Annotated in this window: 96 protein-coding genes, 2 rRNA genes, 1 pseudogene and 2 other annotated features; of the genes and pseudogenes, 90 read left to right on the top strand and 9 right to left on the bottom strand. The window is 38.5% G+C overall.

Annotated features, from left to right (window positions below):
* The 32 genes from BLR62_RS10980 to tuf form a co-directional block, all read left to right on the top strand.
* Positions 1-94, top strand: a 23S ribosomal RNA gene (locus tag BLR62_RS10980); the annotation flags it as partial.
* Between the two features lie 107 nt (positions 95-201).
* A 5S ribosomal RNA gene (rrf, locus tag BLR62_RS10975) occupies positions 202-315 on the top strand.
* Positions 316-503: 188 nt separating this feature from the next.
* Complete coding sequence (locus BLR62_RS10970) at positions 504-1,346, top strand: DegV family protein (RefSeq protein ID WP_090796882.1); 843 nt, start codon at positions 504-506, stop codon at positions 1,344-1,346.
* Between the two features lie 92 nt (positions 1,347-1,438).
* Positions 1,439-2,125, top strand: coding sequence for an MgtC/SapB family protein (locus BLR62_RS10965; RefSeq protein WP_090796880.1), 687 nt, complete (start codon positions 1,439-1,441; stop codon positions 2,123-2,125).
* An 84-nt stretch (positions 2,126-2,209) separates the two neighbouring features.
* Entirely contained in the window at positions 2,210-2,674 is a 465-nt protein-coding gene (locus BLR62_RS10960) for a CtsR family transcriptional regulator (protein WP_090796878.1), read from the top strand.
* Between the two features lie 21 nt (positions 2,675-2,695).
* Complete coding sequence (mcsA, locus tag BLR62_RS10955) at positions 2,696-3,247, top strand: protein-arginine kinase activator protein McsA (RefSeq protein ID WP_090796875.1); 552 nt, start codon at positions 2,696-2,698, stop codon at positions 3,245-3,247.
* A complete protein-coding gene (gene mcsB, locus BLR62_RS10950; protein WP_090796873.1) occupies positions 3,244-4,311 on the top strand; it encodes a protein-arginine kinase McsB in 1,068 nt (355 codons plus the stop codon). The genes mcsA and mcsB overlap by 4 nt, the downstream gene beginning before the upstream one ends.
* Positions 4,312-4,325: 14 nt before the next feature.
* A complete protein-coding gene (gene clpC, locus BLR62_RS10945; RefSeq protein ID WP_090796871.1) occupies positions 4,326-6,755 on the top strand; it encodes an ATP-dependent protease ATP-binding subunit ClpC in 2,430 nt (809 codons plus the stop codon).
* A 177-nt stretch (positions 6,756-6,932) separates the two neighbouring features.
* Entirely contained in the window at positions 6,933-8,303 is a 1,371-nt protein-coding gene (radA, locus tag BLR62_RS10940; RefSeq protein ID WP_090796869.1) for a DNA repair protein RadA, read from the top strand.
* 61 nt (positions 8,304-8,364) lie between these two features.
* Positions 8,365-9,471 carry a PIN/TRAM domain-containing protein gene (locus BLR62_RS10935; protein ID WP_090796867.1) on the top strand — a complete coding sequence of 369 codons (1,107 nt, stop codon included), beginning with the start codon at positions 8,365-8,367 and terminating at the stop codon, positions 9,469-9,471.
* Positions 9,472-9,631: 160 nt separating this feature from the next.
* The gene (gene gltX / locus BLR62_RS10930; protein ID WP_090796865.1) at positions 9,632-11,095 is read left to right on the top strand and encodes a glutamate--tRNA ligase; all 1,464 of its coding nucleotides are present in this window, start codon (positions 9,632-9,634) and stop codon (positions 11,093-11,095) included.
* Between the two features lie 31 nt (positions 11,096-11,126).
* Positions 11,127-11,341, top strand: a binding site (T-box leader).
* An 82-nt stretch (positions 11,342-11,423) separates the two neighbouring features.
* Positions 11,424-12,074: a serine O-acetyltransferase gene (gene cysE / locus BLR62_RS10925; RefSeq protein WP_090796894.1), complete on the top strand. Its 651-nt coding sequence runs from the start codon at positions 11,424-11,426 to the stop codon at positions 12,072-12,074.
* A complete protein-coding gene (cysS, locus tag BLR62_RS10920; protein ID WP_090796862.1) occupies positions 12,055-13,455 on the top strand; it encodes a cysteine--tRNA ligase in 1,401 nt (466 codons plus the stop codon). Before cysE ends, cysS begins: the two co-directional genes overlap by 20 nt.
* Before the next feature lie 3 nt (positions 13,456-13,458).
* Positions 13,459-13,869, top strand: coding sequence for a Mini-ribonuclease 3 (locus BLR62_RS10915; protein ID WP_090796859.1), 411 nt, complete (start codon positions 13,459-13,461; stop codon positions 13,867-13,869).
* On the top strand, positions 13,862-14,608 hold the full coding sequence (rlmB, locus tag BLR62_RS10910) for a 23S rRNA (guanosine(2251)-2'-O)-methyltransferase RlmB (protein ID WP_090796857.1): 747 nt from the start codon (positions 13,862-13,864) through the stop codon (positions 14,606-14,608). The genes BLR62_RS10915 and rlmB overlap by 8 nt, the downstream gene beginning before the upstream one ends.
* Positions 14,608-15,114, top strand: a complete 507-nt coding sequence (locus BLR62_RS10905) for an NYN domain-containing protein (RefSeq protein ID WP_090796855.1) — start codon at positions 14,608-14,610, stop codon at positions 15,112-15,114. Before rlmB ends, BLR62_RS10905 begins: the two co-directional genes overlap by 1 nt.
* 74 nt (positions 15,115-15,188) lie before the next feature.
* Positions 15,189-15,848 (top strand): RNA polymerase sporulation sigma factor SigH, encoded by a 660-nt coding sequence (sigH, locus tag BLR62_RS10900; RefSeq protein ID WP_090796853.1) that lies wholly within the window; start codon positions 15,189-15,191, stop codon positions 15,846-15,848.
* An 81-nt stretch (positions 15,849-15,929) separates the two neighbouring features.
* On the top strand, positions 15,930-16,076 hold the full coding sequence (gene rpmG, locus BLR62_RS10895) for a 50S ribosomal protein L33 (RefSeq protein WP_090796892.1): 147 nt from the start codon (positions 15,930-15,932) through the stop codon (positions 16,074-16,076).
* Positions 16,077-16,125: 49 nt separating this feature from the next.
* Positions 16,126-16,305 (top strand): preprotein translocase subunit SecE, encoded by a 180-nt coding sequence (secE, locus tag BLR62_RS10890; RefSeq protein ID WP_176759283.1) that lies wholly within the window; start codon positions 16,126-16,128, stop codon positions 16,303-16,305.
* A 108-nt stretch (positions 16,306-16,413) separates the two neighbouring features.
* Positions 16,414-16,950 (top strand): transcription termination/antitermination protein NusG, encoded by a 537-nt coding sequence (gene nusG / locus BLR62_RS10885; RefSeq protein WP_090796850.1) that lies wholly within the window; start codon positions 16,414-16,416, stop codon positions 16,948-16,950.
* Between the two features lie 162 nt (positions 16,951-17,112).
* Positions 17,113-17,538, top strand: coding sequence for a 50S ribosomal protein L11 (gene rplK, locus BLR62_RS10880; RefSeq protein WP_143008374.1), 426 nt, complete (start codon positions 17,113-17,115; stop codon positions 17,536-17,538).
* A gap of 184 nt (positions 17,539-17,722) precedes the next feature.
* Positions 17,723-18,418 carry a 50S ribosomal protein L1 gene (gene rplA, locus BLR62_RS10875; RefSeq protein WP_143008373.1) on the top strand — a complete coding sequence of 232 codons (696 nt, stop codon included), beginning with the start codon at positions 17,723-17,725 and terminating at the stop codon, positions 18,416-18,418.
* A 41-nt stretch (positions 18,419-18,459) separates the two neighbouring features.
* Positions 18,460-18,608 (top strand) — a sequence feature (ribosomal protein L10 leader region).
* A 56-nt stretch (positions 18,609-18,664) separates the two neighbouring features.
* On the top strand, positions 18,665-19,165 hold the full coding sequence (gene rplJ, locus BLR62_RS10870; RefSeq protein ID WP_090796844.1) for a 50S ribosomal protein L10: 501 nt from the start codon (positions 18,665-18,667) through the stop codon (positions 19,163-19,165).
* Positions 19,166-19,228: 63 nt separating this feature from the next.
* Positions 19,229-19,591 (top strand): 50S ribosomal protein L7/L12, encoded by a 363-nt coding sequence (gene rplL, locus BLR62_RS10865; protein ID WP_090796842.1) that lies wholly within the window; start codon positions 19,229-19,231, stop codon positions 19,589-19,591.
* 88 nt (positions 19,592-19,679) lie between these two features.
* Positions 19,680-20,285 carry a class I SAM-dependent methyltransferase gene (locus BLR62_RS10860; protein ID WP_090796839.1) on the top strand — a complete coding sequence of 202 codons (606 nt, stop codon included), beginning with the start codon at positions 19,680-19,682 and terminating at the stop codon, positions 20,283-20,285.
* Between the two features lie 500 nt (positions 20,286-20,785).
* Positions 20,786-24,322 (top strand): DNA-directed RNA polymerase subunit beta, encoded by a 3,537-nt coding sequence (rpoB, locus tag BLR62_RS10855; RefSeq protein ID WP_090796837.1) that lies wholly within the window; start codon positions 20,786-20,788, stop codon positions 24,320-24,322.
* A 106-nt stretch (positions 24,323-24,428) separates the two neighbouring features.
* The gene (gene rpoC / locus BLR62_RS10850; RefSeq protein ID WP_090796835.1) at positions 24,429-28,046 is read left to right on the top strand and encodes a DNA-directed RNA polymerase subunit beta'; all 3,618 of its coding nucleotides are present in this window, start codon (positions 24,429-24,431) and stop codon (positions 28,044-28,046) included.
* A gap of 140 nt (positions 28,047-28,186) precedes the next feature.
* Positions 28,187-28,438, top strand: coding sequence for a ribosomal L7Ae/L30e/S12e/Gadd45 family protein (locus BLR62_RS10845; RefSeq protein WP_090796833.1), 252 nt, complete (start codon positions 28,187-28,189; stop codon positions 28,436-28,438).
* Between the two features lie 99 nt (positions 28,439-28,537).
* Positions 28,538-28,954 carry a 30S ribosomal protein S12 gene (gene rpsL / locus BLR62_RS10840; RefSeq protein ID WP_090796831.1) on the top strand — a complete coding sequence of 139 codons (417 nt, stop codon included), beginning with the start codon at positions 28,538-28,540 and terminating at the stop codon, positions 28,952-28,954.
* Between the two features lie 35 nt (positions 28,955-28,989).
* The gene (rpsG, locus tag BLR62_RS10835) at positions 28,990-29,460 is read left to right on the top strand and encodes a 30S ribosomal protein S7 (RefSeq protein WP_090796829.1); all 471 of its coding nucleotides are present in this window, start codon (positions 28,990-28,992) and stop codon (positions 29,458-29,460) included.
* A 177-nt stretch (positions 29,461-29,637) separates the two neighbouring features.
* Positions 29,638-31,716, top strand: a complete 2,079-nt coding sequence (gene fusA / locus BLR62_RS10830) for an elongation factor G (protein WP_090796826.1) — start codon at positions 29,638-29,640, stop codon at positions 31,714-31,716.
* Between the two features lie 117 nt (positions 31,717-31,833).
* The gene (tuf, locus tag BLR62_RS10825) at positions 31,834-33,024 is read left to right on the top strand and encodes an elongation factor Tu (protein ID WP_090796825.1); all 1,191 of its coding nucleotides are present in this window, start codon (positions 31,834-31,836) and stop codon (positions 33,022-33,024) included.
* 67 nt (positions 33,025-33,091) lie between these two features.
* Here tuf and BLR62_RS10820 read toward each other — a convergent pair whose 3' ends face one another.
* Positions 33,092-34,123 carry a sugar ABC transporter substrate-binding protein gene (locus tag BLR62_RS10820; RefSeq protein WP_245719457.1) on the bottom strand — a complete coding sequence of 344 codons (1,032 nt, stop codon included), beginning with the start codon at positions 34,121-34,123 and terminating at the stop codon, positions 33,092-33,094.
* 12 nt (positions 34,124-34,135) lie between these two features.
* Positions 34,136-35,845 carry a methyl-accepting chemotaxis protein gene (locus BLR62_RS10815; protein ID WP_090796822.1) on the bottom strand — a complete coding sequence of 570 codons (1,710 nt, stop codon included), beginning with the start codon at positions 35,843-35,845 and terminating at the stop codon, positions 34,136-34,138.
* A 284-nt stretch (positions 35,846-36,129) separates the two neighbouring features.
* Here BLR62_RS10815 and rpsJ point away from each other — a divergent pair, with 284 nt between their 5' ends.
* The 37 genes and pseudogenes from rpsJ to BLR62_RS10630 all read left to right on the top strand — a co-directional run.
* Positions 36,130-36,438: a 30S ribosomal protein S10 gene (rpsJ, locus tag BLR62_RS10810; RefSeq protein WP_090796820.1), complete on the top strand. Its 309-nt coding sequence runs from the start codon at positions 36,130-36,132 to the stop codon at positions 36,436-36,438.
* A gap of 28 nt (positions 36,439-36,466) precedes the next feature.
* On the top strand, positions 36,467-37,096 hold the full coding sequence (rplC, locus tag BLR62_RS10805) for a 50S ribosomal protein L3 (protein ID WP_090796818.1): 630 nt from the start codon (positions 36,467-36,469) through the stop codon (positions 37,094-37,096).
* A gap of 26 nt (positions 37,097-37,122) precedes the next feature.
* The gene (gene rplD / locus BLR62_RS10800; RefSeq protein ID WP_090796815.1) at positions 37,123-37,746 is read left to right on the top strand and encodes a 50S ribosomal protein L4; all 624 of its coding nucleotides are present in this window, start codon (positions 37,123-37,125) and stop codon (positions 37,744-37,746) included.
* Complete coding sequence (gene rplW / locus BLR62_RS10795; protein ID WP_090796812.1) at positions 37,746-38,039, top strand: 50S ribosomal protein L23; 294 nt, start codon at positions 37,746-37,748, stop codon at positions 38,037-38,039. The genes rplD and rplW overlap by 1 nt, the downstream gene beginning before the upstream one ends.
* A 26-nt stretch (positions 38,040-38,065) precedes the next feature.
* Positions 38,066-38,896 (top strand): 50S ribosomal protein L2, encoded by an 831-nt coding sequence (gene rplB / locus BLR62_RS10790; protein WP_090796811.1) that lies wholly within the window; start codon positions 38,066-38,068, stop codon positions 38,894-38,896.
* A 60-nt stretch (positions 38,897-38,956) separates the two neighbouring features.
* On the top strand, positions 38,957-39,235 hold the full coding sequence (rpsS, locus tag BLR62_RS10785; protein ID WP_090796808.1) for a 30S ribosomal protein S19: 279 nt from the start codon (positions 38,957-38,959) through the stop codon (positions 39,233-39,235).
* A gap of 20 nt (positions 39,236-39,255) precedes the next feature.
* On the top strand, positions 39,256-39,597 hold the full coding sequence (gene rplV / locus BLR62_RS10780; RefSeq protein ID WP_090796807.1) for a 50S ribosomal protein L22: 342 nt from the start codon (positions 39,256-39,258) through the stop codon (positions 39,595-39,597).
* Between the two features lie 3 nt (positions 39,598-39,600).
* A complete protein-coding gene (gene rpsC, locus BLR62_RS10775) occupies positions 39,601-40,245 on the top strand; it encodes a 30S ribosomal protein S3 (RefSeq protein WP_090796803.1) in 645 nt (214 codons plus the stop codon).
* A gap of 18 nt (positions 40,246-40,263) precedes the next feature.
* Positions 40,264-40,698 (top strand): 50S ribosomal protein L16, encoded by a 435-nt coding sequence (gene rplP, locus BLR62_RS10770; protein ID WP_090796801.1) that lies wholly within the window; start codon positions 40,264-40,266, stop codon positions 40,696-40,698.
* Positions 40,688-40,888 carry a 50S ribosomal protein L29 gene (gene rpmC / locus BLR62_RS10765; protein ID WP_018934219.1) on the top strand — a complete coding sequence of 67 codons (201 nt, stop codon included), beginning with the start codon at positions 40,688-40,690 and terminating at the stop codon, positions 40,886-40,888. Before rplP ends, rpmC begins: the two co-directional genes overlap by 11 nt.
* Positions 40,889-40,914: 26 nt before the next feature.
* Complete coding sequence (gene rpsQ / locus BLR62_RS10760; protein ID WP_090796799.1) at positions 40,915-41,178, top strand: 30S ribosomal protein S17; 264 nt, start codon at positions 40,915-40,917, stop codon at positions 41,176-41,178.
* A 55-nt stretch (positions 41,179-41,233) separates the two neighbouring features.
* The gene (gene rplN, locus BLR62_RS10755) at positions 41,234-41,602 is read left to right on the top strand and encodes a 50S ribosomal protein L14 (RefSeq protein ID WP_090796796.1); all 369 of its coding nucleotides are present in this window, start codon (positions 41,234-41,236) and stop codon (positions 41,600-41,602) included.
* Positions 41,603-41,672: 70 nt separating this feature from the next.
* Positions 41,673-41,984: a 50S ribosomal protein L24 gene (gene rplX / locus BLR62_RS10750; RefSeq protein ID WP_090796794.1), complete on the top strand. Its 312-nt coding sequence runs from the start codon at positions 41,673-41,675 to the stop codon at positions 41,982-41,984.
* 26 nt (positions 41,985-42,010) lie between these two features.
* Positions 42,011-42,550, top strand: coding sequence for a 50S ribosomal protein L5 (gene rplE / locus BLR62_RS10745; RefSeq protein ID WP_090796792.1), 540 nt, complete (start codon positions 42,011-42,013; stop codon positions 42,548-42,550).
* 30 nt (positions 42,551-42,580) lie between these two features.
* Positions 42,581-42,766: a 30S ribosomal protein S14 gene (gene rpsN, locus BLR62_RS10740; protein ID WP_090796789.1), complete on the top strand. Its 186-nt coding sequence runs from the start codon at positions 42,581-42,583 to the stop codon at positions 42,764-42,766.
* Between the two features lie 31 nt (positions 42,767-42,797).
* Entirely contained in the window at positions 42,798-43,196 is a 399-nt protein-coding gene (rpsH, locus tag BLR62_RS10735) for a 30S ribosomal protein S8 (protein ID WP_090796787.1), read from the top strand.
* Positions 43,197-43,229: 33 nt separating this feature from the next.
* Positions 43,230-43,766 carry a 50S ribosomal protein L6 gene (gene rplF / locus BLR62_RS10730; RefSeq protein WP_090796785.1) on the top strand — a complete coding sequence of 179 codons (537 nt, stop codon included), beginning with the start codon at positions 43,230-43,232 and terminating at the stop codon, positions 43,764-43,766.
* Positions 43,767-43,826: 60 nt separating this feature from the next.
* On the top strand, positions 43,827-44,189 hold the full coding sequence (gene rplR, locus BLR62_RS10725; protein ID WP_090796782.1) for a 50S ribosomal protein L18: 363 nt from the start codon (positions 43,827-43,829) through the stop codon (positions 44,187-44,189).
* Positions 44,190-44,210: 21 nt separating this feature from the next.
* The gene (gene rpsE / locus BLR62_RS10720; RefSeq protein WP_090796780.1) at positions 44,211-44,714 is read left to right on the top strand and encodes a 30S ribosomal protein S5; all 504 of its coding nucleotides are present in this window, start codon (positions 44,211-44,213) and stop codon (positions 44,712-44,714) included.
* Between the two features lie 13 nt (positions 44,715-44,727).
* On the top strand, positions 44,728-44,910 hold the full coding sequence (gene rpmD, locus BLR62_RS10715; RefSeq protein ID WP_090796778.1) for a 50S ribosomal protein L30: 183 nt from the start codon (positions 44,728-44,730) through the stop codon (positions 44,908-44,910).
* Positions 44,911-44,939: 29 nt separating this feature from the next.
* Complete coding sequence (gene rplO / locus BLR62_RS10710; RefSeq protein ID WP_090796776.1) at positions 44,940-45,377, top strand: 50S ribosomal protein L15; 438 nt, start codon at positions 44,940-44,942, stop codon at positions 45,375-45,377.
* On the top strand, positions 45,377-46,672 hold the full coding sequence (gene secY, locus BLR62_RS10705) for a preprotein translocase subunit SecY (RefSeq protein WP_090796773.1): 1,296 nt from the start codon (positions 45,377-45,379) through the stop codon (positions 46,670-46,672). Before rplO ends, secY begins: the two co-directional genes overlap by 1 nt.
* Before the next feature lie 50 nt (positions 46,673-46,722).
* A complete protein-coding gene (locus BLR62_RS10700) occupies positions 46,723-47,370 on the top strand; it encodes an adenylate kinase (protein WP_090796772.1) in 648 nt (215 codons plus the stop codon).
* A gap of 286 nt (positions 47,371-47,656) precedes the next feature.
* Entirely contained in the window at positions 47,657-47,992 is a 336-nt protein-coding gene (locus BLR62_RS10695; protein ID WP_090796770.1) for a KOW domain-containing RNA-binding protein, read from the top strand.
* Positions 47,970-48,188, top strand: a complete 219-nt coding sequence (gene infA, locus BLR62_RS10690; RefSeq protein ID WP_090796769.1) for a translation initiation factor IF-1 — start codon at positions 47,970-47,972, stop codon at positions 48,186-48,188. The genes BLR62_RS10695 and infA overlap by 23 nt, the downstream gene beginning before the upstream one ends.
* A 34-nt stretch (positions 48,189-48,222) precedes the next feature.
* Complete coding sequence (gene rpmJ, locus BLR62_RS10685; RefSeq protein ID WP_090796767.1) at positions 48,223-48,336, top strand: 50S ribosomal protein L36; 114 nt, start codon at positions 48,223-48,225, stop codon at positions 48,334-48,336.
* Positions 48,337-48,360: 24 nt separating this feature from the next.
* A complete protein-coding gene (gene rpsM / locus BLR62_RS10680; RefSeq protein ID WP_090796764.1) occupies positions 48,361-48,726 on the top strand; it encodes a 30S ribosomal protein S13 in 366 nt (121 codons plus the stop codon).
* Between the two features lie 25 nt (positions 48,727-48,751).
* Positions 48,752-49,141, top strand: coding sequence for a 30S ribosomal protein S11 (gene rpsK, locus BLR62_RS10675; protein ID WP_090796761.1), 390 nt, complete (start codon positions 48,752-48,754; stop codon positions 49,139-49,141).
* Positions 49,142-49,366: 225 nt separating this feature from the next.
* Positions 49,367-50,311 (top strand): DNA-directed RNA polymerase subunit alpha, encoded by a 945-nt coding sequence (locus BLR62_RS10670; RefSeq protein ID WP_090796760.1) that lies wholly within the window; start codon positions 49,367-49,369, stop codon positions 50,309-50,311.
* 42 nt (positions 50,312-50,353) lie between these two features.
* Complete coding sequence (gene rplQ / locus BLR62_RS10665) at positions 50,354-50,707, top strand: 50S ribosomal protein L17 (protein WP_090796757.1); 354 nt, start codon at positions 50,354-50,356, stop codon at positions 50,705-50,707.
* A gap of 262 nt (positions 50,708-50,969) precedes the next feature.
* Positions 50,970-51,809 (top strand): energy-coupling factor ABC transporter ATP-binding protein, encoded by an 840-nt coding sequence (locus tag BLR62_RS10660; protein ID WP_090796754.1) that lies wholly within the window; start codon positions 50,970-50,972, stop codon positions 51,807-51,809.
* Positions 51,785-52,657 (top strand): energy-coupling factor ABC transporter ATP-binding protein, encoded by an 873-nt coding sequence (locus BLR62_RS10655; protein WP_090796752.1) that lies wholly within the window; start codon positions 51,785-51,787, stop codon positions 52,655-52,657. The genes BLR62_RS10660 and BLR62_RS10655 overlap by 25 nt, the downstream gene beginning before the upstream one ends.
* Positions 52,650-53,447, top strand: a complete 798-nt coding sequence (locus BLR62_RS10650; RefSeq protein WP_090796750.1) for an energy-coupling factor transporter transmembrane component T family protein — start codon at positions 52,650-52,652, stop codon at positions 53,445-53,447. The genes BLR62_RS10655 and BLR62_RS10650 overlap by 8 nt, the downstream gene beginning before the upstream one ends.
* A gap of 12 nt (positions 53,448-53,459) precedes the next feature.
* Positions 53,460-54,209, top strand: coding sequence for a tRNA pseudouridine(38-40) synthase TruA (gene truA, locus BLR62_RS10645; protein ID WP_090796747.1), 750 nt, complete (start codon positions 53,460-53,462; stop codon positions 54,207-54,209).
* Positions 54,210-54,405: 196 nt separating this feature from the next.
* Positions 54,406-54,843, top strand: a complete 438-nt coding sequence (rplM, locus tag BLR62_RS10640; protein ID WP_090796745.1) for a 50S ribosomal protein L13 — start codon at positions 54,406-54,408, stop codon at positions 54,841-54,843.
* A 20-nt stretch (positions 54,844-54,863) separates the two neighbouring features.
* Entirely contained in the window at positions 54,864-55,256 is a 393-nt protein-coding gene (gene rpsI, locus BLR62_RS10635; protein WP_090796742.1) for a 30S ribosomal protein S9, read from the top strand.
* 171 nt (positions 55,257-55,427) lie between these two features.
* Positions 55,428-56,267 (top strand): annotated as a pseudogene (locus BLR62_RS10630) (group II intron maturase-specific domain-containing protein); the annotation flags it as partial.
* A 266-nt stretch (positions 56,268-56,533) separates the two neighbouring features.
* Here the strand turns inward: BLR62_RS10630 and BLR62_RS10625 are convergent.
* Positions 56,534-57,400, bottom strand: a complete 867-nt coding sequence (locus BLR62_RS10625; protein ID WP_090796739.1) for a helix-turn-helix domain-containing protein — start codon at positions 57,398-57,400, stop codon at positions 56,534-56,536.
* 275 nt (positions 57,401-57,675) lie between these two features.
* On the opposite strand from BLR62_RS10625, the gene BLR62_RS10620 reads away from it, so the two are divergent.
* From BLR62_RS10620 to BLR62_RS10585, 8 genes are all read left to right on the top strand, one after another.
* Positions 57,676-57,954: a hypothetical protein gene (locus tag BLR62_RS10620; RefSeq protein ID WP_090796738.1), complete on the top strand. Its 279-nt coding sequence runs from the start codon at positions 57,676-57,678 to the stop codon at positions 57,952-57,954.
* Positions 57,955-57,995: 41 nt separating this feature from the next.
* The gene (locus BLR62_RS10615) at positions 57,996-58,268 is read left to right on the top strand and encodes a hypothetical protein (RefSeq protein WP_090796737.1); all 273 of its coding nucleotides are present in this window, start codon (positions 57,996-57,998) and stop codon (positions 58,266-58,268) included.
* 64 nt (positions 58,269-58,332) lie between these two features.
* A complete protein-coding gene (locus tag BLR62_RS10610) occupies positions 58,333-59,685 on the top strand; it encodes a hypothetical protein (RefSeq protein ID WP_090796734.1) in 1,353 nt (450 codons plus the stop codon).
* 12 nt (positions 59,686-59,697) lie between these two features.
* Positions 59,698-60,369 carry an ATP-binding cassette domain-containing protein gene (locus BLR62_RS10605; RefSeq protein ID WP_090796733.1) on the top strand — a complete coding sequence of 224 codons (672 nt, stop codon included), beginning with the start codon at positions 59,698-59,700 and terminating at the stop codon, positions 60,367-60,369.
* Entirely contained in the window at positions 60,329-60,838 is a 510-nt protein-coding gene (locus BLR62_RS10600) for a stage II sporulation protein M (protein WP_176759282.1), read from the top strand. Before BLR62_RS10605 ends, BLR62_RS10600 begins: the two co-directional genes overlap by 41 nt.
* A 14-nt stretch (positions 60,839-60,852) precedes the next feature.
* A complete protein-coding gene (locus BLR62_RS10595; protein WP_090796728.1) occupies positions 60,853-61,374 on the top strand; it encodes a hypothetical protein in 522 nt (173 codons plus the stop codon).
* Between the two features lie 16 nt (positions 61,375-61,390).
* A complete protein-coding gene (locus tag BLR62_RS10590; RefSeq protein WP_090796726.1) occupies positions 61,391-62,146 on the top strand; it encodes an ABC transporter permease subunit in 756 nt (251 codons plus the stop codon).
* Positions 62,147-62,169: 23 nt separating this feature from the next.
* Complete coding sequence (locus tag BLR62_RS10585; RefSeq protein ID WP_090796724.1) at positions 62,170-62,814, top strand: ABC transporter ATP-binding protein; 645 nt, start codon at positions 62,170-62,172, stop codon at positions 62,812-62,814.
* A gap of 103 nt (positions 62,815-62,917) precedes the next feature.
* Here the strand turns inward: BLR62_RS10585 and BLR62_RS10580 are convergent, their stop codons facing one another.
* Entirely contained in the window at positions 62,918-63,379 is a 462-nt protein-coding gene (locus BLR62_RS10580; protein WP_245719456.1) for an IS66 family transposase, read from the bottom strand.
* Between the two features lie 191 nt (positions 63,380-63,570).
* Entirely contained in the window at positions 63,571-64,290 is a 720-nt protein-coding gene (locus tag BLR62_RS10575; protein ID WP_090796721.1) for a hypothetical protein, read from the bottom strand.
* Between the two features lie 395 nt (positions 64,291-64,685).
* Here BLR62_RS10575 and BLR62_RS10570 point away from each other — a divergent pair, with 395 nt between their 5' ends.
* From BLR62_RS10570 to BLR62_RS10560, 3 genes are all read left to right on the top strand, one after another.
* On the top strand, positions 64,686-65,564 hold the full coding sequence (locus BLR62_RS10570; RefSeq protein WP_090796720.1) for a DUF1295 domain-containing protein: 879 nt from the start codon (positions 64,686-64,688) through the stop codon (positions 65,562-65,564).
* Positions 65,565-65,669: 105 nt separating this feature from the next.
* Positions 65,670-67,439 carry a DegV family protein gene (locus BLR62_RS10565; protein WP_176759281.1) on the top strand — a complete coding sequence of 590 codons (1,770 nt, stop codon included), beginning with the start codon at positions 65,670-65,672 and terminating at the stop codon, positions 67,437-67,439.
* A gap of 13 nt (positions 67,440-67,452) precedes the next feature.
* Positions 67,453-67,848: a DUF2177 family protein gene (locus tag BLR62_RS10560; protein WP_090796715.1), complete on the top strand. Its 396-nt coding sequence runs from the start codon at positions 67,453-67,455 to the stop codon at positions 67,846-67,848.
* A gap of 48 nt (positions 67,849-67,896) precedes the next feature.
* Here the strand turns inward: BLR62_RS10560 and BLR62_RS10555 are convergent, their stop codons facing one another.
* Both BLR62_RS10555 and BLR62_RS10550 read right to left on the bottom strand, forming a co-directional pair.
* Positions 67,897-68,565 (bottom strand): DUF3159 domain-containing protein, encoded by a 669-nt coding sequence (locus BLR62_RS10555; RefSeq protein WP_090796713.1) that lies wholly within the window; start codon positions 68,563-68,565, stop codon positions 67,897-67,899.
* Positions 68,552-68,899 (bottom strand): DUF1475 family protein, encoded by a 348-nt coding sequence (locus BLR62_RS10550; protein WP_090796712.1) that lies wholly within the window; start codon positions 68,897-68,899, stop codon positions 68,552-68,554. The genes BLR62_RS10555 and BLR62_RS10550 overlap by 14 nt, the downstream gene beginning before the upstream one ends.
* 247 nt (positions 68,900-69,146) lie before the next feature.
* On the opposite strand from BLR62_RS10550, the gene BLR62_RS10545 reads away from it, so the two are divergent.
* The 8 genes from BLR62_RS10545 (at position 69,147) to BLR62_RS10510 (ending at position 77,744) form a co-directional block, all read left to right on the top strand.
* Positions 69,147-69,848: a ferredoxin reductase domain-containing protein gene (locus BLR62_RS10545; protein WP_090796709.1), complete on the top strand. Its 702-nt coding sequence runs from the start codon at positions 69,147-69,149 to the stop codon at positions 69,846-69,848.
* A gap of 657 nt (positions 69,849-70,505) precedes the next feature.
* A complete protein-coding gene (locus tag BLR62_RS10540; protein WP_090796706.1) occupies positions 70,506-71,468 on the top strand; it encodes a glutathione S-transferase family protein in 963 nt (320 codons plus the stop codon).
* A 149-nt stretch (positions 71,469-71,617) separates the two neighbouring features.
* Entirely contained in the window at positions 71,618-72,868 is a 1,251-nt protein-coding gene (locus tag BLR62_RS10535) for an EAL and HDOD domain-containing protein (protein ID WP_090796704.1), read from the top strand.
* A gap of 200 nt (positions 72,869-73,068) precedes the next feature.
* Positions 73,069-74,247: an acetyl-CoA C-acetyltransferase gene (locus BLR62_RS10530; RefSeq protein WP_090796702.1), complete on the top strand. Its 1,179-nt coding sequence runs from the start codon at positions 73,069-73,071 to the stop codon at positions 74,245-74,247.
* 11 nt (positions 74,248-74,258) lie between these two features.
* Positions 74,259-74,921, top strand: a complete 663-nt coding sequence (locus BLR62_RS10525) for a CoA transferase subunit A (RefSeq protein WP_090796700.1) — start codon at positions 74,259-74,261, stop codon at positions 74,919-74,921.
* Positions 74,914-75,579, top strand: coding sequence for a 3-oxoacid CoA-transferase subunit B (locus BLR62_RS10520; RefSeq protein WP_090796698.1), 666 nt, complete (start codon positions 74,914-74,916; stop codon positions 75,577-75,579). The genes BLR62_RS10525 and BLR62_RS10520 overlap by 8 nt, the downstream gene beginning before the upstream one ends.
* A gap of 12 nt (positions 75,580-75,591) precedes the next feature.
* On the top strand, positions 75,592-76,368 hold the full coding sequence (locus tag BLR62_RS10515) for a 3-hydroxybutyrate dehydrogenase (protein ID WP_090796696.1): 777 nt from the start codon (positions 75,592-75,594) through the stop codon (positions 76,366-76,368).
* Positions 76,369-76,454: 86 nt separating this feature from the next.
* Positions 76,455-77,744 carry a GntP family permease gene (locus tag BLR62_RS10510; protein ID WP_090796884.1) on the top strand — a complete coding sequence of 430 codons (1,290 nt, stop codon included), beginning with the start codon at positions 76,455-76,457 and terminating at the stop codon, positions 77,742-77,744.
* 65 nt (positions 77,745-77,809) lie between these two features.
* Here the strand turns inward: BLR62_RS10510 and BLR62_RS10505 are convergent, their stop codons facing one another.
* Complete coding sequence (locus BLR62_RS10505) at positions 77,810-78,715, bottom strand: LysR family transcriptional regulator (protein WP_176759280.1); 906 nt, start codon at positions 78,713-78,715, stop codon at positions 77,810-77,812.
* A 185-nt stretch (positions 78,716-78,900) separates the two neighbouring features.
* Between BLR62_RS10505 and cwlD the strand changes: the two genes are divergently transcribed.
* Positions 78,901-79,611 carry an N-acetylmuramoyl-L-alanine amidase CwlD gene (gene cwlD, locus BLR62_RS10500; RefSeq protein WP_342706549.1) on the top strand — a complete coding sequence of 237 codons (711 nt, stop codon included), beginning with the start codon at positions 78,901-78,903 and terminating at the stop codon, positions 79,609-79,611.
* A gap of 61 nt (positions 79,612-79,672) precedes the next feature.
* Positions 79,673-80,716, top strand: a complete 1,044-nt coding sequence (locus BLR62_RS10495) for an Mrp/NBP35 family ATP-binding protein (RefSeq protein ID WP_090796689.1) — start codon at positions 79,673-79,675, stop codon at positions 80,714-80,716.
* 320 nt (positions 80,717-81,036) lie between these two features.
* On the opposite strand, the gene BLR62_RS10490 is transcribed toward BLR62_RS10495, so the two are convergent.
* Positions 81,037-81,801 carry a polysaccharide deacetylase family protein gene (locus tag BLR62_RS10490; protein WP_090796686.1) on the bottom strand — a complete coding sequence of 255 codons (765 nt, stop codon included), beginning with the start codon at positions 81,799-81,801 and terminating at the stop codon, positions 81,037-81,039.
* Positions 81,802-82,156 lie beyond the last annotated feature (355 nt).

Below are 82,156 nucleotides of genomic sequence, written 5' to 3'. Positions count from 1 at the left end.
AGATCCCTCAGAGACGATGAGGTAGATAGGTTCGAGGTATAAGCATGGTGACATGTGCAGCTGACGAATACTAATCGATCGAGGACTTAACTAAATTAAAAAGCTTGAGTGACCGTTAGGGAACGAAAGCTAGATTGACCCGATATGATCTTGTCTATGTTCTTATCTAGTTTTGAAGGTACAACCCTTCATATGACTTTGTTTAGTGACAATCGCGAAGAGGTCACACCTGTTCCCATGCCGAACACAGCAGTTAAGCTCTTCAGCGCCGATGGTAGTTGGGTTTACCCCTGCAAGAGTAGGACGTCGCTAAGCAAAAAGTGAACCACTCATTCATTAGAATGAGTGGTTTTTTCGTAATGTACATATTGTATAAACGTTTCAAATAGAGAGGATGGGGTATGTTAATTAAGTGGGATTAACATATACGATTCAACAAAAGTATGCTATAGTTTATAATTAAGACCAAGTAATAATTAGACAGAAATAAAAGGAGAATTTAAATGAAGAAAATTGCCTGGATTACAGATAGTACATGTGGTTTATCACAAGAATTTATCGACGAGCATAACATACATGTTTTACCAATGATTGTAAATATAAATAATATATCTTATCGAGAGGATATCGATATTTCAAAAGCAGAGGTATATGAGTTATTAAAATCTTATGGTGAGGGTGCCAAAACTAGTCAACCTCCTTATGGGGAGTTTGTTCAGTTATATGAAAAGCTAAAAGAAGAATATGATGTAGGAATTGCTTTGCATGCTTCAAGTGCATTAACAGGAACATATCAAAGTTCAATTAGCGCATCAGAAATGCATGAATTCCCTGTAGAAGTAATTGATTCTAAGATTGGTTCATATGCTTTAGGGAAAATGATTAAAAATGGGATTGAATTAGAAAAGCAAGGTAAAAGTTATGAAGAGATTGTCTCAACATTAAAAACGTATCCCGATCAAACAGAAATGTTTTTACTTCCTCAAAGTTTAGAACAATTAAAGAGAAGTGGTCGTGTTAGCACAACACAAACTGTTTTTGCTAATTTGTTAAATATCAACCTTGTTTTGAAATTTGAAGATGGAAAAGTTGTTGTTGATGAAAAAATTAGAAGTAAAAAGAAAGCTGTTCGTCATCTGTTTCAAAAGATTGAGGATGCCTATAAAAAAGGTGAGATAAAAGAATTAGGTATCATGCACGCCGGAGCAATAGAGCAAGCACATAAATGGAAAGAAGAACTAAGTCAAGCCTATGATAATCTTAAAGTTATTGTTGAACCACTTGTACCGGTTGCTGGAGTTCACACTGGTTATGGTACATTGTCAGTGTCATGGATAAAAGAATAGCGAAGCCAAATAAATAGATCTCCTACTAGGTGATCTATTTATTTAATTGCAGTTTCATGTTGTAACGTAAGGTCGTTAGAGGAGGGAATCATATGAATGCGATTTTTGATGCTGATTTTTTTATTATAAGTACCAGGTTGATACTCACTCTTATTTTGTCTGGTGCCATAGGTTATGAACGCGAAGTGAATAAGCATGCGGCGGGCTTTAGGACGCATATATTAGTTGGTGTAGGTGCTTGTTTAATGATGGTTATGTCATTGTATGGCTTTAATGATTATGTGGAGGCCAATTCAGAATTTATTCGTTTTGATGTTGCACGTATACCGTCGTATGTGATTAGTGGCATTGGTTTTTTAGGGGCAGGTACTATTATTGTAAATGGTATGACAGTAAGAGGTTTAACGACAGCAGCTTCAATTTGGACAGTAGCCGGTTTGGGATTGGTCATTGGAATCGGTATGTATAGCATCGCTATCTTAACAACTTTTATTATATTATTGAGTCTTGTTTTTCTTAACAACTTTGAAAAGGTCATTGCCAAAAAACATCATCGTGTACAGTTAGAGATCGTGATGAATGACTTAACAGAAATCGATGAAATTTTTGAAAAGTACAATGATTATAATCTCGTCGTTAAAAATATAAATATACAAAATGAACATGGTGAAAATGCTGTTGTAACGACAGACTTAGAAATTGGTAAAAATACAAGCACAAATAAAGTCTACTACGCTTTATTGCAAATTGATCACGTTAAGCAAGTTAAGGAATTATGAAATGTTATTAGTTGCATCTATCCTCTTCAAAGTATAAAATAAATTTAAAGTCAAATATAGTCAAAGTCAATGAGGAGGAGGGCTATGCGTCATAACATCTCAGATGTCATTGAAGCGCATTTAAAACAAATTATTGAACAGAACAATCGAAATATAATTGAAATTAAACGCAGTGAATTAGCTGCACGATTTAGCTGTGTCCCGTCTCAGATTAACTATGTGATCAATACACGCTTTACTGAGGAGAGAGGCTACCTTGTAGAAAGTAAACGAGGTGGTGGGGGTTACATTCGTATTCAGCGACTTGTACATTCTGATAAGACGGATTTATTAACTGAGTTAATAGAAGCTATTGGGCGAGAGGTATCCCAGCAGGTGGCAACTGCTATCATTGAACGCTTAGTTGAGGATCGTTTTTTAACGGTTCGTGAGGCGAAATTAATGATAAGTGTGCTTGATCGAGAAGTATTGGCTTTTCAGTTACCAACTCGAGATGAATTAAGAGCGAGATTGCTGAAATCTATGCTGGTTACTCTGAAATACCACTAATGAGTAAATGGAGGGATCGATTTGGAGTGTTCAATCTGCAATATGCGTCCAGCAACCTTACATTTGACGAATTATTTGAATGGTCATAAATCAGAGGTTCATGTATGTCATGAGTGCGCATTGGAACATGGTTATATAGAAAAGCATGATGAGCCTTATACGATTCATGATTTATTGAGCGGTTTATTTCACCATGAATATGGTGCACATAGCCAACCGACACAACCCTCACACACACCTCATGCCGAGTCATGCCCAAACTGCCAGATGACTTATCAACAGTTTGTAAATACGGGTAAATTTGGCTGTGCTTACTGTTATGACACTTTTAGTCAACATTTGAATCCGATTTTGAGACGGGTACATAGTGGAAATGTTGAACATGTCGGTAAAGTACCAGAAAGACAACATGTTCACCTGCAGAAAAAGCGAGTGATTCAATCGTATCGGGAGCAACTCAATCAGTTAATTCAAGATGAAGAATTTGAAGAAGCTGCTCGTGTTCGTGATAAGATTAAAGCACTTGAAAATGGGGAAGACCATAGAGAGGATGAAAGGGGCGCTGATGAATGAGTTTACAATCTTTCATTAACCGAGCGATTAGTCCATGGATGCAAGAAGAAGGCCCTGAGCATGATATTGTCTTAAGTACACGCATTCGTCTTGCCAGAAACTTTGCAGATGTCCCATTTCCTCTTATGGCAAGAGAAGATCAACTTGAACACGTTCGTGATCGATTAAAGCATGAATTTGAAGGGAAAACTTTTCTAGATAATGAGTCACTCGAATATTTTAATATGCGTGATTTATCGTCTAATGAAAGTCAAGTACTGACAGAAAAGCATTTAATTAGTCCGTTTTTAGTTGAACGGTCAAAAGAAAGTGCTGTACTTTTATCTCAAAATGAGCGTGTATCACTCATGATCAATGAAGAGGATCATATTCGAATGCAATTGTATTTTCCAGGTTTACAACTTGAATCAGGCTTGGAAAAGGCATTTAAATTTGATGACTGGCTAGAAGAAACAATTGATTTTGCTTTTGATGAACATAGAGGGTACTTGACCAGTTGTCCAACTAATGTCGGTACGGGCCTGAGAGCATCTGTTATGTTACATTTACCTGCGCTAACTCTGACACAAAAGATAGGCAAAATGATGCCAGCCATTAATCAGTTAGGCTTTGTCGTGAGAGGGACTTATGGTGAAGGAACAGAGGCATTAGGTAATATTTATCAATTGTCAAACCAAGTAACATTAGGAAGGTCAGAAGAGGATATTATTCAAGATCTAAATAGTGTTGTAACAAAATTAATTGAACGGGAACGTTATGCACGAAATCTACTCGTTGAACAATCAGAGTATCGTTTAGAAGATCGTATTTTCCGTTCATACGGTATTTTAAAACATAGCCGAATTATGGAGTCAAAAGAAGCAGCAAAATGCTTATCTGATTTGCGTTTAGGAATTGATGTTGGGTTTATTAACCATTTATCAACATCTATATTAAATGAATTAATGGTGTTAACACAGCCTGCTTTTCTGCAACAATACGCAAAGCAACCATTAAGTGCAGAAAAGCGTGATGTAAAGCGCGCCTCGATTATTCGTGAGCGTTTAAATTTAGAAGAGGCGTAAAGGAGGACATAACGATGATGTTTGGTAGATTTACAGAAAGAGCCCAAAAAGTACTCGCACTCTCGCAAGAGGAAGCGGTCAGGTTGGGACATCACAATATTGGAACAGAGCACATATTGTTAGGTTTAATCAGTGAAGGAGAAGGCATTGCGGCCAAAGCATTGCATGCCTTAGGTCTAGAATCCGATCATATCCAAGAAGAAGTTGAAGCGTTAATCGGTGTTGGAAAAGAAAAACAACAACAAATTCACTATACCCCGCGTGCGAAGAAAGTAATTGAGTTGTCGATGGATGAAGCACGTAAATTAGGCCACACATACGTGGGAACAGAGCATATTTTGCTCGGTTTAATTCGTGAAGGAGAAGGCGTAGCAGCACGTGTATTATCTAATTTAGAAGTCAGCTTAAATCGTGCAAGACAACAAGTTCTTCAGTTATTAGGCTCGAGTGAGTCAACACGTAAAGGTCAAAATCGTCAAAATCAAACAGATCCAGCTACGACGCCGACATTAGATTCGTTAGCGCGTGATTTAACCGTTATAGCAAAAGAAGGTAATATCGACCCTGTAATCGGTCGAAGTGAAGAAATTGCACGTGTGATTCAAGTGTTAAGTAGACGTACGAAAAACAACCCTGTTTTAATTGGTGAACCAGGTGTTGGTAAAACAGCTGTTGCTGAAGGGTTAGCTCAACAAATCGTCAATAATGAAGTGCCAGAAACACTACGTGATAAACGAGTCATGACGCTTGATATGGGAACGGTTGTTGCTGGAACGAAATACCGTGGTGAATTTGAAGATCGTTTAAAGAAAGTGATGGAAGAAATCAGGCAAGCAGGCAATGTGATTTTATTTATTGATGAATTGCACACCTTAATTGGTGCCGGTGGAGCTGAGGGCGCGATTGATGCATCGAATATATTGAAACCATCATTAGCTAGAGGTGAGCTCCAATGTATTGGTGCGACGACGATGGATGAATATCGTAAATACATTGAAAAAGATGCTGCTCTTGAGCGTCGTTTCCAGCCCATTCAAGTTGATGAACCGACTATTGAAGAATCGATTCAAATCTTAAAAGGCTTGCGTGATCGATATGAAGCGCATCACCGTGTGACGATCACAGATGAAGCGATTGAAGCAGCTGTTCAATTTTCAAATCGTTATATTACAGATCGTTTCTTACCGGATAAAGCGATTGATTTAATTGATGAAGCAGGATCTAAAGTCCGTTTAAGATCATACACAGCACCACCAAACTTAAAAGAGCTTGAACAAGATTTAGAAGAGGTCCGAAAAGAAAAAGATGCAGCTGTTCAATCACAAGAATTTGAAACAGCAGCATCCTTAAGAGATAAAGAACAGAAGCTAAGAAAACAATTAGAAAAAACAAAAGAACAATGGAAAGAAAAACAAGGTCAAGAAGATTCTGAAGTTGTGATTGATGATATTGCATCTGTCGTATCCATTTGGACGGGTGTTCCCGTTGCGTCATTAACGAAGGATGAAACGACAAGGTTATTAGATCTAGAAAAGACATTGCATAATCGCGTGATCGGACAAGAGGAAGCGGTCGATTCTGTATCGAAAGCCATTCGTCGAGCTAGAGCCGGACTTAAAGATCCGAAACGCCCAATTGGTTCATTTATTTTCCTTGGACCTACAGGTGTTGGTAAAACAGAACTTGCTAGAGCATTAGCTGAGTCTATGTTTGGTGATGAAGAGGCTATGATTCGTGTTGATATGTCTGAGTATATGGAAAAACATACAACCTCTCGATTGGTTGGTTCACCTCCAGGTTACGTTGGACACGAAGAGGGTGGCCAGCTAACAGAAAAAGTGCGTCGTAAGCCGTACTCTGTTGTGTTGCTTGATGAGATTGAAAAAGCACACCCTGAAGTCTTCAATATCTTGTTACAAGTATTAGAAGATGGTCGCCTAACCGACTCTAAAGGCCGTCTCGTTGATTTTCGTAACACGGTCTTAATTATGACATCAAATGTCGGTGCAACTGAACTGAAGCAAAATAAATACGTTGGGTTTTCTTTAGAAGATGAACAAGCGGATTATAAGAATATGAAATCTAAAGTAACTGAAGAATTAAAGCGTGCATTTAGACCGGAATTTCTAAACCGTATCGATGAGACGATTGTGTTCCACTCACTTGAGAAAAAACATATGAAAGATATCGTTAAACTCATGCTAGATCAGTTACAAAAACGCCTTAATGATCAAGGTTTAGATTTCACCTTATCCGATAAAGCAGTCGAAAAAATTGCAGATGAAGGCTTTGACCCTGAATATGGTGCAAGACCTCTTCGTCGCTCGATCCAAAAAAATATTGAAGATTTACTCTCAGAAGCATTGCTTAGAGAAGATATCAATAAAGGTGATAAAGTACGAATTGGCTTAAATAGTAAAGGGAAGTTCATCATTTTGGACTAATCTGATAAAATAAGGAAGCAGGAGCAGTCATTCTTCTGCTTTCTTTTTTTTATTAATAAAACACATGTGTGTTCATTCCTGTTAGAATAAGATTACATCATTTTTACATAAACAATTAATCGATATGTAACCTAATCACTTAATGGATAAGGTATAATGAAAGTGAGGTATATACATTTGGCCAAGTCAAAAACACAATTTGTATGTCAAGAGTGTGGGTATGAAACCCCCAAATGGATGGGAAAGTGTCCAAGCTGTCATCAGTGGAATACATTAGTTGAAGAAGCGGTTGTTAAGTCAAATACAAAACATACAGGGATCGGACAAGGCGTTAAACAATCACCTGAGAAGATTACGGCAATTGAAACAAAAGAAGAACCACGTATGAAGACTGATATGCCTGAATTTAATCGTGTATTGGGCGGTGGGATTGTACCAGGTTCGCTTGTATTAATCGGTGGAGATCCAGGGATTGGAAAATCGACCTTGCTTTTGCAAATTTCAAATCAATTAGCAAATAAGCATGCAAATGTCCTTTATATTTCTGGGGAAGAATCAACCCGTCAAACAAAATTAAGAGCCGATCGTTTAGGCGTGACATCAAATCAGCTCTATGTTCTGTCTGAAACCAATTTACAGTTGATTTCATCACAAATTGATCAACTAAAGCCTGAATTTATCGTGATTGACTCGATTCAAACGATTTATAAAGATGAAGTCACAAGTGCACCAGGCAGTGTATCTCAAGTTAGAGAATGTACGAGTGCCTTGATGAACATTGCTAAAATGAAACATATTCCGATTTTTATCGTGGGTCATGTTACAAAAGAAGGTGCGATTGCTGGACCTAGAATGTTAGAACATATGGTAGATGCGGTTCTTTATTTTGAAGGGGAAAGGCATCACTCGTTTCGTATATTAAGAGGCGTGAAAAACCGTTTTGGAAGTACAAATGAGATGGGTATTTTTGAAATGAAAGAAGAAGGGTTAAAAGAAGTAATGAATCCTTCAGAGATCTTTTTAGAGGAACGATCTCAAGGTGTAGCGGGTTCAACAGTGGTTGCCTCCATGGAAGGAACACGCCCTGTTCTTGTTGAGATTCAATCATTAATTTCACCAACGAGCTTTAACCAAGCACGGCGAATGGCAACCGGGATCGATCATAATCGCGTGCCACTTCTTATGGCCGTTCTAGAAAAAAGAGTCGGCCTTATGATGCAAAATCAAGATGCCTATGTTAAAGTAGCGGGTGGTGTAAAGCTGGATGAACCCGCGATTGATTTAGCCGTTAGTATTAGTATTGCTTCGAGCTTTAAGGACAAAGCTTGTAGACCTAATGATGTGTTAATTGGAGAAGTTGGCTTAACTGGTGAAATTAGACGTGTATCTCGAATTGAACAACGCGTTCAAGAAGCGGCTAAGTTAGGTTTTAAGCGAGCGATTATTCCGGCACGAAACACGGATGATATTAGTGATTCAATTGACATTAAAGTGATCGGCGTTCAGTCGATTCAAGAGGCATTAAATGTGACATTTAAAGATGAATAACAGACCGTTACGGTTAAGGATAAGTGATTTAGGTAAGACTAAGTGTTAGGAGGTGAACGTGGTGCTAAAAAGAATAGTGCAATTATTTATCATTATTGCTGGAGGTACTACAGGTTTTTTATATTTTCCGTCGTTAGTAAGGGTGTTAGGTTTTACAAGACATACATGGCTGGATAATCCATATATTGCCCCGTATGTTGGGTTGTTTTTAGGTGCTATTATTTTATATCTATTATCTTTCTGGTTAGTTGATTACATTGTTCAGTTTATTCAGTTTTTTGAGAATCTGTTATTAGGAGCTCCACTTGCGGATCTGTTCTTTGGAAGTGTTGGGTTAATTTTAGGACTTGTGATTGCTTATATCATTAACCAACCGATACAGGATATTCAAATTATTATTGTCTCGCAAATCATTCCCTTATTCACAATGGGCTTATTAGGTTATTTAGGTTTCCAAGTGGGCTTTAAACGCCGTGATGAATTTGCGAATATTTTAACACTTGCGAGAAAAGATAAAGAACAATCAGAAGCTAGTGAGGAAGAAGCATCTAAAGTAGCACCGAAAGCGAAGCTATTAGATACAAGTGTCATTATTGACGGTCGGATTGCTGATATTTGTCAGACGCATTTCTTAGAAGGTACGATTATCATTCCACACTTTGTACTAGAGGAATTGCAACATATCGCAGATTCATCAGATGCATTAAAACGAAACCGTGGGCGTCGAGGGTTAGATGTGTTAAATCGACTGCAAAAAGAGATTCCGGTTGATGTCGAAATGTATGATGGTGATTTTGAAGACATTCAAGAAGTCGATAGTAAGTTAGTGAAACTAGCGAAAGTATCAGATGGTATTGTGGTGACGAATGACTTTAATTTAAATAAAGTGTGCGAATTCCAAAATGTCCCAGTCCTCAACATTAATGATTTGGCTAATGCTGTTAAGCCGGTTGTTTTACCAGGTGAACAGTTAGTTGTTCAAGTGATTAAAGATGGGAAAGAGCAAAATCAAGGTGTCGCTTATTTAGATGATGGAACGATGATCGTTGTTGAAGAAGGACGTCATCATATTGGTGAATCGATTGAAGTGATCATTACGAGTGTCTTACAAACTTCTGCAGGACGAATGATCTTCGCAAAACCAAAAGCACTTGAAAAAGCTCAATAAAAAGGGTATAACTAGAAGGGTGCATAAAAAAGTGATGACTTATCGTTATCACTTTTTTACACGTTTTTTAGTGAATCATAAAAACGAAAGCAATTCATTCAAAATAATGATAAAATGAGAAGTAGAATAAAGAGGGACGATTGAAAGGGGAAGACAAACAATGACAGAAAAAGTACGTGTGCGTTACGCACCAAGTCCAACAGGCCACTTGCATATTGGAAATGCAAGAACGGCATTATTTAATTATTTATATGCTAGACATTTAAATGGTCAATTTATTATTCGTACGGAAGATACTGACCAAAAGCGAAATGTTGAAGGTGGCGAAGAAAGCCAACTAAACTATTTAAAGTGGTTAGGACTTGAGTGGGATGAAGGTGCTGATATTGGCGGGGAGTACGGACCGTATCGCCAAATGGAACGCCTTGATATTTATCAAAAATATGTGAACGAATTATTAGAACGTGGTCTTGCTTATAAATGTTACATGACAGAAGAAGAACTTGAACAAGAGCGCGAACAGCAGCGTGCAAATCACCAAGTACCTAAGTACTCAGGTGCTCACCGAAACCTAACAGATGAACAGATCGCTCAGTTTGAGTCAGAAGGCCGCGAAGCAAGTATTAGATTCCGCGTGCCGGACAATACAACGTATACATTTAATGATATTGTTCGTGGTGATATTACATTTGAATCAAGTGATTTTGGTGATTGGGTTATCGTGAAGAAGAACGGTATTCCAACGTATAATTTCGCCGTTGTCATTGATGATTATTTAATGGCGATCTCACACGTCCTACGTGGTGAAGAGCATATATCCAATACGCCAAAACAAATGATGGTTTATGACGCATTTGGTTGGACAGCGCCTAAGTATGGTCATATGACACTTATTTTAAATGAAGAACGAAAGAAATTAAGTAAACGTGATCAACATATCTTACAATTTATCGAACAGTACAAAAACTTAGGTTATCTACCTGAAGCATTGTTTAATTTTATTACGTTGCTCGGTTGGTCACCTGTTGGTGAAGAAGAGATCTTCACACAAGAAAAGTTGATTGAGATCTTTGATCCATCTCGTTTATCAACGTCAGCTGCTGTGTTTGACCCGCAGAAATTAAAATGGATGAACAACCAATATATTAAAGCTCTTTCAGAAGAAGAGGTTGTGGAGTTGGCATTACCTCATTTAGTTGAGGTAGGCAAATTGCCATCTGATATGAAAGAAGAAACAAGAGAATGGGCAACAAAGCTCATTTTACTTTACAAAGATCAGTTAAGTTATGGTGCAGAAATTGTTGAATTAACAGAACTGTTTTTCCAAACAGAGATTACTTACAGCGACGATGCTAAAGATGTCCTTGCTGGTGAACAAGTACCGGAAGTCATTGAGAACTTCAAAAAACAATTAGAAGCACTCGATACCTTTGAGCCAGCGGAAATTAAAGCGGCGATCAAAGCTGTTCAAAAAGAAACAAAGCATAAAGGTAAACAATTGTTCATGCCTATTCGTGTTGCAACAACGGCTCAAACACATGGTCCGGAATTACCGAATGCGATTCATATTTTAGGTAAATCGGTTGTTATTTCGCGTTTAGATGCTTTATTAGCGTCATTCTAATCACTTAAATTAAACACGATGCATAAAGATATTGAAAACGATGAAAAGGAAAGAGATGAAGTTCATCTTACACAGAGAGAATCACCATTGGCTGCGAGTGATTTTAAGTGACTTCATCTTATGCCCCTTTGAGTCTTTTGCGGAATTAATAGTATGCAAAAGCGGTCACTCCCGTTATCGAGTGTTAAAGTCGAGATCACAGTCGTGATCTAAACAGGGTGGGACCGCGCAAGGAGCGTCTCTGTGTTCATACACAGGGGCGCTTTTTTTAAGGTATTATTTTTTTAGAAATGAGTGGAGGTGGATAAGAGTGTCATGGTTTAAAACAATGAAGGCAGATGTTGAGGTCATTTTTGATCAAGACCCTGCTGCACGTTCTTATATAGAAGTTATTTTGACATATTCAGGATTGCATGCTGTCTGGGCACACCGGATTGCTCATCTATTTTATCGTAAGAAATTCTTCTTTATTGCTCGAGTCATTTCACAATTGAGTCGGTTTTTCACAGGGATTGAAATACACCCGGGTGCTCAAATCGGTCATCGGTTCTTTATTGATCATGGAATGGGTGTCGTGATTGGTGAAACATGTGAGATTGGGGATAATGTGACGATCTTTCAAGGTGTGACGTTGGGTGGAACGGGTAAAGAAAAAGGAAAACGTCATCCCACCATTAAGGATTACGCTTTAGTTGCAACAGGTGCTAAAGTGTTGGGCTCGATAACGGTTGGCGAAGCTTCCAAAGTAGGTGCAGGTTCTGTTGTGTTAGAAGATGTGCCCGATTATTCAACAGTTGTCGGTATTCCAGGTCATATTGTGATTCAAAATGGTAAAAAGGTTAAAAAAGATTTTGATCATAATCAACTCCCTGACCCTGTCGATGACGCCATTGAGCAGTTACAGTCTGAAATTAGAGAGTTAAAAGAAGAGTTAGATAAGGTGAAAGGAGAAAGAAAAGATGACCATAAAACTTTATAATACATTAACGCGTCAAAAAGAAACGTTTCAACCTATTGACCGTCATCATGTGAAAATGTATGTCTGCGGACCAACTGTTTATAATTATATTCATATAGGTAATGCCAGACCTGCCATTGTTTTTGACACCGTTCGTCGCTATTTAGAGTATCGCGGTTATACAGTAACGTATTTACTGAATTTCACAGATGTTGATGATAAATTAATTAATGCATCGAAAGATCAAGGCGAAGATGTGCTGGACTTAGCGGATCGGTTTATTGAAGCGTATAAACAAGATGTAAAAAAACTTGGTGTTAAAGAAGCGACCCTGCACCCGCGTGTTAGTGAGTCGATGCCAGATATAATTAAATTCATAGAAGGACTAATAGATAAAGGCTTTGCTTATGAGTCAAGTGGTGATGTTTATTTTAGAACCCGTCGTTTTGAAAACTACGGACAATTATCACACCAATCGATTGATGATTTAAAATCGGGTGCTAGAATTGAAGTAGGTGAACGCAAAGAAGACCCGCTTGATTTTGCATTATGGAAAGAAGCGAAAGAGGATGAGATTGCTTGGGATTCACCGTGGGGTAAGGGAAGACCAGGATGGCATATTGAGTGCTCAGCTATGGTTAAAAAACATTTAGGTGAAACGATTGATATTCATGCTGGCGGACAGGATTTAGCATTTCCGCACCATGAGAATGAGATCGCACAAAGTGAAGCATGCACGAGTCAAACCTTTGCAAATTATTGGATGCACAACGGCTATATCACCGTTAATGATGAAAAAATGTCCAAATCAACTGGGAACTTTATATTAGCTAATGAGTTGTTAGAGGCGTATTCACCAGCCCTAATCCGTTTTTATATGTTATCAGTCCATTATAGAAGCCCGATTAATTTTAGTGAAGAATTATTAGCCCAAGCTCAAAACGGCCTTGACCGTATTCAAAATGCTTATTTAAATTTGAAGCATAGAAAAAATCAGACTGAGAATAGCGATTCACCGGATGACTGGACTGAGCAAGTTGCCCGCTATAAACAATCACTAATCGAAGCAATGGACGATGATTTCAACACGGCAAATGCGATCAGTGTTTTATTTGATTTATCAAAAGAAGTCAATGTTTATTTAGATCGCCAAGAGGTGAGTCAGGAGAGCTTAGATAAATTCATCCAGTTATTTGATGAAGCGTTCTCTATTTTAGGCATTGAGTTAGATGAAAAAGATGAGCCTCTTCTTGATGTTGATGTTGAGCAACTGATTCATGATCGTAATGCAGCAAGAAAAAATAAAGACTTCAATCGCGCAGATGAGATCCGTGATGAGTTGAAGGCGCAAGGTATTATTTTAGAAGACACCGCACAAGGCACGCGTTGGAAAAGAGGGTAGCGAATGAATACAAATCAAGTTAAACAGATGAAAGCACTGGCATTAGCTTATATGGGCGATGCTGTTTATGAAGTGTACGTTCGAGATCATTTGATTCGTTCAGGTAAAGCGAAAGTCAATGCTTTGCATCAAGCTGCCATTCGCTACGTTTCAGCTAAAGGTCAAGCTTTTGTTTTAAGAGAGTGGTTAGACGAAGAGGCTTTAACAGAAGAAGAACAAGCTGTGATGCGTCGTGGGCGCAATGCTAAATCGGCGACAGTACCTAAAAATACAGATGTGATGACCTATCGCTATAGTACAGCATTTGAAGCGGTTTTAGGGTTCTTATACTTTACGAATGAAACAGAACGATTGAATGAATTAATGGAAGAGGCGGTTAAGATCATTGAGAAAGGGGAGCGTGACAATGAGTGATGAGTGGATTATTGGCAAGAACCCTGTTTTAGAAGCATTAAAATCAGGTCGAACGATTAATAAATTGTTTTTAGCGGATCATTTAAATCAAAATGCAACACAACAAATTTATAAATTGGCAAAAGAGCAGAAAATCGTGATCAAGCAAGTTCCAAAAAAGAAGTTGGATCAAATGGTTGATGGTCAGCATCAAGGGATTGTGGCAGCTGTTGCAGCATATGACTATGCAACGCTTGATGAACTGTTCGAACGGGCAGCGTCAAAAGGTGAAGAGCCATTTTTTGTCCTGCTTGATGAAATAGAAGACCCTCATAATTTAGGCTCGATTTTACGTACAGCTGATGCCGTTGGGGTGCATGGTGTCATCATACCGAGGCGACGTGCAGTAGGCCTAACAAGTACGGTTGCCAAAACATCAGCAGGCGCAATTGAATACGTGCCGGTTGCACGTGTGACCAATATGGCTCAAACAATTGATGAACTAAAAGCTAAAAATGTGTGGGTGGTCGGTACTGAAATGGATGCATCAGAAGACTATCGCCAATTACCAAATGATTTACCGATTGCGCTTGTGATTGGAAATGAAGGAAAGGGAATCAGTCGATTAGTTAAAGAAAAATGTGATTGGACGATTCAACTACCTATGCAAGGGACAGTATCGTCTTTAAATGCATCCGTAGCCGGTAGCTTGTTGATGTATGAAATCTATCGAAAACGTCATCCTCTAGGTGAATCATAATGGATGTACTACTTGTCGATGGCTATAATATCATTGGTGATTGGGATGAGCTGAAGCGACTAAAAGATGTTGACTTAGACCAAGCGAGGCTTCTATTGATTGAGAAAATGGCTGAATATCGAGCCTATAGAGGTTGCCGGGTCATGGTTGTTTTTGATGCGTATGAAGTGAAAGGATTAGAATCAAAAGCAAACCGTTTTAATGTTGAGATTATATTTACAAAAGAGAAAGAGACAGCGGATGAGAAAATTGAGCGTCTCGTTAAAGAGCTGAAAAATGTGAAAACAAAAGTCTATGTTGCTACATCTGACTACACAGAACAGCGTACTATTTTTCAACAAGGTGCATACAGAAAATCGGCTCGTGAGCTTGAGCTTGAATTAAGTTACATTCAAAAAGAAATTAGTGAAGATCTCAAAAGCTTTGAAACACAAAAAAACGACCGAGTGATCCCAATTGAATCCGATGTTTTGCAAAAGTTGGATGAAATGAGGCGAAAAAGATAATAAAAGCGACTATTGACGACTGTAAAGCGCTTACTGTATAATATTTCTATTATGTGATTCAGGAGGCGTTGGTCTTGCTTAAGCAACAACACGCAACAGAACAGAACACGATCGCGTTTGATAAACTAGATGACAGGGATTTGATTTCGTATGTCCAAGAAGGAAACAGCCAGGCACTAGATTTTTTAATTCGGAAATATCGTGGTTTTGTGCGCGCGAAAGCAAGTACGTATTTCCTGATTGGAGCAGATCATGAAGATATTGTTCAAGAAGGAATGATTGGACTATATAAAGCCATACGTGATTATCGAAATGATCGTCGTTCATCATTTCGTGCTTTTGCTGAGTTATGTGTGACAAGACAGATCATTACAGCGATAAAAACAGCGACAAGGCAAAAACATATTCCGCTCAATTCCTATGTTTCACTTGATAAACCCATATTTGATGAAGATTCAGAACGGACATTATTAGATGTGCTGGCGAATGTCGAAGTCGAAGAAGATCCTGAATCATTAGTGATTAACCAAGAGAGTTATGGACAAGTTGAAGGGGAACTTTTTGAACTTTTAAGCCCGCTTGAGAAAAATGTTCTACTTCAGTATTTAGATGGTCGCACTTATCAAGAGATGTCAGCTGAGTTAAATCGGCATGTTAAATCTATTGATAATGCCTTGCAACGTGTGAAGCGAAAGCTAGAACGATTTATGCACGTTTCAGAAATTCAATTGTGATAATTGTAATAGGTGCGTTGACACATAAGGCTAAGCGTGCTACTTTATAAAGGATGGACAGCTCTTTTAGAGGATGATAATATGAAGAAGAAAGTAACATTAGCGTGTACAGAATGTTTGAGTCGAAACTATCAAACGGATAAACAATCGTCTCAAACAGATCGAATGGAACTCAAGAAGTTTTGTAAAAGATGTAATGCGCACACCGTTCATCGTGAAACGAAGTAAGCGCCATAATAGATTAATAAATTTTTTCTTAGGTTTGGAGGAACTACTTGTGAAAGTTGTTACGTTTTTAAAAAATGTCTCTCGTGAAATGAATAAAGTATCTTGGCCAAGAAAACATGAACTTTTTCGTTATACGGTAACGGTTGTTGCAACAGTAGCGTTTATCGCTGTATTCTTTACACTCGTTGACTTAGGGATTACACAAATTCTTAATCTTTTATTTGAATAGATTCGAGTATTTTATGATATAATAATAGTGACGATATAAATTTCAGACAAAACCCGTTTATTGCGGGTTTTTTAAATTGGAAAAAAACCTTTCATAGGAGGCATTATAATGGAAAAACAATGGTATGTTGTTCATACGTATTCTGGTTATGAAAATAAAGTGAAAACGAACCTTGAAAAGCGATTGGCATCAATGGGGATGGAGGACAAGATTTTTCGTATTCTCGTCCCTGAAGATGAAGAAACAGAAATGAAAAATGGCAAGAAGAAAACATCAATGAAAAAGGTGTTTCCTGGTTATGTATTAGCCGAGATGATTATGACGGATGACTCTTGGTATGTAGTTCGAAATACACCGGGGGTTACAGGTTTTGTTGGCTCAACAGGAGCAGGTTCAAAACCTATTCCACTTTTACCGGAAGAAGCGGAAACGGTATTGAAGCGTATGGGTATGAAAGAAACAGTTGTAGATATTGACTTTGAACAAGGTGAAACAGTCACAGTGAAAGAAGGGCCATTCACTGACTTCACAGGAACGATCGAGCACATTGATCTAGATCGTCAGAAAGTGAAAGTTCATGTCAATATGTTTGGTCGTGAAACGCCGGTCGAACTTGATTTTGCTCAAGTGGATAAGTTATCGTAACCCTAGATTGAAATATTCTGATTCATCCCTTGCAATTTAGTATTAAACATGCTAGAATTTTTATGTTCTTTATGCCTCGAGTGTAAGGTAATAGCAGAGAATTGAGTGGGAGGGCAAATAGCTGCCCTATGACCACATCACGGACTTAAGGAGGTGTGTCTCGTGGCTAAAAAAGTAATTAAGGTAGTTAAACTTCAAATCCCGGCAGGGAAAGCAAATCCAGCACCACCAGTTGGACCGGCATTAGGTCAAGCAGGTGTTAATATCATGGGTTTCTGTAAAGAATTCAACGCCCGTACGCAAGAGCAAGCTGGTTTGATTATTCCAGTAGAAATTACGGTTTTTGAGGACCGTTCATTTACATTTATTACGAAAACTCCGCCGGCTGCTGTATTGCTTAAAAAAGCAGCGGGTATCGATACGGCATCAGGTGAACCAAACCGCAACAAAGTTGCAACGTTGAAGCGTGATCAAGTTAAAGAAATCGCAGAAACTAAAATGCCTGACTTAAACGCTGCTGATATCGAAGCGGCTATGCGTATGGTAGAAGGTACTGCACGTAGCATGGGAATTGTTGTCGAAGACTAATTTCTCAATGCAACAAGGAGTAAAAGGTTGCGGTGATGGCGTTTTAATCCATTTCGCAACCTTTTTGTAGGCAGATGAACTAACGCTTAGGTTAGTTGCCCACTTTGACGCGTTGTCTTAGTGGGGTCCGCTTTTTTAAGTGGGAGGTATAACCGTTAAAACCACATTCAAGGAGGAAATAATAATGGCTAAGAAAACGAAAAAACAACAAGAAGCGTTAAAGCACGTTGACCGCTCAAAAGCTTACGACGTAGAAGAAGCGCTTAACTTAGTAAAAGAAAACGCAACAGCAAAATTTGATGAAACAGTTGAAGCGGCATTCCGTTTAGGTGTGGATCCGAAGAAAGCTGACCAACAAATTCGCGGGGCAATGGTATTGCCACACGGTACAGGTAAATCTCAAACTGTTTTAGTGTTTGCGAAAGGTGAAAAAGCGAAAGAAGCTGAAGAAGCTGGAGCAGATTACGTAGGTGAAGCAGACTTAATCAGCAAAATCAACCAAGGTTGGTTTGAGTTCGACGTGATCGTCGCAACGCCTGATATGATGGCTGAAGTTGGTAAGTTAGGCCGTGTCTTAGGACCCAAAGGCTTAATGCCGAACCCTAAAACAGGCACTGTAACATTTGACGTTGCCAATGCTGTTAAAGAAATTAAAGCAGGTAAAGTTGAATACCGTGTTGATCGTCAATCAAATGTACACGTGCCAATTGGTAAAGCGTCATTTGAACTGGATCAGTTAAAAGATAACTTTAATGCAATTGCGGATACATTAGTGAAAGCTAAACCACAATCATCTAAAGGTATTTATATGCGTAATGCATCGGTAACATCAACGATGGGGCCTGGTGTTAAAGTTGACCCATCAAATTTCACTAAATAAAGCTTGACTTTGTTATAGCGGTTCGCTATAATGAACAAGGTTAATTATTATACGTTGTACCGTAGACAGCAGGAGCCTACTTAAGGCTTAATAGCCTGCCGAGGTGTTGGATAAATTAAAGGAAGTATGCCTTTCTTTAGATGAAGTCTTCCTCACGTCTACGCAGGCGTGGGGTTTTTTATTGGACTAAATCCAATGAAAAATGATTCGTCCGGTATGATGAAAAGTCTGTTAGGAGGTGGAACGATGTCAACAATTATTGAGCAGAAAAAACAAGTCGTATCTGAAATTGCAACGAAACTTCGTGAAAGTGAATCAACTGTACTCGTTGATTACCGTGGTCTTGATGTTGCCGAGGTAACAGAACTACGTAAGCAACTTCGTGAAGCGGGTGTTGAATTCAAAGTATACAAAAATACGATGAGCCGTCGTGCGGCAGAGGAAGCTGAACTTTCTGAGCTGAACGAAGCGTTAGTAGGACCGACTGCGATCGCATTCAGTAATGATGATGTAATTGCTCCGGCAAAGATTTTAAACAACTTTGCAAAAGAGCATGAAGCATTAGAAATTAAAGCGGGTGTTATCCAGGGAAGTATTGCAACTCTTGATCAAATCAAAGAACTTGCAGAACTACCAAACTACGAAGGTCTATTATCAATGCTACTCAGCGTTCTTCAAGCGCCAATGCGCGACTTTGCATACGCAACAAAAGCTGTTGCCGAGCAAAAAGAAGAACAAGGCGCTTAGTCTGTTAGCTAGTTAAAAATGAACGAATCGAAAATAAATATCAACTATTAGGAGGAAATTAAAATGTCTAAAGAGCAAATTATTGAAGCAATCAAAGAAATGTCTGTTCTTGAATTAAACGATTTAGTAAAAGCAATTGAAGAAGAATTCGGTGTAACTGCAGCAGCTCCAGTAGCAGCAGCAGGTGCAGCAGGTGCAGAAGCAGCTGAAGAGCAAACTGAATTTGACGTTATTTTAGAAGACGCTGGTGCTTCTAAGATCAAGGTCGTTAAAGCAACTCGTGAAATCACTGGTCTTGGTCTTAAAGACGCAAAAGATCTTGTAGATAACGCACCGGGTGCAATTAAAGAAGGCGTTGAAAAAGAAGAAGCTGAAGAAATGAAAGCTAAACTTGAAGAAGCTGGCGCTAAAATCGAATTAAAATAAGCTTTGTAGCTTGATAATGAAAAAGAAAGCTCGTCTAGTCTATAGGCGAGCTTTTCTAATGAATCCAATATAAGTGAGGAGTCATTTCATGTCTGAACAGTATTTCACAGGAAAACCTCAAATTGAAAGTCATCCGGAAACTTGGTCTTATGCCTTGCGTGGTGTAAACATGACATTTACAAGTGACCGAGGTGTTTTTTCAAAAGGTGGGGTCGATTTCGGTTCAAGATTATTAATTGAAACATTCTCAGCCCCTGATCTAGAAGGAGCATTCGTTGATTTAGGTTGTGGATATGGGCCGATCGGTTTAGCTCTTGCTAAAGTCTATCCGAATCGTCAAGTCGTCATGGCTGATGTTAATCATCGAGCGATTGATTTAGCGATAAAGAATAAAGAAGCGAACCGAATTGAAAATGTAGAAATTTGTGTAAGTGATGGTTTCTCAAATATAACAACAAACGCTATTTCGGCGGTACTCACGAATCCTCCGATTCGAGCTGGTAAACAAGTTGTACATCAATTGTTAGAAGAGAGTTATGAAAAGTTGTTGCCAGAAGGTGAGCTTTGGGTTGTGATCCAGAAGAAGCAAGGTGCTTCGTCTGCAGTTAAAAAGTTAGAAACTCTATTTTCCGAGGTATCAGTCGTTAAAAAAGATAAAGGCTATCACATTATTCGAGCTGTTAAAACATCATAATTATGATTGACTCGAGTTTATCGTTGTGGTAGTATAGAAAAATGCCAATAGATCGTTTTAATGTCAAGTACTTTTTTTAAAAAATGACTAAATGTATAGTTTATTGGTTTTTGGACAGGATGGTTAGGTAGTTTTAAGAGGATAAGGGTGCGTTTCTTAAAGTAATCAAGAGGTGATCCTTTGTTTTATTATGCGCTTTAATCATCACTTCGATATGGGGCTTTTGATGTAAGCGAAGCCTTCATAGACGTTCGCACAAATCTTACATTTAACTGTTCGATTAGGGGCGAACATTTTATTCTGATTAAATTATACCTTTTCCATTTTATAAGTCAATAGTGAATACAGAATCACAAATGGTGAAGGTATTTAGGCTGAACATTTATATGTTCATGCTATATATAAGGTTTGCACGCCAATTGGTGTGTGCCTTTAAAAAAGATTAGTCGCTATGATTAATCATTTTTCGTTTTTTATTCTTGATTTGAGGGGTGAAGCAGTTGACAGGTCAACTAGTTCAGTATGGACGACACCGCCAGCGAAGAAGCTATGCACGTATTAGTGAGGTACTTGAATTACCAAACCTAATTGAGATACAGACAGCTTCTTATGATTGGTTCCTAGAAGAAGGTTTAAGAGAAATGTTCAAGGATATTTCTCCAATTGAAGATTTCCAAGGGAATTTATCACTTGAGTTTGTGGATTACAGCTTAGGTGAGTCGAAGTATTCTGTCGATGAATCAAAAGAGAGAGATGTGACGTATAATGCGCCACTTCGTGTAAAGGTTCGCTTATTAAATAATGAAACTGGTGAAGTAAAAGAGCAAGAAGTATTTATGGGAGATTTCCCACTAATGACAGATACGGGAACATTTATTATCAACGGTGCAGAACGTGTTATCGTTTCGCAGTTGGTGCGTTCTCCAAGTGTGTACTTTAGTGACAAGATTGATAAAAACGGTAAGCGTGGATATAACGCGACTGTTATTCCTAACCGTGGAGCATGGTTAGAGTTTGAAACAGACGCTAAAGATGTTGCACACGTTCGAATTGACCGTACACGAAAACTGCCAATCACTGTTCTGCTTCGAGCGTTAGGGTTCGGGACAGATCAAGAAATCATTGATTTGATTGGTGATAATGAGTATTTAAGAAATACATTAGAAAAAGACAACACAGAAACAAGCGAAAAAGCCTTACTAGAAATTTACGAACGACTACGTCCGGGTGAGCCGCCAACTCTTGAGAGTGCGAAAAGCTTGATGATTTCACGCTTTTTCGATCCGAAGCGTTATGACTTAGCTCATGTAGGTCGTTATAAGATGAACAAAAAGCTCCATATTAAACATCGTTTGTTCAATCAAACGTTAGCTGAAACACTGGCAGATCCTGAAACAGGTGAAGTGATAGCGGAAAAAGGAGCTAAATTAGATCGTCGCTTATTGGATAAAGTACTTCCGTTCTTAGAGCGTGAGGAAAATCGTTTAGGTGAAGCGTATCTTGAGCCAAGTGAAGGTGTGCTAGATGGAGAGATTCGCGCACAAGCTGTTAAGATTGTTGATCCAACTGATCCAAGTGGCGAACGCGAATTAACTGTTATCGGCAATGGTTTAGTTGATGAAGCAATAAAAAATATTGACCCAGCAGATATTATTGCATCCGTTAGTTATTTCTTTAATATCTTACACCAAGTAGGCGATACAGACGATATTGACCACTTAGGTAACCGTCGTCTCCGTTCAGTCGGTGAATTATTACAAAATCAATTCCGTATCGGTTTATCACGTATGGAACGCGTGGTTCGTGAGCGTATGTCTATTCAAGACACTTCAGCCATTACACCACAACAACTGATTAATATACGTCCGGTGATTGCTTCTATTAAAGAGTTCTTCGGTAGCTCGCAATTATCACAGTTTATGGATCAAACGAATCCACTAGCAGAATTAACGCACAAGCGTCGTCTGTCAGCCCTAGGGCCTGGTGGTCTAACACGTGAACGTGCAGGTTATGAAGTTCGTGACGTTCACTATTCTCACTACGGAAGAATGTGCCCGATTGAAACGCCAGAGGGTCCAAATATCGGTTTGATTAACTCACTTTCTTCTTATGCAAAAGTGAATAAATTCGGCTTTATCGAAACGCCGTATCGCCGTGTAGACCCAGAAACAGGTAAGGTAACGGATCAATATGATTATTTAACAGCGGATGAAGAAGATCATTACGTTGTTGCCCAAGCAAACGCTCGTCTAGGAGAAGATGGTTCATTCTTAGATGAAGAAGTTATCGCACGTTTCCGCGGGGAAAACAAGAGTGTGACACGTGACAGATTAGATTATATGGATGTTTCGCCTAAGCAAGTTGTATCTGCGGCGACTGCATGTATTCCGTTCTTGGAAAACGATGACTCTAACCGTGCGTTAATGGGTGCCAACATGCAACGTCAAGCTGTTCCATTATTAAAACCTCGTTCACCAATTGTCGGTACGGGTATGGAATATGTGTCTGGTAAAGATTCAGGTGCAGCAGTTATCTGTCAGCATCCTGGTCGCGTTGAACGTGTTGAAGCAAAAGAAGTTCATGTTCGTCGTATTGAAGAAATCGACGGTAAACAAGTCGAAGGCGATGTTGATCGCTATAAATTCCAAAAATTCATTCGTTCAAACCAAGGTACTTGTTACAATCAACGCCCAATCGTAAGCGTTGGTGATCAGGTAACGAAGGGTGAGATTTTAGCGGATGGTCCATCGATGGAAGATGGCGAACTTGCTCTAGGACAAAACGTCCTTGCTGCCTTTATGACTTGGGACGGTTATAACTATGAAGATGCGATCATCATGAGTGAACGACTTGTGAAGGATGATGTGTATACATCAATCCATATCGAGGAATACGAATCAGAAGCCCGCGACACGAAGTTAGGGCCTGAAGAAATTACACGTGATATCCCGAACGTAGGGGAAGACGCATTAAGAGATTTAGATGAACGAGGTATTATCCGTGTCGGTGCAGAAGTAGGCGATGGTGATTTACTTGTTGGTAAAGTAACGCCTAAAGGTGTAACAGAGCTTTCATCTGAAGAAAGATTACTACATGCGATCTTCGGTGAGAAAGCACGTGAAGTGCGTGATACATCCTTGCGTGTTCCGCACGGTGCAGGCGGTATTGTCTTAGACGTTAAAATCTTCAATCGTGAAGACGGTGACGAGTTACCACCAGGTGTTAATCAACTCGTTCGTGTTTACATCGTACAAAAACGTAAGATTCACGAAGGCGATAAGATGGCTGGTCGTCACGGTAACAAAGGTGTTATTTCTAAGATTTTACCTGAAGAAGATATGCCGTTCTTACCAGATGGGACGCCAGTTGATATTATGCTTAACCCATTAGGTGTACCGTCTCGTATGAATATCGGACAAGTACTTGAGCTTCATTTAGGTATGGCTGCACGTGAGTTAGGTATTCATGTGGCAACACCAGTATTTGATGGGGCTAATGAAGAAGATGTTTGGGAAACAATTGAAGAAGCAGGTATGGCAAGAGATGCCAAAACAATCCTTTATGATGGACGTTCAGGTGAACCATTTGATAACCGTGTATCTGTGGGTGTCATGTATATGATTAAACTTGCACACATGGTTGATGATAAGCTTCACGCACGTTCGACTGGACCATATTCACTTGTAACGCAACAACCACTGGGTGGTAAAGCACAATTCGGTGGACAGCGTTTTGGTGAGATGGAGGTTTGGGCACTTGAAGCATACGGTGCTGCTTATACACTGCAAGAGATCTTAACGGTTAAATCCGATGACGTTGTGGGTCGTGTGAAGACATATGAAGCAATCGTCAAAGGTGATAACGTACCTGAACCTGGTATTCCAGAATCATTTAAAGTATTGATTAAAGAACTTCAAAGTTTAGGTATGGACGTGAAGATGTTATCAGCAGATGAAGAAGAAATTGAACTTCGTGATATTGAGGAAGAAGAACAATCATCTACGGATCAATTTAATTTAGAGCTAGAAGGTAAGTAATAACCAGTCAATGGTGTTTAATAGAACATTAGGTAACTGTAGTTAAGGTGAGTCTTAGTACTCATCTTGCTGCGGTCTAACACATACTAAAAGGGAGGTAGACCCCTTGCTAGATGTAAATAATTTCGAATTTATGAAAATCGGCTTGGCATCACCAGACAAAATTCGGTCATGGTCATATGGGGAAGTAAAAAAACCAGAAACGATTAACTATCGTACGTTAAAACCAGAAAAAGACGGCTTATTCTGTGAGCGTATTTTTGGTCCGCAAAAAGATTGGGAATGTCACTGTGGAAAGTATAAGCGTGTCCGCTATAAAGGTGTCGTTTGTGATCGCTGTGGTGTTGAAGTAACAAAATCAAAAGTTCGCCGTGAACGTATGGGTCACATTGAACTTGCAGCACCTGTTTCTCACATTTGGTACTTTAAAGGCATTCCAAGTCGTATGGGGCTTATGCTTGATATGTCACCACGAGCACTTGAAGAAGTGATTTATTTCGCTGCTTATATCGTGACAGACCCAGGCGAGACAGCTCTTGAGAAAAAACAGTTATTATCTGAAAAAGAATACCGTGCTTATCGTGATAAATACGGTCAAAGCTTCCAAGCGGCGATGGGTGCTGAAGCAATTAAAAAAATTCTACACGATATCGACCTTGAAAGCGAAGTGGAAATGCTACGCGAAGAGTTGAAATCTGCACAAGGTCAAAGACGTACACGTGCGATTAAACGATTAGAAGTTATTGAAGCTTTCAGACATTCTGGTAATAACCCAGCATGGATGATTCTTGATGTACTTCCAATTATTCCGCCGGAAATTCGTCCGATGGTTCAATTAGATGGTGGACGCTTTGCTACATCTGATTTGAACGATTTGTATCGCCGTGTTATCAACCGTAACAATCGTCTGAAGCGCTTATTAGACTTAGGAGCACCGACTATTATCGTTCAAAACGAAAAGCGCATGCTACAAGAAGCAGTCGATGCGCTGATTGATAATGGACGCCGTGGTCGTCCGGTTACAGGACCAGGTAACCGCCCACTTAAATCATTGTCACATATGCTAAAAGGTAAGCAAGGACGTTTCCGTCAAAACTTACTAGGTAAGCGTGTTGACTACTCTGGACGTTCGGTAATTGTTGTAGGACCGAGTCTTAAAATGTATCAATGTGGTCTTCCTAAAGAAATGGCCGTTGAATTATTTAAACCATTTATTATGAAAGAGCTTGTTGAAAGAGGACTGGCTCATAATATTAAATCCGCTAAACGTAAGATTGAACGTCTGCAAATGGAAGTTTGGGAAGTGCTAGAGGATGTCATTAAAGAGCATCCAGTCCTTCTTAACCGTGCACCAACCTTGCACCGTCTCGGTATTCAAGCATTTGAGCCGACATTAGTAGAAGGTCGTGCAATTCGCTTGCACCCATTAGTATGTACAGCATACAACGCCGACTTTGATGGTGACCAAATGGCTGTTCACGTTCCACTATCAGCAGAAGCGCAAGCAGAAGCACGTGTACTTATGTTGGCAGCGCAAAACATCTTGAATCCAAAAGATGGTAAGCCAGTTGTAACCCCTTCTCAGGATATGGTGTTAGGTAACTATTACTTAACAATTGAACGTGAAGGTGCTATTGGTGAAGGTATGGTCTTTAAAGGTATTAATGAAGCATTAATGGCTTATCAAAATGGCTATGTACACCTCCACACAAGAGTGGGTGTTCAAGCGTCTGGTTTAGGCAAAGACAACCTTAAAGAGGAACAAAATCATCAAATTTTATTAACGACAGTTGGTAAGTTAATCTTTAACGAAATCTTACCAAAATCATTCCCTTATATGAATGAACCAACGCAAAGTAACTTAGAAATCGAAACACCTGATGCTTACTTTGTACCAAAAGGCACAGATGTTAAAGAAGAACTGAAAAAACGCGAAGCGATCTTACCATTTAAAAAAGGTATTCTTGGTGACATCATTGCCGAAGTCTTCAAGAAGTTCAAGATTAGCGAAACGTCTAAAATGCTTGATAAGATGAAAGATTTAGGGTTCAAATATTCTACTACAGCAGGAATCACAGTTGGTGTATCTGACATTGTTGTATTAGCTGAAAAAGAAGAAATATTAGAAGAAGCACAAGAAAAAGTCGATAAAGTTATGAAGCAATTCCGTCGTGGTTTAATCACAGAAGATGAGCGTTATGAACGTGTTATATCGATTTGGTCAAAAGCAAAAGATGTCATTCAAGAGAAACTAATGAAATCACTTGACCAACGAAATCCAATCTTCATGATGAGTGATTCGGGTGCACGTGGTAATGCCTCAAACTTTACGCAATTAGCAGGTATGCGTGGTTTGATGGCTAACCCGGCTGGACAAATTATCGAACTTCCAATCAAGTCAAGTTTCCGTGAAGGTTTAACTGTTTTAGAATACTTTATTTCGACACACGGTGCTCGTAAAGGTCTTGCTGATACGGCACTTAAGACAGCCGATTCTGGTTACCTGACAAGACGTCTAGTGGATGTAGCGCAAGATGTCATCATTCGTGAAGATGACTGTCAAACAGATAAAGGGCTAACGGTTAAAGCTATTACTGAAGGTACAGAAATCATTGAGCCATTAATTGATCGTTTAATTGGCCGTACATCATTCCAAACTGTACGTCACCCTGAAACGAAAGAGATTATTATAGGTAAAGATGAATTTATTAATGAAGATATTGCTAAAACAATCGTAGAAGCTGGTATTGAAGAAGTAACCATTCGATCTGTCTTCACATGTAACACAAAACACGGTGCATGTAAGAAATGTTACGGCCGTAACTTAGCAACTGGACAAGAAGTTGAGGTCGGTGAAGCTGTCGGTATTATCGCTGCCCAATCGATTGGTGAGCCGGGTACTCAGTTAACGATGCGTACATTCCACACTGGTGGTGTTGCGGGTAGTGATATCACGCAAGGTTTACCGCGTATCCAAGAGATCTTTGAAGCGCGAAATCCTAAAGGTCAAGCCGTGATCAGTGAACTTGATGGTACGGTTCAGGATATTGATGAAGTGAAAGAAAAACAAGAGATTGTTGTACAAGGTGCAATTGAAACACGCACATACACGGTTCCTTACGGCGCTCGTGTAAAAGTAGCAATTGGCGATACAGTCGTAAGCGGTGAGCCATTAACTGAAGGGTCAATCGATCCAAAAGAATTGCTAAAATTCCAAGGTGTTGACGGTGTTCAAACCTACCTTCTAAAAGAAGTGCAAAAAGTTTACCGTATGCAAGGTGTTGAAATCGGTGATAAACACGTTGAAGTTATGGTTCGTCAAATGCTTAGAAAAGTTCGTATTGCAGATGCTGGTGAAACCGAAGTGCTACCAGGTTCACTACTTGAAATACACCAATTTAAAGATGTGAACAAAAAAGCTCTATCAAATGCAAGTGAGCCAGCAGTCGGACGTCCAGTATTACTGGGTATTACGAAAGCTTCACTTGAAACAGACTCATTCCTATCTGCTGCATCATTCCAAGAAACGACTCGTGTCTTAACAGATGCTGCAATCAAAGGTAAGCGTGATGAGTTGTTAGGACTTAAAGAAAATGTCATCATTGGTAAGCTTGTCCCAGCAGGTACAGGTATGCAACGTTATCGCAAGATCCAAGCGCAAACCGACATGCCAGTTGAAAATGTTGTGGCAGAGCAAACGGAAGATGAGACGTCAGTAGAGTAGCATTATTATAGAGAAACTTGAATCTATGCCACTCAAGTAAAAATTGTTGGAACTTGTTGATTTTACATTGACAACCCAACGCTTGAGTGGTACTATATTCAAGGTGCTTCTGTTACCAGACGACTTTGGAGGATATGAAAATGTCTTATGAAAAAGTAACGCAATACAAAGATCATTTGATCATTGGTACAAAGCAAACGGTTAAAGCCATGAAGCATGGTGAAGTAAAAGAAATTATGATTGCTGAGGACATCCATCCTGAGATTATGAATGAACTTTTACAACTGGCAGAATCTTTATCGATACCACATACCATCGTTGATTCTAAGGATCAACTTGGAAAAGCGAGTGGGATTGATGTTGGAACTGCAACCGTCGCTATAAAGCAATAGAGTTTTGATGGGCTACCCATGAAGACTTTGTTTTTTGCTTATAAATGAACCACCTGGATGTGTGGGATTACAAAAAGTGATGAAGGGAGGAAAAAAGTTATGCCAACTATTAATCAACTAGTTCGTAAAGGCCGTGTGAGCAAGACTTCAAAATCTGACTCACCAGCATTAAATAAAGGTTATAACAGCTATAAGAAAAAAATGACTGACGAAAACTCTCCACAAAAACGTGGTGTATGTACACGTGTTGGGACATTAACGCCAAAGAAACCGAACTCGGCTCTTCGTAAGTATGCTCGTGTTCGTTTAACAAATGGTATCGAAGTATCTGCTTATATCCCTGGAATTGGTCACAACTTACAAGAGCACAGTGTTGTATTAGTTCGTGGTGGTCGTGTTAAAGACTTACCAGGTGTGCGCTACCATGTTGTTCGTGGAGCGTTAGATACAGCAGGGGTAGAAGGCCGTATGCAAGGCCGTTCAAAATACGGAACAAAACGTCCTAAGAAAAAATAATTGAAATGATTGAATTAAAGAAAGGAGGTTAGACTATGCCACGTAAAGGTCCAGTAACAAAACGTGATGTCTTACCAGATCCGTTATATAACTCTAAGTTAGTAACTCGTTTAATCAACCAAATCATGGTTGATGGTAAAAGAGGTAAAGCACAAAAAATTCTTTATGCAGCATTTGAACTTGTACAAGAACGCAGTGGTCAACCGGCTGCTGATGTATTCGAACAAGCAATGAAAAACGTTATGCCAGTACTTGAGGTACGCGCGCGTCGTGTAGGTGGTTCAAACTACCAAGTACCTGTTGAGGTGCGCCCAGAGCGTCGTCAGGCATTAGGACTTCGTTATATCGTGAACTACTCTCGCTCACGTGGAGAGAAAACGATGGAAGAACGTCTTGCAAATGAAATTTTAGATGCGTCAAACAACACAGGTGCATCTGTGAAGAAACGTGAAGAATTGCATAAAATGGCAGAAGCAAATAAAGCATTTGCTCACTACCGTTGGTAATATAGGAAGTACCATTGTCCAAAGATTCGTAAAAATTATGCTTTTTTTAAAGTGTTTATTTTCTCGCTCATTGGGCAATGAAGCTTATCTATTGCCACAATGATTATCTTTTAGTTGAGATAGTCAAACTAAAACTAACAATACTCAAGTTTAAGATAAGAGGAAGGAGAAAGACATATGCCTAGAGAGTTCTCCTTGGAGAAAACACGTAATATCGGTATCATGGCACACATTGATGCTGGTAAAACGACGGCTACTGAACGTATCCTTTTCTATACAGGTCGTATCCACAAATTAGGTGAGACGCACGAAGGTGCATCACAAATGGACTGGATGGATCAGGAGCAAGAGCGTGGTATTACCATCACGTCTGCTGCGACAACGGCTGAATGGAAAGGTCATCGTATTAACATTATCGATACACCCGGACACGTAGACTTCACAGTTGAAGTTGAACGTTCGTTACGTGTATTAGATGGCGCGGTTACTGTATTAGATGCACAATCTGGTGTAGAACCACAAACAGAAACTGTATGGCGTCAAGCTACAACATACGGTGTACCACGTATTGTCTTCGTTAACAAAATGGATAAAGTGGGTGCAGACTTCATGTACTCAGTCGGCACGTTGACTGATCGTCTTGGAGCGAATGCTCACCCAGTTCAATACCCAATTGGTGCTGAAGATGATTTTGAAGGTATTATTGACTTGCTTGAAATGAAAGCTTACTTCTATGAGGATGACCTTGGTACTCGTGCCAACGCAACAGAGATTCCTGATGAGTATAAAGACAAAGCTGATGAATTACGCGCTGGTCTTGTAGAGTCAGTAGCAGAATTAGACGAAGATCTAATGATGCGCTACTTAGAAGGTGAAGAGATTTCAAATGAAGAATTACGTACTGCGGTTCGTACTGCTACACTAAGTGTAGAATTTTACCCAGTATTCTGTGGTTCAGCATTTAAAAACAAAGGTGTTCAGTTACTAATCGACGGTGTCGTTGATTACTTACCTTCACCAATTGATATCCCTCCAATCGAGGGTCACGTTCCACAAACAGAAGAAGAAGTTGTACGTAAAGCTGATGATAATGAGCCATTCTCTGCATTAGCCTTTAAAGTTGCAACTGACCCATTCGTTGGGAAACTTACTTTCTTCCGAGTTTACTCTGGTACGTTGAAATCAGGTTCATACGTCAAAAACTCAACGAAAGATAAGCGTGAACGTGTAGGACGTATCCTCAAGATGCACGCGAACTCTCGTGAAGAAGTTTCTGAAGTATTCGCAGGTGATATTGCTGGTGGTGTTGGTCTTAAAGACACAGGTACTGGTGATACATTATGTGATGAGAAGAGCCTTGTTATCTTAGAATCAATGGAATTCCCAGAGCCCGTTATTTCGGTAGCGATTGAACCTAAGTCAAAAGCTGACCAAGATAAAATGTCAGTTGCTTTAGGTAAACTAGCTGAGGAAGATCCAACATTCAAGACTGAAACAAACGTTGAAACAGGTCAAACAATTATCTCTGGTATGGGTGAACTTCACCTTGATATCATTGTTGACCGTCTAAGACGTGAATTTAAAGTTGATGCTAACGTAGGTGCTCCACAAGTATCTTACCGTGAAACATTCCGCGGGTCTGCTGAAGTTGAAGGTAAATTCGTTCGACAATCAGGTGGACGCGGACAGTACGGTCATGTTTGGGTTAAATTTGAGCCAAACGAAGAAGGTGCTGGCTTTGAATTCGTTAATAAAATTGTCGGTGGTGTTGTTCCACGTGAATACATCCCTTCAGTTGAACAAGGTATTAAAGAATCGATGCAAAACGGTGTCGTTGCAGGTTACCCATTAATCGATGTTAAAGCAACACTTTATGATGGTAGCTACCACGATGTTGACTCGAATGAGACAGCATTTAAGGTTGCAGCGTCAATGGCACTTAAAAATGCAAAGAACAAATGTAGCCCAGTTCTACTTGAACCAATGATGAAAGTAGAAATTGTCATCCCAGAAGAATATATGGGTGATATCATGGGTGATGTTACATCACGTCGTGGTCGTGTAGAAGGTATGGAAGCACGTGGACCAGCTCAGGTTGTTAATGCGTTCGTTCCACTTTCTGAAATGTTCGGTTATGCAACAGCATTGCGTTCAAATACGCAAGGTCGTGGTGCATACACAATGACATTTGACCACTATGAAGAAGTACCTAAGAGTATTTCTGAAGAAATTGTTAAGAAAAATGTCGGTGAATAATTGATTTTTTTCTAAAATTAAAGTATAACTTGTATTGTAAGCTTGGTTAGGCCACTAACTAAGCGGGCAATGCTTGTCATAAAATAACTTTCATATATCTAAAGGAGGAAATATAGAATGTCAAAAGAAAAATTCGACCGCTCAAAAGACCATGTTAACATTGGTACAATTGGACACGTTGACCATGGTAAAACTACTTTAACTGCTGCAATCACTACTGTACTTCACAACGCTGATGGAAGTGGTACTGCAATGGCTTACGATCAAATCGATGGTGCGCCAGAAGAACGTGAACGTGGTATCACAATCTCAACTGCACACGTTGAGTATGAAACTGCAAACCGTCACTATGCACACGTTGACTGCCCAGGACACGCTGACTATGTTAAAAACATGATTACAGGTGCTGCGCAAATGGATGGTGCGATCTTAGTTGTATCTGCAGCTGATGGTCCAATGCCACAAACTCGTGAGCACATCCTACTTTCACGCCAAGTTGGTGTACCAGCAATTGTTGTATTCCTAAACAAATGTGACATGGTAGACGACGAAGAGCTTCTTGAATTAGTAGAGATGGAAGTACGTGACCTACTATCTGAGTACGACTTCCCAGGTGATGACGTACCAGTAATCAAAGGTTCTGCACTTAAAGCTCTTGAAGGTGACGAGACTTATGTAAATGCTATTCTTGAATTAATGGAAGCAACTGATGAGTATATCCCTCGTCCAGACCGTGATACTGAAAAACCATTCATGATGCCAGTTGAGGACGTATTCTCAATCACTGGTCGTGGTACTGTAGCAACAGGACGTGTTGAGCGTGGTGTTGTTAAAGTTGGGGATGAAGTTGATATCATCGGTCTTGCTGAAGAACCAAGCAAAACAACTGTAACAGGTGTTGAAATGTTCCGTAAGCTTCTTGATTATGCAGAAGCTGGTGACAACATTGGTGCACTTTTACGTGGTGTATCTCGTGAAGACATCAACCGTGGTCAAGTACTTGCTAAGCCGGGTACAATCACGCCACATACGAACTTCCAAGCAGAAGTTTATGTACTATCTAAAGATGAAGGTGGCCGTCACACGCCATTCTTCGATAACTACCGTCCTCAGTTCTACTTCCGTACAACTGACGTAACTGGTGTTATCAGACTTCCAGAAGGCGTAGAAATGGTTATGCCTGGAGATAACGTTGAAATGACTGTTGAATTAATTTCACCAATCGCGATTGAAGAAGGTACTAAATTCTCAATCCGTGAAGGTGGACGTACTGTAGGTGCAGGCGTCGTAGCAACTATTGAAAAATAATTGCGATATAAAAAAGCTTCTGAGGATCCTAATGATCCTCAGAAGCTTTTTCTTTATATCGATTCATTTACAAATCGGATTCATCAATATGTCCTTCTTCAATAACAGTATCTTCATAATTACTGCTATCTACTGGTATTGGTTCAAGCAAAATAGCCGGAACATCAATTGCTTCGTTATTAACACTTGTATCTGTTTCTACCGTTTCATTATTCGCCAGTTGCATAGCAACATGAGCAGAACGCTCTGCGATAGCTTCTAAAGATTTATAAACGGTCATTGTTTGAGTGCCTTCTATAATTCGTCTGATCGCCTCTAATTCAGCATCTTGTCCACTAACTGGCACGTCAAAAGCTTGATCACCTAGTGCATTTATTGCACCACCAGCAGTACCATCGTTGGCTGCAACCACTGCATCTAAATCCGTTTCTTCTAAAAGTGCTTCGATATTCTCTTGGGCTGCGTCGGGTGACCAATCTTCTGTAAATTCATCATAGACTAATTCTATATCCCCATCATCAATATAAGGTTGTAAAATATTCATTGCTCCTTCTCTTAATAAATGTGAATTATTATCTTGTTCAGCACCACCGACATAAGCGAATTGTCCTTCATTAACAATATCTAGGATAGCTTCAGCCTTTAACTCTCCCACACGCACATTATCAAAGGATACATAATAATCCACTTCCGCATGCATCACAAGTTGATCATAACTAATCACCGGTACATCTTCGGCATGTGCCATTTCCACAACATCACTTGCTTCTTCTGAGTTAGCTGGAATTAAAACTAAAACGTCGATGCCTTCTTCAAGTAATAATCTGACTTGTTCGTTTTGAACCTCTTGGCTACCATTTGCGGCAAGTGTTTTGACATTACCACCCTGTTCTAAAATTTCTGTTTCAAAGTTTTCCTTATCACGGTACCACCGTTCATCTTGCAAGGTATCCATAGCAAAACCAACATACGGTTGTTCTTGGTTTGCTTGCAGCTTATCTAAGTTATCCTCATTTGAGGTTTCTTCAGTATCTTGGCAACCGATTAGAATGATTATAGATATAACGGTTAAGGCCGTCAGTTTAATTAATCGTCTCAATGTGATCCTCCTCTATAATGAAAATCGCTTCATTAATCCTTCAATTTTTTCGATTGATGTTTGTAATTCATGAGCTCCAGATGATACTTTACCGATCGTTTCTTTTTGCTCAATTGCCGATGCGGAGATTTCTTCTGCCCCTGCAGCGGATTCTTCTGAAATGGCAGCGATATTTTCTACAGATTGATTAATATCAGCGCTCGCTTTCTCAAAGTGATCAATCACACTTGAGATACTATCAATTTTTTCTGACATTGAATGGATGTTTTGACGAATGGTATCGAATTGTTGACTTGACGCGTCCATTTGATCACGTCCTTTATTCACTTCTTCAAAACTAATTTCTAGGTCTTTAACCATTGTGTTTGTATTCGATTGAATTTGTTGAACAATCGATGTAATAGAATCAGACGCTTGATGTACTTCTTCTGCAAGCTTCCTTACTTCTTCAGCAACAACGGCGAATCCTTTTCCAGATTCTCCAGCTCTAGCAGCTTCAATTGAAGCATTTAGGGCAAGTAAGTTTGTTTGCTCTGCAATACCAGTGATGATTTCAACAAACTTGCCAATCTCTTGTGTGTCTTTTTCTAGACGTGAAATATTTTCAACAGATTCCTCCACTGTCTTAGTGATGGTGTTCATTTGTTGTAATGAGTGATTCATCTTTTCATAACCGTCATCAGACGTTTGAAGTACACTCTCTGATGTATGAACGAGTTCATTACTGTTTGCTTGTGCTGATTGAATTCTTTCATTAAAGTCTTTTGTTTTTTCAGATATAGCACTTGCTTCATCTGCTTGGCTTGTTGCACCATTTGCTAATTCTTCTATAGTAGAAGCAACTTGTTCGCTTCCAGATGCAACATCATTTGAAATCGTCACAAATGTTTGTCCTTGATTTGAAACGGTGTCTGCTACATGGCTTACTTCCCCAAGTATGTCTTTCAAATTCGTTTTCATTCGATTGATCGAATTCGATAAAGAGTAAATTTCTAAACTCGCATCTGATGATAAATCGTCTGTATCTAATTGCCCGTTTGCAATGTGGTCTGAAGTTGCCACCACTTCACCCAGTTGTAGCCGAATGCGGCGACTAATCCAAAAGACTAGAAGAATGGATAGAATAAGCGAGATCACAATTGAACCGATCAACGTCCCAACAGTTGTATTAATAAATTGTTGTGCGCCTTCAATAGAACGTCGGTTTGTTGTTGTTGCACCATTGATGAGAATATCTCCCTGGTTCAATGTTTCATCTCTAAGTTCACTTACATCTTGTTGTAGAGATGTGAAAATGTCAGTATTGATTTGCTGAACGTTTGGCACAACATCACTAAAATAATATTCATCTAAGCGATGATTGTTATCAATAATGTGATGGACGGTATCGATGTGATCATCCACAGTGAGTAATTCCCGAACACGTTTTGCTTGTTCAGTGAATTCTGAGCTCAATGCTAAATAATCCAATAACCTTCCTTCATCTTCATCGATAATGTATTCAGGAATAAAAGCATATTTTTCCTGATAAATACTCATTAACTGATTCACTTCAACAACAATGTCGTTGGTGCTCTCAGTTTCTGCTACTGCATCGCTCGTTTGATCTAATAGAAAATAAGTTGCGATGACAGACGAAATAAAAAATAACATGACGATCGAAAAGACAACCCCGTATTGCTTACCAATCGATTGTCTTCTCAAAAAATTAAAAGACGTCATATATGTCCCCCCCTAAAATGTACTTACCAAGGGTTTATCGGTACAAAAACTCATAACTTAAAAAATGTAAGCGCCACACCAAAAATCTCTAAAAAATTTTTATGTTTTTGTTGATATGCCTTGCATTCTAGCGTTCATTTATATATAATATGAAATGTTGGTCATTTAAGGCGATGATGCGGAAGGTTGTTGGCACACCCGGCGCCTTTGCCATGGGCGAGGTGGCTAAAGAAATTTCCGCGGAGAATGTCTATTATAAAAATGGGCGAGAAGGAGGGAAAACAATGGCAAAAGAAAAAATCAGAATTCGTTTGAAGGCGTATGATCACCGTATTTTAGATCAATCAGCTGAAAAAATCGTAAGTACTGCAAAACGTTCAGGAGCAGGTGTATCGGGTCCAATCCCATTACCGACTGAAAGATCAGTTTATACAGTATTGCGTGCGGTACACAAATATAAAGATGCACGTGAGCAGTTTGAAATGCGTACACATAAGCGTCTTATTGATATCGTAAGTCCTACACCACAAACAGTTGATGCGCTAATGCGTCTTGATTTACCATCAGGTGTAGATATTGAAATTAAACTATAATTTTTGAAATTACTAGGAGGTGTAACGGATGACGAAAGGAATCTTAGGTCGTAAAGTCGGCATGACACAGATTTTTACAGAATCAGGCGAATTAATCCCTGTAACAGTTGTTCAAGCTGAACCAAACGTGGTTCTACAAAAAAGAACATTAGAAAACGACGGCTATGAAGCTATTCAAGTTGGGTTTGCAGATCAAAAAGCAAACAACGCAAACAAACCAGCGAAAGGGCATGCTGCAAAAGCGAGCACTAACCCTAAGCGCTACATTCGTGAATTCCGTAACGTTAACCTTGACGATTATGAAGTAGGTCAAGAGTTAAGTGTGGAGGTATTCCAAGCTGGAGACGTAATTGATGTAACTGGTACATCAAAAGGTAAAGGGTTCCAAGGTTCAATTAAGCGACATAATCAATCTCGCGGACCAATGAGCCACGGTTCACATTACCACAGAGGTTCAGGCTCAATGGGGCCAATGGAACCAATGCGCGTTATGAAAGGCAAAAAGTTACCAGGTCAAATGGGTAGCGAAACGAAAACTATTCAGAACTTAGAAGTCGTTAAAGTTGATGCAGAGCGCAACTTGCTTTTAATCAAAGGTAACGTTCCGGGTTCTAAGAAATCATATGTTAAAGTCACAGGTGCCATCAAGGCTAACTAAATTTTAACTCGAAGGGAGGATATGTCATGCCTAAAGTAGCACTATTTAACCAAAGTGGATCTCAAGTAGGAGATTTAGAATTAAACGATGTCGTGTTTGGTATCGAGCCAAACGAACACGTGTTACATGACGCAGTAGTTATGCAACAAGCATCACGCCGTCAAGGTACACACGCTGTTAAAAACCGTTCAGAAGTACGTGGCGGAGGTCGTAAACCATGGCGCCAAAAAGGTACTGGTCGTGCCCGTCAAGGTTCAACTCGTTCACCACAATGGGTAGGCGGTGGCGTTGTATTCGGTCCAACACCGCGTAGCTACAGCTATAAATTACCGAAAAAGGTTCGTCGTTTAGCACTTCAATCAGCGCTTTCTTCTAAAGTAAAAGAAGATCAGTTAGTTGTATTAGAAGGTTTAGCTATTGACCAACCTAAAACAAAAGAGGTTATCAATGTACTTGATGCTTTAAACGTTAATGAAAAAGCATTAATCGTTACAGCTGAAAAAGATGAAGTGATTGCTAAAAGTGCAAATAACTTAGAAAACACGAAAGTATTACCAGTAAGCCAAATCAACGTACTTGATTTACTTACTCATGACAAGCTCATCATTACTAAAGATGCAGCTGAAAAAGCAGGGGAGGTGCTTGCATAATGAAAGATCCACGTGATATTATTAAGCGCCCGATTATTACGGAACACTCTGCCGACCAAATGGTTGACAAAAAGTATACGTTTGAAGTATCAAAAGATGCGAACAAAACTGAAATTAAAAATGCAGTTCAAACGATCTTTGATGTAAAAGTTGTTAATGTTAACACTTCAACTGTAAAAGGTAAACTCAAGCGTATGGGTCGTCATAGCGGTTACCGTCCAGATCGTAAAAAAGCTATCGTTCAATTATCAGAAGACAGTAAAGAACTAGACTTCTTTGAGAGTGTAGAATAAAAGAATTTTAAAAAGGAGGGAAAAAGATGGCGATTAAAAAGTATAAAGCAACCACGAATGGTAGACGTCATATGTCAGGTTCTGACTTTAGTGAAATCACAACGCAGACACCTGAGAGATCACTTCTACAACCATTATCAAAACGTGGCGGTCGTAATAACCAAGGTAAATTAACAGTTCGTCATCATGGCGGTGGACATAAGCGCCATTACCGTGTCATCGATTTCAGACGTGACAAAGATGGAATACCAGGTCGCGTTGCTACAATCGAGTATGATCCAAACCGTACTGCTAACATTGCTCTTATTCACTATGCAGATGGTGAAAAGCGTTATATTCTAGCGCCTAAAGGCATTAAAGTAGGACAGGAAATTGTTTCTGGAAAAGAAGCAGATATTAAATTAGGAAATGCATTAGAACTTGGTGATATCCCAGTCGGTACAATCATTCATAACATTGAATTGAAACCAGGCCGCGGTGGACAGTTAGCTCGTTCAGCAGGTTCTCAAGCACAAATCTTAGGTCGTGAAGGCAAGTATTCACTTGTTCGATTGGCTTCAGGCGAAGTGCGTTTAGTGTTAAGTACTTGCCGTGCTACTGTAGGTCAAGTAGGTAACTTAGAAAATGAATTAATTCGTGTCGGTAAAGCAGGTCGTTCACGTTGGAAAGGCATTCGCCCAACTGTACGTGGTTCTGTTATGAACCCTAACGATCACCCACACGGTGGTGGTGAAGGACGCGCACCAATCGGTCGTAAATCACCAATGTCACCATGGGGCAAACCAACACTTGGTAAAATTACGCGTAAGCGTAACAAACCATCAGATAAATATATCGTACGTAAGCGTAAAAAATAACAACGGGGTTGAACGACGGGCATCATAACCCGTCTGACAATCACGAAGGGAGGTTTATGTATGGGTCGTAGTTTAAAAAAGGGACCTTTCGTAGATGACCATTTAATGAAAAAGGTTGAAGAATTAAATGGGACAGACAAAAAGCAAGTTATTAAATCTTGGTCACGTCGTTCTACTATTTTCCCTAACTTTGTAGGGCATACAATCGCAGTTTATGATGGACGTAAACATGTTCCGGTTTATGTAACAGAGGACATGGTTGGACACAAACTAGGTGAATTCGCACCGACGCGCACTTTCAAAGGGCACTCGGGCGACGACAAGAAAACAAATCGTTAATAGGAGAGGAGGCACTCTTGATGCAAGCTAAATCTGTTGCAAAAACTGTTAGAATTGCTCCTCGTAAAGTTCGTTTAGTCGTTGATTTAATTCGAGGCAAAAATGTTGGAGAAGCAATTGCAATTTTAAAACACACACAACGTGGTGCAAGCCCAGTAGTAGAAAAAGTATTAAATTCTGCTATTGCAAATGCAGAACACAATTATGATATGGATGTAGACAACCTTTACGTATCTGAAGCATACGTAGACGAAGGCGTAACACTTAAACGTTTCCGCCCTCGTGCACAAGGTAGTGCTAGTGCAATTAATAAAAGAACAAGTCACATTACGGTGGCTGTATCAGAAAAGAAGGAGGGATAATCTGTGGGTCAAAAAGTTAATCCAATAGGCTTTCGTGTTGGCGTTATCCGCGACTGGGAATCAAAGTGGTACGCTGGCAAAGATTATGCAGACTTATTACATGAAGATATCAAAGTTCGTGAATATATTGAAGATCGTCTAAAAGATGCATCTGTGTCAAAAGTAGAAATCGAACGTGCTGCGAACCGCATCAACATCTCAATTTCAACTGCTAAGCCAGGTATGGTTATCGGTAAAGGCGGTTCTGAGGTTGAAGCGTTACGTAAATCTTTAAATAAATTAACAGGCAAGAAAGTACACATTAACATTGTGGAAATCAAAAAAGCAGACCTTGATGCAACATTAGTTGCTGACAATATCGCACGTCAATTAGAAGGACGTATTTCATTCCGTCGTGCGCAAAAACAAGTTATTCAACGTGCTATGCGTGCAGGTGCTAAAGGTATCCGTACACAAGTTTCAGGTCGTCTAGGTGGCGCTGACATGGCTCGTGCAGAAAGTTATAGTGAAGGAACTGTACCACTACACACTCTACGTGCTGATATCGACTTCGGTACTGCTGAAGCAGATACAACTTACGGTAAACTAGGTGTAAAAGTGTGGATCTATCGTGGAGAAGTCCTTCCAACAAAAAACGATAATAATTAAGGAAGGGGGCACACATTAATGTTAATGCCTAAACGTGTTAAACATCGTAAGCAACATCGTGCAAATCTAAAAGGTAAAGCAAAAGGTGGAACGGAAGTTTCATTCGGTGAATACGGTCTACAAGCTGTTGAACCAGCATGGATCACTAGCCGTCAAATCGAGTCTTCTCGTATCGCAATGACGCGTTACATGAAACGTGGAGGAAAAGTTTGGATTAAAATCTTCCCAGACAAACCTTATACTAAAAAACCTCTAGAAGTTCGTATGGGTTCTGGTAAAGGTGCTCCTGAAGGCTGGGTCGCGGTTGTCAAACCAGGAAAAATTCTATTTGAAGTTGCAGGTGTAGAAGAAGAGGTAGCTCGTGAAGCACTTCGTCTTGCTGCCCACAAACTTCCAATCAAAACTAAATTCGTAAAACGTGAAGAAATTGGTGGTGAAATCAATGAAGGCTAATGAAATCAGAGAACTAACCACTGCCGAAATTGAACAAAAAATCAAATCGTTAAAAGAAGAGCTTTTCAACTTGCGTTTTCAGTTAGCTACTGGTCAATTGGAAAACACTGCACGTCTTCGTGAAGTTCGTAAATCAATTGCTCGTATGAAAACTGTTGTCCGTGAAAGAGAGCTTAGCGTAAATAACTAGTAAACCTGAGAGGAGGTTAGCCTCAAATGACTGAGCGTAATAATCGTAAAGTTTACACAGGTCGTGTTGTATCTGACAAAATGGACAAAACGATCACAGTATTAGTAGAAACTTATAAATTCCACTCATTATATGGCAAGCGTGTTAAATATTCTAAGAAATTTAAAGCGCATGATGAAAACAACCAAGCTAAAATGGGTGACGTTGTATCAATTATGGAAACTCGTCCACTATCATCAACAAAACGTTTCCGTCTTGTTGAAGTCGTGGAAGAAGCAGTTATTATCTAAACAATCAATAGTATAAAGTTCGCTCGGATTGATTCCGAAGGGAGGTAACAACAGTATGATTCAGCAAGAGAGTCGTTTGAAAGTTGCAGATAACTCAGGCGCGCGTGAAGTCCAAACGATCAAAGTTTTAGGTGGAAGCGGGCGTAAAACTGCGAACATCGGTGATGTTATCGTATGTTCAGTGAAAGAAGCAACACCTGGTGGCGTTGTCAAAAAAGGTGAAGTTGTGAAAGCTGTTATCGTACGTACAAAATCTGGTGCTCGTCGTAAAGATGGTTCTTATATTCGTTTCGATGAAAATGCAGCAGTTATTATTCGTGACGATAAAAGCCCAAGAGGTACACGTATCTTTGGCCCTGTAGCACGTGAATTACGTGATGCGAAATATATGAAGATCGTTTCATTAGCTCCAGAGGTACTATAAGTTTTAAACCCGGTTGTTTAAAACCAAAAATTCGTTTCAATGAAAAGCCTTGTAAGGAGGTGCGTCAAGCATGCATGTAAAAAAAGGTGACAAAGTCAAAATTTTATCTGGTAAAGATAAAGGGAAAGAAGGAGTAATCCTCCAAGCATTCCCAAAGAAAGATCGTATCCTTGTTGAAGGTGTAAACATCGTTAAAAAACACCAAAAACCTTCACAAGATAATCCACAAGGCGGAATTCTTGAACAAGAAGCGCCAATCCATGTTTCTAATGTATTACCGATTGATCCGAAATCAAACGAGCCAACTCGTGTGGGATATGAAGTACGTGATGGAAAGAAAGTTCGTATCGCTAAAAAATCCGGTGAAGCGTTAGATAAATAATTAGCGGCGAAAGGAGGGCTACTCAGATGAACGAACTAAAGAATAAATACCAAAATGACATCGTGTCATCATTAGTAGAAAAATTTAATTATGATTCAGTAATGCAAGTACCAAAAATCGAAAAGATCGTGGTTAACATGGGTGTTGGTGATGCTGTACAAAACACTAAATCACTTGATAATGCAGTTGAAGAACTCGCATTAATCACAGGTCAACAACCTCTTGTTACGAAAGCGAAAAAATCAATTGCAGGCTTCCGTTTACGTGAAGGTATGCCAATCGGTGCAAAAGTAACACTCCGAGGCGAGCGTATGTATGAATTCTTGCAAAAGCTTGTTGATGTATCACTTCCACGTGTACGTGACTTCCGTGGTATTTCAAAGAAAGCATTTGACGGACGTGGGAATTATACTTTAGGTGTGAAAGAACAATTGATTTTCCCAGAAATTAATTATGACAAAGTGAGTAAAATTCGTGGGTTGGACATCGTAATTGTTACAACAGCTAACAGTGACGAAGAAGCGCGTGAATTGTTAACTCAACTTGGCATGCCTTTCCAAAAATAAGCGAGACTGCTAATACAAGGAGGGAATATAGTGGCTAAAAAATCAATGGTTGCAAAGCAACAACGTACACCTAAACACAAGGTACAAGAGTATACTCGTTGTGAACGTTGTGGTCGTCCGCATTCAGTAATGCGTAAATTCAAACTTTGCCGTATTTGTTTCCGTGAACTTGCCTACAAAGGTCAAATTCCTGGTGTCAAAAAAGCAAGCTGGTAAACCCCTAATTAAGGGAAGGAGGTAATATTTAATGGTTATGTCAGATCCAATTGCAGATATGTTAACGCGTATTCGTAACGCAAACTCAGTTCGTCATGAGAAGCTTGAGCTTCCTGCGTCAACAGTTAAAAAAGAGATTGCAGACATTCTAAAACGTGAGGGCTTTGTACGTGATTACGAATTCGTTAAAGATAATAAACAAGGTGTACTACGTATTTTCTTAAAATATGGTACAGACAACGAGCGTGTCATTACAGGATTGAAGCGTATCAGTAAACCTGGACTTCGTGTTTATGCTAAAGCAGACGAGATTCCTCGTGTACTTAATGGCTTAGGTATTGCAGTCGTTTCAACTTCTAAAGGAATTCTATCGGATAAAGAAGCTCGCGAACAAAAAATTGGTGGCGAGATTCTAGCATACGTTTGGTAATTAATTTTAACTAAGATAGGAGGTGCCATACAGATGTCTCGTATAGGTCTTAAAGTTATCGAAATCCCTGAAGGTGTCGAGATCAAGAACGAAAACAATTTTGTGACGGTTAAAGGTCCAAAAGGTGAACTTGCTCGTCAACTTCATGAAGATATGACAATCAACATCGATGGTAATGAATTAACGGTTGTAAGACCGTCAGAAAGCAAATTACACAAATCATTACATGGTACAACACGTAGCTTAATTGCAAACATGGTTGAAGGTGTCCATAAAGGATTCGAGAAATCACTTGAAATCCAAGGTGTTGGTTACCGTGCCCAAAAACAAGGAACTAAACTTGTTGTAAACGCAGGTTATTCACACCCAGTTGAAATGGAACAACCAGAAGGTATTGAGTTTGAAGTACCATCAAACACAAAAATTGTTGTTAAAGGTATTGATAAAGAATTAGTTGGCGCGTTAGCAGCTAACATTCGATCAATCCGTACACCTGAACCTTATAAAGGAAAAGGTATTCGTTTTGAAGGTGAATATGTTCGCCAAAAAGAAGGAAAAACAGCTAAATAAAGCATGTTAACCTTTTATGCCAAAGTTAGGTTAGTTACCGAGCAGAAAGGAGTGACCTAGATGATCACAAAAGCAGACAAAAACGTGGTACGTAAGAAACGACATATGCGTGTACGTAAGAACCTTTTCGGAACTGAAGAGCGCCCACGTCTAAACGTATTCCGTTCAAATAAACACATTTACGCACAATTAATTGATGATGTAAATGGTGTAACGCTTGCTAGTGCATCAACAGTTGACAATGACTTCAAGGGTGAAGCGACTGGAAACGTTGAAGCAAGCAAAAGCGTTGGAGAATTAATCGCAAAACGTGCTTTAGATAAAGGCCACAAAAACGTTGTATTTGATCGTGGAGGCTATTTATACCACGGACGTGTTCAAGCACTAGCAGACGCTGCCCGCGAGGCAGGCCTAGAATTTTAATCGAAAAAGGAGGGACATATATTGCGTACTCAAATCGATGCGAATCAATTAGACTTAGAAGAACGAGTTGTAACAATTAATCGTGTAGCTAAAGTAGTAAAAGGTGGACGTAGTTTCCGTTTTGCTGCATTAGTCGTGGTAGGAGATAAAAATGGCCATGTTGGTTTCGGTACTGGTAAAGCACAAGAGGTACCAGAAGCGATCAAGAAGGCTATTGATGACGCTAAGAAGAATTTAATCGAAGTACCAATGGTCGGAACAACAGTTCCACACGAAGTCATTGGACGCTTTGGAGCAGGTAACATCTTGATTAAACCAGCCGTAGAAGGTACTGGAGTTATCGCTGGTGGACCTGTTCGTGCCGTACTTGAATTAGCAGGTATTGGTGACATTAACTCTAAATCATTAGGATCAAACACACCAATCAACATGGTACGTGCAACAATTAACGGACTTTCAGAATTGAAAACTGCTGAACAAATTGCTAAATTACGCGGTAAATCAGTAGAAGAACTGTTAGGATAAGGAGGGAAATCAAATGGCTAATCAGTTAGAAATTACCCTCACGCGCAGTGTTATTGGTAGAACCCAAACGCAAAAAGAAACCGTTAAAGCTTTAGGCTTAAACAAACTAAATCAATCCGTTGTATTTGATGATACACCTGCGGTAAGAGGTATTGTAAACAAGGTGTCTCACTTAGTATCGGTTAAAGAATTATAATTACATTAGCGCAAAGAGGAGGTGCTCGCATGAAACTTCATGAATTGAAGCCATCACAAACTCGTAAAGAACGTAACCGTGTCGGTCGAGGAATGTCTTCTGGTAACGGTAAAACATCTGGTCGTGGTCACAAAGGTCAAAAGGCTCGTTCAGGTGGCGGTACTCGTCTAGGATTCGAAGGTGGTCAAATGCCACTATTCCAACGTTTACCGAAACGTGGATTTACAAACATCAACCGTAAAGAATATACTGTTGTTAATTTATCAACACTAAATAAATTTGAAGAAGGTACAGAAGTAACACCTGAGCTTTTACTAGAAACAGGCGTCATCAGTAAAGTAAAAGCCGGCATTAAAGTTCTTGGAAATGGTTCAATTGAAAAGAAACTTACTGTAAAAGCTCACAAGTTCTCTGCTTCGGCTAAAGAAGCTATTGAGACAGCGGGCGGTCAAACTGAGGTGATCTAATGTTCCAAACAATCTCCAATTTTTTTCGTGTAAAAGATATCCGAAACAAAATTGTGTTCACATTACTCATGCTAGTTGTCTTCCGGATCGGAACATTTATTCCAGTTCCGTTTACGGACCAAGAAGCAATTGGCTTTATGAATGATCAACAAAATGTGTTTGGATTTCTAAACACATTTGGAGGCGGGGCATTACAAAACTTCTCCATTCTAGCAATGGGGATCATGCCCTATATTACAGCCTCAATCATCATGCAGTTATTACAAATGGATGTCGTCCCTAAATTCGCCGAGTGGAAAAAGCAAGGTGAAATGGGTCGACGGAAATTAGCTCAAGTCACACGTTATGCAACAATTGCCCTTGCCTTCATTCAAGCTATTGCGATGTCAATTGGCTTTAATGCGATGGCAGGCGGTGGATTAATCGCTGATCCAACTATTTACAAGTTCATTGTGATTGCTGTTGTATTAACAGCTGGAACAGCATTTTTAATGTGGTTAGGCGAGCAAATAACTGAATTTGGTGTAGGGAACGGCATTTCAATTATTATCTTTGCAGGTATTGTTGCTGCTATTCCAAATACAATCAACCAAGTGTATGAGCAGTATTTTGGTGGTAACGTAGGGGATGAGCTATTCATTAACATCGTTATTGTCTCTCTAATTGCTTTAGTTGTATTAGGTGTTACAGTTGGTGTTATCTTCATCCAACAAGCAACACGGAAAATTCCCATTCAATATGCTAAGCGCTTAGTGAATCGTTCATCAGTAGGTGGTCAGTCAACACACTTACCACTTAAGGTGAATACAGCTGGAGTAATCCCTGTTATTTTCTCTGTGTCATTTATTATGGCGCCCCGAACGGTTGCAAGCTTCTTCGATGGTAACGTTGCGAATACAATTGAGATGATCTTTGATTATACTCAACCTATTGGTATGGTTATCTATGTTGCACTCATTATTGCTTTTAGTTATTTCTATACGTTTGTTCAGTCAAACCCTGAGCAAATGGCTGAAAACTTGAAAAAGCAAGGTGGTTACATCCCAGGGATAAGACCTGGCAAGAAGACTGAAACGTATTTAACACGCGTTTTATATCGTTTAACATTTGTCGGCTCTATTTTCTTAGCAGCAGTAGCTGTTTTACCGATCGCTTTAGGTGGTATTGCAAACTTGCCGCAATCCGTACAAATTGGCGGTACTAGCATCTTAATTGTTGTTGGTGTAGCCTTACAAACGATGAAGCAACTCGAAAGTCAGCTCGTCAAACGTCACTATAAAGGCTTTATTAAATAAGTCGTTTTGAATACGAAACTAGTTAATAATTGAGAGCGAGGGGAAATGCAGTGAATTTAATCTTAATGGGTCTTCCCGGAGCAGGGAAGGGAACTCAAGCTGAAAAGATAGTAGAAAAATATCAGATCCCTCATATATCGACTGGTGATATGTTCCGCTCAGCCATCAAAGAAGAGACTGAACTTGGACAAAAAGCTAAGTCATATATGGACCAAGGTGAACTTGTTCCTGATGAAGTTACGATTGGAATTGTGAGAGAAAGATTGAGCAAACCAGATTGTCAAAAAGGCTTCTTGCTCGATGGATTCCCGCGTACGATCGCACAAGCAGAAGCGCTTGAATCATTACTTGATGAATTAGAATCACCACTTGATTACGTATTACATGTCGATGTGCCACAGGATAAGTTAGTCGATCGTTTAACAGGTCGTCGTATTTGCCCAGAATGTGGAGCAACTTACCATGTGATGTATAATCCACCTAAAGTAGATGGAAAATGTGATCATGACGGTGCCGAATTGATTCAAAGAGATGATGATCGTGCTGAAACAGTTTCAAAACGTTTAGAAGTAAACGTTGAGCAAGCTCAGCCATTACTTGACTTCTATCAAGACAAAGGCTACCTTCAAGCAGTAGACGGTGATCAAGACATTGATCAAGTATTTGAAGTAATTGATGAAAAGCTTCAAGCATTATAAAATTATGAATAGACCTGTTTAAGACAGATCTAACATTAAGATATAGTCATCATGTGAATGATGGTAACGGGGCTAGACTAAAAACAGATTAAGATCTGAGCTTAATCAATGAACAGTTAGCTTTGATTTGAGTCATAGGACGCTTACCTAGTGACGGCGTGTCGAGTGGTCAATTGGACGATTGAAGCTCGGCGTGTTATAATATAGGCTTGTACAAAGCGTGTTTTCAAAGTTGTTTTTCAACGAACGTTTTGACTTACGATAATTTAATTGAAGGTGATCATGTTTGGATGATACACAACCGGGTCCCGAGCTAGGTCAAGTTGTTCAAATCCTGCAGGGACGAGAAGCAGGCCAATATGCCATTGTCATAGAAATGATCGATGATCGTTTTGTTCTGCTCGCAGACGGAGAAAAGCGGAAGTTTGATCGACCTAAGCGTAAAAACTTAGGGCACCTATTGCAAACGACTTATATTTCTCCAGAGGTTCAAAATAGCCTTCTAGAAACTGGTCGCGTTACAAATGGTAAGCTACGGTTTGCTATATCAAAATTTGTCAATGAAGTAGTGACTGATTTGAAGAAGGGAGATCAACTCGATGGCGAAAGACGATGCAATTGAAGTAGAAGGTAAAGTGATCGACACATTACCAAATGCTATGTTTAAAGTTGAATTAGAGAATGGACATACCGTTTTAGCACATGTTTCCGGGAAAATTCGTATGCACTTTATTCGAATCCTACCAGGAGATAAAGTAACGGTTGAACTTTCTCCATATGATTTAACAAAAGGACGGATTACGTACCGTTATAAATAATGATAAGCTCCGATAATAAGAGGAGGTATGGATGATGAAGGTAAGACCATCTGTAAAACCAATATGCGAAAAATGTAAGGTTATTCGTCGTAACGGTAAAGTTATGGTAATTTGCGATAACCCTAAGCATAAACAAAAACAAGGCTAATCAATAAGGAGGTGCAAGACGAGTATGGCACGTATTGCAGGTATTGATATTCCACGTGAAAAACGTGTACAAATTTCATTAACTTACATCTTTGGTGTAGGTAAATCAAAAGCTAAAGCAATTGTCGAAGAAGCTGGCGTTGATGGAAACACACGCGTTCGTGACTTAACAGAAGATGAATTAGGTCGCATTCGTAACGTTATTAACCAAGAAACAACAGAAGGTGATCTTCGTCGTGAAGTATCACTTAACATCAAACGTTTAATTGAAATCGGCTCTTACAGAGGACTTCGTCACCGTCGTAGTCTACCACTACGCGGACAAAAGACTAAGAACAACGCTCGCACACGTAAAGGCCCAAGTAAAACAATTGCGAACAAACGAAAATAAGCATTAAAGGAGGTTTATCAATCTAATGGCTCGTAAAACCAATACACGTAAAAAACGCGTGAAAAAGAATATTGACACGGGTGTGGCTCACATTCGTTCAACATTTAATAACACAATTGTTACGATTACGGACGTACAAGGTAACGCAGTTAGCTGGAGCAGTGCTGGTGCGTTAGGCTTTAGAGGTTCACGTAAATCAACACCATTTGCAGCACAAATGGCAGCAGAAGCTGCAGGTAAAGCTGCGCAAGAACATGGTTTAAAAACATTAGAAGTAACTGTAAAAGGTCCTGGTGCAGGTCGTGAAGCGGCAATCCGTGCTCTTCAAGCTACTGGCTTAGAAGTAACAGCGATTGTTGATGTTACACCAGTTCCTCACAATGGCTGTCGCCCACCAAAACGTCGCCGTGTATAATTTTATCCGTATAGAATTTGTCACCATGTCTATAATGGATGATAATCGCTTAAAGTAGAACGTTTGAAGGTATTAAGCTTTGACCATTCTCGGATTTAGCATCTTTAGTGGATAGACAACATATACGAATAGAAGATAGTGCAGAAACGGGAACTGCCTACCTGAGGAATTTCGGTTAGACAGATGTCTAACCGGGGTTTCGACGTTCAAAGGAGGGTTTTATAAATGATCGAAATAGAAAAGCCAAAGATAGAAGCTGTAGAAATCAGTGATGATGCTACATTTGGAAAGTTTGTCGTAGAACCACTAGAACGTGGATATGGGACTACACTAGGAAACTCCTTGCGTCGTATTCTATTATCCTCACTTCCTGGTGCTGCAGTAACATCTGTACAAATTGATGGCGTGCTTCACGAGTACTCTACGATCGAAGGCGTTGTAGAAGACGTTACGACGGTTGTTCTTAATCTCAAGCAGTTAGCCCTTAAAGTTTACTCTGAAGAGGAAAAAACACTAGAGATTGATGTGCAAGGTGAAGGTGTCGTTACAGCTGCAGATATTACTTATGATAGTGATGTGGAAATCCTTAATCCGGATCTTCATATCGCCACATTAGGAAGCAACGCTAATTTACGCATGAAGATTACTGCTGAACGTGGCCGTGGCTACCGTCCAGCGGATGTTAATAATCATGACGAGCGACCAATTGGTGTTATTCCAGTTGACTCAATTTTCACACCTGTATCACGTGCAACTTTCCAAGTGGAAAACACACGTGTTGGTCAAATTACGAATTTCGATAAGTTAACACTTGATGTTTGGACAGACGGAAGCATTCGCCCAGAAGAAGCTGTTTCTTTAGGTGCGAAAATTTTCACTGAACACTTAGATATCTTTGTTGGCTTAACTGATGAGGCTAAAAGTGCTGAAATCATGATCGAAAAAGAAGAAGACCAAAAAGAAAAAGTGCTCGAGATGACAATTGAAGAACTCGATTTATCGGTTCGTTCTTACAACTGTTTAAAACGTGCGGGTATCAATACCGTACAAGAGCTCGCTAATAAATCAGAAGATGATATGATGAAGGTTCGTAACTTAGGACGTAAATCACTTGAAGAAGTGAAGCATAAGTTAGATGACTTGGGCTTAGGCCTTCGTAAAGAAGAATAGTCATACAACCTTTAGAGAATTCGAGAAAAGGAGGGTATCAAGATGGCTAGAAAACTAGGTAGAACAACAGATGCGCGAATGGCAATGTTAAGAAACCTTGCAACTGACTTGATTATTAATGAGCGTTTAGAAACGACTGAAGCGAAAGCAAAAGAGTTGCGTTCAGTTGTTGAGAAGATGATCACTTTAGGTAAGCGCGGTGATCTACACGCTCGTCGTCAAGCATCATCTTTCCTATATAAGAAAGATGCTAGCGAAACTGAAGATGCAGTTCAAAAACTTTTCAATGATATCGCAACACGTTATGAGGACCGCCAAGGTGGTTACACACGTGTACTAAAGCTAGGACCTCGTCGTGGTGATGGTGCAGAAATGGCGATTATTGAGTTAGTTTAATATAAACCATACAAGATGAAGGGCAGGATCAAGTCTCTAACGAGAGGTGAATCCAAGCCCTTTTTTTGTGTTTGAAATCATTTATCAAAACTAATTTTCTTGTGATTAGATCAAACGTTTAAAATGTTGTCAAAATAAGATGTGAACACTGTGTGAATGTGATAAAATATGAAGTTAAGTACGAAGAGACGGATCTTCAGACATCTTTTCTTCGGAAAATCATTTCCAGGGAAATAATTTGTCGGGAGTTGGGGGAATTAAGATGAATCAAACACAGATAGAGTTTCGAAATGTGTCATTTCGTTATGCTGATGATCAACCATGGGTGCTAAAGGATGTTAGTTTCACCATTCGCTCAGACCAATCGGTGGCGATTATTGGTCATAATGGTTCAGGGAAATCGACGATCGCCAAATTAATTAATGGTTTATTATTTCCTGACGAAGGTGAAATAATTGTACACGGGACAAGCGTGAACGAAAATACGATATGGGATGTAAGAAAAAAAGTCGGTATGGTTTTTCAAAATCCAGATAATCAGTTTGTCGGTACAACGGTACGAGATGATGTTGCATTTGGACTTGAAAATAGGGGTATTGAAAGAATCGACATGATTCAACGCATTGATTCAAGTTTAGCTGCGGTTCGTATGAAAGATTATCTTTTACATGAACCACATCGCTTATCTGGAGGTCAAAAGCAGCGTGTTGCCATTGCGGGTGTGTTAGCCATTAGACCCGATGTCATTATATTAGACGAAGCAACCGCCATGCTTGATCCTAAAGGTCGGCAAGAGATTTTAACAACAGTGAATGAAGTCAAACAAAATCATCCACTAAATTTAATTACGATTACACATGATTTAAATGAAATCATTTCAGCTGATAGAGTGATTGTTATGAATGATGGTGAGGTCTGGTTAGAAACGAAACCGAGGGATCTTTTCACTAAAGAAGAAGCACTACAATCAATCGGTCTAGATGTACCGTTTAGCGCGAAATTAGCGAATGAATTAAAACGACTCAACATTGAGTTAGAAAGAACACCACTTGATCAAAAGGAGTTACTGGATGCTTTATGGACATATCATTTAAAAACGTAAGTCATACTTACCAACCGAATAGCCCATTTGAATACACTGCACTGAACGATTTGTCCTTTTCCATTGATCGTGGTTCTTATGTTGCAATTGTCGGACACACTGGCTCAGGCAAGTCGACACTGATTCAGCATTTAAACGGTTTACTTAAGCCCACATCGGGTCAAGTTAAGATGGGGGACTTCACCTTAGCACCTGATGAAAAAACGTCTAATATTAAAATGTTACGTAAACAAGTGGGGATTGTCTTTCAATATCCAGAGCATCAGCTATTTGAAGAGACGATTGAAAAAGACATAGCTTTTGGTCCGAAAAATTTTGGGGCTACTGATGACGAAATACAAGAGCGTATTCCAAAAGTTATGCAGGCTGTTCAGTTATCAGAAGATTTGTTAGATCGCTCGCCGTTTGATTTAAGCGGTGGCCAAATGAGACGAGTTGCGATTGCTGGTGTGCTTGCGATGAACCCACGCGTGCTCGTTCTAGATGAACCGACCGCAGGGTTAGATCCTAAAGGTCAAAAAGAAATGATGGACATGTTTTATTCGTTACATGAATCAGAAGATTTAACGACAATTCTCGTGACACATAGTATGGAGGATGCCCTCGAATATGCGGATCATGTCATCATTTTAGAAAATGGTAAAAAGTTTATGGAAGGCAATCCAGAAGATATTTTTGTTCAAAAAGAGAAATTGCAGCAGGTGCAACTCGATATTCCAGAAAAAATTGCCTTTCTTAAAGCGTTTGAAGAACGTTTCAGCCGCGATATGCCTTATGTGCACTCAGACATGAAACAACTAGCAAAAACGATTCAGAGCGTCGTGAAAGGGGATGAGATAGATGGCTAGTTCTTTAATTATTGGTCAATACGTCCCCAGCCAGTCGATGATTCATAGACTCGATCCTCGTACGAAAATGATTATTATCTTCTTGTTTGTCGTCTTTGTTTTTTTTGCTAATAACTTTATGAGTTATGGTTGGTTGACTTTGTTTGCAGCTTTTACTGCACTAAGTACAAAGATCAGACTCCGGTATATTGCTAAAGGACTAACACCTGTGTGGTTTTTAATCGTGTTTACCTTTTTCTTACACTTGTTTGTCACACATGAAGGCGACATTCTCTTCCGAATTATAGGGTTTCCTATTTATTCAGGTGCAATCGCCCAAGGCATTCAAATTTCAATAAGGTTCTTTTTATTAATCTTGTTTACATCGATGTTAACGTTAACGACAACGCCAATTGAAATTACAGACGCCATTGAAACGCTCTTAAATCCATTGAAACGATTTAGGTTTCCGGTGCATGAATTGGCACTCATGATGTCTATTTCATTGCGCTTTATTCCTACATTAATGCAAGAGGCTGAAAAGATTTCAAAAGCGCAAGCCTCAAGAGGTGTAGATTTTAAAACAGGCCCTATTAAAGACCGGATCCAAGCAGTCGTTCCATTGCTTGTGCCATTGTTTGTCAGTGCGTTTAAACGTGCAGAAGAGTTAGCTATGGCGATGGAAGCAAGAGGTTATCAAGGTGGAGAAGGCCGGACTAAACTGAGAGCGCTAGCGATTGAGCGGATCGATTGGTATGCCTTTATCATATTTACTTTCGTATTAACCGGTTTATTTATATTAAGACAGTAAGGAGATACATGTATGCGTCTATTAGCAACGGTCACTTATGACGGGACTTATTACGCAGGTTATCAAATCCAACCGAATCAAACGACCATTCAATCGACAATTGAAAAGGCACTGATGAAGTTGCATAAAGGGGAAACGATTAGAATCTACGCATCTGGTCGGACTGATGCAGGTGTTCATGCATTGGGACAAACCTTTCATTTTGATTCATCTTTATCCATTCCACTCGAAAATTGGACTCGAGCTTTAAATTCACTGCTACCAGCAGATATCGTCGTGACAAATGTGAGAGAAGTTGGCGATCATTTTCACGCACGTTATAACGTTAAACAAAAGACGTATCAATATATGATCGATAATGCACCGATTCCTGATCCATTTCAGCGTCACTATATGCATCATGTTAAACATGAACTTGATCTAAATGCTATGAAAGAAGCATGCTCATATTTAGAAGGTGAGCATGATTTCTCAGCGTTTTGTGCAGCCAACCATACGGTTAAAGGAAGTAAAGTACGAGAGATTTACCTGGCACACATAGAAAAAGAAGGTCACACGATACGTTTCACTGTCTCGGGAAGTGGTTTTTTATACAATATGGTGCGGATTATTGTTGGTACGTTAATGGCAATTGGAGAAGGGAAAATGCCTCCGGAAACCATGCAAAAAATAATCGCATCCAAAGACCGATCGAATGCCGGGAAAACAGCCGCACCTCAAGGGTTATATTTAAAAGAGGTGGAGTATCATACATTCGATTAAAAAAAGCAACGTTTCCGGGTGAACAGCTATTGACATTTCAACGTATTTATTATAAGATGATCTATGGCATTTTATTTCTATACCACGATTGGCCCCGGAAAGTTAATTGTGTAGAATATAAGATCAAATCAACCAAAACTCAAAAATTTTGGACCGAACAAAATTAAAATGGATCGATATACAGGAGGTAATCAACATGCGTACAACTTTCATGGCAAATGAAGCTAACATTGAACGTAAATGGTTAGTTGTTGATGCTGAAGGTCAAACACTTGGTCGTCTTGCAAGTGAAGTGGCAACACTTTTACGCGGTAAGCACAAACCAACGTATACACCACATGTGGATACAGGTGATAACGTGATCATCATCAACGCTGAAAAAATTGAATTAACAGGTAACAAACTGAACGATAAAATGTATTATCGTCACTCAAATCACCCAGGTGGACTTAAGTCTACATCAGCTGGTGTGATGAGAGAGAAGAAACCTGAAAGAATGTTAGAGCTAACCGTTAAAGGTATGCTTCCAAAAGGCAGCCTTGGTCGTAAAATGGCTAAAAAACTACACGTATACCGTGGAGCAGAGCATAAGCATCAAGCACAAAAACCAGAAGCATACGAACTTCGTGGATAATTAAAAGGAGGTAATTAATAGTGGCACAAGTACAATACTACGGAACCGGACGCCGTAAAAAATCAACAGCTCGTGTACGTTTAGTACCAGGAACTGGACGTATGACTGTAAACGACCGTGATGCGGAAGATTTCTTCCCATATGAAACACTACGTACAATCGCTAAACAACCTTTAGCTTTAACAGAAACTGAAGGCAGCTACGATGTATTGGTAAATGTACATGGTGGTGGATTCACTGGACAAGCAGGTGCAATTCGTCATGGTGTAGCACGCGCCCTACTAGAAGCTGACCCAGAATACCGTGGATCACTTAAACGCGCAGGATTCTTAACTCGTGATGCTCGTATGAAAGAGCGTAAGAAATACGGTCTTAAGAAAGCACGTCGTGCACCACAGTTCTCAAAACGTTAATATGTTTTTTACAAAGACTCTTCTCACATTTGTGGGAAGGGTCTTTTTTGTGGTTCTTTGTCAAATGAAGTTGGTGAAGAATAAAAGTCGATTTATTTGATAATAATCCAAACACGTTTTGTAGGAGCGCTCAGCTGCTATGAAACGTGTTTTCTTTGGTGTCGAGATTTTTTCGTTGATACAGTGAACCATGATAAACTCATGGGGATTTTAGCGAATAAAATCGAAGATAAGACAGTATTGAAACTCATCTACAAATACCTTAAAGCAGGTGTGATGGTCAATGGCGTGGCGACTAGAAGTAAAATTGCAACGCCACAAGGCGGTCCGCTTAGCCCGATCCTAGCTAACATCCTTTTAAATGAATTGGATAAGGAACTGGAATTCAGAGGGCACAAGTTCGTCCGTTATGCGGACGACTTTCAAATTTACGTGAAGTCTCGCAAGGCTGGCCAAAGAGTTATGACGAGTGTGACCTCTTTCCTTGAAAAGACGCTGAAGCTAAAAGTGAATAAAGAGAAATCAGCGGTTGATAGACCGTGGAAACGAAAGTTTCTGGGGTTCAGCTTTACAATTGAAAAGCAAACCCGCACTCGCATTCATAAGGAAAGTATCAAACGTCTCAAGGCAAAAGTGAGGAAGCTAACATCACGAAAATCGCCAATTCCAATGGAATTGAGAATCGAACGGCTGAATAAATACCTCAATGGTTGGCTTGGCTATTACGCTCTTGCCGACACAAAGAGTGTCTTTAAAGATCTCGACAAATGGATAAGAAGAAGGCTCCGAATGTGTAAATGGAAAGAATGGATGGTTCCTAAGTCAAGAGTAAGGAATCTTAAAGCACTAGGTGTTCATCCTTCAAAAGCCTATGAATGGGGTAATAGTCGAAAGGGATATTGGCGAGTAGCTCATAGCCCAGTCCCACACAAAAGCCTAGGAAACTCCTATTGGAGAGCCCTAGGCTTAACAAGCTTGTATGGTAGATATCAAATCATACGTCAATCTTAAAGAAACCGCCGTGTACGGAACCGTACGCACGGTGGTGTGAGAGGTCGGGGGTTAGTCACCCCCTCCTACTCGATTGCTTTATTTTATCTTCTGACTATATTTTGACTATATTTATTCTGACTTTAATTATTTTAAGAAGATGTCCGCTGTTTGTTGAATTGACAAAAACAAGTTATGAATGATTTCGCTTTTAAGCCGCATAAAATGGTGAGTGAGGGTTAGCTAAACCTAATATTTAACTTAGAAATAAAAAGGAATGAGGCACTTTAGGATTTTTGGCAGGAATATAATTTCATTTCTTCACGAACTGAATTTGCTAATTCATCTAATTCTAAAACATCTAGGATATTTAACCCTTTTTCTATTAGTGCATTATTATCTTGAATTAGTCCTTTACGAATTAATAGAACAGCTTTCATGTCATAATATCTTAGATTATGGCTCTCCTCAATTAAAATTTCTATTAATGTATGATGCTCTTCTTTTATATTCCCATAAAACATATCATATGACAATTTGTTAAACTTTAATGAGAACTGTATATTATTATTTAAGTTATTTTGGAATTCATTGTATTTATTTGAATTCAGTAATGCTCGGTTATACATATTTTCTATTACTTCCTCTTCGAATAAGAAGAGAATATTGTTAATTAATAAAATATCATCGTAGTACCATGTATCTCTTTTACTGAGATCGTTCCACACAGCTTTTGCTATTTTTTGGGCGGAATACAAATTATTATTGTGTATTTCTAAAAGGGCATTACATACATTCCTTATATTATTTATATGATTATCCTGTTGCTGTATTAAAAAATCATTACACATATTTTTGATGATTTTTAATTCATCTACCTCAAAATTAGCCCTAGTATTTCTAAATGCATTATTGATTCTCCAACGATCATCAAAATCATTATTACTGTACAAGTAGAAGAATTCATCAAATCCTACATTAAGTTTGGATAAAATATTATAAAAATTAAAAATACCTGGAGTTATTAAACCTCTTTCGATTTTACTGTAAGTTGTTCTAGACATTACATTTTCAGTAATTTCCTTTTGCTTTAATCCCTTACCTTGTCTAACCTCCTTAATTATTTTCGAAAAGATCTCCATATCTAAATTCAATTGTTAACCCCCCCCAAAAAATGTGATTATTGTATTCATTTTAATAGTATCATATTTTACGTGTTACTATCTATGTATATTTTATTAATACAATATATGGGAGGGGGCGAATAAAATGTTAAAGTTGTTGATTATCTGGATGACTGGTTGATAAGAGTAATATTCATTCGAATATTCAATTAAGATTCTTCATCTTTAGTGTTTATATTTGCTTCTAATTTTATCTAGGCGTTTATCAAAGTGAAGGAGTTAAAAATGAGAGGAGGTGATCTCATATGAATAGTAGTGTTTTAAAAAGGGAGATAAAGATATTAGTATTCTTCTCCGTAGCAATGCTCGTATTTCTATTGGTATTTAACACAAAGTATTTTGCGGCGGTAAACCTTGGAATATCTTCAGGTACTGCTACAGCAGTTTATCATTCGCTGAAATGGATTGGTTGGGGCGCAACAGCAGCGGCTATAATTTCATCATTTGGTCTTGGGGCATTAGGGGCTCAAGCTATCTGGGCGGCTGTAAAGAAATGGTCGCTTAATAAATTTATAACATGGTAGTACTTATCCGGATAATAGTATTATAAAGGAGGTAATAATTTATGTCGCATGAATTAAAAAAAGAAGCAGTATTACTTTTTTCATTTACTTTGATTCTTAGTGCAACAATACCTGCACTTCCTACTTTTTTTGCAGCAGTAAACTTGGGGATAAGTCAAGGTTTAGCAACTAACGTGTATTATGCACTGCAATGGGTCAGCTGGGGCGCAACAGCAGCGGCTATAATTTCATCATTTGGTCTTGGGGCATTAGGGGCTCAAGCTATCTGGGCGGCTGTAAAGAAATGGTCGCTTAATAAATTTGTTACTTGGTAATGACAAAGAGACCTTTGGTGCGTTCGTAATACACCAAAGGTCTTAAGATGAGTGAGGGTGTGTGATGAGAGGATATTCAGGATTGCTTCGAAATTTTTACAGAGAAAAAATGGTATTAATAGAGGATAAAACAGCAAGTGTATTACCTGAATTAAAAGGGTTAGTTCAATTTATTTTACCTTTCTATTTTCTTTTACAAATACCTGGTTTTTTCATCCCTTTAATAATTGATTTATCACGAATCACCTATATACAGTATGTATTAGGTCACTATCTGGTTGAGAGTTTATTGTTGTGTTTAGCTATACATTTGTTCATTAGTTTACAAATACTTAACTTTCGTTATGAAAATAAATGTACAAGCTTTTTTGGTAGAAAATTAATGATTCCTTATATACTGCTAAGAAATTATAATACATCTGTTTCTTGGGTTTATGCACAAGCATTATCGTTCTCAATTTTTCATGTCTTATATTTTTTTATTATATTACCTTTTAGCATTATGTCTATGTTCGTCAGTGTACATCATGTGGTAATCAATGACTTACAAAAAAAGAAAATGATAAAAAAAATCTATTCTTTTTTGTTAATTGGAATAATTATGATTGTAGGTACAATTATTTTATATAAAGAACAAGCAGTATTTGATCATGTTATTGGCTCATTGGGTGATTCGAGGGGTTCCGCGCTAAGTATGACGTTTTTATTTTTTATTTGGAATTATTTCGTTTCAAAGCAGAATATGGTAAATGTGCTAATTTATAACCCATTCACAACCCAAACAAACAGTCGATTATTTAATATCCCTTGGATTCAATATGGTTTTAATATTTCTGTACTATTTTTCACCAATATGTTTGAGAAATTAAATGATATACAGGGGCCATTGTTTATTCTTAGCTTTCTGGTCGTATGTTTGCTTCAAAAAAGGAAACATATTCAATTATTAACAATTGAGTCGTTTGGTAATTTTCTTTTTTACCTTAAGCAGATACGCCCAGAAAAAGGAGTAACTCTTCTAAAGAAAGTAGAAAAAAACAATTACATGTTGTTACTCCCAATATTTTTATATACTAATATATGGTTTATCATTAATCAAGAATTTACATTTATTTTATTAACAGGTATTCTCTTTGTGTTGGATGTAGAACTTGATAATTTTCTCATTCTTGTTTTTCGAAAAGTCCTTGATACGAATGAGCTTAAAAATCTTTTTTTAGTGACCATTAAAGGTCTTTCTACGGTTATTTTGATTGCTTTTATACCGATTAATTTGGTTCTCTTTTATATTAATGAAATATCTCCAAGAAACATTGTAGGAGGCATGCTTATCCCTCTAAGCACACTATTGATTTGTACGTGGATGATAAAACATTACTGGTCTCAAGGTTTTTTTAATGACTTGTATAAGACGTAAGGAGATAAGACGATGATTAAGGTGAATGATTTAAATTATAGTATTGGTGGAAGTCCTATTTTAAAAGACTTGACTTTTCATGTGCCGAAAAAGGCTCTTACGGTTTTAATTGGTCCAAATGGTGTTGGTAAGACAACTACACTAGAATTACTTTCAGGTGTTAGGAAAATTAATAATGACAGTGTTGAATCAATTATTAAAAAGCACAGGATTTTATATTTAGATATGGAATTATTGATCTTTGAGGAGTTAACAACTAAAGAGTATGTTGATTTAATTGCTGACATAAATAATTTAAATACTCAAGACATAAAAGTAACGTTAAGAGATTTTGAGCCAATGAATTTAGAAGATTTTTATCATGTTAGAATAGGAGGATTATCTCTAGGTCAAAAACAAAAACTTACTTTATTCACAGGTTTTTTAACAAAACCAGATGTTTTACTATTTGATGAACCATTTAATGCACTTGATTATAAATCTCAAAATCATCTGAAAAATCTATTTAATGAATACAAGAAAGATATAACCTTTTTAATAACAACACATAGTTTAGACAATCTAGAAGAATATGTGGATTCTTGTATTTTATTATTCGAAGGGCGAATAGAAAAACAAACTTATAATAATGGTGGAGTTTCCTATGGAATCAATTATGTTATCGAAAAGTACAAACAAACATAGAGTCTTATTCATAACTTTGGTAGATATTTCATTAATTATAACTACAATTATACTTGGATATTTGTTTGGTGGTTTGTTAGATTTAGATAATCTAGCACCTCATCAATCAGATATATCTGGCTCAACTATTTTCTTTCATAATTTAACAGTATCCATAGCTATTATCATCTTTACAAGTATTATAGCTTATCCTGTAATTATAGTTAACAGTTTCTTTTTAGGGCTTAGTTTGAATATTGGAATTGATATTTTTGGATTTTTATATGTATTAAATATAATGGCATATCATGTTCCAATCGAGATCCTCGGTTGGTTATTAAGTCTGAATATTGCGCGAAAAGTATTAGATTTATATAAAAGACGAAAAAAAATACAGCTAAAGCAAGTTTTAAAACAAACTCTTTACTTGGCAGGAGTTTATTTAATCGCCGCGTATATTGAGAGAATTACATTTATACTATTTGGATAATGGAGGGAACTTGGGTGATAAAACTTTCAAAAGGTCAAAAATGGCTTCTGCTGTTACTTGTTATTTACTATATATTATCTATTCAATTAATTGCTCAGTCTCTTGTTATTAATGAAATTGATGATCTTGATTTTACTAATGTTTTTAGGGATGAAAATACACTGATTCTTTTCGTTAATACAACTATTGTTATATTTTCGATCATTTTACTACTATTTCAATCTTTTATTTATCGTTTGCTCATCTTACTATTTAAAGTAGAACGATTTCCTTCATTAATGAAAAGTGCATTTTATTTATTTGTTGGATACGTTCCCTTTATAGCGCTTACAATATTAATTTATTTTCTAATGGGTGGAGATTATCTTGTTGACATAGTACAAACACCTTTTTTTCGCGTTGGCAATATATTTATAGTCAACCTTATATATGTTCTTTTAGTTTTAAAAGGTAATTTTCTAGAGCTAAGGAAAACTATCGTTTTTGGAGTTATGCTTATAAGCATAAATTCATTATTACTACTATTTAACTTTTAGATAAGGGAGATTCAAAATGTTTATTGATTTTAAGAAACATGTGGTGAGACATCATCCACTTATAGTTATTGGATCCATTACTATACTATGTGCTTCAATACAATATTTAATTTTATCTGATTTAGAAATAAATCAGATACACAGTATTTATGGAGATTTTAATCAAAGTGCTATTTTTCAAAAGTTAACCATGGATCTGTGCTCCGTTTTTTTGATTATATATTATGTCTTCACATCAGCTTCATCAATTATTTCAGATTACAAATATGGAGTTTTTATTTATGATTTAGCGCGGGGAGTATCCTCTCTCGAAATTATTATAACAAGATATCTAAGCTTATTATTATATGTATTATTATCTAATTTTATTGCGATATTTATAACAACTATTATTAGTATCTTTTATGGTGGTATGGAGATCGATTTACTGAAAAACGGTTCGATTTTATTATTCTCACTCAGCTATAAATCGGCTTTTTACATTGCGCTAGCGATCTTCATAGCATTACTCTTTAAAAACTATGTTCTTTCTTTGTCTATATTCTTTATAGCAGAAGTCATTCAACTAATCTTCTACAGGCAGATTTCGGAACATACATTTAGATCAGTGATTATCTTTAATCATTTAGATGTAAAACATTATTTTAATTTACCTGCTGAAATATCTCGATACCAAGATTCATTTTTTACAACTATTTTAGTTTTTTTAACATATACAGTTGTATTGCTCTTTGTATCTGCGTATATCTTTAAACATAAAAGAATCACATAAATCACTGAATAGGAGGATTATTAATGGGTATTGAGTGTGTAGGTGTTTCAAAGTCAATCAAAAAACACTCAATTATTTCAGATGTGTCTTTCAAATTTCACAATGGAATAATATACGGGTTATCAGGAGAGAATGCGTCAGGAAAAACAACTATTATGAGGTTATTGTCAGGTATCGACTCTCCAAGCCAGGGACAGATATTGATTAATGAATTTAATATTTTTATGAATAAAAAAGACGCTTTAAAGCACGTAGGCGTTCATATAGAGTACGCTCGGTTATATCCATTTATGACAGGGAGACAAAATTTAGATTGTTTTCTAAATAAAAAAGAGAAAGATAATCCAGACTTTGAGCTGTTAATTAAAGATTTTGGACTCACTGAATCTATAAATAAGAAAGTCAGCTCCTATTCACTTGGTATGAAACAAAAGTTATCTTTAATTATTGCTCTTATGAGAGGGACAAATTGTCTTTTATTAGATGAACCTACTAATGGACTTGATGATAAAAGTATTTCTGTATTTAAAAAGGTGATTTGCAAATACGCAAAACATTACAAGACAACTATTTTAATTGCAACTCATGAAATACAAGATCTCCAAGACATTTTTGATTACATATTCAAAATTGAAGATGGGGTATTAAATTCAAGTTCTAAAAAATAAAATTTCAAATAAACACGCTGTTTTATTTGAAATTGACGTTTTAAAAGTAAGCATCAAATAGCCCACACCCATTATTCAGGTCTGGGCTTGTGCTATTATTAAGTTACTTCTTACTTGGTGTGCGACAACCTTCTGGTATATCGCCTGACCAAGGTATATAATTTTGGATTTCATTAGGAACTGTCACATCTATGTTCGAAAGTTCTTCAATTAAATAGTTTAAGTATGCATAGGGATTAAGCTTATTGGCCTTAGCTGTTTCAACGACACTATAAATAAGAGCGCTACTTTTGGTCTCCTTCGCCGTGTTGCTGAAAAGCCGATTTTTTCTTACTATGACAAAGGGCTTAATGGCTCTCTCCGCACGATTATTATTCAACTCCAATCGCCCATCGAAAAGAAATGCTCCGAATTTAAGCCACTGTGACTTGCAGTATTTGATGGCTTTACCCAATGCACTTTTTGGTAACACTTTCGGCGCCTGTACGTTTAGCCATTTGGAAAATGCATCTAAGATGGGAAGGCTTAATTTCCCCCTTTTTTGATAACGCTCAACGGCATCCAAGTCTCTAATGATTAGTTCAATGATTTTACCTTCTGAAACCGCAAAAAATTCTGGTTTTCCGCCTGTTTGTTCAATTTCATAGTCATCACTTGATTGTTCTTTTAGGTCAGATCCGGTTAACTTATCCTCGTTCTCTTGATCTTCTTTTTTGTCTTCTTTTTCGCTATCGTTACTCTTACCTTCGTTTTCATCTACGTCAGCATTTTCTTCTTTATTATGACTTGATGATTCGGAAGGTGGTTCTGATGTTTCAGTATCATTTGTGGTAGACTCATGCGATGTTGTATTCGTACTATCTGATTTTCTGTTGAACTTGATGACTGCTCGGCAGACGTATTATCTGATGTGTCTGTTTGACTGTCCGATGTACTTTCCTCGTTTGATGAATCAGTATCATCACTTGAATCTTCATCTATCGGCTGTTCAGATTTCGTGTTATCAATCTCTAAATGAACTGCAATGTCTTTATTACGTGTGTGTGAGTAATAAACATAAACATCACCATTTTGAGCGCCTGCTGCACTCACATGACCTCTTATATTATAAATATAGTTATCTGAATCCCCTTCAAAATAACCTCTAATGTCATCTTCTGACGCAACACCATCAGGGGTTGCTGCATTTTCATAACCTCGATGATCTTGTCGGCTAATAAATAAGTTAGCATACCCTTCTACGACATGTTCATAGCCCCAACTATCGGTAATTCTATCCTTATTTGCCTCTTTTTCCGCAATATAATCTTCTTTAGCTTCAACCATTTCTTCTGTTAGTTCATCATCTTGCAGTGAACCATCTTCCAGCGCTTTGTAAATAGCTTCACCATCTGTTAAATCTTCATCGGCACTCACCGTTACCGTAACAACCGTACTTAGTAATAAGATAAAAACAATCATTAATGTTTTATTCATAAGTAACCTCTCCCTACTATCTTTATTGAACGATCAACGTTTTACTATGTAAAAATCACAAGTTATATTATAACTGAAAATTAGAACTGGTTAAATAAGCTTATGTATTTGATAAGTAGTTTTTCTTAGTGTTAACGTTAGTGGTCTATAACGCTCCCTCTAAGCTACTGCTTTAATAAGAGAATCAAAGAAACTTGAGGATTAAATCTAATCTTCTAGTTCGATCGTTTTAAACAATCTATCTAATATGAGTTTTAAAGTCTCTTAATTCGGGGATTCATTAAGGACGGGGAAACCGCTCGAAAATAGTCATATTTTGGATCGTGATCCTTTTTGACCAACTCGTTAAAGGTTTCTTCACATGGTTTGGTTTTATAAATAGAAAGGGGTGCGTTATGGATAAAAAAAGGTTGATTATTTACCCGATATTATTTTTAATAACACTACTTATAGCAACACAAGGGTTTACGAATGTAGGATTTGATGGGTTGTTAATTCCACTTATCTTTACCTTTATTTACTTTACGATCATATTCCTGATTGCAACGGCGATCAAGAATAATTCGATTGTTGATATAGGTTGGGGTATGGGATTTGTGATTGGAAGTTGGTTGACGTTATTTGTGACAGATGAGCCAACTATTGTATCGTATATCGTCGTTGGTTTTATTACCGTGTGGGGTGTCAGGTTATCGGCTAGATTGTTAAAACGAAATTATGGTAAACCAGAGGACTTTAGATACGCACAGTGGCGAAAAGAATGGGGCGATAAGGTCGTTCTTATTGCGTTCTTTCGTGTGTTCATGGTGCAAGGTATTATTAATTTTATTGTCGGATCAGCAAGTTATTCGATCATTCGATTTAATGACTTTAGTTTAGATGATGCGAGTCAGTTTGTCGTTTATATTGGACTGTTAATTGCGCTTACAGGGCTTTTATTTGAAGTGATTGGTGATGAACAGCTGAGACAGCACATCAATCAAAAATCAGGTAAGTTACTTCAGACGGGGTTATGGTCAGTGACGCGACATCCGAACTACTTTGGTGAAATCTTAATTTGGGTTGGCTTGTACATTACCGGTATTCCGATGATGTTTACAGGTGATGTGAATATTGTTTATTATGCTATCCTGATAATTTCACCGCTCATTATGAGTTTAGTATTAATTAAGATTTCAACTCCTCTCCTTGAGAAAAATATGGAGAAGTATGCAGAATGGGAAGAATATAAGAAGCGGGTGCCGATGATTTTCCCTTGGGGTAAGAAGGGATAAGATAAACTAATCATCCTAGCAAAATAATAAACGTGTATACAAGTTGCCTAGGTTCATAGGGCGACTTGTATACTATAAAAACACCATAGAAAGATGGAGATGAGCATGGAGACAATCACATATGACGAGTTATATAACGGCTTAATTAACGGTGCTAAAGAAGTGATGAATAATCGCTTGTTTTTAAATAACATTAACGTGTTTCCTGTCGCTGATGGGGATACAGGAAGCAATCTTTTCTCAATGATGCATAGCATTGTTCATCATTCAGAACTTAAAGACAATACGAAAACGACTGTGGATACGATTGCTGATTCTGCCATTATTGGCGCAAGAGGTAATTCAGGTTTAATTTTTGCCCAGTATTTTCAAGGATTTAGTGAAGGGATTACAGAAGAGACGGTCATTACAAAAGAGAGTTTCGCTACAGCGATTAAAGAAGGAATGGAGTATGCTTATCGTGCCGTAGAAAAACCTGTAGAAGGAACCATTTTGACAACGATGAGTGTGTTCCATGATGCATTAAGTAAAGAGCTAGAGAGTCATGATGCTTTTGATCAGCTTTTAGAAACAGCATTTGAAAAGGTCGAAAGTGCAGTGGGGAATACGACGGAACAATTAAAGGTTTTGAAAAAATCGTCTGTTGTGGACTCAGGTGCTAAGGGGTTTGCTTACTTTGTTAAAGGTTTTTTAGATGGCGTAAGAGGCCACGCCATTTCAACTGATCAATTAGAGACAGAAGAAACCATCCCTGCTATTCATGAAGATGATCATGATATCGGTGACTATCGTTACTGTACCGAAGCATTAATTGAACACGACTCAAGTGTTGAAGATTTGAAGAGCTTGTTGACAGATTTGGGTGATTCAATCGTTCAAGTGAAAGGGAAAACGAAGACAAGACTGCATATTCATACGAATGAACCGGCAGAAATGTTCGATCGTTTGTCTGATCATGGTCATATTATCGAACAAAAAGTCGATGACATGATGATGCAGTATGAAAGAATTTATAATCAAAAATACAAGACAGTAATTGTGACAGATTCGATCGCTGATTTACCGAAAGAGATCCTGGATGACGCGCAAGTCCATGTCGTTCATATATCACTTCTGGTCGGTGAAACATCTTTTGTGGATAAACTAACGATTACGAATGAAAAGCTATTTGAATTGGCGAAAAATAAAAATAGTCATCCGACCTCTTCTCAACCGACGGCAAAGACAGTTGAAGAGGCATATCGTTATTTACTCACCTATTATGATGAAGTGGTTGTTTTTTCAGTCGCTAAAGCATTAAGCGGGACGTATAATGTTTTCACAAAAGCGGCTGAAGTATTTAATCAAGATGAACAATTGATTCATGTGATCGATACGAAGCAAAACTCGGTAGCAGAAGGGTTAATCGTGTGGCAAGCGATTCAGAACTTGAAGGCCAATAAATCAGTTGATGAGATCATTCGTGAGGCGAATCGTTCGATCGATCAATCAAAAATTCTCGTCAAAATTAATACGTTAGATAATATGATTGCCTCAGGACGTCTTAGCGTTCGAGCTGGCGGGATTGCTAAAAAGGTTGGTTTAAAACCGATCGTATCGCTCGATGAGAATGGTGAAGGTGAAGTGTTTAAAATTGCTTTTAATCCAGAAAAAGCACAGAAGAAAATTATTAAGCATTTAAAAAACATAAAAGATACAAAAGGGATCAAGCATTTCGCCGTGACGTATGTCAATGATGCTAAGCTTGGTCAGGCGTTTGCTGAAGAATTAAAAACGGCATTAAATCAGGAACCGGAATATATCACGGAAAGTTCAGGTGTGATTGCTGTTGGAGCCGGTGCAGGTGCTGTCGCAGTTGCGTATATAACCGAATAGGAGGAAAAAGCTTATGGATTTTTTGATCGCTTATCTCGTGACGTTTGTTGTCTTTTTTGTGATTGATATTATTTGGCTAGGCCTTGTCGCTAGAACGTTTTATAAAGAACAAATTGGATTTTTAATGAAAGCAAAAACCAATTGGACAGCTGCTGTAATCTTTTATTTCATCTTCATTTTCGGACTCGTCTATTTCGTCATTGATCCAGCGCTACAAATGGAGAGTATGAGTGACGCACTCATAAGAGGCTTAATCTTTGGTTTGATTGCTTATTCAACGTATGATTTAACGAATTTAGCAACCCTTGATAAATGGCCGCTTAAGGTGACCATTGTTGATTTAATTTGGGGAACGACTTTAGGTGGTTTAGTATCGGTTGTTAGTTATTACATTACTGCGCTGATTTAAAAGAATCGAAAAAGGACGTGCTATAAAAGCACGTCCTTTTTATGCAAATTAAAAGCCTTTCTGCTGCCCTTCAAAAGGTGGTTGTTCATTGTTTATAAATTCCTCAACGCTCGGACCTTTTCGTTTTCTTAACTGCTGAATACCGATAACATATGTGATAATGAGTATTGTGATGTTAAGAGGCCAGCCAAGTATATTGTTCACGAAAAAGTAAGCAGAGAATGCTTCCATTAAGAATAGAGGTGTTTGAACCGCTAATCGAATGAAAAAGTACACGGCCCATAGTAATGTTACGATCTCGTACGCTGGGCGAATATCATCTCGGAAATACCATTCAATTGGCCACCCTCTCGTAATGTGACTGAGTAAAGCAGCGAGCGGTTTTTTCATGAGCAATGAGGCAACACATGCGATCACAATCATACCTGTTGAGATAAGACCAGGCAGGTAGTAATTGATTGCTTCGCCAGACCAAAAGCTAAAGCCGATTGAAACTAAACTCCCGCCTACCCCAACTAATACATACTTTTTCGTATGCTTTTTGAAGACTCGATAAATAATGAGTGCAACCAAATAGATCAGTGTGAGGCCTGCCGACATTTCTAAAGAAAAAAATTGATTCGCTAGAAAGAAGATCAGTGGTGGGAAGATGGCATCAATGGTTTTGTTCTGAAAGACGAGCAAGAGTTGTTCTTTCCACTCTTTAAGTTTTTCCATTATTAGCACCTCGATTCAAACCGTGAAGTGCGACCTGCCAATCCCCTTTAGATTCATAGAGTGCTTTTAATACATAAATACTTCCTGTTAAGAACCCAAAAATCATCATCGTTACAACCCAAATGATCATTTTCCATCGAGTTTTCTCACGATAGACGATCCATATAGAAAATAAAGCAAAGCCGACGTATAGATCAATGATCGACATGACACCCCAAGGGTTTTCAAATAAGGCGCCTCCATCTATGAAAAAATCACCATTAACAAATGCATTAATTAAACCAGCCGTCATCGCAATCAAACAAATCCATGCGACCATTTTTGCAGCTTTCATATTATGCCCCCCCCTAAAATCATACTTCTTTATGACGTTGATATAGCCTTTTATCGATCCTTTTAAACTTAATTCACTTGATCTAATGAATAACTAGTGGATGCAGCTGATATTTACTTTATCGTTATTCTATTTGATGCGTCATTTTAATCAAAAATTAATTGAACGTGCATGTAACCTAATTGAAAATGATTATCAATTAGGTTATAGTAAGTTATATTAGTTAATGTACAAAGGAGAATGATGAATGCAAATATATTGGACTAAAATTAATAAAGTTATTGAAGAATCTAGTGAGGTAAGAACATATCTTCTTGAATGCCCAGAAGGTTTTACTTGGGAAGAGGGCGCTCACACTCACTTTGCTATGAAAGGTTTTAATGCTAGTGATAAACCCAATCGTAGTCTTGTTCGGCATATGTCAATATCGACTTTACCAGATGAAGGTTTAATAGGTATTACAACTCGTATAAAAGAACACTGTTCCGAGTTTAAGTCGATTGTAAAAAACCTTGATATTGGTGATGAGGTAGCATTATTCAAGACACAATCGAACGTCCCAATAAAAAATGAAGGAAAATCTATTTACCTTTTATCATCAGGTGTCGCTTTAGCAACTTTTAGACCGCTTGTTATGAAATACTTTGAAGATTCATCTAATATTAATGAAGTTTATTCTTTGAATATTGAGTCATCAAGACAATTTTTGTTTACTGATCTATTTACAACGGCTGTCGATAAGAGCTTCACATCAAAATTTGTAGATAATCGATTTGATTATTATGAAGAGGTGAAACGTTTAGCTTCAGATCAGGAGGGCTTTTTCTATATTGTTGGCAGTGATGAGTTTCTTAGAGAAAATATTAAGTTGCTTAAGGAGTTTGGTATCAAATACGAAAATATTATATTAGACAAACATGAGCAAGCGAAACGCGAATTCTTATTATAAAATAATACCCAGTAAGAATAACCTTAGAGTTATCTGTATTACTGTTAATCGATCTATGATTTTTTTAATGTAATTTGCTTAATGTTTAGTTGTGGTGGTTATGTATGGCACAAAACGATCTATCGAAAAGTATTTAATGGTCTAAATGAACAGATCAATGATGAGTACATCACCGAAAATGATACTTTAATGATGTCCCCCCACTCCTTGCTTACGAAATTGTAAATTCTATCTAGAACTTTTGATTATGTAAGTCTCTTGATGGTTAGCTAGATATATAGATACCTATAGCAACAAGTATTATCACGATCGATTGGTGTATTATAGCAATGTTAGCAGTTTTATCCATCCATTTCGGATAATCATTTTTAGCAACTACTCGTTTATTATACATGGCTAAGAAAATACCTAAGACCGGGACTAAAAAAGCAATCCAAAAGTTGATCAGTGTCGTGTAAACCTTATAGTTTTCAAGATCTTGTTTGGACTTATATCTTTTTAGAAAAATAGTGCATCTCTCCTTTTTTAATTAGGGATTATATGTAAATTTTAACGCAATGTGCTTCAGGTTGCGATAGCGGTTTATGTTTTAGGAGGCATCAAAACGTGTATAGGTAAACTAGGATAAATTTGTCATAAAAAAAGAGGAGTGACTGTATGGGGTTATTAGTTGATGGTAAATGGCATGACGATGCAGAGGATATTAAAAGCGATGCTGAAGGTCGGTTTATTCGTAAAGAATCACAATTTCGTCGTTGGGTGACGTCTGATGGAAGTGCTGGTCCTACAGGAGATCGCGGGTTTAAAGCTGAACCGAATCGGTATCACTTGTATGTGTCTTATGCGTGTCCGTGGGCAAATCGTGCGCTTATTATGAGAAAAATTAAAGGGCTGGAAGATATGATCTCAGTCTCTGTTGTGAATCCATATCGTGAGAATAAAGGTTGGACGTTTGAACCTGAAGATGGTGTCGTTCCCGATCCAGTCATGGATGCAACGTATCTTTATCAAATTTATCAAAAAGCAGATCCAAGCTATAGTGGCCGTGTATCCGTACCCGTATTGTTTGACTTAAAGGAAGAAACAATCGTCAATAATGAATCGGCTGATATTATTCGAATATTTAATACCGCGTTTAATCATTTAGGTGCGGATGATTATGATTATAGACCTGACCATTTAGTAGGTGAGATCGATGCGATTAACGAAAAGGTGTACCATGAAGTGAATAACGGCGTTTACAAAGCAGGTTTTGCCACAAAACAAGACGTATACGAAGAAGAAGTGACGAAGTTGTTTGAATCTCTAGATATGTTAGAAAAAAGACTAGCATCACAAAAGTATTTAGTGGGTGATGTGCTGACAGAAGCCGATTGGCGATTATTCACAACGCTCATTCGGTTCGACTCTGTGTATCATGGTCATTTTAAATGTAACTTGAAACGATTAACGGAGTATCCAAATCTATGGCATTACACCAAAGTATTATATAACTATCCTGGAGTTGCAGAAACAGTAAACTTTAAGCATATTAAGGATCATTATTATAAGAGTCATAAAAATATTAATCCGAATGGGATTGTTCCAGCAGGACCTGAATTAGATTTAACGCTCGATTAAAAAGAAGGTTAGTCATTAAGTGACTAACCTTCTTTGCTTTAAATAATGGTATAATAGGGAACAAATAACTAATTGACATAACTTTCAAATATGATAGTCTGATTTTAATGTGCCAATAGTCTTTAAATCAGCCAGTGAGGGGAATCACCATGAATCGAGTGTTAGTTGCTAAACAACCTATTTTAGATCGACATCGTCAAGTGTTTGCATATGAATTGCTTTATAGAAGTGAACAGCCTAATCAAGTATTTGATGGTGACCAAGCAACCATTGAGGTCATGGTCAATGCGTTTTTGAATATTGGACTAGACCGTTTAACAGGGCAATCGGATGTTTTTGTTAACTTTACCGATAACTTGCTACAAGAAGGGGTTATTGAACAGTTTCAACCGGATGATATTGTGATTGAATTGTTAGAATCCATTCAGTTAAACGAACGCGTGATTAAGCTCATTAAGCGATTAGCAACAAAGGGATACCGATTTGCGCTAGATGATGTGACGGCTGAACTATTTGATGAGTGGTATGAAGCGGGGTTATTACCCCATTTGACATATTTAAAAATTGATTTTCTTCAATTTACAGATAAACAAAAACGAAAAGAAGTTGTTTGGGCTGTGCGTCATCAATTCCCCCATATTCAATTAATTGCAGAGAAGATTGAAACAGAAGCAATGTTTCAAGAAGCGCTGGAATTGGGTTATGACTTTTTCCAAGGGTTCTTTTTTATGCGTCCACAACTAATGGAGTCATTTGAAATTCCTAGTTTTTATTATACTTATATTCAACTGATTCAACAGATTGACCGAGAAGAAGTGGAGCTAACGGAAGTAGCATCGATTATTCAAAATGACTTGTCACTTGCTTATAAATTGTTGAGGCTTATTAATTCTCCGTTTTACCGGCGATTAGAAAGGATTAATTCAATTGAGCGTGCTGTTGTTTTACTCGGTCCTAAGGAAATCAAAAAGTGGTTATATGTGTTAGCATTACGTGAGCACCATGATTATATGGAGGTACCTGAACTAAATGAATTAATCGTCAGTTCTTATTATCGTGCCAAAATGTCTGAGCAACTAGCCATACTACTAAACTTAAACAAGAGTCAAGAAGCCTTTTTGATCGGCTATTTTTCACAATTGCCTGCTATACTCCGGCAGCCATTGGATAAGCTCATTCAGGAATTATCGTTGGATCGTGAAATTGAAGCAGGATTATTGGAAGAAAAAAGCGAGTTAACCCCCATTTATCAATTGGCTGTAGCGTATGAACAAGCGAATTGGTGTCAAGTTGACGAGCTTGCTGATCAGCTTAACTTTGACAAACAGGCAATCATTCCAATTTATAAAGATGCTCAAAATTGGGCGCAATCGATACTGGATGATCAAACTCACCTATAAAGGGTGGGTTTTTTTATGTGGTTAAGAATGTTTCGTTTTAGATACTCCCATTCATTCCATAAGTAAAACTTATTGGGTAGATAAAAATGATGTATTCGACTTCACCAACACCTCCACTTATAATCAAATTGTAAGCGGTTACTTATTAATTAATTAAAGATGAACATAAAAAACAAAAACTTATAGAGGAGGCATTTTTTATGAAAGATGTCGTGATTGTTAAAGCATTACGTACCCCAATTGGAACGTTTGGAGGATCACTAAAAGATGTATCACCAGTTGATTTAGGTGTATCGGTCGTAAAAGACTTATTAAAGGATAGCCCGGTCAAACCTGGTGATATAGAAGAATTGATTTTCGGAAATGTACTTGGTGCAGGACATGGTCAGAATGTGACCCGACAAATTGCAGTGAATGCGGGGATTCCAGAGGCCGTTCCTTCATTTACGATCAATAAAGTGTGCGGTTCAGGATTGAAATCAGTTGCCCTAGGTGCTCAATCGATTATGGTCGGTGATGCAGATGTAATTATTGCAGGTGGAACAGAAAGCATGAGTCAAGCAGCACATGTTTTACCGAATGGACGATTTGGCAAGAAAATGGGTGATATAAGCCTAAAAGATACGATTTTAACAGATGGCTTGATGGATGCATTTGATCACTATCACATGGGCATAACAGCTGAGAATATTAATGATCGATACGGTTTTACAAGAGAAGCACAAGATGCGTTCGCTGCAACAAGCCAGCAGCGTGCTGAAAAAGCAATTAAAGCAAATCGATTTAAAGAAGAGATATCACCTGTTAAAATACCTCAACGAAAAGGTGATCCGGTGACAGTCGATACGGATGAGCATCCTCGATTTGGTGCAACGGCTGAAGGATTGGCCAAATTAAAGCCTGCTTTTAAGAAAGACGGTTCTGTCACAGCAGGGAATGCATCAGGAATCAATGATGGTGCAGCAGCCGTGTTACTGATGAGTGCCGAAAAAGCAGATGAACTTGGATTAGAAGTCATCGGACGTATTAAAGCTTATGCAAGTGCTGGTATTCAACATGAAATTATGGGATGTGGTCCCATTCCAGCAACGAAAAAAGTACTTCAAAAAGCGAACTTAACAGTTGATGATCTTGACTTGATCGAGGCAAATGAAGCCTTTGCGGCACAATCGCTCAGCGTTGTGAAAGATTTAGGTTTGAATACAGATATTGTGAATGTAAATGGTGGAGCAATCGCGTTGGGTCATCCGATTGGCGCAAGTGGTACACGAATTTTAGTCACACTGGTCCATGAAATGATGAAACAAGATGTTAAACACGGTTTAGCAACACTGTGTATCGGTGGAGGACAAGGGATTTCAATGGTGATTGAAAGATAGGAGGATTTGACATGGATAAGTTAACAACAATTAAAGAAGCGGTTAAAAATATTAAAAACGGAGACACGATCATGATTGGGGGCTTTATGGGAAATGGGGCGCCTCCGGAATTGATCGATGCACTCATCGAAAAAGATATTCGTGATATTACGCTCATCAGCAGTGATACGGCAAAAATTGATTATGCATCAGGCAAATTAATTCGCGATAAACGTGTTAAAAAATTGTACGCATCTCACATTGGAACGAACAAAGAAACAGGCCGTCAAATGACAGAAGGTGAATTGGATGTTGAATTGGTTCCTCAAGGGACGTTAGTTGAACGCATTCGAGCAGCCGGATTTGGGCTGGGTGGTATTTTAACAACGACAGGTGTAGGGACACGCGTAGAAGAAGGCAAGCAAAAGTTAACGGTAGATGGTGTGAATTACTTATTAGAGACGCCACTACATGCGGATGTCGCACTCATCAATGCGAAAAAAGCTGATAAAGCAGGCAACCTTCAATATCAGGGGTCAATGGTTAATTTTAATGCCATGATGGCAGCGGCTGCCAAAACAACCATTGTTGAAGTCGATGAAGTGGTTGAAAAAGGTGAGATGGATCCGAATTTAGTCATGACACCAGGCGTATTTGTTGATTATGTTGTAAAACGAGGTGAAGACAATGAATAAAGAAGAGATGCAGACACTTATTGCTAAACGTGTTGCTTATGAACTTGAAGATCAATCGTTAGTGAATTTAGGAATCGGCCTGCCGACAAAAGCAGCCAACTATATCCCAGATGATGTTGAGGTGATGTTCCAGTCAGAAAATGGGTTTGTAGGATTACGCGGTCTAAAAGAAGATGAAGAGGACGACGGTACGATTGTGAATGCTGGTGGTCAACCGGTTGGAATTGAACAAGGAGGCGCATTCTTTGATAGCTCGACCTCGTTTGGTATTATTCGTGGAGGTTATGTCGATTGTACGATACTCGGGGCGTTGCAAGTTGACCTTCATGGCAATATCGCAAATTACATGATTCCAGGAAAAATGGTTCCAGGTATGGGTGGTGCGATGGATTTACTTGAAGGAGCGAAAAAGGTGATTGTTGCGATGCAACATACCGCAAAGGGAAGCCCGAAAATTTTAAATGAATGCAACTTACCTTTAACTGCATCTGAAGCGGTTGATCTTATTGTAACGGAAATGGGGGTCATTGAAGTAACAAATCAAGGATTAACGTTAATCGAGTACAACCCAGCGTTTACGATCGATGAAATAAAAGAGGCAACAGAAGCACCGCTTACGATTGCTGATGATGTAAAAGATATGACACTAAATATTTAGGAGGCGTTTAGCATGGTCGAAAACAAAGTAACGTTAGTAACAGGGGCAGCAAGTGGCATTGGATATCAAATTGGTGTTGATTTTTTGAAAAAAGGGGCAAAAGTCGTTTTCACAGACATTCAAGAAGAGAAGTTGATGGATGAGGTGAAAACACTTCAATCAGAAGGTTATGAATGTTTGGGGATTAAATTAGATGTAACAAGTGAGCCGGAAATCGAAGCCGCGATTAATCAAACGGTTGAAACATATGGACGACTCGATATTTTAATTAACAATGCAGGTCTTCAACACGTGTCACCTATTGAAGAATTTCCGACAGCGAAATTTGAACTCATGCAGAAGATCATGGTAACAGCACCATTTGTAGCGACGAAATATGCCTTGCCGATCATGAAAAAACAACAGTTTGGGCGAATTATTAATATGGCATCAATTAATGGTGTGATCGGTTTTGCAGGCAAAGCAGCCTATAATAGCGCTAAACATGGCATTATTGGATTAACAAAAGTAGCGGCACTGGAATCAGCTTCTGAAGGTGTGACGGTTAACGCCTTATGCCCAGGTTACGTTGATACACCTCTTGTTCGTGGGCAGTTTGAAGACTTAGCTAGAACGCGCCAAGTGCCATTAGAAAGTGTGTTAGAAGATATTTTATACCCATTAGTTCCGCAAAAGCGATTATTAGATGTTTCTGAGATTTCAAACTATGCACTCTTCTTATCAAGTGAAGGTGCAAAAGGGGTCACAGGACAAGCGGTCGTGCTTGATGCAGGTTATACAGCGCAATAGATTAAATAAATGATAAAGGGGATAAGTGTTGTGATCGTCTGCACTTATCCTAGAGAGAAAAAATAGTGGGAGTGAGAATAGTGGATATTATAGGGATTTTTATTGGTTTAATTATGTTAATGGTACTCGCCTATATGGGGTATTCGATCATATGGATTGCCCCGTTATCAGCCGGTGTCGTCGCGATGACCGGTGGACTCGATCTTTTGGAAGCGTATACAGGGACGTATATGTCAGGTTTAATTGGGTTCTTAGGGGATTGGTTCCCGGTGTTTATGTTGAGTTCAATTTTTGGTAAGTTGATGGAAGATACCGGAATGGCCAAATCGATCGCCTTAAAGCTATCAGAAGTATTAGGCGTCAAGCGTGCTGTTATGGGGGTTGTCTTATCAGCTGCACTCTTAACGTATGGTGGTATTAGCTTGTTTGTTGTTGTGTTCGCTGTTTATCCGGTTGCACTAAATTTATTTAAAGAAGCAAATCTACCACGTCGATTAATTCCTGGTGCCATTGCATTGGGGGCATTTGGATTTACGATGACAGCTGTACCAGGTACGCCCCAGATTCAAAATTTGATTCCGATGGATTACTTTGGGACAACACCAACTGCTGCTCCTATAATGGGGATTGCATCAGCCATCGTGATTGCTGTAGGCGGGTATCTCTATTTAGTATGGCGTCAAAATAAACTGCTAGCAAATGGTGAGGTTTATACTGAACCAAAAGATAAAGCGGTGTTGAATATAGAAGATGATGAACCGAACATGTTTATTGCTCTAATTCCACTTGTATTAGTCGTTGCGACGCTGAACTTTTTAGGGTGGGATATTGTTATCGCCCTACTTGTAGGAATCGCTGCCACATTACTTTTAAATATCCATAAAATCAAAAAACTAAAATTCTCACGATCTGTAAACGAAGGTGCTAAAGGTTCATTAGGTGCCATTATGAATACAAGTGCTGCCGTTGGTTTTGGAACAGTCGTACAAGCTTCTCCTGGGTTTGCGACACTAACAGGGGCCTTAACGGCTATCCCGGGTACGCCACTGATTTCCTTAGCGGCATCCGTTAATATTTTGGCAGGTGCAACAGGTTCAGCTTCAGGCGGTATGGGGATTGCGCTTGAAGCGTTAGGAGATTATTATGTGCAGGCTGCTGAGACGAGTGGTGTGGCGCTTGAAGCCTTTCACCGTGTTGCCTCCATCTCTTCTGGTGGACTCGATGTATTACCGCATAATGGAGCCGTCCTTACGTTACTCGCTGTTTCAGGTTTAACGCATAAGGATAGTTACATTGATATTGCTGTTGTCGGTATTATCATTCCAATTATTTCTGTTATTGTAGCGATCATCTTTGCTAATCTCGGATTAGTTTAAAAATAATCGAAAATAAAAATCAGCTCCTTTTAATGGGGGCTGATTTTTATCTGGGGAAGAACGGATCATAAACTGTTATGATCCGTTCGATGCTTGGCAATGTGTTTAAATATATAATCTTCTATTAAGCTATGATATTTTTGACGTCGTCTGCAAATAGCTACTTCCCACTTAATCGGGTCATGAATTGGGATTTGTTTTACCTCTGGTGTTTGAAAAAGCTCACCTAATGGTCCAGGTAAAATAGTGACTAAGTTAGAGTGACGTGTTGAATTAAGCAAAAGATCCCATGAAGCGGATTGTAGCTGAATCAAAGGTTTAACTTGAGCATCTTTAAATTGTTTTTTTAATTGATGGTGAATCATATACGATTGGTCAAAGATGGCGATTGACTGCTGGTCAAAATCCTCCCATTCAAGACACTCTTTTTTGGCAAAAGGATGGTCTGCGCTGACAAATGCAGTAAGCTTGTCTGAGAATAGAATATGTGATTCATATTGCGACTCGTCAAGGTGAGTAGGCGTAAGAAGTGCAGCAATTGGGATTTCTTTTGCTTGTAATTGTTGTCGTAACTCAACGGCTCCTAATTCAAGAAGTTCTAATTGGATTTTCGGATTATCTCGAATCAAGGTTGGCAGCAAATCAGGGAAAATGATCGATATTACAACAGGAGGGATACCGATTTTCACATGTCCTCTTAGTTCAGTAGATTCTTTCTGCATTTCCTCCACCATAACTTGGTGCTTTTTTAAAATGTCAACGGCATGTGTATAAAGACGATCTCCAGCGTATGTTAGCTTTTTAAGGCGACCGCCTGAGCGCTCAAACAAAGTGATGTTTTCATTGTTTTCAAATTGATGGATCATTTGACTTAAAGCGGGTTGAGATATAAGACTTTCTTTTGCGGCGCGCGTCATATTAAAGTCGCAGTTAACGATGGTAACGAAGTAATGAAGAAACCGAATATCCATGATGAACTTCCTCCTATTATATCGAAGTGATTTGTAGAACCGGTTTTGTGTGAATGAAATATGTTTCTTCATTAAGAATAACATATAATATTCTCTTACTTACTAACACTGAATTTTTAAGACGGTCTAAAAGAAGCTATCAAAACATAAAATAGGTAAACAGCTGAATGAAGGAGCGATCGATTTTGAAAATAGTATCTATCGTTAGCTGGCTCGTTGGTTTTTTTCTATTGGTTTTTTTAATGAGTGGTGCTTTAGATAGTCGATTTGCTGAAGAGACAAGCTTGCCACTTCCACTTACAGGCGAAGTGATTGTCATCGATCCGGGTCACGGGGGTGTAGATGGTGGGGCGGTTGCACCAGATGGAACACTCGAAAAGGATATCACGTTACAGGTGAGTGAGTATTTACAAGACTACTTACAGCAAGCGGGGGCCTTGGTGTACTTAACGCGAGAAGCGGATCGTGATCTGGCGAACGAGGGTACAACCTCTATTGCGAAACGAAAAGTTGAAGATATAAATGCGCGTGCTCAATTTATAGAGAACAAGGAAGCAGCATTGTTTTTATCTGTTCATTTAAATGCTGTATCATCACAGAAGTGGTCTGGTGCACAGACATTTTTTCATGCGAGTCAACAGGATTCAAAGCAGCTAGCGACGAGCATTCAAAATCAATTTAAATCAAATTTAGATACAAATCGAGATGCGATGCAACTCAATCGTATATTTTTATTAAAGCATGCATCTTGTCCTGCTGCGTTAGTGGAGATTGGTTTTTTGTCTAACCAAAAAGAACGAGCGCTTCTTAAAACGGACATTTATCAAAAAAGGATAGCAGCTAGTATTTATTACGGTATTCTTGATTTTTACGACGAAGAAAACACATCGGTTTAGAAGCGGTTTGGAGTATGCTATACTACGCACATAAGAAAAAGACTCGAAAGGTGGTTAAAAGGTGTTAACCGAAACACAAGTGATTGCATTACTCCAACCGGTTAAGGATCCGTTTATACATAAAACATTGAAAGAAACGAATGGGATTGATGAAGTTAAAATTAAAGAATCATCAGGTCATGTATCGGCAAAAATAAGAATTGCTAAAATGAACACTCCCGAACAGATGCAACTTCAACAAGAGGTTGTTAATAAGCTAAAACGAGCAGGCGCAGAATCTGTGGGGTTACGATTTGATCAATTATCTGAAGAAGTTTTAAATCAATTTCAATCAAAAGAAGAAGAAAAGCCAACATTATTAAATGGAAAAATGAAAACAAAATTTCTTGCCATTGCAAGTGGTAAAGGTGGCGTTGGTAAATCAACCGTCACTGTCAACATGGCAGTTGCATTGGCGCGTTTAGGGAAAAAGGTCGGTATCATTGATGCTGATATTTATGGCTTTAGCGTGCCTGATATGATGGGCATCACGCATCGACCGAAGCTTAGAGGAAATCGCATTATTCCAGTTGAAGCGCATGGTGTGCAATTGATGTCGATGGGCTTCTTCGTTGAGAATAACGAACCTGTCGTTTGGCGAGGGCCACGTCTAGGTAAAATGTTAAAAAGCTTCTTCGTTGAAGTCGAATGGGACGAATTGGACTATCTTTTACTCGATTTACCGCCTGGTACGGGAGACATGGCACTAGCTGTTCACAATACGATTCCGGAATCAAAAGAATTGATTGTGACCACACCACATCCAACAGCTGCGTTTGTAGCAACGCGTGCAGGTCGCATGGCAATTAATACGAACCATCAAATTGTCGGTATTGTTGAAAATATGAGTTATTTTCAAAGTGAAGTGACCGGCGAAAAAGAATATGTCTTCGGTCGTGGTGGAGGACAGACGCTTGCAGATGATTTGGGTGCACCGTTAATCGGACAAATTCCTTTAGGACAGCCTAATGATGATTCAAATGATCGTGGCTCCATTTATCCGGCTGATCATCCGATCGGCAAAACATATGAGGCAATGGCGCGTCACGTGTTAGAACATGAATAAAAGCAAGAGTCTGAGACAAAAGTAAATAAGTCAATGTAATAGCCGGACAAAAATAGTGTTTTAACTATTTTTTGTCCGGCTATTTGTTTACATATTTCAAAGCAATCTGGAATGGACGAGACTCTTGCGGGAAAAGCACAAGCCGAAGATCCACTTTAGAAGCGATTTTTGCTTCTAAAGTTAGCTGAGGCCGTGCCCGCAGAAAGGGGGTCCATTCCAGATTGCGGTGACCTTTTTATCGGATCATTCGTGTTTTAAGATATTCATTTTTGTTTTGTCCCAGACTCTTTTTGCCTGGAAGCGGAGGGTCATCCCGCAACTTATTCAATTAATTCCGTTTCGACTTCCGCTTGGCTGATTAATTGAGATAAGGTAACAGGCTTTAACTTTTCCTCTTTTAAATGTGATAAAATATCAGTCAGAGCTTCCGGTGTGTGGATGGCGTCATCTGAAGCATGTAACATAACAATATCCCCTCCACTTACTTCTTTCATCACGTGTTTAGAAATAGTGTCTGGGTGATTGGCGGTAAGATCAAATCCTTGGACACTCCACCTGACGACGTCAAAACCAAGTTTAGTAGCTGTGTCTAACACTTGATCGTCTAACTGATCAACGGGAGGACGAAATAGAGTTAATTGATTAAACCCAAGTTTCCCCAATATAGTTTGTCCTTTATATAGATCCTTTTGAATTAAATCAGGATTAGGATTTGAATAATTTTTATATCGATAACCTAATAATGCCACTTCATGTCCTTGGTTATCAATCATTTCCATTAGATGAGGATGATGCTCTGCCCATTCTCCCAAAACAAAAAAAGAAGCGACGACGTCCTCGGTTTCTAATCTATCTAATATGTCTTCAATGACTTCATCCCCCCAAATCATGTTAAATGTTAGAGACACGTCAGATGTGTTGAAGTCACTTTTTGATAAAGCGAGAGGTTGACCGTTAGTTGAAAAAACATCCGCGGACTGGTTAGGGGGTTGTTGATTTATGAGAAAGATGAAACTACATAGTAAAATAAATAACCCCACACGTTTAATAGTCGTAAGTTTTATAAAATAAATGCCCTGATCCATCAAATCCCCCTTCTAAAACTCTTTATTAATCCATTGTATGAAATGGAGGCTATGAGCTATGCATCAAAATCATGATGAATTTATTTTTTTCATAAAAAAACTCTTGCATGACTAAATAGGGTATGCTATATTATTTTTTGTTGTCATCTTAATACAGACAACGACCTACATTATTTTTGCAAAAACATTTAAAAAAAGATTGACTTAAGCGCCGATGCGTGCTATATTAAATCTTGTCGCAAAAATGTGTGACGAATTAAATTGATCTTTGAAAACTGAACGAAACAACCAGTACGTTAAGAAATGAAGTAAGACAAAAGCTAGTGCTTTTGAACCGAGTTTAGATAAACTTAAC

The sequence above is a fragment of the Pelagirhabdus alkalitolerans genome, from assembly GCF_900096905.1.
Lineage (GTDB): Bacteria > Bacillota > Bacilli > Bacillales > Amphibacillaceae > Pelagirhabdus > Pelagirhabdus alkalitolerans.
Note: the sequence above shows the minus strand (reverse complement) of the source record. Positions and strands in the feature narration are given on the sequence as shown.

Coding starts and splice junctions, on each gene's coding strand:
- rpsK (WP_090796761.1), top strand. CDS start 48,752: ATGGCTCGTAAAACCAATACACGTAAAAAACGCGTGAAAAAGAATATT.
- clpC (WP_090796871.1), top strand. CDS start 4,326: ATGATGTTTGGTAGATTTACAGAAAGAGCCCAAAAAGTACTCGCACTC.
- rplQ (WP_090796757.1), top strand. CDS start 50,354: ATGGCTAGAAAACTAGGTAGAACAACAGATGCGCGAATGGCAATGTTA.
- BLR62_RS10590 (WP_090796726.1), top strand. CDS start 61,391: ATGTTTATTGATTTTAAGAAACATGTGGTGAGACATCATCCACTTATA.
- rpsS (WP_090796808.1), top strand. CDS start 38,957: ATGGGTCGTAGTTTAAAAAAGGGACCTTTCGTAGATGACCATTTAATG.
- rplL (WP_090796842.1), top strand. CDS start 19,229: ATGTCTAAAGAGCAAATTATTGAAGCAATCAAAGAAATGTCTGTTCTT.
- secY (WP_090796773.1), top strand. CDS start 45,377: ATGTTCCAAACAATCTCCAATTTTTTTCGTGTAAAAGATATCCGAAAC.
- BLR62_RS10915 (WP_090796859.1), top strand. CDS start 13,459: ATGAATACAAATCAAGTTAAACAGATGAAAGCACTGGCATTAGCTTAT.
- infA (WP_090796769.1), top strand. CDS start 47,970: ATGGCGAAAGACGATGCAATTGAAGTAGAAGGTAAAGTGATCGACACA.
- BLR62_RS10545 (WP_090796709.1), top strand. CDS start 69,147: ATGCAAATATATTGGACTAAAATTAATAAAGTTATTGAAGAATCTAGT.
- cysS (WP_090796862.1), top strand. CDS start 12,055: ATGACCATAAAACTTTATAATACATTAACGCGTCAAAAAGAAACGTTT.
- BLR62_RS10670 (WP_090796760.1), top strand. CDS start 49,367: ATGATCGAAATAGAAAAGCCAAAGATAGAAGCTGTAGAAATCAGTGAT.
- tuf (WP_090796825.1), top strand. CDS start 31,834: ATGTCAAAAGAAAAATTCGACCGCTCAAAAGACCATGTTAACATTGGT.
- BLR62_RS10655 (WP_090796752.1), top strand. CDS start 51,785: ATGGACATATCATTTAAAAACGTAAGTCATACTTACCAACCGAATAGC.
- BLR62_RS10960 (WP_090796878.1), top strand. CDS start 2,210: ATGCGTCATAACATCTCAGATGTCATTGAAGCGCATTTAAAACAAATT.
- rlmB (WP_090796857.1), top strand. CDS start 13,862: ATGAGTGATGAGTGGATTATTGGCAAGAACCCTGTTTTAGAAGCATTA.
- rpmJ (WP_090796767.1), top strand. CDS start 48,223: ATGAAGGTAAGACCATCTGTAAAACCAATATGCGAAAAATGTAAGGTT.
- truA (WP_090796747.1), top strand. CDS start 53,460: ATGCGTCTATTAGCAACGGTCACTTATGACGGGACTTATTACGCAGGT.
- rplJ (WP_090796844.1), top strand. CDS start 18,665: ATGTCAACAATTATTGAGCAGAAAAAACAAGTCGTATCTGAAATTGCA.
- BLR62_RS10535 (WP_090796704.1), top strand. CDS start 71,618: ATGAATCGAGTGTTAGTTGCTAAACAACCTATTTTAGATCGACATCGT.
- rplV (WP_090796807.1), top strand. CDS start 39,256: ATGCAAGCTAAATCTGTTGCAAAAACTGTTAGAATTGCTCCTCGTAAA.
- nusG (WP_090796850.1), top strand. CDS start 16,414: ATGGAAAAACAATGGTATGTTGTTCATACGTATTCTGGTTATGAAAAT.
- BLR62_RS10490 (WP_090796686.1), bottom strand. CDS start 81,801: ATGGATCAGGGCATTTATTTTATAAAACTTACGACTATTAAACGTGTG.
- rplE (WP_090796792.1), top strand. CDS start 42,011: ATGAACGAACTAAAGAATAAATACCAAAATGACATCGTGTCATCATTA.
- BLR62_RS10620 (WP_090796738.1), top strand. CDS start 57,676: ATGAATAGTAGTGTTTTAAAAAGGGAGATAAAGATATTAGTATTCTTC.
- BLR62_RS10530 (WP_090796702.1), top strand. CDS start 73,069: ATGAAAGATGTCGTGATTGTTAAAGCATTACGTACCCCAATTGGAACG.
- BLR62_RS10515 (WP_090796696.1), top strand. CDS start 75,592: ATGGTCGAAAACAAAGTAACGTTAGTAACAGGGGCAGCAAGTGGCATT.
- BLR62_RS10660 (WP_090796754.1), top strand. CDS start 50,970: ATGAATCAAACACAGATAGAGTTTCGAAATGTGTCATTTCGTTATGCT.
- BLR62_RS10905 (WP_090796855.1), top strand. CDS start 14,608: ATGGATGTACTACTTGTCGATGGCTATAATATCATTGGTGATTGGGAT.
- rpmG (WP_090796892.1), top strand. CDS start 15,930: ATGAAGAAGAAAGTAACATTAGCGTGTACAGAATGTTTGAGTCGAAAC.
- BLR62_RS10565 (WP_176759281.1), top strand. CDS start 65,670: ATGGAGACAATCACATATGACGAGTTATATAACGGCTTAATTAACGGT.
- gltX (WP_090796865.1), top strand. CDS start 9,632: ATGACAGAAAAAGTACGTGTGCGTTACGCACCAAGTCCAACAGGCCAC.
- BLR62_RS10570 (WP_090796720.1), top strand. CDS start 64,686: ATGGATAAAAAAAGGTTGATTATTTACCCGATATTATTTTTAATAACA.
- BLR62_RS10520 (WP_090796698.1), top strand. CDS start 74,914: ATGAATAAAGAAGAGATGCAGACACTTATTGCTAAACGTGTTGCTTAT.
- BLR62_RS10650 (WP_090796750.1), top strand. CDS start 52,650: ATGGCTAGTTCTTTAATTATTGGTCAATACGTCCCCAGCCAGTCGATG.
- BLR62_RS10585 (WP_090796724.1), top strand. CDS start 62,170: ATGGGTATTGAGTGTGTAGGTGTTTCAAAGTCAATCAAAAAACACTCA.
- BLR62_RS10560 (WP_090796715.1), top strand. CDS start 67,453: ATGGATTTTTTGATCGCTTATCTCGTGACGTTTGTTGTCTTTTTTGTG.
- rplR (WP_090796782.1), top strand. CDS start 43,827: ATGATCACAAAAGCAGACAAAAACGTGGTACGTAAGAAACGACATATG.
- rplX (WP_090796794.1), top strand. CDS start 41,673: ATGCATGTAAAAAAAGGTGACAAAGTCAAAATTTTATCTGGTAAAGAT.
- rpsH (WP_090796787.1), top strand. CDS start 42,798: ATGGTTATGTCAGATCCAATTGCAGATATGTTAACGCGTATTCGTAAC.
- rplP (WP_090796801.1), top strand. CDS start 40,264: ATGTTAATGCCTAAACGTGTTAAACATCGTAAGCAACATCGTGCAAAT.
- BLR62_RS10575 (WP_090796721.1), bottom strand. CDS start 64,290: ATGAATAAAACATTAATGATTGTTTTTATCTTATTACTAAGTACGGTT.
- rpsQ (WP_090796799.1), top strand. CDS start 40,915: ATGACTGAGCGTAATAATCGTAAAGTTTACACAGGTCGTGTTGTATCT.
- BLR62_RS10610 (WP_090796734.1), top strand. CDS start 58,333: ATGAGAGGATATTCAGGATTGCTTCGAAATTTTTACAGAGAAAAAATG.
- rplW (WP_090796812.1), top strand. CDS start 37,746: ATGAAAGATCCACGTGATATTATTAAGCGCCCGATTATTACGGAACAC.
- rpsL (WP_090796831.1), top strand. CDS start 28,538: ATGCCAACTATTAATCAACTAGTTCGTAAAGGCCGTGTGAGCAAGACT.
- fusA (WP_090796826.1), top strand. CDS start 29,638: ATGCCTAGAGAGTTCTCCTTGGAGAAAACACGTAATATCGGTATCATG.
- BLR62_RS10600 (WP_176759282.1), top strand. CDS start 60,329: ATGGAATCAATTATGTTATCGAAAAGTACAAACAAACATAGAGTCTTA.
- rpsJ (WP_090796820.1), top strand. CDS start 36,130: ATGGCAAAAGAAAAAATCAGAATTCGTTTGAAGGCGTATGATCACCGT.
- BLR62_RS10965 (WP_090796880.1), top strand. CDS start 1,439: ATGAATGCGATTTTTGATGCTGATTTTTTTATTATAAGTACCAGGTTG.
- BLR62_RS10555 (WP_090796713.1), bottom strand. CDS start 68,565: ATGGAAAAACTTAAAGAGTGGAAAGAACAACTCTTGCTCGTCTTTCAG.
- mcsB (WP_090796873.1), top strand. CDS start 3,244: ATGAGTTTACAATCTTTCATTAACCGAGCGATTAGTCCATGGATGCAA.
- rplN (WP_090796796.1), top strand. CDS start 41,234: ATGATTCAGCAAGAGAGTCGTTTGAAAGTTGCAGATAACTCAGGCGCG.
- rpsM (WP_090796764.1), top strand. CDS start 48,361: ATGGCACGTATTGCAGGTATTGATATTCCACGTGAAAAACGTGTACAA.
- BLR62_RS10505 (WP_176759280.1), bottom strand. CDS start 78,715: ATGGATATTCGGTTTCTTCATTACTTCGTTACCATCGTTAACTGCGAC.
- rplC (WP_090796818.1), top strand. CDS start 36,467: ATGACGAAAGGAATCTTAGGTCGTAAAGTCGGCATGACACAGATTTTT.
- rplF (WP_090796785.1), top strand. CDS start 43,230: ATGTCTCGTATAGGTCTTAAAGTTATCGAAATCCCTGAAGGTGTCGAG.
- BLR62_RS10525 (WP_090796700.1), top strand. CDS start 74,259: ATGGATAAGTTAACAACAATTAAAGAAGCGGTTAAAAATATTAAAAAC.
- rplA (WP_143008373.1), top strand. CDS start 17,723: ATGGCTAAGAAAACGAAAAAACAACAAGAAGCGTTAAAGCACGTTGAC.
- rpmD (WP_090796778.1), top strand. CDS start 44,728: ATGGCTAATCAGTTAGAAATTACCCTCACGCGCAGTGTTATTGGTAGA.
- BLR62_RS10970 (WP_090796882.1), top strand. CDS start 504: ATGAAGAAAATTGCCTGGATTACAGATAGTACATGTGGTTTATCACAA.
- rpsG (WP_090796829.1), top strand. CDS start 28,990: ATGCCACGTAAAGGTCCAGTAACAAAACGTGATGTCTTACCAGATCCG.
- cysE (WP_090796894.1), top strand. CDS start 11,424: ATGAAGGCAGATGTTGAGGTCATTTTTGATCAAGACCCTGCTGCACGT.
- rplM (WP_090796745.1), top strand. CDS start 54,406: ATGCGTACAACTTTCATGGCAAATGAAGCTAACATTGAACGTAAATGG.
- rplO (WP_090796776.1), top strand. CDS start 44,940: ATGAAACTTCATGAATTGAAGCCATCACAAACTCGTAAAGAACGTAAC.
- rpmC (WP_018934219.1), top strand. CDS start 40,688: ATGAAGGCTAATGAAATCAGAGAACTAACCACTGCCGAAATTGAACAA.
- rplB (WP_090796811.1), top strand. CDS start 38,066: ATGGCGATTAAAAAGTATAAAGCAACCACGAATGGTAGACGTCATATG.
- BLR62_RS10845 (WP_090796833.1), top strand. CDS start 28,187: ATGTCTTATGAAAAAGTAACGCAATACAAAGATCATTTGATCATTGGT.
- BLR62_RS10615 (WP_090796737.1), top strand. CDS start 57,996: ATGTCGCATGAATTAAAAAAAGAAGCAGTATTACTTTTTTCATTTACT.
- rplD (WP_090796815.1), top strand. CDS start 37,123: ATGCCTAAAGTAGCACTATTTAACCAAAGTGGATCTCAAGTAGGAGAT.
- BLR62_RS10550 (WP_090796712.1), bottom strand. CDS start 68,899: ATGAAAGCTGCAAAAATGGTCGCATGGATTTGTTTGATTGCGATGACG.
- BLR62_RS10815 (WP_090796822.1), bottom strand. CDS start 35,845: ATGACGTCTTTTAATTTTTTGAGAAGACAATCGATTGGTAAGCAATAC.
- BLR62_RS10540 (WP_090796706.1), top strand. CDS start 70,506: ATGGGGTTATTAGTTGATGGTAAATGGCATGACGATGCAGAGGATATT.
- BLR62_RS10605 (WP_090796733.1), top strand. CDS start 59,698: ATGATTAAGGTGAATGATTTAAATTATAGTATTGGTGGAAGTCCTATT.
- BLR62_RS10860 (WP_090796839.1), top strand. CDS start 19,680: ATGTCTGAACAGTATTTCACAGGAAAACCTCAAATTGAAAGTCATCCG.